Raw genomic sequence first — 84,064 nt, forward strand, 5'->3', positions numbered from 1 at the left:
CCACCGCCGCCCTCGCCCAGCTCCTCCCCAAACCGCCCCGCCCATGACCCACCCGCACCCCCACCCGCCCCGGCACCCACCCGCCGGGGCGCCCGCATGCCCGAGGGCGCCGGGTCACAGCGAGGCGGTCAGGATCGACGACTCTTGGGCCCGCAGGCCCTCCAACGAGTCGATGCGGGCGGCGGTCAGGGCTCCCAGGTTCCGATGCAGCCGGTACGGCGGCGCTGTTGGGCCGCTGTGGAGATGTCAAGTCCTCGGCCACGGATGGTGAGGCGGTCGGCGATGGCGGTGCGATGTTCAACGCTCTTGTGATCGTCATATTTGAACTTGGCCCGGACCTCGCCCACTTCCAGACGCAGCCCGCGGATCCCCGGCAGCATCCGCCCGTACGGCGGTTGCCCGGGGGCGACACTGCCGTGGTCACCATCGGGCTGGAAGTGGGCGAGCTGCTGGTGCAGCAGGTCGGCGTTTGGCCGAAGCGCGCTCGCGCACGTCGCAGAGCGCCAACGGCACGTCGTCGTCCAGATCGAGGGCGATCCGAACGTCTCGGGTGTCCTTGCGCTCGGTGCCTTCGAAGCAGTTCACCGCGACCATGAAGGGAGTGCCCCGGTCCTCGAAGTAGTCGACTGCCGCGAAGCAGTCCGCGAGACGCCGAGCGTCGGCGAGCACCACCGCCCCGACGGCGCCTCGGGCGAGTTCGTCCCACATGAACCAGAACCGCTCCTGGCCGGGCGTGCCGAACAGGTAGAGGACGAGATCCTCCTCGAGCGTGATCCGGCCGAAGTCCATGGCCACGGTGGTGCTGGTCTTGCCCTCGACGCCCGTGACGTCGTCGACGCCGAGGCTGCGGTCGGTGAGGAGCTCCTCCGTGCGCAGCGGACGGATCTCGCTGATCGAACCGACCATGGTGGTCTTGCCGACCCCGAACCCGCCGGCGATGAGGATCTTTGCGACGGTCGGCCGGCCGCCCGAGGCGCGATGCTCGCCGACAGCGGTGTCAGAGTGCGCGTAGTCCATTCAGCAGCCTTCTCAGTACGAGCTCGTCAGGGACATTGCCGGTAGGGGTCGGCTTCAGCGCTCTCAGCAGGTCCACGTCGCGAAGGTCGTCGACGAGCACCCGCACGACGCCCACAGGCAGATCGACCTCCGACGACAGGTCGGCCAAGGTGACCGGCCGCCGGCAGAGTTCCAGCAGCCTGCGGTGCTCCGGGTCGAGCCGTGCCCGCGGCGAAGCCGGGACGCCGGTCGCCAGCAGAAGGGAGATCAGGTTCAGGGTGTCGTCCCGGAGCCGGGTGCGGCCGCGCGTGACGGTATACGGACGAACCACGGGCCCGGCCTCGTCGTCGAGCCAGCGATCACTGCCCACCGGTGCTCACCTCGAGCCGAACCCTGACGGCCGTGGGGCCACCAGCGGGTGGTCCGCGAGCCGCTCGGCGAGGTCCGTCATCTCGTACACGACCCCGCCCGCGTCCACGTCGGGCGGGCCGAAGGCGGCGAGGCAGGCGTGCTCACCAGCCGGCACCATGAAGACCAGGGCCGAGTCCATCTCGATGACCCCCTGCAGGAGCCCCCCGCCGGCGAACCGTTGGGAGGCCCCATGTGCGAGGCCCCGCATCCCGGACGCCAGCGCGGCAAGGTGCTCGGCTCCCTCACGGTCGAGGCCGCTCGAGGCCGCCGCCATCAGGCCATCACCGGAGACCAGCACGGCGCCGACGACCGTACCCGCGCGGCCCACCATGCCGTCGAGAAGTCCTTGCACCTCGTTCATCGCGATCGCCGGTTCCGTCATCGCTCACCCGTGTCGTCATCCGGTTCGGCGGCCGGGCCCGGTTCGGAACGCCCCCGCTCCCAGCCGCGCTGCATCGCCTCCATGACGGACTTGGCCTGCTCCGGTGACCGCGTCCTGTGCCGCGCCGGTCGCGGCGCGTCAGGGGCGGGAGAGCCGCTCTCCTTCAGCTGCGGCGCCAGGCTCGCTCGGCGGACCCTCCGCGGCATCCCTGCGTGGGTGCCGGCAGCCGCGGCAGCCGCGGCCTGCCGCGGAGTCTCGGCGGGCGAGAACGCTGCGGCGGATACGCCGGGCCGTTGCTCCTCGGGACGCCGGCGGCCGAAGTGGGGGACGTTCTCCGCGTCTACCGTCCGGTCGGCATCCGCTCGACCGATCCGGTCTGGCGAAACGACGATCGAGTGAGGCAGGAGGACGATGGTCTTCACACCGCCGTAGGCGTTCGGCTCCAGGACGACCCTGATCCCGTGGCGGTGCGCGAGCTTGCCGACGACGAACAGGCCGAGCTGCTCCCCCTGGGACAGGTCGAATTCCGGCTCCTGTCCGAGCCGGACGTTGGCCGCCGCGAGTTCGTCTTCGGACATCCCCAGACCGCGGTCCTGGATCTCCACCACGACTCCCTGACCGACCCGTCCGGCGTCGATCTCGACCGGCGTGTTCGGGGGCGAGAAGGAGACGGCGTTCTCGATCAGTTCGGCGAGCAGGCGGATCACGCCGGCGACGGCCGAGCCGACGATGCCCTCCTCGGCCGTGCTCGCCACCTCGACGCGGGCGTAGTCCTCGATCTCGCCGATGGCGCCGCGCAGCACGTCCAGGAGACCGACCGGATGGCGCCAGCCCCGGCCGGGGCTGGCTCCGGAAAGGATGATCAGGCCTTCGGCGTGCCTTCTCATGCGGGTGATCAGATGGTCGATCGCGAACAGGTCGGCGAGGGCGTCCGGGGCGGAGGCCTTGCGCTCCAGTGTGTCCAGCATCGACAGCTGCCGGTGCAGCAGCGACTGGTTGCGCCGCGCCAGGTTCTGGAACACCGCGTTGACGGCTCGGCGCAGATCGGCCTGGCCGACGGCCGCGTCGATGGCGGTGTGCTGCACCGTCGAGAACGCGGCGGCGACGTTGGCCACCTCGACCGTCCGGCCGACCACGAGAGGCGGTGCCTCCGCGGCGACGTCGACCTCGTCGCCGCGGCTGAGCCGGGCGACCACACCCGGCAGCCGGTCGTCCGCCAGTTCCCGCGCGGCACTCTGCAGGCCGAGCAGATCGCGTCCGATGCGGCGGCCGAAGCGCAGCATGAGCACCGCCGTCAGGAGCACCGCGACCAGGCCGGCACCGCCCACGCCGGCGAGGCGCAGCAGAGTCCGGTCAGAGGACCTCTTGGCGTCCCCGGCAAGAACCACCCGTGCTTCGCGGAGTGCGACATCCATCTGCTGCAGGAAGGCCCCTGCGACGTTCTGCCAGCCGGAGGAAGGCAGCCGCAAGCGGGTTCCCGGCCCGGCGGCCAGAATCCGGTTCTCCACGTCGACGAACCGCTTCGCCTCGTCCGAGGCCAGAGCCCGCCTGAAAGGGGCACCATTGGCCGGGGTGAACTCGGAGAGGCTGGAGTTCTCCAGGTATCGGCGCTCGAACGCAAGCTGGCTGATCGCGGTGCGCTCCGCAGCGGTCATGCGACCTCCGTCAGCGAGAAGTCCGCCCACCAGCGCCGCCTCGCGCCCGAGCAGTTCCATCGCTCGCGACATGCCCGTCAGGTGGTAGGCCTGCTGGTAACCGTTGCCGGCCACCAGCAGGTAGACGAACTTGAAATGCGTGTCGAGGACGTCGTTGTAGGCCTCGAAAGCCGAGAGCTTGGTCATGGCGCCGGAGTCGACCTGCTTCCGGATGGCATCGATCCGGTTCAGCTTGTCCATAAGCACCGAAAGCCGACTCTTCATCGGCCCGGTCAGGGTCTCCTGAAACGTACCGGAGTGCGCGGCCCCGTTCATCCGGACGATCGTGCTGTCCATCCTTTTCCGGACGGCGTCCAGCGGGCCGCGCGGCAGCCCGCCGCTGAGCCAGACCACCGTCTCCTGCCGCTCCTGGGCCAGGGTGAGCAGCATCGGCTGCACGGCGTTGCCATAGATCTTGTTGGCCGTGTCGATGTTGCGCTGGTCGATGGCCTCGGCCGCCGTGCTCTGAGCGGCGAAGAGCCACAACGCGACCAGGGAGATCATCGGAATGACGAGCAGGCCGTAGAGCGAAGACCGGATCGAGCGCCGGCGGCGTGGACGGTTCACCGGGCACCACAGCCCAGGGCGGCACGGGCGATCGGACGGGGCATCATTTTCATCTCTCGAGCTTGGGACGATTGGCGGTCGTCGCACGGCCGGCCTGAGCACCGGCGCATACGGGTAACCCGGAGCCGGGAGCTCCGGAGCCGCTGGACTGCGGCGGTGCACCCACTGAGGCCGTCAAGTTCCAGGCGAGAAGCCGCGTGGATCCGGCAGGGCCCCGCGGCCTGGGAGATCCACCCGCGGCGACGATCCGGCAGTGAACGCGACGTCTCCCACACGGTCGACCGTCCGGCCCGCCATCCGGACCGCAACCTCGCTCCTGCAGGTTCTCGGTTAAGGTGACGGACGTCCTTCAGTGCCGCCGGGTCCCACAGCCGTGGGCAGCAGCGCCCCTGGGCCGGTGCCTGCCGGAGTCGATCACGGGCCGGTGGCGCGCTCGCCCTTGCTCGCTTGGCGCATAACGGTGTCGCAGAACGCGCGGACCCGTGCCGTCCGGCCGTTGCGCGGCCAGACCAGCCCGTACTCGATCGGCGGTGCGTCGCTGAACGGCACGAACACGATGCCGGGACGCGCGTGGTACTTCTCCGCGCGCAGCGCGACGCTCGACACCCCGCGGCCGGTGGCCACCAGGGAGAGCACTTCGGCCCAGTAGACGGCGGTGGCGGCACGCTCGATGGGCCGTCCTTGCGGTGTCCGGCCCGGGTAATGATGGTCGAGCCAGTACTGCGGAATGGCCCCCGACATGGCGACCATCGGCACCCGCGCGAGTTCTTCGACATCGACCGTGGCGCGGCGGGCGAACGGATGCCGGGCCGGAACCATGAGCCCGCGCGGCTCGGAGAAGACCACCGGCCCGGTCACCAGGTCCGGTTCGGCGACGGGGAACTCGGTGAGCTGCAGGTCGAGCTCACCGGCTCGCAGCGGCCCGAACGGGTCGGTGAGCTGGACCTCCTGCGTTCGCACCGCGCAGTCGGGGTACCGGCTGGTGAACTCCTCGGCGGCCTGAAGGAGCAGATCAGCCACCCACGGGGCCGAGAACCCGACCCGCAGCATTCCGGTGATGCCCTTTCCGGTCGCCTTCGCCCGCGCCTCCGCCTCCTGGATCTGCCGGTACGCGGGCGCCAGGTCGTCGCGGAGCCGTTCCCCCACCGAGGTCAGCGCGACATGGCGGCTCGTGCGTTCGAACAGCACAACGCCGAGCCGGCGCTCGAGCTTCTTGATGGTCTGGCTCACCCGTCCCTGGGCCAGGCCGAGCCGCTCGGCCGTCCGCCTGAAGTGCAGTTCCTCCGCGAGCATCAGGAAGGTCTCGATCTCGTGCCGCTCCATCGCCTGCCCGATCCGATCGGTGAGTCCGACGCACCGAGCGTAGATCAACTCGGCATTGTTCCGAATACGCCGGTCACCGCACAGTTGATGCATGCACCTCGAGAACGCGCTGTTCTACTACAGCCCGATCACCGACCGGCCGCCGCTGCGGTGGCCCGACGGCAAGCGGGTCGCCGTCTACGTCGGGCTCAACGTCGAGCACTTCCTGCTCGACCGCCCCTCCACGAGCATCTGGCCCGGCACCGCCGACCTCGTCCCCGACGCGCTCAACTATGGCTGGCGCGACTACGGACCCCGGGTCGGCGTCTGGCGGATCACCGAGATCCTCGACCGGCACGGTGTCCGCGCCAGCGTGCTGCTGAACTCCGACGTCGTCCATCACAATCCGCAGATCATCAAGGCCGGCCTCGAACGGGACTGGGCCTGGCTCGCCCATGGGCAGACCAATTCGATCCTGCAGGCCGCGATGGACGAGGACCAGGAGCGCGCCATGCTCACCCGGGTCGTCGACACCATCGCCGGCGCAACCGGACGGCGGCCGCGCGGCTGGATGGGGCCCGGGCTGACCGAGACGTTCAACACCCCCGCCCTTCTCGCCGAACTCGGCGTCACCTACGTACTGGACTGGACCAACGACGACCAGCCCTACCCGCTGAACGTGCCCGGAATGCTCAGCGTCCCTTACACGGTCGAACTGAACGACCTCGGCCTGTTCGCCAGGGGCACCAGCGGCCAGGAATTCGTCCAGATCGTCAAGGACCAGCACGAGCAGTTGAGCGCCGACTCCGAGCACGGCGGCCGGGTCATGGCCCTGGCGCTGCACCCGTTCGTGACCGGGCAGGCGTTCCGCGCCAAGTACCTCGACCAGGCCCTCGCCCACCTGGCCGCGCAACCCGACACCTGGCTGACCACCAGCGACGACATCGCGGATCATTACCGCCGGACGGTCCAGGAGCACCACTGACGGTCCACGGAGCAGACGGCAGGGCCGACCAGGCGCACATCGCTGCCGGGGCTCGGCGGTCTCGCACCTTCCTCAACGGATTGCTTGCGGGATCGCCCACCACGCGGACGGTTGAACAGGTCGACAGGCACGCGTAGCCAACGGAGACGGCTACGACCCACAGTCTGGTGACGAAGGAGAGCTCTCGCCCGGGCATGGCATCTTGATCTCGCCTCCAAGGACTCCTGAATAATGAGGAACGGTTACGGGCGGCAGCGAATCTTCGGGTGGTTGCGGCGACGGTGGTGGGTGATCGGCGGAGTCGCTGTGGCGCTGGCCACTGTCATCACCGTCCGCATTGCGGCGTCGCCGGACGATGGCATGCGGGGACCGTACGGGTCGATGCCCGATTCTACGGCCTTTCCCTTTCCATTGGAGCGTCCGCGGGTCGGAGCGATCGTCCCTATTTCCGGCGTAGTCTTCATTTCAGGCCTCGCCATCGGCAACGGCCCGGCCGGAGGTAGTGGAGGGGTGCACGCCGTCAGCATCGCGACCGGCAAGGAATACTGGCATTACGACAGGCCGACCGAACCGGTCGGGATCTCTCTAGGGTATGTGGTTGTTCGCGAAGCGGAAGACCCGCGAACACTCGTATTCATCGATCCGGAGACGGCGCGTATCCACACGAGGATCACCGTTCAGGGAATCGGCCCGGTAAAGCATGTTCTCTCCTTGGGCAGCTGGATGTTCTTCCAAGGACGGGACGGCATTGCGAGCATCGACGAAGAGGGGTTCCCCAGGAGCCAAAAATTTCCCGCAAGCTGCTCACCCGACTCCTTGCTCACGGCAGCGAGTGATCACGCCATCGCGTTCGTGTGCCGCGACCGCCGGCACATGATCGGCTTTAATGGCGTTGAACTTTGGGTCACCGATACGGGACGCCTGTTCCCCGGAGGCGGCGGCCCGCGCGGCGAGATTTATCCGGCCGGGTATTCTGAAGTTTATTTCACTGTGGCTTTCAGAGAGCGTCCGCACGGTCGCGTCACGCTCTTCAGGCTCAATCCGACAAGCGGCCGAGTCGAGGAGCTCATTGCCACGCCGTCGACCCGAAGCTTCGAGCTCAGCGATGACGGCGACGAGATCGGCGTCTGTCCGTTGCGCGCCGACCGCGAGGCCGTCTGCCTTAACAAATTCAAAGTGGGCGGGCATCGTCGGCGGGTAACCGAGAAAATCATATGGAAGACCCCACTTTTTGGCGACCGAAAAGTAATCGACATCGCCAGGTCCGGGGAGAGGCTCTTTGTCATGGTCCGCGGCAGCTCCGAGTATGCCGCTCAACTGCTCAGTATCGACGCCGTGACCGGAAAAATTATCACACAATGGCAGCCAGGGCGAGAGCAAGACAAGATCATCTTCACTGGCTTCGCCCCGTCGTTCAGGGACCACTTTTCCCTCCGCACTTTCACTCCCACAACGGGCTACGCGGACTATCTCTACACCGACGACAGCAGCCACATAGGCGCCGCCCCGAGAAGGCTATTTCTGAAGTGATTGGCGAGCACGTCGCACAGCGGCGGGTGCCGGACCACACGGCCTGCACCGAAGCCGGCACCATGCTTCTCCACGCCTGGCCACCGCGGCATCGCGGTTCAGCGCCTTCCCGCCGAACCCGCGAACGGGTCGTGGACGCCCACAGCATCAATTGTCAGGCACTGACGCGAGGGATGCAGTCAGTGACCATAGGCCACCCCGTAGGGGTAACCGGCTTGAGGCGCAGCCGCGCCAGTGTGCCGCCACGCCGCGGCCGCGACTCCAGCATGAGGAAAATCCATACTTGGAGCAGCATATGACGCCACCCGAGAAGCGCATTCCCGGACAGAACAACGCCGAGTACGAACGGCGTCAGGATCCCCATTCGGCCTTCACCGGAACACAGTCACTGCACGGCGGGGGAGACCCTTCCTTTATTTTCAAGGTCGCTCACGCTTTCTTCGCTTGGCTCGACCGCCGCCGGGGACGCAAGTCGGGTTAGGTATGGCGGCGCGCGGTTTCGGCCTCATGCCGGAATAGTTGGAGCCGGCCGTTGGACCTGCAGGAGGGCCCTGAGTACCGAGGCTCGTTCGCTCTCGTGGATGCCGGGCCCTCGTCGGTGATCGCGATCACGGCCCCGGCCGCCTTACCTTCTCGTGGTCGCGGAGACCACCCCTTCTGGGGCGTACCTGCCCGCGTTGATCAGGACGATCAGCAGGCCCTGCCGCAGGAACCCGCATCACCGCGCACGACGGTTCGCGAGGGTTCTCGACCACCGTCCGCGTCCTCAGTGAGGGCAGATCCCGGATCGTCCGGTGCGGCAGCGTCGGTACATCGAAAAGGTGCCGCATCGTCTCCACCGCGTCGTGGGTCGTCTCCAGTGGTTCGGCGGCGGGGCGGGTGGCCGATGCCTCCAGCAGCCGGGCATGCCCATTGATCGTGGCGAGCGGGCCGTTCATCTCGTGACATACGCGGGCCAGCGATCGGTCTCGTATGCTGGGGACGCGCAGTCCAACCAACGGGCTTCCACGGCGAGATGATCCGTCAGTACAGCGGTGATGACCAGCTCGTCTCGTACTGGTCGAGCGAGGCGCGGTACGTGCGGACGCCGGGCCTGGTCCGCCGCGAGCCCGACGAGGCCTACCGCCTCCTGATCCCGCTCCGCGGTGAGATCGGACTGATCACGAACGGTGGCGAGGTGGCGTTGCGGCCCGGCATGGGTGCCCTGTGGACGTTCACGGAGCCCTTCCGGCTGGCCCAGCCCGGGCACGACTCGCGCTGCCCTCCTGACGATCCCCGCCCGCGAGGTGCCGGGTCCGTACCCCGTCAGCCAAATGTTCGACCTGTCCAAGGGCCAACGGCCCGTCGGTGGCCCACGGCCTCGGTTGGTCCCTCCGCCAAGTCCAGCTCGCCCTGCAACAGGCCGGGACCACCCCACGCGAACTGATCCGCGAGGAGCGGCTCCGGCTCGTCCGCGACCGGCTGCGCGACCCGCGTCCCCGGCACGTGTCGATCAGCGCCCTCGGACACGCCGCGGGCATCCCCTCACCCAGCGCCTTCAGCGCCGCCTACCGCCGACGCTTCGGCGAAAGCCCTCGAGACACCCGTCAACGGGCACAGGAGAAGGACACACGCCGATAACCGACGGTGCGCCCAACTGATCACGTCACGGGCCGGCTTCAAGGCGAACCCGCTCGCCGAGCTGGCGCCTGACCCCGCGGTAAGGCGTTCATATGGCGGCAGCTCGCCCGGCGAAAACTCGGGAGCACCTCCACCACGGTTTTGTGTGGACGGCGGTTGTCGTGGCGGTGTTCGGCCGTACGGTACTGGCCGTGGGAAACCCCCAGGACGTCATTGGTCGGCACAAGCCCAAGGCGTCCAGGCATCGCCCACCGCATCGACCGCCGGCAGAGGAGGAGCTCGAGATATGAGCGGTGGCGGCGGGCGGCTCGGGGCCGCCCTGGGATGGCTGCGGCGGCCGTGGGCGATCGGTGCGTTCGTTCTGGTGTTGGTCGGCGCGGGCGCGGCTGGTCTGCTGATGCAGCGGCCGGACGACGGGATGCGGGGGCCGTTCGGACCGCCCCCCGACGACCTGACGTACTGGGAGCCCGTGACTTCGGCTCGGCCGGTCGCCACCTTTCCGGCCACAGGTGCCTTCATCGTTGAAGGCGTCGCGATCAGCACTGGTCCGAACGGCCCCGGTGGTGGTGTTCACGCCGTCCGCATCACGACCGGAAGGGAGTACTGGCACTACGACAGGCCCGCGGAGCCGATCGCCGTGGTCCTCGAGCGAACGGTTGTGGCCCGCTCGAGCGACGATCCGCGTTCCCTCGTCCTCATCAACGCCGAGTCGGGACGGCTGCTGCGGTCGTTCACCGTACCGGGGATCGGTGCGATCGAGCACGCATTTGACTTCGGCCCCGCACTGGTTGTGTACGGGCGCGAGGGAGTCGCGGGACTGAGCCTCAACGGCGAACTTCAGTGGAGCAAACGGCTACCCGCGGACCTGAGCTGTGATCCCAGTCCCCACTCCCCTGCCCTTCTGGACGACAAGGATGACGCCTTCGCATTCGTATGCGGAGACGGCGCCCATGTGATCGGCTTCAATATCCGGCATGGCTGGCGGTGGACCACCGACCTCGCGCATCTGTCCTCCTCCGGCGGCAGGTCCGGCGAGATCCGCTCTGCCGGATGCTGCATTTCCGGCAAGTTCGCCGTCCTCATCAGGGACCACTCGGACGCTCCTGCCCCGGTGCTCGTGCTCGACTCCGCCACGGGCCGGGTCGAGAAGCGGATCCACACGCCGGTGGTTTCGAGTTTTGGCTTCACCACCGATGGCCGCCAGGTCGGTCTTTGTCCCCTGCCTCGAGGCGGTCAATCCGTATGCCTCAATGATTTCAAAAGCGGCAGGAATCTATGGAGCACCCGCGTGCCCGACGGGCTCAGAGTGGCCGAGGACCTGCCTCTACCTGCACACACCACAGTTTTCTGGGCCGACACGTCGACACCGCGCGACGATCTTCCGCAATACGTCTATGTCTTAGCCAGAAGCGCCACCGGATCCAATGCCCGCATACTGGTCATTGATCTGACGAGCGGTTTTCCGACAGGACATTGGCAACTTGGCCAGGAGCGGGACGGGATCCGCTTCACGGGTATCGACATCGCGAACAGCAGTCACTCTACGCTCGCGATCCACGCTTCTACCTCCGCAGCCCGCCCTATGACCTACCTCTACGCCGACGACACCCATACGGGGAACGAGCCCAAGGCCTTCACGAAGCTCCTGGCAAATCCCCGGCAACTCTTCGTGCGGTGACTGAGGCAGATGACCGTCAAACCGAACCTGGTGGTGGCAGGACATTCGCATCTCGCCCAGAAACTTCGAAACACCGGGCGGTTCGCAGCCGTATTCGATGTCGCTTCCGCATCAAGCCTCAGAGCTCTTTCCAAGAGCGGCGAGCTCTGTTCCCCGGCCGCGTTCATGTTCGCGCCGGACTTCGACGAGGATCTCCCGGACGCAAAGGTTCCTCTTCTGGCCAGCGGGCTCGCGGCAAGCGGATTCACCGTGCTCGTCCACATGTTCTTCACGGAACGGGGCGATGTCTTCGGTCCGGGAGTCATCGCCGGCACGGGGCCGATGAGCATGGCGGACCTGCTGGCAACGCTCTGCCCGGTCCAGCCGAGCCCGGTGCCGGACCCCCCACCGGAATCCTGGGCGATGCCTGTGATGACGCCTGCTCAGCCACCCGCCGGAGCCCAGCCACGACCGCCCTTGGTGTCCCTTGACGCAGCGGACGTTCCCACACTGACCGCCGGCCAGGAACTCATACCTGGATGGGTGGACGAGGAGGCGGCGTCCGGGACTCATCGGCATGACGGCGTCCTCGAAGCACCGGATGTGCAGCAGGAGCCCCTTCCCCCATTCTCGGGTTCAGCCCTCCGCGCCGTGGGCTCGGGCCGGCGACGCAGGCTCGTACTGGCGTCCGTGGCGTCCATGGTGCTCGTCGGCGGAATCGGCGCGGCCATGCTGGTCGCCGGGACCGATACGGCCGAGCGCCCCTCACCGGTGGAGCGTTCGGCCGTGCCATCCTCCGGACCGGCGGAGGCGCCCACGTCGAGTCCGACGGCGGTCCAGCCCGGCAACGACTCCGTGCCCCGCCAGGTGCGGATCGACGATCACCTGGTGTCGATCGAAGTCACCTGGAAGGACGGCGGCGGGAGCAGGGCCTCCCATTACGTGGTCGGCGGGCTGGTCGGACACACTCCGACCACCCTGGCCAGCGCGCCCCCGGGAACCACGAGGGCCGTGGTCAATGCCCTGGACCCGGACGCGGACTACTGCCTGACCGTCGTCGCCGTAGTGGACGTCGACAGGGTCTCTCGTGCCGGCCCCGTCTGCACCCACCGGGTCAAACGGAAGGGTTGAGCCGCCCACAGCGGCGCACGCGGATCCCACCACCACGACATGCGGCGCCAGCGCGGCCGGGAACGCCGCAGCCTGGTGACAAGGGAACGGACCTGCGCGACCGTGGACGCCGCAGCGGCCGGTGCCACTTCACCCCCGAAGCCCGCGGCGTTCACGACCTCGCCCAGCCGGCGCAGTGCAGCGGTATCTGTCTCCTGCAACTCACGCGCGATACACGCCGAGACCTCACTGGTAGTGGCGGACGCGGGAACGGGCAGGCCCGCCAGACGCATGGCGATCAGGAGTTCCACCCATGCCGCCAGGACACGGTCGGGCACGGCACCCCCGCGGAGACGGCGAAGCGCTGCCAGCCGGAGCAACGGGACACCGGCCAGAAGGACCAAGAAGGTGACCGGGAGGATAAAGAGGAGGAACCTCCCGCTCCCATGTGACCTTGCCGACCTCGCACCGCGCACGCCGCCGGCAGCGGAACCGCGTGCGCCGTCGTCGCGGTGCGCCCCCTCGCCTCCGGGCTGCACTCCGGTCCCCGCCTGCGGGGACGTCGCCGAGCGAACGCGCGGGCTGGGGTCGTAGGGCACCCAGCCCAGCCCCTCGAAGTGGATCTCGCCCCAGGCCACGGCGTCACCGGTCCGGACCACGCGGTCATGGCCACCGGACGCGCCCGGCCCGAAGCCGACCACGACCCGGCTCGGCAGCCCGACGACCCTGGCCAGCACCGCGAATGCGCTGGCGAACTGCTCGGACGTCGCGCCGCCTCCCCGCCGGCCCGGCGGCACGAGCAGCTGCGTGAGCTCGGCGTATCCGTGACCGCTCGGTGTACCCGGCTGGAACGTGTAGGACTCGCGCAGGTACTCGGCGATGCGTGACGCGCGCTGTTGCGCGGTGCCCTCTCCGGCGGCCGTGCGGGCGATCTCGGTCAGCCGAGGGAGCAGGCCGGGCGGCAGCCGAAGGTAGCGCTCGTCCCCGGCCCCAGAGGCGGCCTTCGGTCGAGGCTGCCCTCCGGTCCAGTCGGGGACGAGCCCGGTCGCGGTGTACGCGCGCCCCGCAAGCGAGCCGTCCCAGGAGGCCAGCGTGCCAGTGGCTGCGGCACGGCCCACCGTGAGCGCATCGATCCGCGCGGGAATGCCGGGCACCGGCACCCACTCCCCGGGCAGGTGCCCGGCCTTGACGTGCACCGTGGTGCGCACCGTCTTGGGCGGTACGTCGTCGGGAAGTGGCAAGGCAGGTCCGGCGGGACTGAACGTGCCGTCGGGCAGCCACTCCGTTCCGGTGAACTCGGAGAGGGCCACCCACCGCAGCTCCGTCCGAGGACCCGACACGGTCATCAAGGGCACGTTGGGTTCCCTCGACCATGCCGACAGATAGGCCAGGGGGTTGCGCTGTTCGTGGCGCGGTCCGCCGATGTCGGCGGTCTTGCGCGCGTCGTGCGCCCGAATCGGCCAGCCGTCGAGCACGCCGGGCGCGGCGACCGCGGCGATGCTTCCAGGCAGAGTAACGGCGCACGTCACCGCCGAGGCCGCCGCGACGCTACGGAAGCGTGAGCGGCGGGCAGGTGCCGGCTCTGGCCCCTTCAGCCGAATCGTGACTCCGGCGCACGCGATGTCCTGGCGGGTCCGCGAAGCGGAGGACAAGAGCACGATGGCGGCGCCGGCCAGCACGGCGGCAGACCAGTAGCCCGGCCGGGCCGCCCGCGGGTCGAGGACGGCGGCTCCGCACAGGAGCAGCGCTCCGGGCAGCAGCGCCGGCACGACGTGTCCGTCGCGGTAGAGCGCCGTTGCGATCGCTGCCGCCAGCCAGACCGCCAGCACGGGGAACGCCAGCAGGTCGACCGTCGGCGGAGCCTGCGGCTCGGCGGTCAGGATGCGGGCTCCGGAGTTCACCGCGGCGTCGACCGCCGCTGACACCGGATCTTTGATCGGTCCAGGAGCCCGGATGGCCAGCGCGACAAGCCAAATGGCGGCCACGGGCAGCCCCGCTGGTACGGCGGCGGGGCCGAAGCCGCGGAGCAGCCGGCGCGCCGCGGCCGTCACCGCGACGGCGACGGTCGCGGTGACGGCCAGCAAGACGATCACCCGCGCGTGCCGGTCGTAGCCCGCCGCGAGCAGCGGAGCCGGAGCGGCGGCCGAGGCGACCACGGCGACCGGCCAGGCGGCACCAATACGGATCACCGGACCCACCAGCGGCTTTCGTTCCACCGCGTGGCGAAGCCGGCGGGATCGGCGGCGTGCAGGAGCCGCACTCCCGTGGCAGGGGCGGGCACGTCGCCGTCATCACCAGGACCGATCATGCCTACCAGTGAAAGCGCCCGCCCTCCGGCGAGGACCTTCATCACCGAAGCCGCGTCCACCGCCGCCTTCGTGGAAAGCAACACGACCGCACGTCCGGACGCGAGGGAGCGCAGCCCCGCGCACGCTGCCGGGAAGTCGGCGTCCGGGCGGGCGCCGGCCTGGGCGAGCATGTCCAGATGGGCGGTGGTGCCCGCGACCGCAGGCGAACGCGCTCCACTGGCCAGCCGCACTTCGACCGGGAGGTCCCGGCCCGACATCACGATCGAGGCCGCGGCCTCGACGAGCGCGTCGAGTTCCCGCGGCCCGTGACGATCGTCGATCAGCACGGTCAGGCCCGGGCGGGCCGCGTCCGCGTCCTCGCGCACCATCAGCCGTCCCCTCCGCGCCGAGGTCCGCCAATGGACCTTGCCGATGTCGTCGCCGAGCGTGTACTCGCGCAGCCCGGCGAAGGCCCCCTCCACGGCACGCGCCCTCGCCGAAGAGGTATCCCTGCCGCCGCCACCACCGGTCCCGGATACGGCGGCGAGTTCATGGTGCGTAGGGTGCACCAGCACGTGGATCGGCATGTCGTCGGCCACGCGGACGGCGCGCACCAGTCCCAGGGGGTCGGTCCGTACCAGGCTGAGCGGACCGGCCTCGATCACACCGCGCCCGCGGGCGACCACCTCGTACCGGATCGTGGAGCGGACGGCCCCCAGTTGGAGAAGGGCTGATCCGCCCGGGCCGGTGAAGTGTTCGGCGACAGTGCTCACATGATCGCGGCCCGGCATGATCTCCAGCACGACGGTGACGGCGGCACCGGCGGCGACACGGGAGGCCGTGGCGCGGCGGTGGACCCGGATGGGTGCAGGCCTGCGCGCGAGGATCAAGGCCAGCGTGAGGGTGAGGAGCGAGAGCACACCGAGCAGGCCCGGCGCGAGGTAGCCCAATGCGAGACCGCCGCCGCCCAGGACGGAACCGGCGGAGAGGAGCCCCCAGCCACGGGCGGTAGGGCGGGGCAGGCGGACCGCCACGGCGTCAACGCCGGTTTCCGAAAGGCGGCGGGACCGGGACGTCGGCCAGGACGTCGTCGAGCAGTTCCGCCGTCTCCCCCGCGGTGGCGGCGCCGGACAGCGGTACCAGCCGATGCCCCCACAGCGGCCCGGCCAGCGCCTTGACGTCGTCGGGGGTGACATGGGCCCGGGCATCGGCCAGCACATGCATCCGCGCCGCTCTGCACAGCGCGATGGTGGCGCGCATCGACACCCCTGCCCTCAGCCGGGGGTGCCGCCGCGTCCGCTGCGCGAGCCGCAGCACGTAGTCGTACACCGGTTCGGCGAACGTCACCCGCTCGGCGACCCCGACCAGCCGCGCCATCCCCGCACCGTCCAGAACGGCCGCGAGATCCTCGGGAGAAGCGGGGGCCAAGCCCCGCATCAGCGACAGCTCCGCGTCCTCCCCCGGGTATCCGAGGGAAAGGCGCATCAGGAACCTGTCGAGCTGGGCCTCCGGCAAAGGGAACGTGCCCTCCAGCTCGACCGGGTTCTGCGTCGCCACCACCAGGAACGGGTGAGGCACAGGATGGGCCTTTCCATCGACGGTGACCTGCTTCTCCTGCATCACCTCCAGCAAGGCGGACTGCGTCCTCGGCAGTGCCCTGTTGATCTCATCCACGATGACGACGTTGGCGAACACCGGGCCGGGATGGAACTCGAACTCCCGGCTCCGCTCGTTGAAGATCGTCACCCCGGTGATGTCGGAGGGCAGGAGGTCGGGCGTGCACTGGACCCGGCTCGCCGTCCCGCCGGTGACCGCCGCGAGCGCGCGGGCGAGCGTGGTCTTGCCCATGCCGGGCAAGTCCTCCAGCAGGACGTGACCGCCGGCGGCGAACGCGGTGAGGACCAGCCGCACGGTCGCCGGGGCGCATCGGGCCGCCGTCCCGATAGCCGCCGCCATACGCTCGAACACCTGGGCGGCCGACTCCACCTCTTCGCCCGTGACCAAGGGCGACTCGGCTGTCGTACTGCTCATTCGGTTCCTTCCTACCCGCAGTTGCCCCACCCGGCCGAGACGCTCACACCGGATGCGCCACCCGAGTAGCGGACGCAGACACCGGGCGCCGTCACGTACACCGGCCCCGCGTAGTACTTGAACGTGCCGCTGTCCTGCCCGACCTCGCCGCCGCTCTTCTCCTCAAGGCGGACCTTCACACTGGTGCCCGTGCCGATCTTGGTGGTCTTCATGGTGACCGCACAGTTCTTCTTCGTGCCGGCGCTGTAGAGCAGGTAGACCCGTCCACCAGAGAACGCCGTCGACCGCTGCACCTTGTAACCGCCGCCCGAGGCGGCGTTGCAGACTTGCTGAGGCGTGTACGGATTGTGCAGCTGGGTGGGCTTGGGCCTCGGCTTGGACTTACTCGGTGTCGACGCCCCCGGTTTCGGGACGCTGGGGCTCGTGCCGCTCGACCGGCGCGCGGGCGTCTTCGTCACGGGCCGACGGGGCGTGGGCCGCTCCGGCCTTTCCGGGGTGGGGAGCGGGATCCCATGGGACGGCCGGCGCCCCGGGGAGAGCGCGTCCGGCGGCTGCGGGAAGATCGGCGACGCGGGCGGTGCCGGCACCGGTGGCGGACCGTTCCCGTCGCCGGGCGCGGCCGGACGGCCCGCGCCCTGCCCCGTCCCGTATTTGCCCACGGTCCGAGGCCGGCCATCGGTCCCGACCACCAGGGCGTGCTCGGTGCCCGGCGCGTTGACGAACAGATTGCCCTCGCGGACCCGGAGTTCCAGGTCACCGCGTCCTTCGGGCAGGGACAGCACACCGGTCTCGCGTCCCGCCGGGTCGAGGACCCGGACCTGCCCGGTCTCCCGCGCCGGCACGTAGACCTTGCCCGCGAACGGCACGACGGGATCCTGGACGGGATCACGCAGCGGAAACGACCGGACGTGCCCGGGCGTGCGCGCGGCGTCGAGCGTGACCACCGAGCCGGCGGCGGGCACGGTGACCGCGGCGAGTGCTCCGAAGATGCGTTCGGGCACCAGCGCTCCGGCGAGCGGGACCGGCGCGGTGACCCGGCGGATGTGCTCGCCGGTGACGAGCACCACGTCGCGGCCGCTGCGGTCGACGACGAGGGCGCCCTGGTCCAGCACGCTCAGCGCAAGATCGCTGCCGGGGTCGGCGACCTCGACGGCACGGGCGATGGAAGCGCCCTTGGCCGTGACCTCCAACGACGCGACCGTGCCCTGATGGGGCAGTGCGACCCACAGCCGGCCTGAACCGTCGAACTCACCGCCGGCGAGCGGACCAGGCAGCCGCAGGACGGAGCCCACCGGACGCAGCGTGGCCGGATCGAGCACCCGCACCATGCCAGAGGCACGCTCGATCACGACCGCGGCGGTCGCCCCCATCGCCAGGTGCGGATCGCCGCGCGTGCCGATGTCCAGGCGCCCGGAGAATCCGGGGCCGGTCAGATCGAGCGAGGACACCCGGCCGGTGTCCAGATCGTGGATGATCAGATGCTGATCATTCTCAGTGACCTGCACCCGGTGGCCGCGGGCGTCGGGCACCGCGCGGCGCTGTTCGACCCGGCCGCTGTCTGGGTTGACCCGTCCCGCCTCGCCCGTCACCCGGCTCCACAGCCAGGCACTGCCATCGGAGGCGGCGATCGCATGACCGATCCGGCCGGTGCCGAGCAGCGTCGCCAGTAGCGCGAGGACGACAAGCACGGCCGCCGTCCACCCGGCCGGCCGTGTACGGGTCGTCCCCGCGCTTGTCCTTCGCCCCTTCACAGGCACCCCTTCGTCCACATGGACCTCACCGAGCGCGCGCAGCCGATCCCCATCCCGCCCTCATGCAAGCCCACCGGCCTGCCATGACGCCTCGCCACGCGGGTCAGGCAGGCCCGTGTCAGCAACAGTCCGGCCACCGGCTCCCCCGGCAACCCACCGCTTCGGATCTGAGGGTGCCTGCTTCACCCGATCACAGGCCGGGGAGGGCCACCAGCGCGTGGTCTGTGGGGGTTGGGCCGCCGGCGCCGAGGATGCCGCAGGTGAGGAAGAGCGCGCCTCGGTAAAGCGCCGGCACCGGTTCGGCGCCTGCCCACGCGTCCGCCGGATCGTACTGGCGGACGACGGACTGCTGTCCGCTCGCCGGATCGATGCGGACTAATTGCGGACGCTCGTTGACCCGGCCGACGGCATAGGCGAGCAGGCCACCGCCGGTCGAGGGAACCGGGTGCAGGCGCATCGTGTCGGTGCTTCCGCGGATCCCCCACAGCCGTTTCCCTGAAGTGATGGACCACGCCACGATCGTGTTCTGCTCGGTTGTGGCGGCGTCCTTCGGCTCCAACGCCACCGCCACGGTGTCTCCGCTGATCAGGACGTTGCCGGACGGATTCCCGTCCGCCCGCTGATGTCCTGAGTGCTCGAGGCCATCGGCGAGGGTGCTGCGCACGGTGCCCTGGTCGCTGAGGACCACCAGATGCGCCTTGTCGGAGCGGTCCTCATCGTCGACCATGATCGGATCGGTGCTCAGAACGCCCTTGAGCAGCCCTGGCCGACGGAGCCTGAAGGTCCATTGCGCCCGGCCCGTCCCCGGATCCACCTGCTCCACCACGTGACCGTGGAAACCGTTGGCGACGCATGAGGCGAGTCGCACGAGCCTGAGACCACCGGTGTACGAGTCGGTGTAGCAGGCCCCTCCCCCGTAGAGAGCCGCCTTTTCCGTCCACAGTTGCGCGCCGTCACTCACACGGAACGCGGTCGTCGGGTGGTGCTTCATCGCCGCCACGACGGTGTCGCCGCTGCGTGCCAGTTGGGGCTCAGCACCGTTGATCGCCGACTCGTCGATGGTCAAGGGGCGCGTCCACATGAGCCTGCCCGTGCGGAGGTCGACCCCTGCGACGGTGCCGCAGTCCTCTTCACTTCCGTACGCGATGACCCCGACACCACCATCAGCGATCGTCGATGCCTGGCACAGCGTGGCCGGCAGGCGCGATTCCCATAGCCGGCGCCCGGTGGCCACGTCCATGGCAACCAGCTCGTCGGCCAGCGCGCGGACCACCGTCGTGCCGGTGAAGAGCGTCCCGCGCAACGAGTCGGACGCGATCGTCCAATGCCCGCCCGCATACGGCAGCGACCACGGCGTCAACCTCAGCGGCTTCTCTTTCGCTGCGCCGGTGGACTCACCGCGTCCCACGGCGGAGACCCGATCGCCAGGTCCATCGGTCACGACGAGCAGCACCGCGGCGACGAGCGCACTCACCGCAGTGGCCACGATGACCGAGGCCAGCACCACGCGGTCCGCATGGGACGATCGTGAGAAGCGGTTCGTCATGGCTTTCCTGGGGGACGGTTGCGGAGGCGGTCACGGGCTGCGGGTGGGAATCGCGATGTGACACGGGGTCATCGAGAGACCACCGTCCGGACCACAGTCCACCGACCGAAAGCGCCTGGTCCCTGCTGAAGTGCTTCAGGGCCAACGTCCCGGCCACTCGCCATCACCAGATGACCCTGGTTGGGGCGGGCAGGAAGCGTTCCTTCCCGCCCCAACGTATTCGCGTCCCGCGGCGCAACCAGGCGAGGTTGCAGATCAGTGGTCGTTGACGAAGGTGGGATATGCGCTGGAGTAGTCGCCGTCGCCCGTCATATGGAGCCCAATTGTGTCTCCCTCGAACAGGTTGTACTGCCCACCATCGCTGGCTTGGGCCGAATCGCAGCTACCTTTGCCGTTATCGGCGACGAGTAGATACGTATAGCCGACTCTGTCCTCTACCCTGACTGTAGCCGAGTGCCCGTTCGCGGACGTGTCACACACGGAGACGATGTCACCGTGTTCCTCGACGTAAACCTTCACGCCGGGGACAGTCGAGTAGGAATACGTGTGGTCCCAGACGATACCGTCGGGCGGTTCGCTGGCGGAGGCGTTGCCGGCGGTGGCCATGATGGCAGCGGCAGCGAGCGCCATCGTACCCGCGGCGATACGTCCAATACGAAGTTTCAAGACATGCTCCTTTCAGAGGAGAACGGATCGATCCCCTACAGCCAGCCCGATCTCCAGGGCAGGATCGACCCTCGTTCTGGCCCCTCATTCGTGCGGTTTCCCGTACTAGTCTCCGTGCGTACGGGCCAGCAGATATGACCGTCCGGACACAGGGCGTCACGGCAACCCATCAAGTGATGATCCCGTGAGTGCCGGGCTGATGACGAACCTGATCGCGGCGGCTGAACGCGCACTGGCGATCAATGCCGCGCGGGTACTGCTACCGCCGTTTGGCCCGACCGATTCCCGGATACGAGTTTTGCGAACACGGCGCCGTACCGGTGGAGTCGATCGTCTTCTCCGCCCCTCTTTCCCGCCGTGGTTCCATAGCGCTCCCCCTGCGAGTCCCGAGCGCGCATGGCTGACCGTCCTGTCATCTTCCGGGGGCGCAACCCTGTCGATGGGTTCAGCCGTCTTCGACCTTGCCGTGTGCTTCCTGGCCGGTGAGCGAGCGGAACTGGTCGAGTTTCTGGAACTCCGTCGCCGGCCCGCCCGGGCCCGACCATGAGATGAGCGACCGCGGCGTGCTGGGATCGGAGCGGACGTAGACGTTCCCGTCGGTCGAGACTCCCATCGTGCCTCCGGGCTTTCTGCGGACCACGCCCCGGACGCACAGGAGGCAGGGGGTGGCCGGCCGGGGACGGGAAAGCCTGTTGCCGCGGATGGTGATCTTCTGGATTCGCCAGGTCATCGCAGGATCCGGAACGGCGTTCCGTGGATCCCGACCGGGAACGCGCGGGTCGCCCGGGGTTCGCGAGTCCTGCACGAGCTCAATGGTGCGCCCGTTCCCGGACATCGTGTTCTTCTCGATCCGCACGTCCGAGGTGTTGGTGATGCTGAGGCCGTCACCGGCGTTGCCCGTGAAGACATTGCGGGCGACGACGGCCTTCGCGCTCAGTTCCAGGGAGATGCCGTGGTCGGCGTTGCGCAGGATCTGATCACCGGTGATCGTGATGTCGTAGACCGACTCGTCCAGCCAGACGCCCTTGCCGAGATTGTCGGCGACGACGCTGTCGATCAGCGCGACCCGCCGGGACCGAGTGATCTTCATGCCGCCCGAGACCGGCGCATACTGGAAGTGCTCCAGGTTGTTGTGCTCGGTGCGCACCGACTCCATCCGCAGATCGTCGGCGTAGTTGCCGTGTACTCCGAGCATCCCGTTGCCGGAAGTGGTGACGCGGCGGATGCGAGCGTTCGGGCCGGTCACGCTGAGGCCCGTCGTCGCCGAGTCGGTCACGGTCACGTTCTCCAGCGTGTCGCCCTGGCCGGTGATCCTCACGCTGCCCAACTCGGGGAGCGAGGTGGCGTACCGGCGGACGCCGATGCCGCGGAGCGTCGAATTGTCCGCTCGCAGGGTGAGAGCCTTGCCGAGCGTGCTCGCGCGGACATCGTGTCCCCGTGGAACGCTGCCCATGTAGAGACGCTGGGTGGCTTCGTCCACGTAGAACTTGCCCTTCCTGACCTCGGCGCGTGAGCCGACCTGGGTCTGCGGCGCACCGTCGACCCAGAGCTGGTCCGGGTGCGCGGCCATCGGGTGGTCGGGTGACACGAATTGGAAGGCCGGGTCATCGCTCGGCTCAGCGCCCTTGGTGTAGGTCGGGCTCGCGTCGAGCCGGGTGGTCCAGCCGTCTCGGACCCAGGCGCCGTTCTCGGAACGCCATCCGGTGACAGGCGAACTGCCGTCAAGCCACACGACCTCGTGCGGCGCCGACTGGATGGTGACGTGCCTTCCCTCAGGTACCTTGACGCTCTCGTGGTAAGTGCCGCCGCGCAGGACGATCGTCCCTCCGACGGGCGCCTTCGCCACGGCCGCACCGAGTGTGCGCAGCGGCGCCTGCCTGGTGGCGGCAGCCTGGTCGTCGCCGCCCGGAGCCACGAAGACCGCCCCGGGCGGAACGGGGTACGCGGTCGAACCGACGGGTGCGGCTCCAGTCGAGTTGGAGGCTCGCGGCTGGTCGCCCTGCGGCTGGTCGTCGTGCGATCGGCAACCGGCGAGTCCGAACGCGACGGCCGGCACGCAGGCGAGCATGACAATCCCCCTCATGTGGTGTCGTCTGCGCGGCATGACGGGAACTCACCTCAAGAAGTTCGGAAACCGTGGATGGACCACTACCGTCCGGAGTCGCCCCGCGGCCGCCACCCGCGGGATGGGCGGCACCGAAGATGTGCGGGCGTCCGCGCCGCCAGTGACCGATCTTCAGCGCGTCCGCAAGACCGCGGCGACGGAGGCCAGCCGTTCGAGCACGTCGTCGAGCTGGTCACCCACGACCATCTGGTCGATCGTGTCGTGCTCCACGAAGCCGACGTCCGCGAAGCCGCGGAGAAGTGCGACGAGCGGGTCCCAGAAGCCACCGGTGTTGAGCAGGCCGACCGGCTTGCCGTGCAGTGCCAGCGTCTGCCAGGTCCATACCTCGAACAGCTCCTCGAGCGTGCCCAGCCCACCGGGCAGCGCGAGAAAGGCTTGTGCGCGCTCGGCCATCAGCGCCTTGCGCTCGTGCATCGTGTTCACAACGGTCGTCTCCACACCCAGCTCAAGGCCGATGCGCCCCCACTCCCGTTGCACCATGAAGCGCGGAATGACGCCGTAGACGCGGCCGCCGCCGTCGATCACGCCCTGGGACACCCGCCCCATCAAGCCCGAGCCTCCACCGCCGTAAACGAGCTCGATACCGCGGTCGGCAAGGCCTCGCCCGACCGCGTACGCCGTCTCCGCATGAGCGGGATCCGAGCCGTCCCGGGCGCCGAGGAAGACGGCCAACCGAGAGAGCCCGCCAGCGCCCCGGCGGGTCCCCGCTCGGCCGAGCGCGTCCACGATCGTCGGCCAGACACCGGCCCGCGGATCCACGAGGTCGAAAAGGCCGGTGGCAGGAGCAACGATCAGCTCCGCGGCCGAAGCCGCGGCGTACCGGCGGGACATGGCCACCGGTAGCACTTCGTCACGGTCCCCGTGCACGATGACCGTCGGGATCTCAACCTGCCCCAAGGTAGCGAGGTCGGCCGCGGCGTACCGGTCGAGGAACTCTCCGGCCCCGCGATCGTGCGGTTCCGCGACGGTACCGTCCCCCACCCCGTAGACCGTGGCCAAATGGCAGGTCGGGGCCAAAGCGACCACTCCCGTCACCACGGGACGCGTTGACGTCGCACCGGGCACACTGCTGCCGAGCCGGTGCCGACGGCTTGCCCAGAGGGCCAGGTCACCGCCGGCCAAGTGCCCCATGTAGACGATCCGATCGAGATCGACCCGTCCCGGAGCGGCCTGCTCGACGAGTCCGGGGAGGGCGTCGGTGGCCGCGGCGACGTCGTTCAACGTGGTCGGCCAACCGCCGCCTTCACCGATCCGGCGGTACCGAATGTCGGCCACGGCGTAGCCGCGGGCCACCAGATCCTCCGCCACCATGCCGAGGTACCGGCGGTCGTGCTCGACCTGCCAGTAAGAGCCATGGAGAAGGAGCACGAGGGGTGCCGGCCCGCAACCGGCCGGCAGTCTCAGCTCTGCCACCTGGCTGCGATCGGGGCCGTACGCGAGAATGGTCGGGGCTCTCACCGGGCTGTCTTCTTCCCGGCGGTCGGCACAACCGGATGCCGTGTCGCTCACAGGCCGCTCAGACCGCGTCCGCGATGGGCTCGCTGAGCTTGGCCAGCGCCTTCTGCTGGATCTGCCGGACCCCTTCGCGGGACAGCCCGAGCCGCTCGCCGATGACGCGCAGCGGCTGCTCCTCCTCGCCGTCGAGACCGAATCGGCGCGTCAGCACGTAGAGCTCCCGCGCATCGAGGTTCGGCAGCCCGTGATTGACGAGGGCGCGCAGGTGGGACCGGAGCTGCACCTGGTCCTCGATGCTCGACGACGGATCGGGCAGGCGGTCTTCCCACGGGATCATGTCCTCGCCCTGGCCTCCGATCGGTGCCTGAAGGCTTTCCAGACGTGGCGCCTCCAGAACGCGGCGGACCTGGGCCTGCGTAACGCCTGCCCGTTTGGCGATCTCGGCGTGATCGGGCACTGCGTCCGCCCCGAAGTCCTCCAGGAACCTGCGCTGGGCGGCGATGATGGTCGGGCGCTTCTCGAAGTCGCTGAGGTTCAGATTGGGATGGTCCGCGTCACGGACGGCCCGCAGTACCTCGCGCTGGATCGGTTTGAAGGCCCAGCTGGCGAACGAGCCCCGGGCGGGATCGTAGGACGAGATGGCCCAGAGCAAACCGACTTTTCCGGCGCTCTGGAAATCCTCACTGTGCTGACTGGACCTGGAGGTGAACATGGCGACGTAACGGCGGACGAGGCCGTAGTTGGCGGCGACGATCTCGAAGGTGAGATCGTCCAGCTGCCGCTCGTCCCGCCGCAGCGCGAGCTCCGATACGTCGTCGATCTCACCGGATTGGGCCTTGGCCCGTAGAACGGTGATCCGGTCCAAGAGCTCTCTCCGACGGGCGAACAGTTCGTCGTTCCGGTCGTGGAGCTGGGCGGTGGAACGCCCGTCACCGGTCGGCTGCGCGATCCTCATCTCTCTCTCCCTGGCTTTCCCCCCGCAGGTTTCGAGGCGACGATCTCCAATAACGGTCAGCGCTTAAAAGAGGGCGTTGACAGGCCGATGACGGAATCCAAGGGGGTCGAACGCCCCGCCGGGCCCGGACAGGCAGATCCTTCGCGCCCGAATTCCCTGGTAGGAGGCCGGTACCCGACCGTGTGGGCTCAGCAGGGCGAGGACGGCGAAGTCAGTTCGTTGACAGAACATTGATCAGAGGTAGGCGTCCCGTTGATTCCCCGGTGTCCTCCTGGTGTCTTAATAGTGTGCAGATCCGGCGAACAATGCGGGCCGAGCGAAAACCAGGTTGCCGATCCGCGGGCGCACGGACACTAAGAGGACATGGCGGAGGTGAAGTGTGGTGGCGAGACCAGGCGGCACCACGGCTCGTCCGCGAGGCGAGGGGAACCCGCGGCGACGCCGGCCCAGGGCGGCGCAAGAAGGACGACCGGCTCGTGACGGATCAGACCGCTCCGGCCGAGCGCTGAGGTACAACGGTCCGATGGGTTTCGCATTGGTCCGGGCACAGGCAGGACTTCCGCCCAGGGGTGTGGACGACCTGACCAGCGAAAACGGGACCGCCCTGGACCCGGACACGCTGGTCGTCGCGGGTCAGGCACTGACGTGGCAGGCGCCCTTCACGAGTGGTCCCCTGACCGCGCTCCCCCTCACCGAGACCTCCGCGGTGGTCTTCGGCAACGACGACGCGGTGGACCCGACGCGATGGCACGACCGGTTCGCCCGGGGACTGACCCATCGCATGGCCGGCGAGATCACCATCGCGACCGTCAGCCGCGGCCTCCTCGACGAGGTGGCCGGGGAGCACGAAGAGAACGAGATGCTCGGCTCCGCCATCGACGGGCTGGCCCAGTTGCTCACCGAGTTGGAAGAGGCGCAGGGAAGGGAGGCGCCTGCCGCCCGCATCGTGGCCGACGCATGCAACACCCACGCCGCGCTCATGGGCACGCTGACCGATCAGCGGACCTCCGTGCGGAGTGAAGGGGGTTTCACCGTCCACACCGTGCGGTCGACTTCCGCCGACCTTCGGCGTCCCGCCCTCGAACGGGTTCGGGCACGCGTCGGCCTGCCCTGGCCCACGCGCAGAGGGGACGGGGTCGGCGGAGAACTCGGGCTGGCCCGCTGGTGCACGGTGATGCAGATGAGCGGTCACCAGATGTGGTCGCGGCTAGAGCACGAGGCGGTCCTGGTCACCGACCTGTGGCTGCGGAATCATCCGGTCTCGACGGGATGAGATATCCGTAACCGGTCTGCGTCGTGATCAAGCCGTCGCCCAGTTTGCGGCGCAATCTTGAGATGTGCTCGGCAAGGGTCCGGGAGACGCCGCGACTGGTGCCCCAGACGTGCAGCATGAGCTCCTCCTTGGAGACCGCCCGGCCACGGTTCGTCGCGAGGAACTCCAGGACGGCGTACTCCATGGGAGCGAGCCGTACCGGCACTCCCCCCTTGGAGACCTGGCGCGCCGCGAGATCGATCACCACGGGCGGGATCTCCAGAACGTCTCCGCGCGTGGTCTCGGCCCGCCGCGTCACGCCTCCCGCTGAGCGCCGCAGCACGGCTTCGATCCGCGCCAGCAGCACCTCGGGATCGAACGGCTTGGCAATGTAGTCGTCCCCGCCGAGCCGCAGGCCGAGAGCCTGATCGTGCACTTCCGTGCGGACCGTCAGCAGGATCACGGGGATGTCGTTCCCCTCCTCGCGGAGCTGGAGGACGAGCGACAGACCGTTGACATCCGGGAGATTGACGTCCAGCAGGGCGATGTCGACGTCCCCGCGGCGCAGGACCTGGCGGGCCAGCTCTCCGTTGGGCACCGACTCCACGAGGTGGTTGTGCTTGCGCAAAAGGCTTCGGACCACCTTCACCAGCCGCGGATCGTCGTCCACCACCAGTACCCGTGCCACGACTACATGTTATCGGCGCGACGACGACCTTCGAAAGGCAATAGGTGGGCGAGCACCCGGCGGCCTCCGTGCACCCTCGATCCGCGGCCGGCGCGGAGAGGAAGAGCCGCTGGTACCCTCCCTCGGGAGGCTTCCAGCAACATCGCGATATCTCCGGACGGAGAGGGCGAAACATGCGGGTTCTCATCGTCGAGGATTCCCGGGTCGGTCAGCTGCTCCATACCGTCTTGAAGCGCGAGGGTCATGAGCCCGTGCTCACCGAGGACGGCGCGGACGGGTGGCGCGAGCTCACCAGCACCAACCCGCCGCAAATGCTGATCCTGGACAGGATGCTCCCCGACATGGACGGCGCCGAACTGCTTGCCCGGCTCCGCGGCGACCTGCGCACCGCATCACTGCCCGTCCTGCTGCTGACAGCGGCGGCCCGCGCCTCTCGCGACCTCGACGACGGTGCGTTGACCCGGGTCCTCGGCAAGCCCTTCGACCTCGGGGAACTGCGCCGGATCCTCTCCGAACTCGCCGGCAACTGACTAACGAACACGGCTTGTCCCGTCGTCATCCGGCCGGTTAGCCGCGCAAGCCCCCTCTCCGCCCGTGAACGGGAGCCGCAGATCCACCTGGAGGCCGCCGGACGGCGCGGTCGCCAGTTCGATCCGGCCGTCCATTGCGTCCATCATCACCTCGGCGATGTGGAGTCCCATGCCCGATCCAGGCAGGTCCTGCGTCGCCGCCGATCGATAGTACGGCCGGAAGACCAGATGGCGTTCGTCATCGGGGATTCCGGGCCCCGCGTCACAAACACTGATCACGCCGTGTTCGCCGTCCCGGTGCACCGTCACTATGATCTTGCCTTCCGGCGCGTACTTCTCGGCGTTGTTGAACACCAGGAGCAGGCACTGCCGGAGCCGGACGGGGTCGCCGAGCGCGCTCAGTCTCGGTGGCGCGACCATGGTCGTCCGTGCCGCCACCGACGGGATGGTCCGCAGAGTCCTTCGCAGCAGCGACGGCATGTCGACCGGCTCCCGCGCCGCGGTGGGGTGCGGGGCGGGATCCTCACCGAGGATGAGGACCAGGTCGGCGATGACGTGGTCCATCATCTCGACGGCATCGGTGATGGCCGTCAACGACGCCGCCTCGCGCTCGTCGGCGATCGCAGTGCCGAGCAGTTGGGCGTGGCCGCTGATACTGGCGAGCGGACCGTGCAGCTCATGGTGCACCGACGCCAGGAGCAGGTGCCGCGTGTACTCCAGCTGCCGGCTCGCGGACTTGTCGACGAACACCGCGGTGAGGAGACCGGAGGCGGCCACGTCGTCCGGAGCGGAGGAGGAGATCTCGACCCAGAGCGAACGGCCCTCCGCGGTGGTCAGCTGGGCACTGCCGTCCGTCCCTCCCGCGAGTCCCACCACCGAGCCGTCCTCGTCGGTCAGGGTGAACAAGTCCTCGGGACGCCGGGAGAGCGCGGCGGCCGCCTGTATACCGGTCAGGCTCGCCATCGCGGCGTTCCAGACCACGACGCGGCCGGACGGCTCGAGGGCCAGGATGGCGACGTCGGAGTGGTCGATCGCCGCACTGAGCCTGGAGCGCTCGCTCTCGAGATCGTGCGAAGCCCACACGTTGGCCCAGAAGGCTCCAAGCGCCCGGCCAGTGCTCGCCATCGCTCCGCCCAGCACGCCGGCGACCATCCACCGCGCCAGGTATGAACCGCCACGCCGCGTCCAGCCCAGCAGCAGGTATCCGGCGTCGCGTCCGTCCGGGGCGCGGAGCGCGACGTACACGCCGGCACGCCAGTCCTCAGGCAACATCTCGCGCTGAAGTATCTCGGGACTCTCCGAACATTCGGGCTGCTTGAACTCGCCGAAATCGTCGGGCCGTCCTTCACGGTGGAAGGCGGCGCCGGCGGACGCCTGTACGAACACCTCGCCGGAGGGAAGAGTGGTGACCATCCACAGCAGGTCCACGCCCAGGAGCCGCCTGAGGTCCCGCACAAGAGGGATCAGATCCGCAACAGTCGTCTGCCGCACTGCGATCAGGCCGGGCAGCGTGAGCAGTCGCTGTGCGGTGCTGAGTGCGCTCTCCCTGGTCAGGAGGATGCGCGTGTCGATGTAGTGTGCGGCCGCCGGTATCAGGGCCAGGAGCCCCCACACCAGCCTTCCCGTTCGCAACGCCTCCAGCACAAGGACGGTGAACGCGACGGCGAATCCGGCTCTGGCCAGCACCTCCCCGATCAGCGCCGACCGCGCCGACCGGCCCATGAAGGCGTCGATCGCCATGGCGGCGACGACCAGCACGCCGAGTTGGCCGCCGCTGATCTTCGGGGAGGGCAGCCCCGCGTACCGCACCAGGACGTCCGCGATCAGGAGCGCGAGCAGCGTGTCGATCGCCTCGAACACCATCTGCCGCGATGCCCTGCGTAGGACGAGCACCTTACCCAGCAGCACTGTTCCCGCTCCAGCCAGAGCCACGGTGGTCCCTTCGGCCAGGCAGAAGGCCAGCGGCGCGGCGAAGGCCACGACAGAGGTCGCCGTTGACGGGGAACGCATGAACCAGGTTCTGACCTGCATGGCAAGGTGGGAGGACCTCATTGAGCCCCCTATGGGGGTGCGGAGCGACGGACATGCTGTCGGGAATGGCAGGCGCCTTTCGGCTTCTCACCGCTTTCTGCACTCGCATGCCCGGTTCACCTGCCTCTTGCCGCCACTGGAGCCGGCTGAACCGGTCGTACGGGAGCGGACCCCCGCGGCCTCAGAGACGGTGCCTGTCGGCTGGGCTTCGTCCGCCATTGGACACAGAGCCATGGCCCCGACTGTCCGATCTAGGACGTATACCGCAAGTACGACGCCGGAGAGCCGTCGGCGCGGAACGCCGCCACCAACGCCGAACGAGCACGGTCTCGTGCAGGTCGCGCCTCACAGCCCAGGCCACGGATCCTCTTCGTCGAGCGTGGACGCGGCCGAAACCGTGCCCACGATCGGCTCCTGCCCGGCGGTCTGCCGCCGGATCATCTCCTCGACCGCCTGCTTCCCCCGGGCGATCTCGTCCCGGTCCTTCCGCTTCCACCACGGGGTGAGCCACATCTCGACGGGACGGGCCGTGCCCGCGACGAGAGCCGCACGGCCGAACGGCATGGTCCTGATCTCCTCGGGTTGCAGCGTCGGCTTCCCGTCATGCTTGCCTACGAGATCGGAGAGATCCGAGAGATCTTTGGCCGTACCGGTACCACCGGAGATGACCCGGAAGGTGGCGTTGTCCCATAGCCGCGTCGCCCCCTCGGAGCCCCACTTGGCACGTGCATCGGCGAGCGACGTCAGGTAGGCGTGCACGGTGATGCCGTACCCACCGGACTCCCCCATGTAGGTGGCGAGACCGGGTATCGGGCAGATGTCGGTTACCTGGTTCAACTCGAACGTCAGCGGCGGCTCGAGGCGACCGGTCGGGTTCTTCATCGCCGCGCCGCGCGCCGACCGGAAGAACTGCTCGACGATCGTGGTGACGATCGGCGCGATCCCTCCGTGGTCGGTCTGCTGCTTGCTGACGAAGTACAGGGTGTTGCGGCCCTTGAGGAACTCCTTGTAGTCGAACTCCTCCCCCGGGCCCGGAGAAAGATCGTCGAGGACTCCGGGGATCGAGAAGCAGCTCATGACCTGCATCACGCCGGCCCAGAGCCGCTCGTCTCGCCGGTTGTACTCCAGCTGGGCCGAATATCCCGGGGCGACGCTGCCCTCCTGCTCCCCTTGGCGCAAAATGTCCATCGCCTCGTCGGCGTTGGCCTCGTAGACCCAGCGCACCACGTCGCGGATGGTGAGCCCGCCGATCGCGCCTGCGTGCAACAGGCAGCGGATGATGGTGGTCACCCCACCGAGAACATGGGCGCCTTCGCGCCCCATCTCGAAACCGCTAGTGGAAACAAGCGTGCCGGACCTGACCGCGCACACGTTCGTGTCCTGGCAGTTATCCAAAAAATTCCAGCGCAGCCGATGAGGCCACGCAGTCCAGTTGAACGGATCGAACACATATACCCGACCATACTGCGCCCGCACCATGGCAGTGTTGACGAACGTCTCCCGTCGGCTGGACGTGACGATACAGGGCCCCGGAGCGTCGACGGTAAAAGGCGTGACGAAGTGCACGTCCTTTCCCTGCCGCGGAGCGGCGACCACGATCATCATGTCTTCCAGAGACGTGTACAGCTTCCGCCTCGACCTGATGTCCCGCCCGATATAGAAGCCGACATCCTCTGGCCTCACCTCGCGTGCCGGACGATCTACGAGTGAGGGCCGAACCCTGTGCGCCTTGCTCAGAACGGTCCGAGCACTCAGCAACTTGCGGACTTCCCAGCCAGAGGCGAACCCGAGCCGCAGCCGCCGGACAGGACGCCGGCGCCGCACGTTCAGAAGCAGGCGCGCCAGGAAGTAGACCCCGGTCGAAAAGAACGCCAGAAATATAAACAGCAAAACGAAGAACACCGAGGAAGGCCCCAGAGAACCCGCCGCAGCAGAGGGCCAGGCACCACGCGGATCACCAGGATCCTGGACGAATCGAAAAGCGATCTCCAAGAACTCCGACGGACTCGAATCCGGCCATCCTCCGCCCGCGAGCAGCCCGGAAAACTGCCCCGCCAGCCACATCAAGAAGCCACACGCTCCGCCCAACAAAAAGACAAGAAGCGCGACACCAAGAAAAGCCGTGTACACATCGTCGTCATCGCCGCCACTCACGAAAACTCCCCACTCCAGAAGTCACTCCTGGCCGGCACTCGACCCAGGACGATAAACCATCGTCCGGCAGTTTGATGCTGGAGAACGATCACACCTCACTCTTGGCAGGACACAGTCGATCCGTCGGGCGGCGCCGCGCACTCCCGCACAAGCGGCTGGAGATGCACGGCGAGATGAGCCCCGATCCAGCGCCGTTCCTGCGGGATGCACTGCACTGGCTCCGCCTCGCCGGAACCCCGAAACACAGCAAACCTGGCGACAATAGAATGAAGGAAGCAAAGAATTGAAGATTGTGCGCGTGGATCTTGAAATATCACACAGTGATTCCAAGCGAAAGGTAACGTTGATCTGCGCCAGGCAGGAAATCCCCTCATGAAATCACAGCGCATCACTTCCGATCAGGTTCACGTCTTGCCGCCGCCTGGCACCTGTCTCATCTAGCGAGATCGCCGACCGGGTCCATCGCTAAACCAGGCGATGGACGTGCACCTCCTGCACGTCCTGGACGAGGACTGTGCCGTCGACGCAGGGATGTGCAAGACCTCGCCGACGTTCCGCGTCGCAGCCGGCCTGTGACGGCGGCAGCGGTGCGGCTCGACCGGACCGCGGTGCTGTGGTGTTCCCGACAACGGCAACTCAGCGATGGCGGCAGTGACGGTTGGCCGCACTGTCTGTTCAAAGGGACCAGTCTGGGCTCCTGTCGACCAAACATACGGAGCACTGGGAAAGGTTGTGATGGCCACGGCGCCGAACCTTGTGGTGGCGGGGAACCAGGGCGTCGCGCGGAAGCTTCGGGAGACGGGCCGCTTTCCCGTCGTGTTCGACGTCGCGTCCGCGTCGGAGCTTCGGGATCTGTCCAAGAGCGGCAAGGTCAGCCCCCCTGCCGCCTTCATGTTCGCGCCGGGTTTCGATGAGGATCTCCCGGGCGCGGGGGTCGCCGCACTGGCCAACGGGCTGGTTCGCAACGGGTTCAAAGTGCTCGTTCATGCGTCCTTCACTGAGCGCGATGATGTCTTCGACCCGCAGGTGATCGCGGCGGGTAAGCGACTGAGGATGTCCGACCTGCTGGCGAGACTCTGCGGCGGGGAATCGAATCCGTCGAACGAGCCGCCCCCGCCCCCAGAGCCGTGGGCGGCTCCCGGGCCATCGGCCGGAGCCCCTACCGGGCAGGCTGCCGCCCGGCTGCGACCGCGGGAGTTCCTCAACGGGCGTCTGGATTCCGGGCCGCCCGCCGGACCTCGAGTACGGCCACAGGGCGTCATCGGCGGGCAACCGGCTGCCCGCTTCACCCCAGTCGATGCCGGCGCCTGGCAGAACAGGTCCGGTACGGCGCCCGCGAACGTCTGGACGGCCACTGCGGCCACGTCCGTCCCGACGGTCGCCCCCACCGCCAGGCGCGGCAGAGTAATCGCTGTGGCCTCGGCGAAGGGAGGGGTCGGCAAGACCAGCACGACGGTGAACCTCGCGGTCCATACGGCGAGGCTGCTGCGGGCCACGGGACGGGCGGGGTCCGCGGTGGTGGTCGACACCAATTTCCAGCAGGCCGATGTAGCGCGCTACCTCAGCCTGCAGTCACCAACAGTTTTCGATCTGCTGCAGGCACCGGACGCGCTCTCAGTTCAGTCGATTCGACAGCATCTAGCCTTCGTTCCCGAAATCGGACTCTATGCTCTGCTCGGCCCGCCCGACACGGTCAGCGCCGCCCCGGAGGCGATCAATTCGACGCTGTACCGGCGCATTCTCGCAGTACTGCGCCAGGCCTTCGATTTCGTCTTCATCGACACGCCGGTCGCTGAGCTTTACCACTCGACCTTCATCGACCTGATCCTGCCGGAAACCGACTCGATCCTGGTTCCCGTCGAGCCCAACCGGGTGACGCTGGAGGCCGCCCGTAAGTGGCTAGCCGCCATCACAGCGCCACAGAACCCGCAGGGCGGCGCGATCCCCGCAGAGAAGATCTCCCTGATTCTCAACCGGGCCCGCCCCGATGTGGAGTGTGGCCCCGAAGAGGTCATGAACCTCCTGAGTGGTTGGCGTTTCATCGGTCTGATTTCCGAGAACAAGCGGTGGACGCGTGCCGTCAACGCCCGGCGCCTGCTGGACCTGCATGTGGGTTCGGAGCTCGCGGGGACTCTCCAAGAGATCATGCGAGTCGTCAGCGACGACCCCGTCTTCGCCACTCCAATGACCACACATCCACTCAGTCGATGGAAGAAACTTCTCATTCCAAAGGGCCGCTAGCACAATCCCTGACCGGAAAGGACCCGATTCGATATGAATCAACAGCCTACTTCAGGGCTTGATTTCTGGGATTCGCTGGGCGTGGAGAACTCTACGAAACAGCCATTGCCGGATCCGCAGGACAAGCATGTGGCAGGGGCCGGGACGGGCGGAGACCAGATCAACGCGATGGCACCAGTCCTAGATTCCCAAGAGGACTCGCCAGCCACGAATACCGGGTCAATTGCGGCGAAGAACACCCCTCCTGGCAGTCCGATGCCTTTCTCCGTCACGTCTCCCCCCTCAGATGACCGGGAGGTCTTCCAGGGGACACAACCTGAATCGGATCCCTCGGATACGGGCTGGGAAGCAACCGAGGGTCATGGAGGATCCCCACCGTCTTCGCCGCCGGAGTCAGCCGGTGACTCGCTTACGGAGGGAACCTCAAGACGGCCGGACGATCTTCCGGCCGCTCCCGAACCCGACAAGAGTTGGGAGAGCGCCGCGCAGATCGCAGCGTCGATCAGGCCCCGGCTCGGGCAGATATGGCTTGACGCGCTCGTCCGGGAGACCGGTGGCGACGAACTCACGGCACGCAGGGTGCATCATGTGCTCTACGGCCAGCACTTGATCGGTGAACTGTGGCAGGACAAGGCCATCGCCGAAGTGCACATCCGCGGCACGCGGGTCACAGTGGTCGACAAGCATGGCATCCGTGACGTCATGGGCTTCCCCAGTGCCGCCATCGCCAGTCGGGCCATCGAGGCCGTCGAAGCCTCGAGGGAGCGGATGATGGCCGTGGTCACCCGCATCGGAGCTTCAGTCGTGGTGAGCCGCATCAACAGCGCGACTCCGACCGTATTCGATCTCATCACGTCCGGAGTTGTCACCGAGGGCCAAGCCGACCAGGTCGGGAGTGCGCTCGAACGCATGGACCCGGTCACGGTGGTCGGTCCGGCTGCGCGTGTCGTGGTCCGTGCGTTCGCTGCACTCGTCCCCACGGGAAGTCGTGTCTTCGAAGGGCCGTACGGGATTCTGCCCGCTGGATGCGTCGCCGCGACGAGCCCTCTGGACGCTGACTACGCCATCGGCATACGCCCTGGTGTGCCAGCGGAGCCAATGGCGGCGGCTGGCCAGATCGGTGCGCTCATCGGCAATCCGGAGACCGACCTCCGCGCGGCTGTCCGGCTCGTCGTCTCAGGCCCCTCCTCCCTCATTCGCCAGGTCACCTGCGTGGAAGAGGTCGCCAATCCCGCACATGGCGGATCCTGGACCGGTTGATGTGCGCCCGCCGGTTGCCGCCGGGGCAGAGCGCTCGCCTCCGTTCTCGTGGAGCAGCCGGGCCCTCATCCGCTCGAGAAAGCTCGACTGTGATCTCTCTGCTGCGGCCGAGCACCATCGGTCCTTACTCTTGCTGGCTCACCAGATCCTCTGACCTGCTCCGCGCCTACCGGAGAGGACGCGGACTTGACGATCGAGCTGTCGTACGGACGGTCGATCACGCGAGTCGGCCTACTCGCCTAGGGGCAGTTGAGCACTCGATTTTCCGGCAATCGGTTGCCCTCGATGACGCAGAGTTGGTTGTGGGTTACCAGAGGAGTGGCGCCTGCAAGATGGCCTAATCGAGCACCATCATTTCAGTAGGAAATTGAAAGTGCGGGTTCCTTAAGCTGGTGGAGGGGCATGGCTGTGCAAGGGCAACTGCCCGAGCCTGGACTGCACCGAAGCGTCAGTTCGAACGCTCTGCCGAATATGCCGGCTCGGCTCACCGGCTCTCCTCAGAGGCAAAGTACCTCTCGTCGGCGATTCAGCGCACAACAAGTCATACCAGCGCATCTGACACCGCCGCCGACAAGCCCACTGGGACTGGTCGGTTACAGCGGTCCTGGACCAGACCTTTGGCTTTGTTCGTGCCATGGCGGAGCCGGCACGTCCACATTGGCCGCCCTCGTTCCGCGAAGCGTGAACGCCGGACGATATTGGCCGGTGCCCACATCCGACGGACAGGCACAGGTGCTTCTCGTAGCACGCAGCCACGCTTCCGGTCTCTGTGCCGCCCAGGCCGCCACCCACCAATGGGCCGCCGGCGCACTTCCGAATGTGCGGTTGTTGGGCTTGGTTGTGATCGCCGACGCCCCCGGCAAACGCCCGAAGCCTTTGAACGAGCTCCTGCGGCTGATCTCGGGAGGTGTGCCTAAACTATGGGAGCTTCCGTGGATTGAGGCCCTGCGTCTCGGCATCCCACCGAACCAGGTCAGGCTGCCGCCAGCTTATTTACGCCTGATTAGGGACCTGGATCACGAATTGACCGAAGAACAGAATGCCTGACTGACGATTCAAAAAAGTTCACCACCACCTCAAATCGAGACACATTCTAATTCGAGGCACCACACAAACCTTTTCGCGCAACTAGCGCTCTCTAACGCCGCATTCTTTTGGGTACGCCGGTGGTCACGTCAAAATAATGCGAATATCTCATTGTCAGACAAGACGAGCTTTCCTCAAGAAGCGAGTATGATTGACGCTAGGTCTGCGTGGTCTTGAGAACGTAGGCCACCGCGCTGCCCTCCCGACACTCGCATGTGTGATCCAGTCCAGTACAGCAACGACCTACGTTGACTGGAGCGACGGCACCAGTGAGGAACAACAAATGGCGCGAGAGACGCAGACGTAACTGCCGCAGGCGGAGATGGCCATAGTAGACCAAGTGGTGTGCCTGTCGTCTGCCGAACATGATCGTCGACTGGTCGACGCTGCCTTCGTGGGATCCCAGTCTCAACCAGGGCGACGAGCCCCCGGGCGGCGGAAGGTTCCTCGTCAAGGTCGGAGGCCGTCCCGTCATCCCGTTCAAGGTGGTGCTCACGTCTGTCTAGATGGACGTCAACGACACCAGCAAACGCCGGTTCCACAGTGTTACTACAGGTCGGATTATTCGATCGCCGTGGTGTAGCGGAGAGCACCTGAGACGGGCATGTCGAACAGGCAGCAGATCCGGCGGATGTCGCCGTCGGCGTCGTGGATGTCGTGCAGGATCCGGTCTTGTCGCAGAGCCAACGGCGTGACGTTGAGGCGCACCCAGGGGTATTGCTTCCCGACGCCGGTGGTGCGGCGGGCGCTGCGCCGGTTGATGAGCAGGTGCGGATTCCTTGTCGCCGGCCAGGTGGCAGCCCGGTAATCGAGCCAGACGGCCAGACGTGCCAGGACCGGCGAGAGGGATGGAACGGCTGCCGACGGCGAGCCGTCCGTCCGTCGCTGATATCGCTGCGCATGAGGCGGCGGATCTGCGCGGCCGTAAGTGCATGAAACACCACGAGTGCGACGGCGAGTGCCAAGCGAAACGTCCTGGCGGCAGCACAGGCACGCTCCGAGGGGTAGTGCGTGTGCCAAGCGGCAGGAGAAGCACCGCCAATCGGCGACGCGGTAGACGCCGTAGGCGAGGCACTCACGACACGATCCGGGATAGTGGGGAGATCTCGGATGGCACCGTTCACACAGGTCTTGACCGAAGGAGGCGACCGAGCCGAGCTGGCGGCATGGAGGCGGGGTGAACGGGGCCGCCTGGCAAGCACGCACAGCGGAAGTCGACACGCGGCCGGGTTCGAGCGACGCGATTCTGCTGGCACACCGTGCACTTTGGTGGCGGTCGCGTCACAGCGGCGGCTCGGACCTGGGTCTGCCGAATCGTGGCTGGACGGTAGGACCGGCCGGTTCGCTGGTCGCCGCCTGTTCCTTGGACGGGCGGCGTGCCGCGACCTTGTCCGGCTCGCAGGTCAGCAGTGCCGCAGGGTCGCACTCGAGCACTGAGCAGATCACATCAAGATCGTCCAACCGGATGGTCGTGGGTGTGCCGGTCCACAGCGCTGACATCTTGCCCGCGCTGATGTCCAGCCCCGCCTCGGCGAGGAGCCGCCGCATCTCGGTGGACTTAGCGTGCCGTCGGGACGGTCGCGCGCCAGTGCGTGAACAAGGTCTCGACCTCGTCCTCCGACGGCGGCGCCCGAACCTGCCCGGTCATGGGGCCCGCGGGGCGGTTGTACCCACCGAGCGGCTGGTCGACGACGAATCCGGTCAGCGTGTTTATGTCGCCCTGGTAGCGGTCGATCACAAAGTCGTAGAACTGGGCCAGCATTCCCGCCTTGGTCGCCCGGGTGCTCACCGACAGGCCAGTCCTGCGTTGTTCAACGAAGAACCGGTCCGCGTCCTCGCACGGCGCCGTCCACAACAGGCCCGTCAGCGAGCGTACGAAGTCCACTAACGACGTTCGTGTGCTGGACACGTGCCGCAAGTCATCGGCGGATCGGCACTCTGAACGAACCCAGGTGTTGGGGGACATCGACCATGAAATCCTCTGCCGGCAGGCACTGAGCCCGTCCGGCGCCGCCCCTCGCCGTTGGCGGGTTGCGTGTCGTTGGCCCCCTCGGACGGTCCTATGTGGAGTTCGTCGAGGGAGCGGCGACCGATCTCGAATCTCGGGACGGGCGCGACCCCTCAGATACAAGGCGACTCACTGGAAAGCGGAGGCAGGCCATGCATTTCGACATCCGACGAGGCGCGGTGCTGCTCATGGCGCTGACCTCCCTGATGAGTGGATGCTCATCACCCGGCGACGACGACAAGGCGTCCGAAAAGTCCAGGCAGACGGTCGCCACACAGGAAGGCCAGGGGACGGGTGCCGGTGGGCCCAGCCCGGACGGCATCCCGGGTGGAGCTGGAGGCGGCGGTGCCGCTCCTACGGGCTCGCCAGTGGTCAGCGCCACATTCGACACCCCGAACTTCCCCGGCGGCAAGGTGGAGATCGCCATCATGGGACTTCAGGTGCGAGGCAAGCTGATGGTCCTCACGGTCCGGCTGACGCCGCACCTGCCGCAGGGGTCGACGGAGAAGACCAACCCGTACGAACTCAATGACGAGATACCGCTCGCTCCGGAGCTGATCGATACCGTCAATCTCAGGCGGTACGTGGTCGTCAAGGACAACCAGGAAAAGGAAGTGGAGTCCGATGACGTCACGCTCCCCATCCACAATGAGCAGGCAGGGGTGGCGACCTACAGCTTCGCCGCCCCGCCCGCGAACGTGAAGTCACTGGACGTGCACTACGGTACGTGGCCGACTTTCACCAATGTGCCGGTCCAACGATGAGAGCACGAGCCCTACAGCGAGCTTCCGTTGTCGTCGGCTTCCTCGCGGTCTTTTCCAGCGTCTCGGGAACAGCCAGCTCCGATCCGAGCGTCAATGACGTCAACATCCAGCAGTCCGTGCGGGCGATCGGGACCGATCGGTACGTCTACTCGATCGATGCGGGCACCTCCGTGCTGCCTCTGGAGACGGTGAAGAACGACGGCAAGCGCGTCACCATGCGCATCTCCGCGGACCTGCTCTTCGACTTCGACAAGGCCGACCTCACCGCCGCCGCCCGCAGGCGCATCTCCCAGCTGGCACCACAGTTGAAGAGCGCCGTCGGAGCGATCGAAGTTTCGGGGCACTCCGACTCCATCGGTGACCCGAGCTACAACCAGACGCTCTCCCAGAAGCGCGCGGAGTCGGTCAAGAGCGAGATCGAACGGGTGCTGGGCGGCGGCAAGGAGATCAAGGCAACGGGATACGGTGAGAGCAAGCCGATCGCTCCCAACCAGGTCGGAGGTAGGGACAACCCCGACGGCCGAGCACAGAACAGGCGTGTCGAGATCGAGTTCACGAAGCCTTGACACGCATCTTCCGCGCGGCGCCCACCAGGGGGCCGAGTTCTTCAGCTGGTGGGCAGGAACTCTGGCCACTTGGCCAGCAACCAAGGGGATGCTGGCCCGGAGCGCTGCCAGGTCACGGTCGCGACGGCTATCACCGTCGTCCCGTCATGCAGTTCCCACTGCTGGGTTGCCGACGTACCGGAAGGATCCCCGACGGCGGACTTCGGATCGATGGTGAGGCCGGCGCCGGCCCAGCCTGAATAGATGGCCGCATGCAGGCGCTGGTTGTTGTAGTTGTACTGGCTGCGTTCCGCCACGCGGGCGATGCGGTTCATGTCGCCAGAGCTGATCTCGGTTAGCACCGAGAGGCATCTTCCCGAAGGCGGTACCGAGTACGGCTTTGCCGACTGAGGGACGACCGGTGCCTGCGGGGCTTGCGACGGCGTCTGGGAGCGGGTGGCCCCGCTCTGCGCTTGTGTCCCCGTTCTGTGGCCGGGGCCTTGCGTGGCCACAGCGATGAGCAGGAGCAGAATCAGCCCTGCCGCGCCCGCGCCAATGGCGAGGAGCATCGACCGCCGGTTCTTCGCCGACCTGCGTGTCCTATCCCATTCCTCTTCAAGGGCAATCCCCGGCAGGAGGCTGCCCCCGCCTTCGGAGGCCTGCGTCCCGTGCTGGAGGGTTGGAGGCAGGAGGAGCGTGTCCACGCCGGCTCCCTGTCGGCTTCGTCCCGCGGCCTCCGGCTCTGCCCCTTGGGTGAACTCGGACGGGGCGGCGGGCCGCCAGGCCGCGCCGTCCTCCGGACCACGGCGGATGAAGGACTGGGTCATCGGGTCGACTCGCCAGGTACGGCCGGCCGTGTCGACGACCTCGTGAAGCCGCAGCTCGCGCAGGGCGTCGTCGAGGTCGAGCGCTTCGGTCTCCACCTTGCGCGTCAGTTCGAGGAAGGTCGCCCACAGGTCGGCCAGCGGACCGTCGGGGATGGTCATGTTCACGTCGTGGCCCGCCTCTCACGTCGCCCGCATCCGCAGGTTGACCGTCCTGCGGGCGCGCCGAATCGCAACGCGGACGCCTGCCCCGTGGGCTGCTTGCCGCTCACTGCCGTCGGTGGACGGTACGTGCGGAGCGCAGATTGCGTCTCGTTCGGATCCGGCGCAAGGACGAGGGTGTGATGTTCGGTCATCTGATCGCGGCGTACAGGGTGGGGGCCACGGTCCGGCGACTCCTCTGGCTCGCCTTCTGGGGCGGGCGTGCCGTCGGCTATGCCGAGGCCCGCGAGACGGGCGTCTCGGAGCGCGAGGCGATCGAGGCCGTCACCAGCGGAATCGTCCTGCCGGACTACAACAAGGCCCGGAAGGTCGCCACGCACCGCGAGATCCTTCAGGCGTACGCGACGACCGGTGACATCTTTGGTTATGCGTGCTATCGCACCCTGGGGGACGGCCACCAGGCGGCGATCAACGCGGTCGGTGAAGGGCTCCTCGGCTGAGACGCCGCCCTCAGGGAGGGCCGGCGCTCGGCGGGGGCGGAACAGAGGCATGAAGATCTGATCGACCATTTCGGCGAGGGCCTCGTCGGAGATCTGGCCGGGGCCCGCCTGCGGGTACTAGTTCCAGAACAGAGTCACGGGCAGGGGCGCGAGACTCCTGGGCCGCTTCCCCGCGGGCGACGGCGCGGGCCAGCACGGTCAGCATCGTGCCGGGCTCGCCCTGACCGAGTTCTTCCCGTAGCGACGGATGTCCATGGTTGACAGCTCAGCCTTTATGGCGACTGTCAGAGGTGGCGACCGGGAGACCTTGGGGAGCACGGTCTCGGTCGTTCCCTCCGCCCCGCCTCTGCGTTTGCCCCCGTTGCGCAGGGGCGGGGCCACGCGACCACGAATGAGGTCCGCCGCCGCACCGTCACGACGGCGCCCGGACGGAGAACCGACACCTAGGATCAGAAGGGGCGCATGACCGGCTGGTTCCTCGTCGACGCGTTCTCCGAGCGGCCCTTCACGGGTAATCCCGCCGCTGTCGTCTTGCTCGAGGTTCCCTCGGACGGGGTATGGCTGCAGGCGACCGCCGCGGAGTTGCACCAGCCCCACCACCGCGTTCGTATGGCGTGAGGCGGACGCATAGGGCATTCGCTGGTTCACGCCGACGCGGGAGCGCCGCTGTGTGGCCATGCCACCCTGGCCGCCGCCCATGTGCTGGGGCAGGACGAGATCGTCTTTCGCCGCGCTTCCGGGATCTTGACCGTGTCCCGCGGCGACGGAAACATCTGGCTGGCCTTGGGGCCTGGTCCCCACGGCATGGGACCACGCCCCAAGGGACGTGCTCGAAGCGCTCGGGCTCACCTCCGTCGCCGGATTCGTGAGCAACGACGACGATCACGTCATCCTGCTCGGCACTGCTGCGCTGGTGGAGGCGGTCCGGCCGGACATCCCGCGGATCCTCCGCCCGCCCGCCGGCCGCGTCACCGTCACCGCGCCTGGCGGCGCGCGCTGACTTAACCTCACGCGTCTTCGTGCCCGCCGTCGGGTGGGCCGAGGACCACGTGACCGGTTCCGCCCACGCCGTTCTCGGTGCGCTATGAGCGGCCCGGCTCGGCCGCGTCCGGCTGGACGCCGTGCAGGCGTCGGCACGGCGGGAGAGGCTTGCGCTCCGGGTGAGTGACGACCACGTCCACGTCGGCGGCCATGCCATCACTACCAGCCACGGCGTCTTTGCCTTCAATGGGCCGGCGCCGGCCACTGACCGCACCGCCACCGACCGCTGCCAGGCCTCGACCGGCGGGCTCAACTCCCTCACGGTCCACTGGGCGCCCGGCCGTGCGGAGCTCAAGAGGGAGCTTCGTCCTGTATCTGTGATGTCAAGTGCTTCGCCAGGTGACAGTGGCCTCGCCGGTGAAACGGCGGCTCATAAGGTTGATCATTGCGACGTGGACCATGGCTTCGGATCGGGTCGGCAAGGTCTCGTAGTCGCGTGCCACGCGGCGGTGCAACATCAGCCAGCCGAACGTGCGCTCCACCACTCAGCGTCGCGGTATCGGCACGAATCCTTTGGTGGCGGGGTCGCGGCGGACGGCTTCAGGTCGATGCCCAGGGTGGCGGCATGGTCGATGGCCTTGGTGCGGTAGGCAGTGTCGGCCCATGTCCTGCTGATCGTCGGGTGTGTCGCGGCCACGCCGGCCAGCAGCTGCATGCCGGCGGTGCGGTCCGACACGCTGGCCGTCGAGCAGTAGTCCCAGGATGTCGACCAGGATGCTGCGCTTGCGGCCGACGATCTTCTTGGCGGCGTCGATGCTCTGGTCTTGCGCGCGGCGACGGTGAGGGCGGCCTTGTCGAAGCGCAGGAGGTCAGCGGAGATACGCGCGGTGAGGTGCTTGCCGTCCTTCTCCGCCGTCTGCAGCGGCAGCACGAAGGGACCGATCGCGATCGTGCGGCGAAGCTGTGGGACGCCACACCCGCCCGTTCGTCGTAGATGGGCGACATGACGTCGTCGGTCCGAAACTCCTTTTACTGCTTGTTCTTGACGACGGCGCACCGCTTCAGGTTGACGGTGTCGATCAACTCAGGCGAGCGATATCTCGTCATTGAGTCGTAAGGATTGGTCTTCTCAGGCGGCCCCTGGGGCAGGTGCAGCGTCAGCCGAACCGTCAGGATCGCCAGCTTCCGCCATCGGACGACGAACAGCAGCTTAGGAGGGTGGCCAGCGCCGCGATGAGCACCATCCCTCATCGGACGTCGATTCGCATGGCCTGCCTCCGTTTCCAGCGGTCGGGTCAGATCTGAGCGTTCGCGCCCGTCTCACCTTGTGAGATCGGTCGCCGACCCCCCGACGAACACCCGCCCAAGACCGTCCGAGACGCCCGCCAACAGACCGGACTGATCGGCTCTGGGCGATGGAGCACAAGAGGCCAGCCGCCCCCCAGGATGGTTCCGGGGCCGGGAGCAACCTGCTCGGCTTCACGCTGCTCAGCGGCCACACGGCGACCTCCCCGCACGTGCTCCCCCACCGCAGCAAATATTCCTTCTCGTCGGTTGCCAGTTGCGGAGACTTACGGACTGTCCAGCAAAAGCGCAGAACCGTGCTCGGGAGGTGGCTCGTCTCGTCGATTCGGCTGTAACCGACGAGCGCCCCCTTCTGAAAGGGGGTCATCCATGATGCAAGTGGCGGGCGTGGCCCGAGCTCCGGAACTATTCGATGTCGGGCACCTGCTGAACCCGCCGGCTACGGGGGCGGGGCGCCTGCAACAGCGACGGATCCGGTCGGCAGGCTCCTGTACGCGATCATGCTGGTCCCCCCTGTGCAAGCAGCCACAAGTCGGTGGCGATGTGCCGGTCGCAGCCGCCCCAGCCCTGCCTTCTGGTTCTCATCACGCAATAGAGGAGTCGACGCCTTCACCCTCGTTGGCCGACCGGGGCACCGAAGGATGCTGGTCGGCGCCCGGCCCGGTTGAACAGGACCGGTTGGACCCGTTGCGCGCATCCGTGCCTCCGAGCCGGCCGTCCGCCGGCGGGCCGCAGGCGTTTCCCAGAACATACGGCTGCGAGGCCTGCCGCAATGGACGATGCCACCGGAAAGCTCGTCAAGCCGCTGACGAGCTCGCAGAGCTCAGTTCACACGGCTGACCAGAAACTCGACGCATCACTCGGAGGCGTGAATGCTTGACACCGTGATCACTCGGACGGCCGGTCTGCTCCGTACGGCATACCTTGCCGCCCCGACCATCCCGAACCCCGGCGACGGCTCAGAGCCGCCATTCGGCCACCAGATCGAAACACTGCTCAAGTGGGCGATGTGGGGTGCCCTCTTCTGCTGTGTGGCGGGCTTCATCATCATCGGTGCGAGAATGGGAATCCAGCACAAGAAGGGGGAGGGCGGAAGTCACATGGGAAGCTTGGCCATCGTCGGTTTCGGCTGCGTTCTCATTGTGACCGCGTACGCCATCGTCAGCAATCTAGCCGGAGCCGCGGGAGGCTGAGCGTCCGCACAGTACCGCAGGGGTTCGCCACGCTCCTGATGCCGGAATTCGCACAGGTCGCATGCCTCGCTCGATGGCACGTTCCAACTGAGCGCCGCAATTGGACGATCGAGAGCGAGGCCCGATCAGATGATCCAACACCCTACCCAATGCCAGGAGGTAAACGATGAGCGCAGACGACCTATGGGATTGGCTCTGCCGCAAACTCGTCATCTGGGCGCTTTCCAACCTCCAGACGCTCCTCACGTGGTGGTTGACCAGTGACGCATACAAGGTGCCGCTGACCGGAAAAAAGGGAGGCGTACTCTACGACCTTCGCACGCACATCAATTGGCTAACCGCAGTGATGGTCTTCGCCGGCTTTCTGGTCGCGGCCTTCCAAATTGCGATTCAACGCAACGGCAAACCCTTTCGAGATGTCCTCTCCCAATTTTTCTCATTGACAGTGATATCTCTCAGCGTGGTTACCATCGCGAACCTTGCACTCATCCTCATGGACAGGTATTGCAACTGGATCATCACGGGCATGGAGCCGAAGAACAAGGACTGGATCAAGTACTGGGACGGCCATTTGTTCGATTCCCTCAAGGACCCCGATGGATCGTCGTCCTTTATTGTCGCATTTTTCGCGCTGGCTGCGGCACTGGCCTCGGTGATCCAATTCGCGCTGATGTTCTTTCGTTCCGCCGTCCTCATAATCATCGTGGGCCTTCTTCCTCCAGTGGCCGCATCGAGGTTCACCTCATATGGGAACGCCGCGTATCGCAAGATGGTCCATTGGGGGATCTCATTCTATCTGTTTCAGGGCGTTGCCGCAACGATCTACGGAGTGGCGCTAAAATTGCTGGCATCACCATATGAAGCCGATCACCTTATGGGCCTAGCCCTGGTCGGCGGCGCCGTGTTCGCCCTTCCTGCGACCCTGCGCGCAGTGGCCCCTGGAGTTCCGGAAGACATGTCCTCCTTCGGCATACGTCAGGTCGGGCATTTCACCTCCGGCGGCACCGCCATAAATATCAGCAAGGGGCAAGGAATCTGGACTAGGTGGACGGGAATCGGCAGCGGGCCGAGGCGACAAAAATGACGTGCCGTCGCTCTTCCGAGAAAGACGAACCGATGTGAACCATTGCCGTAACGCGCATTCGTGTTCGCTGCCGCATTCTTAGAGCGGAAGTTCGCGGCAAGACCTCCCGTCGAAGCGGGAAGGAGTCGGAACATCCAGTCTGATCACGTTTTGTGACATCTACATTGTTGGGAGATTGCTCAAGATGAGCCCGGACGATGTATGGGAATGGTTCTGCAATAAACTGCTGACGTGGGCGCTGTCCAGCCTCCTGACACTCCTCACCTGGTGGCTCACCAGTAACGCGTACGGAGTGCCGCTGACAGGTGAGAAGGGCGGTGTGCTCTACGATCTTCGTGCGCATATCAACTGGCTCACCGCGGTGATGGTCTTCGCCGGGTTCCTCTTCGCGGCTTGCAAGACGGCGATGCAACGCGATGGTCAGCCTCTCCGGGAAATATTCTCGCAGCTCCTCTCTTTGGTCGTGATCTCGTGCAGTGTGGTCGCCATCGCAAATCTGGCATTCATCCTCATGGACAGATATTCAAACTGGGTCATCACGGACCTGGCGCCGGAACAGAAAGACTGGAGCAAGTACTGGAATGCCAGATCATATGATTCCCTCAAGGGCGATGAGGCCGGACCGAGCTTTCTCGTCGCCGTCTTCGCCTTTGCTGCGCTCGTGTCCTCAGTGATTCAATTTATCCTGATGCTGTTTCGGGCCGGCGTCCTGCTGGCCATCGTCGGAGTTCTTCCGCCGGTCGCGGCAGCAAGGTTCACCTTGCATGGGAACGCCGCATATAAAAGTTTCCTCCGTTTGGGGGTATCGCTCTGGTTGTTCGAGGGCATCTCCGCGACGATCTACGCTGCAGCATTGGATCTGATGGCATCCCCATACGAAGCCGATCGCCTTACAGGTCTGGCTCTCGTGGGCGGTGCGGTGTTCGCTCTGCCTGCGTCCATGCGCGCGGTGGTCCCCGCAGTCAAGGAAGACAATGCATCCTTCGGCCTACGTCAGGTCGGCCACTTCGCCGCCGGCGGTACAGCTGTGACTCTCAGTCAGGGAGCCGGAATTTGGACCAGATGGACGGGCATCGGTACCGGGCCGAACGGTGGTGGTGGCAGCGCCTTTGCGAGGTCGTCGTGGTGGCGCCTCCGTTCGAGCGCTGATAGTTTCAGCGTCTTTGAGTGGCTGTCGTGGCGGATCCGCGATCCGAACAACTTCCGCCGTGGCAACGGCGCCGGCCCCCAGGGCGCGACTGGCCCCGGTCCTACCGGCCCCGGCCCCGGCCCCGGCCCCGGCAGCCAGCCCACCACCGGCCCAGGCCTCACCGGGCCCGGTACCGGCATCCAGCCCACCGCCAGACCGGGCCCCAGTGGCTCAGGCATCCAGCCCACCGCCAGGCGAAGCGCCGCCGGGGACACGAATAACCCCTTGGATTTCGAGGAAGAGTTCGTTCCCATTGTTGAGCCCTATCGGGTTCCCGATCCGGACTTTCGCATTCTTGAAGAGGGGGCGCGCATAGAGTGGGACAGCATCGAGTGGGATAACGGGCCGAGCGGCAGTGGCGGGAACGGCAGCGCCAGTGGAAGCGACGGGCCGAGCGGCAGTGGCGGGAGCAGTGGCCCAAGTGGCAGCAACGGCAGCGGTGGCCCGACAGGCAGCCGGTAAGCTCAAGAAATGAGGTGGACAGGAATGGTTTTCAATCACCCTGAAGCGTTTTCGGTGCCTGACCGGAATCAGGACGTCCCGAGACGCAGGCCTGTCCGGCTCGCCGCTTTCTTTGCACTGAGTGCCTTGCTGGCAGGGATCGGTCTCGTTGTTTTTGTTCAATTCACCTCGGTCAGCTCACATCTCACAAGCCGAGGAGGAATGTTTGCCACTCCGACCATTCAGATGGCAGAACTATCGGCGGCGGCCAGTCTGAGAAAGAAGGAGTGCGACCGAACGGGCAACTGGAAGAATATAGAAGACGCCATGTGGACCGTTAACAATGGCGAAGATGGGGGATGTTTTCAGTTCGACGCAAAACGCGGTCGAATAAGAGTGTGTGACGAGCATCCGGACAGCCATGTCGTGCGCGGCACGGTCGGCCTTGTCGATTTGAATCACCCCCAGGGCAGAGTCGTGGCCGAAGTACACAGGGGCGGGAAGGGTCATTGCCGCGAGTCTAGTATTCCAAAATACAACAAGAGTAACGTATACAGGTTCAAGGTTTGTCTGGCCCGAAGCTACGATGATCCAGTCGGATATTGCAACATGAGTGACAGTAAGATGTGGCCAAGAGTGGAAAGGCATGGAGACTATTGTCAGGTTGTATGGGAAAGGGATGGCGCCGACGCCGCCGTCGATTGCGTGGGGGGACTGGAGGAATTCTGTGGCTCCTTTGTCGATAACCCGCTCAACAAGGATAGGGAAAGATTGTGTGGAGATCGACCGGAAGCCATAACGCCACCCAAGCCGAGAAATGAAAAGCCGAATATTAATGCCCGACCTGATCTCAGTTTGCCGCGGGGTCATGCGAAGGGTGTCGGGAAGGTTACCGAACCCTTGCGGCCGGTGCTTCGCTGGTTGGTCTGGACAGCGGCGGGCGGATGCGTGTTCGGCATCATCATCTTCGGCGGTAAATTGGGGTTGCGACACCACCGAGGTGAAGTCGACTCATATGCCGGCGAATTCGGCTGGCTAATGCTCGCATGCGTCATGGCTGGTTCAGGATTCGCCATTGCCTTCGTTGCTATTATTGTCGACCCGTTTTGACGTTGGAGGCAACTCTTGAAGCCCCTCATGGTGCTTCTCTCCACGAACGGCCGCCTGCATGGCAGTGTCGCCGAATGGCGGAGAATGGCAGCCTAGGTGGCTGCCAGTAGATCTAAGAATGAGGTGAACCGGAATGGCCTCTGATCGTGAGCCCACATATGGGAACTGGCGTAAGCCCGTCTCTCCGGGGATCGGGCGACTGGGACTGGCCGGCACCCTGATGCTCATGGCCGGGCTGGTCGTCATCACCATGATCGCCATGGTGTCGCCGAAGGCCAGCGCGCTCGGCATCGTGGTGCTGGCGGTGGTCATGCTTCCGCTGGTCATTCAGGACGCGCAAGGGCGGACGGCCCTCCAGTCGCTCACGGCCCGGTTCAACTGGTGGTGGGGGCGCTCTCACGGCTGGCATCTTTACCGGTCGGGGCCGCTGAGCGTCACCTCTCGCGGCTCATGCCGCCTTCCCGGGCTGTTGGCTCGGTCTCGGCTAGTCGAAGGCCGTGACTCCTACGGGCGCCCCTTTGCCCTGGTCGTGATTCCCTCGACCAGGCATTACACGGCGGTTTTCGAGTGCAACGCCGAAGGGGCGGCACTCGTGGATCAGGACCAGGTGGACGCATGGGTGGCCCACTGGGGGCAGTGGCTGGCCTCGCTGAGCTACGAGCCGGGTCTGGTCGCCGCGAGCGTGACCATCGAGACGGCTCCCGACACCGGCAGCCGCCTCAAGGAGGAGGTCTACGCCAACCTTGATCCGAATGCTCCGGAGTTGGCCCGGGCCGCCCTCGAGGAGATCGTCTGGAACTACCCCGTGGGTAGCGCACGGGTCTCCACGCGTATTGCGGTCACCTACGCGGCCCTGCCCCAGCCGGGAGGCAAACGCCGCGACCAGGAAAGCATGGTGCGGGAGATCGGGATGCGGATCCCGGGGTTGATCTCGGGTCTGGAGATGACCGGTGCCGGCGCCGCTCGCCCGATGACCGCGGACCAACTCGCCCGCGCCGTGCGGATCGCCTATGACCCGACCGCGCAGCCGAACATGGAAACCAGTGAGGACCAGGAAGTGCGTTGGGAGGACGCAGGGCCGGTCGCAGCGCAGGAATCATGGGATCACTACGTTCACGACAGTGGCCATTCCATCACCTGGGGGATGTCCGAGGCTCCTCGCGGTGAGGTGTTGTCCAATGTGATGACCGGATTGGTGGCCCCCCATCACGATATCGACCGCAAGCGTGTGACCTTCCTCTTCCGGCCGCACGACCCGGCCTCCGCAGCTCGGATCGTGGAGCGGGATCGCAGGGACTCGCGCTTCCGCCTCGACGGCAATGCCAGCGCCGCCCGGAACGAGATCGACGTCATGAAGAGCGACCAGTCGGCCATCGAGGAGGCCAGGGGCGCGGGCGTCACCCGGTTCACCATTCTCGTCACCGCAACCGTGCATTCGGCCGATCAGCTTCCGGTCGCGGCAGCCGCTGTCGACACGCTCGCGGCCCCCGCTCGGCTGCGTTTGCGTCGGATGTACGGCGCGCAGGCGTCATCGTTCGCGGCGGCCCTGCCGCTGGGCATCGTCCTCCCCGACCATATTCAAATTCCTGCGCTAGTAAGGGAGTCTTTGTGAGCAGTTCGCTGGAATCACTTTTTAGTGACACCGCCGAAGAGCGGCACGCCGAACATGCCGATGATGCGAAGAGGAAGAGCAAGAAGGAAAAGGCCGGCAAGCCCGAACCCAAACCCGGGGTCAGAGGGTTCAGTCGCCGTGGCGGGGGCCGGGTATCGCACGTGGAGACGCCTTCGGAGTGGCGTGGGACCACCGTCCAGGTGTGCGGGCTGTGGCCGTTCGGAGCCGGTTCCGGGACACCTATGGTGGGCGTCCCACTGGGACGTGAACTGACCACCGGTGCCACGCTCTGCTGCGATCCGATCTCGTGGTTCCAGCGCGCGAACTTGATTCATAATCCGTCGGCCCTGCTGCTGGGCAAGCCGGGACTGGGCAAGTCGACCCTCATTCGCCGGATGGTGGTGGGGTTGGTGGGGCAGGGAGTTTTCCCGATGGTGCTCGGTGACCTCAAGCCCGACTACGTCGATCTGATCCGGGCGATGGGCGGGCAGATCATCAAGCTCGGCCGCGGGCTCGGATCGCTGAACGTGCTCGACCCTGGCGCGACGACCGCCGCGGCGGCCAGGCTGCCGGAGGAGGCGCGGACCAAGTTGATCGCCGACGCGCACGGCCGCCGGCTCAATATCATGGCCGCGCTGCTCACGATCCTGCGTGGGGGCCCGATCGCCGACACCGAGCGCACCGTTCTCAATGCGGCCCTGCGAGTGCTGGACGAACGTCATCGTGGTGTGCCGGTCCTGCCCGATCTCATCAGAGTGATCGATGAGGGGCCGGAGCGGCTCCGCGCGGTGACCCTGGCCCGCGGGGACGAAGCACGGTACCGTGCGGCCGTCGATCCGCTGCACGCCTCGTTGCTCGGGGCTTTGGACGGTCCGATGGGTGAGACGTTCGCGCGCCAGACCACCACCGCGATCGACTTGGACAACCCGGGCGGTGTCTGCATCGATATCAGTGGCATCGACGACGCCGACGCCGAACTTCAGGCCGCCGTCCTGCTGGCGTGCTGGTCGGACGGTTTCGGCGCGATCGAGGCCGCGCACGCGCTGGCCGACGAGGGTTTGGCGCCGCAGCGGCACTTCTTCGTCGTCCTCGACGAGTTGTGGCGGGTCCTGCGGTCCGGGCGCGGCCTGGTCGACCGAGTCGACGCCCTCACCCGCCTCAACCGGCAGCGCGGGACCGGCCAAGTGATGATCACGCACACCATGGCCGACCTGATGTCGTTGAGCGACCACGCCGACCAGCTCAAGGCCAAGGGCTTCGCCGAACGCGCCGGCATGGTGATATGCGGCGGCCTGCCTCAGGCGGAGATGTCCATGGTGAACCAGGTGGTGCGCCTGTCATCCTCCGAACAGAGCATGATCGTCGACTGGTCGACACCGCCTTCCTGGAACCCCGATCTCAAGGAGGACAGCGAACCTCCGGGACGCGGCAGGTTTCTCGTCAAGGTGGGCGGCCGCCCTGGCATCCCGTTCAGAGTAGAGCTCACCTCCGTCGAACGAGACGTCAACGACACCAACAAGCGTTGGATCAACTCGCCCACGAGATCTGTTCGGAGGGCTTAGTTGCCGTTGACGACGATGACATCGGAGATACGCCAGGGGGCATGTCGGGACGACTTGCCAAGCCTCATATAGACCACGTAGCTCGCAGTCGGTCCACGCCAATTATCTCGGCCAGTAGGGGTCGTAGCCAACTTCCACTGCCGAAAAGCGCCGGTAGGTCCATCGGTCGGGGCCCCGGCCTCCCGCCGAAGTGGCTCCAGCCGCACAGCGATGTAGGCTCGGTGGTGGCGCCACTCATCAGGGATAAATTGTGTGGGCTCTGCCTCGATCTTGGCTCGAAATTCGGGCGTAAGGTAGCGTGCAGCCCGCAGTTTTGCGTCTCGTAACCCCGTATCGGCAATGCTGTCAGCGGTGTACATGATGGTCAACACTTCCCTCGAAAGTGCTGTCGCTTCTTGTTCGTGAATGCGGTCAGGGGTTGGCAAATCATCCGGTAGACCCGAACGCTGCGATGGCGAACCCTGGATCACAGGAATACTGTGCGCCGCCCCAGGAATGGGGGGCGGCTGTTCATTCTGTGCTTGTTCACCGATGCCACAGCCGGCCACTAGTGCAGTGACCGGAACGACAAAGCAGATAATACCGAGTCTGCCGACCGCTCCACTTACCACGTCGCACCTCCGCCGGATTCCTCGCTTACAGGAGCCATTGCACGGATCACCTTCGAAGGCTCGTTTTTCGTACCCGGGGGCGGCGTGACTCGAAGAGCTCCCAGATAACCTGTCCTGCCGTCAAACTTGCTGAACCTGATGAAGTCACCGCTTCTCGTAGCCTCGACCATCCACCGCACGCCGCTAACCTTGCCGTAATAGATGCCCATATGTGTGGGCGCAGGGCCATGAAAGAAGACCAGATCGCCTGGGGCCTCTTCACCACGAGGAACTCGGATCCCCATGTTGCTTCTCCACATCGCCTGCGATGTACGAGGCATCGAGATCTTCCCCTCGGACGCCTGGTAAACGGCGTATTGGGCAAGGCTCGAACAGTCGAATCCTACAACTCTTCTCGCGTCATACCCCGACGGTGAGCAGCAGATGCCGTGGTAGGGACCAGTTACTCTTCCGCCACCCCACGAATAGGGCGTGCTCTCGTCGTTCTGCTGCGGCGGCTTCGGTGTGCCTGTTTCCTTTTTCGCCCAGAATGCAGCCGCATCGGCAATGCGTTGACCAAAGGTTCCAGATCCAAGTCCAGTTCCCGGCGAGCAGGCGCTTGCACCTACAGAGTTGGCCGCTGAAAGTGTATGATTTTTGTCATAAATATTTGCTTGCGCCACCACAAGTTGGACATATGCGTCCTGCTTCGACGGATCGTAGGGAGCGCTGGCGCCGTGATTGTAAGCGAAGATCGTCCTTCTCAACTCGTCGTCCGTGAAATCCCTATCTAGAGCGCCGTAGGAGGGAATCTGGGTTCTCAACATCTTGGCCGCGCTATAAATGGCGTCGGCTGCGTCGTACCGGTCGGCGCCGTGACCGTCGGCGTCGTCCTTGTACTGGTTGAAGGTTCCCAATTTGAATTGCATCGGCCCCGCGGCCCCCGCCTCGTTCGGCCCATCTTCACGGGACGCGCCGATGGTTCCGTGCTTCGTCTCCACCCATCCGACCCCAGCGAGGATATTCCACGGAATCCTCCATTTTTCCCCCGCTTCGCGATACAATCTGTAATAATTCGAGGGAATGCCATTGGGTGCCGCCTTTGCGTTTGCCTGCGCTACCCCGGTCCCCGCTTGATGGTTAATCGGGGCACAAGCCTGCTGCATTCCAGAATTTCCGATTGGCAAGACCAGCAAGACGACTATGAACATAAACAAAAGACCTAGCAGGCCGATGGTGTTACATCCCACCACAAAGACGATCAATCTCATGCTGACAATGGCCATCCTCTTGCCCGTGAGCACTGGTCGTCTATTCGACATGTCAATCCACTCTTTGGAAACTGGGCTTCATTCGACCGACCCGCAAGGATCTTCGTCTTTCATCTGAAAGTCAAGGAATCGCAGCATCCAAGTTTTCTCGACGAAATTTATTTCCCGCAAATCGCGTGACAATGAACTGCATTGTTCATTTGTGCCGCTAAGCACTGTTTCAATTATGCCGTTCACTGGAGACTATGCGTTCAAGATCCTTGACTAATTGTGAATAGGCGGACGGTAGCCTCACCTGCTCCGGGGGGACGCCTAGCCGCAATGCCTCCACCCACGGAAGCTGCCATAGCCTCGGCACGCCTCCGGAGATCAACTGCACGAGATCGCTCAGTGGTTTCGGACGCTTTCCAGGTGCGTCCGCGATCACTACCAGTCCCAGCAGCCGGACGTTCGGCAGAACGCCCGCGGCCCATTGGCGGGCGGCGGCCTGGATCGCACAGAGCCCGGACGCATGGCTGCGAGCGACGAGGAGCACGCTGGCCTGACCAGGAAACGGTGGGGTCGGCCAGTACCGTCCGGCACTCATGCTTCGCGGGATGAGGGCGGCCAACGTGGACGTGCCGGCTCCCCCGTGGCATGAAGACAGCCAGACGCCGGGGCCTTGGCCGCTGTAGCCGGCCAGTCCCAGAGAGCTCGTCGGTGGCGGCGCCAGGTGCGCCGGCACAACCGCCTGGGCGCCGAACTCCCCACCCGGGGCGACCTGTGCTCGAGCGGAGTTCGCATCAGGAGCTGGCATGGCCGGCACAGCCTTCAGAGTGGATGGCCGCTGCAGCCCGCTGCCTGGCAACGACATTTGCACCCCTGACACCCCCCTCTACCGAACTACCAAGTACTCGGTCTCCATACTGACGACGCCGCAGTGCTCGTTCAGAACGGTCCACGGACCGCCTGTAGCGGCCGGCCCTGCGACCCGGCTCTGCGGTATCGACTGGAATCCAAGAGCCGGTAGTACGGATGGTTATCGATCGGCCTCCCGAGCAGCAGCTCCGTGTTATAGGACTGACCGTCCCTAGGTCGTCGTGATCGTCAAGCGCTGCGCCGCAAAATGGCTGCGGGTCGCATGGCCGCAACGCTTGCCGCCTCGCCGGTACGTGGTAACGATCCGCCTCGGGTATCCCGGCGGGCACCGGATAGGGGCGCGGTGGCAACAAGGGGCGTTCTGTTCCGAAGCCGAGAGGCCGAGCATGAGTGAGTCGAGTGGGGCGCACGGCGATGACACGTCCGTCATCGAGCGGTCGCCGCGGGAACCCGAGGCCTTCGCCGAAGTCTGCCGCCGGTACGCCACCGGACATCAAGCGATACGTGATGCGCCGGCTGGGTGCCGTTGCCGACGAGGACGTCGTGGCCGGGACGTTCCTGGCGACATTCCGTCAGCGGGACGGTACGACCTGCCACGCGCCAACACGTGGCCGTGGTTGTACGGAATCGCCACCAACCTGATGGGACGGCATGTGCGCACGGAGGTGCAGCAACTGCGCGTCCTGGAGCGGATGGGCACCGACCCGGTCGTGGTCCCGTTCACCGAGCGAAGTAGCGAGCGGCTCAGCGCGGCGGCGTCACGTCGGGCGCCGGCTGGTGCGCTGATCGGACTTCCCGCTGGGGCACCACGACCCGCTGCTGCTCTTGGCCAGGGGTGACCTCAACTACAACAAAACCGCACAGGCCTTCAACGTGCGCGTGGGCACAGTGCGGTCCCGCATCAAACGCCCCCGCACCACGCTCCGAAAGCAACTCGGTGCGCCCCCTTCTGAGAACTTCGCCTGCGAGGGGCCCGTCCATGAATGAAATGACCGAGCTCGAGCAGTTCCGCTCGGATGTGCCGGGACTCGGCATGGCCGACGTGCACGCCGAGGAGCGCCGGCTGCTGAGCGTGTTGCAGGACTCGGCCCCGCGTCCCGAAGATCCCACAGCACGCGGTCCGAGGCGCGCCCCGGAGGCACCAGCTCCGAATCGGCCTGAGCGAGGCCGGTCTGGCGGCCGCCGCATTGGCGGCCGCGGCCGGTCGTGGTCACACAAGCGGGGACCCAGAGCCCTCCCCGATCGTCCATACGATGCCGGTGGCGTTGGTGCAGGTTCTCGAGCGAGCCGCAGACAACGCGGCCATGACCCCGGAACTACGCCCCAAGCCCAGGCAGTTCCTGGTGATCGAGTCGCGGAGCATGAACCCGTCGAACGCAGCACGGGCGGTCACAAGGAGCGGTATCCGGAGCGGACGAAGAGCAAAGATCTGGCTGCCCGTCGAAGGCGACGCCACGCCCGGCGTCGCCCAAGTAGAGGTCCTGGCGCCGAAGCCGTACCCGGGTTGGCCGATCCCGCCCGAGGCTCGCCAGAATGTCGGGCGGAGCGCGCCGGAGAGGATCGGAGGCGGCGACAATCGCGCGAGTACCCCCGAAGCGATTACTCCCATTTGAGCCGCCTGCCGACTGACCCGGCGAAAATGTACCAGCACTGTACACAGGTCCGGGGATGGACCCACACGCCGACGTGGTGGCCTGGCAGAACGCAGGAAACATGCTCAGCGGTGCCTACATGCCCGCCGCGCAGCGGGCGGCGTTGTCCCGGGCCGCGGGTGCGACCCATGGCGTGACCACCGTCGGCCGCGCTGTGGACGCGGCGGGCCGGACCGGTGTCGCCATGGTGCTGACCACTCCCGACAGCAGAATCCGCGACGAGTATATTTTCGATCAGGACACCTACCAGTACCTGGGCCAGCGTGTCGTCGTCACGAACGCCGATCAGGGGAGCACCGGTCGGCACCGTGCCGACCAACTCCGCGCAGCCAAAGGTCTCCGTCGCCGACCGCGCCCCGGCGGTGGGCTGACCCGTGATGGGCTGATCAGCGCCGAGCCGGGGTCGGGGACTTCCTCCGGCCACGGCTCAGCCGTCCGCAGAAACAGAAACGGTGGGATCGTTTACATGGGTGACCTTCCGAATGGACGCGAAGCGTCCCGAGACGACGAGCCGAGCCGGGCGACCGCGCGAACTCGGTCTCAGAATTGGCGATGAGCGCGCCGCCCCGTCCGGCCGCCGCCATCGGCTCCGCCGGCACCCCGGGGCGCAAACCGATCACGTAGTCGGCGTCCAATGTGCTGGCCGCGGCCACGCATCCAGCGGGCAGAGCCCGTACGGCCCTTCGAAAACACGACTTCCCTGGGGATGAGCGAAGCGAAGGCGTGGACCACCATCTGGTCCTTCGTCACCTCCACGGCATCAATGGCCCTGCGGGCCACGGCGGTGCTGGTGAAATCGGGAACCTCTTGGATGCCGGCGCTTGTCGTAGACCGTCACTCGGGTACCTGCCGAGCGCCCGACCATTCGCACCCGCTGCTTCACCCCGCTGCCGCACCGCTGGGTCGTCGAACGCACCATGGCCTGGCTCATGCCGCACCGCCGCCTGGCCCGCGACTACGAAACCCTCCCGGCCAGCTCCACCGTGATCCACATCACCATAATAACCAGGGACCAAACAGAAACCGCAGAATCAAACGTCCGCTAAGAGGTCATATCAAAATGTGTATGTGGCGCGATATGGAATGATGGTCGGGTGTGGTGTGGGTGGGTGCGTAAGGGCGAGCAGCCCCCGTGGATCGTGCCTGACAGCCTGTGGGAGCGGATCGAGCCGCTGCTGCCGAAGGTGGAGCGCGTAAGCGCCACGCTGGGCGTAAGGGACTGGACGACCGCAAGGTGCTGTGCGGGATCCTGTTCGTGCTGCACACCGGGATCCGGTGGGAGTTCGTGCCCCAGGAGCTGGGGTTCGGGCATGACGTGCTTGCAGCGGCTGGCCGAGTGGCACCGGGCCCGGTGTATGGGAGCCGCTGCACCGGCTGCCCCGGGAAGAACTGCAGGCCGCTGGGCAGCTGGACTGGTTCCGGGCGATGATCGACAGCTCCCACGTCCGGGCTTTGAAGGGCGGCCCAACACCGGGCCGAGCCCGGTAGACCGCGGCTGGGCTCCAAGCACCACCTGCTGACCGACGGCCGTGGCACCCCGCTCACTGTGTCGCTGACCGGCGGGAACCGCAACAACGTCACCCAGTTGATGCCGCTGCTGGAGGCAGTGCACCCGTCCGGGGCCGGATCGGCCGCCCCCGGCGAAGACCCGGACGGCTGCTGGCCGACCGCGGCTACGACCACGACAAATACCGGCGCCTGGTCTGGGCCAGGGCATCAAACCGGTCATCGCCCGCCGCGGCACCCCACGAGGGTCCGGCCTGGGCGTCCACCGCTGCGCCGTCGAACGCACCCTCGGCCTGCTGCACTGGTTCCGCCGCTCACGCATCCCGCTGGGAGATCCGCGACGACATCCACGAGAGCCTTCATGACCACCGCCGCAGCCATCATCTGCTGGCGACGCCTCGTCCGCTGATTCTGTTACGACCTCTAAGGCCGGCCGAGCTGCCCTCTCGATGAGACCGGGCCTTCGACAACGCCGGTTTCCGGAGCATGCGGACGAACGGGTGCCGGGCCGGGAATTTGCAGCAGGGCGGTCAAGCGCGCGTGGTCAAGACGCTGCGTTCCAGGACGGTTCCCTGTGGGCCCCGATAAGGATTTCGGGTCATACCGGCTAAGGAGAGCCTCGTGTACACCGCCAGCGCCACCGCCGTCACGGTCGTCAGAAACGAGACGAAGACCTACAAGCGCTCGTGCAGGCACGCGCATCTCACGGAGGCGAGGGCGGAACGCTGCGCACGGCATCTGGAGGACGAGCTCCGGGAGTTGGCCGGCGACCACGCCGACCGACTGACGATCACCCGCACGGTCAGCCGGACGGGCGCCCAGTGATCACGGGTGACGGAGCCGGCCCCCGGTCGAAAACGCTTGCAGAATGCGGGGCCCCATCCGTGCCGGAGCGGCGGGCGAACTGGTCGGATCAGTGAGGGCTCGGGAGGCGTCCACTGGGCGGCGTCATCGGATCTGGGTGCCATTGGCCTTGCCCTCCCCGCCGTCACGGCGACCGGAACGGTGGCGGGGCTCGGGCGCCGCAGCATGGCCGGTGTCGCTTCCGGTACTGAGCCATCCGCTCCATCCGGCGGTGCGCGCCGCACGCGGGCTGCGCTGAGACCTCCTACCGTGTCGCCGAGCATGTCGTGACCGGTCACGACATGCGGCACGGAGTACCAACGGCGTGCCGGCAGGGACGAGGTGGGCAGATATCGGGTGGTTGCCCCTCCGACGGAAAAGGGGCAACCACCCGGGATACGCCGAACGGCGTTTCCACATATGAGGGGAGGCCTCCCCTCGCACAGATGGACCGTCCGGTCGACGGGTGGCGCCGCAACCCGTTGTGAGCGGCGACACGTTCAAGCAGCGACGCCGCCCTTTACCGTCTTTCGGGCTGCCAGGTCATCGTGGGGATGCCGGGCCTGGAAGGCCGGGGCCGGCTTTGCACAGGGCCGCCGAAGGAGTACTCGACCCTGTGCATGTGCCATTCGCCGTCCCCGGTCTCCACGGTCTCCGAATAGACGGGAAGCCGGGTCTGCGGATCGATGTAACGGACGATGTCCAAGGCGGACACACCCGCGGCCAGCAAGCCGTACGGGTGGGTAGTCGCATCGAGTTCGGTGTACTTGAAGGCGTCCAGGTACATTCCCGCGCCGATGGGGTCCCCGCCGCCGTACACGTGCGGCGTCACCGCGATCTCAAGGCGAACGTACTGCTTGCCGGCCCGTTCGACGATGCTCTTCCCGCGGGCGCTGATCAATCCCTGGTAGCCGGAGAGCTGCTGGACGAAAATGTCGGCCTGCTGCTGCGTCAGGCCGCCGACGCCCAGCCCGTCATTGAGCCAGGCCTGGTCCGCGAGAGACGGGCACTGGTCGCCTTTCAGACTCCAGCGGCCCACGCCCGAGAAGAACCAGTACTGGGACCTGCTCGGGCACCATGACGCCCACGCGACGGTCGGCCGCCCATCGGCCACGATCACCTCGGACTTCTCCATGCGCACGTTCTTGGTCCGGTAGTCGATGCCGGAGGCCACGGCCTCGCGCCTTCCACCGGGATAGGCCTCCTTGGTCGAGTAGTACTCCTGGACCAGATTGACGGAAGGCTGCAGTGCTTGCCGCCGCAGTGAATCCAGATAGAGCTCGCGCGCGTCCCCGCCCGCCGCGGCGGCCGCTCCGTTATTGGCGGCAGCCGCGGTATCGGACGCCTGTGGCCTTTCTCCGCGATCGCCTGCCCTCCCGTTGATCACTCCGCAGCCGCAGGCTCCCGCCAGCAGCGTCAGTACCAGACCGTGTCGAAGAAGACGCACCGCACACTCCTTTCCCCTCATCCCCGCGGAGACGTCCACACCACGCGAATATCTTCAGCAAGAGCCATAGCGGAGGGCGCTCACGTTTCCGTAGCCGCCCGGCTCGTGGCCGGACGTCTCCCCCGGGCCGCCCTGCGCTCAATCTTCTCCATCAACTCGGCCGCCTGGGCCTTGATGAACGCGACCTCTTCCTCCCCCCAATCGCGGGGCTTGGTGTCGATGACGGCGACGGTCCCCAGGACCACCGTCCCATCCATTAGCGGAGCCCCCAGATAGGAGCGGGCCCCGATCGCGTCCACCACCGGGTTGCCGGCGAAGATGTGGTAATCCATCACCTCATCGAGTGCCAGCACGCGCTTGCGCGCCTGCACGTAGATGCAGAAGCCGCTGTCACAGGACATGACCCGCGAGGAATCGTCCTCCGGGTCGTCCGGCGCAGGATGGAACCCGGCGAAGTACTGCCGCTCCGGCCCGATGATGTTGACTCCCGCGATCGGTGCGTCAAGATTCCGTGCCAGAGCCGTGGCGAACGCGTCGAATTCCGGGGACGGCTGCTCGCGCAGGAGACCGAGTTCCCGTAACCGGGCGGTACGACGATCCACGTCCGTGTCGACGGGGGTGACGAATCGGAGAGCGGAGGAAGGGTTCATCGGTGACTCCTTAAATTTGCTGTAGACCATCGAGCAGCTTTTCCAATAGATCCCGCCCGTAGATGCCGGCCGGAGAAGGCGGAGCCTGCGCGGTGACGGCTCCGCAGTCCACGAGATCCGCCACGAGGACCTTCACCACAGCAACCGGAAGACGCATGCGCGCAGCTACCTCGGCCACCGAGATCGGCATGCGGCAAAGCCGGAGCGCCTGGACGTGCTCCGGTTCCAGACCCGACACGGCACGGCCGGTGGCGAGCATCAGCGAAAGCAGGTCCAGCTCGACCTTCGGACGGGTCCGGCCCCCGTTCATCGTGTACAGGCGGACCAGCGGGCCGGCGGCATCGTCGAGCCAGACCTCGTCTTCGCCGACGCCCACCGTCACCGCATCCGCTCGCCGGCGGTGGCGGCCGCCGAACGTGTGGCCGTGTCCAGGAAGGGGCGGACGGAGCCGATCAGGCGGGACATCTCGAATCCGACGACGGCCGGATCGGCGCTCCCGTCCGCCAGGACCGCCAGCACCGAATTGTACCCGGCCCACGAAATGAAGAGCTGACTGGAGTGGAGCTCCGCCGCGATCTGGCGGACTTCGGAACCGCCATCGAATTCAGCACTGGCGGACCGCGTCATGGAGAAAAGCCCGGAGGCGAGCGCCGCCAGGTATTCCGCGTTCGTGCGCTCAAGGCCGTGCATGGCCTTCGTCAATCCGTCCGAGGACAGCAGGACGCACCCGCGGATCGCGGGGACTTCGTCCGCCAGCCCCTTGAGGAGCCAGGCCAAATCCGAAGAGTGATTCTGCGCGAAACCGGACATTGAATACTCCTTACGACTCGCCCTGCATTACGCGCCGGCACTTTTCGGGTCGTTCCCCGGAGTGGCCCCGTCGCCATCGCGCAAGCCCTTGCGGAAAGCGGCCATCAGCGCATGGTTCGGCTGGATATCGGCGACGCCGATCGGTGCCGCGGCCGCGGCGGGCGGCTCGGGCACCGGCCTGCCCTGCGCTCGCCGCCTCGGCAGCCCCGGACGCCCGTCGACGTTCATCGGGGGCGTGGCCGAAGGGTGGCCGTCCGGCGGGAAGGCGGTGGTCGCTTGCTGCTCCCTCCGCTGCCCAGACGGCCCGCTCGGGTACGCGCCGACCGGAGGCGCCGGGTGTGCGCCGATCCCCGGCGTTTCCGCACCGATCAACTCGTTCGGGATCACGACCACGGCCTGCGTGCCACCGTAGATGTTCGTCCGCAACTCGACTCTGATCTTGTGCCGACAGGAGAGGGCGGACACCACGAGCAGCCCGATCCGGCTCTCCTTCACGAGCCGGCCGGTGTCAATTCTCTGCCCGCCCGTGAGGAGGTCGTTCAGCCGACGCCGGGTGTCGGCGGGTATGCCGAGCCCGCGGTCCTCGATCTCGACGGCGATGCCGGCGGTCACCGTCTCGGCGCGAACGAGCACCTCCGTCCCCGGCGGGGCGAATTTCGTGGCGTTCTCGACGAGCTCCGCGAGCAGGTGGACGACGTCGGCAACCGCGCTCCCGTCGAGCGATCCATCGACGGGGAGGACCACCTTGACCCGGTCGTAGTGCTCTACCTCGGCGATGGCCGACCGAACCACCTCGTACACCGACACCGGCCTGCTCCATTGACGGCGCGGGGCGGCGCCGCCGATGACAGCGAGGCTCTCTGCCTGACGGCGCACGCGTGCGGTGAGATGATCGACCTTGAAGAGCCCCTTCAGCAGCTCCGGATCCTCGACCCGCCCCTCCATCTCGTCCAGACGCTGAAGCGCCCGGTGCAGCAGGGTCTGCATCCGCAAAGAGAGTTTGACGAACATGTCGACTCCGCTCTCCGGAGCCTCCCGCGCCGACGAAGCCGCCGACTCGACGAGCGCGTTCCACGCTTCCTTCTGGGACTCCCTCAACTCCCACGCAAGATGCGTGACGGGATCCGCTGCCGGGGCAGGCGGGGAGGCGCCAGGACGATGAGGCGGAATCTCCCCGATCGCGATCTGCCTCTTCAATTCCCGCACTTCCTCCCGGCCGCTGAATACCAGGGACGTCAACTCGTTCAGGCGCAGGTGGGCCGACTCGGTTTCCGGCAGCGGGGCAGAGGCCGTCAAGCGCCCGCGCCAGGCGGGCGTCGCCGCAGAGACGACCGTGCCGTACAGGATGAGAACTGCCGCTGCCCCAACGAGGCCGAGTGCGAAGCGGGCCCTGTGCGAGGACGCCCCGGCCTCGATGAGGATCATTACTGCGGCCAGGCCCAGAGCCGCCATTAGGACTGACGGAAGGACGGTAAGGCCGAGCTGGACGACGCGAGCGTCGCCCAGGCGCCGCCGCCGAAGGGGGATGCCGGGAGACCGCACGCCTTGACGTTCGGCGGCGGTGTCGTGCGGTGAAAACTCAGGCATCGGTGTCCTTCGCTCCGGCGGACGAGAGATAGAGATGACCGTCCTGAGTCGGATCGAAGGCGCACGAACACGTTCCGCGTGGACCAGCTGGATACGCCCACGCCGGCTGCTGTGAACCCTTGAGAATGACCTCGGGCGACTGCCTCCTAAACGATCACTGTTTGCTCAGTGTCGGCTCCGCCAGGGCTTCCCGACGCGGGACAACCGGTTCAGGCTCGCGTGGAGGCTTCGAGAATGCCGCCCAGAGCCGTGCGCGCCTGGGTGAGGTCGGCTATGCGAGAGTCCATTTCGGTCAGCTGGGTTCTGAGGTGGTCGACAACGCACGCCTGGACCTCGGTGCCGTCGCCGACGAAGCAGGGCGTGAGTTCGCGGATGACCCGGGTGGGGAGCCCGGCGGCGAGCAAGGTGCGGATGCGGGTGACCGTGGCGGGCGCCTCGGGCCCGTAATGGCGGTGGCCGCCCTGGCTGCGTTGAGAAGTGAGCAGCCCCTGGGCTTCGTAGTAGCGCAGGAGCCGGACGGTCACGCCCGTCTCGCGGCAAAGCTCCCCGATCTTCATGTGACTCACCCCATAGGCACGCGGCTTGAATCTCACATTGATGTCACATCTAACGTTGATCACATGACGACGATTCCGACCGCCCCCGTACCCGCACCCGTTTCGCTCTACGGATTCCTGACCCCCAAGCCGGGGCACTCCGATGACCTCAGGAAGCTCCTGATGGACCTCGTCGAGCCGTCCCGGGAACACACGGGCAGCCTTCAGTACCACCTCCACGAGCAGGCGGATGGACGGTTCTTTCTCTACGAGGTATGGCGTTCGCAGGAAGACCTCGACCGGCATAACGCGACCACCCTCCTACGCGACTTCATGGCCAAAGTGCCCGAGCACATGGAAGGGGCACCCGAGGCCTACTTCGGCGTGATGAGAAGCCCCTACCCGGACAACGCCACCTGACCAGCCCGAACCCGCGCCCCACATGCCCCAAGAGTTCGGCCGCCCGGCGCCACCACACGATGGCGCCGGGCGAGGGGTCCGAATACGCTCGGCTACAGCGCAGCGGTGATCCGATGCCAATTACCGGCGGTCAGGTATGCGTCATATTAACGTTGCGCCACCACGAAGGTCGCAGCCGGCGGAACGTCTCAAAAGGACTCCTAATGCTGTCAAGCAGTCGGCCATCGCAGCCTCGGCAACTACCTTGCGACAACAACTTCCGGCTTGCGGGAACCTTGCAGTGGAACAGAAAACCTAGCGATGCCACTCGAAGGGGAACCCCTTCAGCGTCCGCGATAACGCGAATGGCCCGCCGTGGCAACGGAGCGGAAGGCCCGTGCAGGCGGTGGACGGGATGTCCCCATACCGGGTTTTATAGTGTCCCACTAGGAAGATCTGTTATCGCCAGAGATCACTTCGTGGGAACGGTGATACTCAGGACCCAGTACCAGTTTCGCCTCGTCGGTGAGCATTCCCCCGGGTCGCCCAGAAGGCACAGAGGTGAGCAGCCCCTTCTTCCTGGCGAGGCGGACCCAGTTTGCCGCTATCCGCCACTTGCAACCGCAACTCTGCGCCAGCTTGCGGACAGGGTCGGGGTAGCCGCGATCGACATACCACGAGTAGACGGCCGCGACCCGCGCGAAGAACTCGAGCGACCGACCCGCGCGCCCCGGCCGGGGGTTGGATTCGGCGGCGTTCGAGATTCGACCGATCATCCTCTCGATCTTTTCGAAAGAAGGGCCTTCCTCCGAGGTCCTTTCCATCGACCGGAACATCGCCATGACTTCTCTGGTGATCCGTGGGAGGGGGATCGCTCTCAGCACACCTGCCGCAATGCCGTGCTCAAGCGATTCCGGTGAGGCCTCCGGATCCGGTCTGATCGTCAACTCCCGAGGGCCCCCGGCAATAGGGGCGGGCCAGTGCATCGTCACCCGCCATGCTCCGATGACGAGCCGTTGCTCGATGCCGCCTGCTAGCAGCTCCCCCTGGTCACACTTGGCTTCGGGGGCCTGCATGCCTCTCGCCGCCCGCGTCTCCATCTCCGGCGTCCTGCCCAGCGCGCACACTTCAACGTCCCGGACGTTGTTCGACGGGCGAGCGCGGAAGCGTCCGGTCCGCCGGAGGCCAACCCGTTCCAACCCCCGGCGGCCGGTTCGCCGATCCGGCGAGGCCGCCGGCGCGACGGCGCGGACGCCGGGCCAGCGACTGGAACAGGTAGGCGAAGTATGTCAACGCCAAGGCGAACAAGAACACGCCCGGAACGAGGTAGTGCGTCCACGTCGGCATGACAACTCCTTGCGCTCGACTACAATCCCGAAGGGGAGAACATGTCGATCTTCTATTCCCGAAACTTATGGCCGCTCAGTCGCTCAAACCCGCGCGAGAAGGTTGTCTCCTCGAGCCTTGTCAACGCGATTCATCTCGTCGAGCAACTCTTCTGGGCTTTTTCCCTCGACCAGGATCGCCGATCCGTTGCGAGTCATCGCCCAGTAATGGCCGGACGCGTTCCCATACCAGCACAACCAGTGTTCCCGTCGCTGCTGGAGGTGCCGGATGATGTTCTGCGGGACCTGCCTGGGCGGCAAGGGGCCGTTGCTTTGTGTTCTGGGGTACAATGCGGTCACTCCACCATCCAAGACATCTTTGTTCTCTTTGAACGGTCCCGCCGAACGCCGTGAGCGCAAGTTCCTCACGGCCGTCTTTTGCCATGCCCCCTCGACGCCAATAGCCGCCCTCGCCGTGCTTGGGCCGTAGACGCGGCGAGAGAGGTTGCCGATGACCGTGACGTCCTGCAGAAGCTTGACGAAGGCCGACCGCGTCCCCGGCCGCGGCGAGCCGCCTGCCGGCTTGGAGTCCCCAGCCAGGTGTCCCTGTTCCCTCGACCGGCGAGGCGTCGAATCGAGGGAACAGGGACCGGAACTGGGACCGGTTGGGTGGCGATCCCACTTCCTACTGTCCCGGACACGGCCTACCGGGCAACCCGGCGTTCTGCCGTCCCTCACGGGATCAGGTCGCGCGTGCGCTCCCACGATGCCGCAGGCGGTGATGTACGGCTCGGTTGTGCGGGTAGAGGAGCGAGCCGGCCGGGCGTCGAGCGGCGGCTACCGCCTTCCTCGGGTCATGACCGGTCCGCCGCGGACTCCTGGCAGGTCCTGGCCAGGCGGCGGAGCAGTTCGCGGAGCAGTTGCTCGTCCGAGCCGAACGTGAGGCGGACGTGTGTATCCGGCGCGTGCATGTCGGCGCCGCGGACCGTGGCGATGCCGTTGCGCAGGAGGGCGCGGTCGATGTCGGCCGGCGTGGCCCCGAGGCGGGAGCAGTCGACCAGCAGGAAGGCGCCGGCCTCAGGTCTCACGGGCGCGGGAAGGCCGGCGGCGGCGATTCCGTCGCATACGAGGTCGCGCTTCGCCTGGTAGGTGGAGAGCGCCTTGTCCAGCCAGTCGCGCGGGCCCGTCAGGGCGGCGGCCGCGGCGCTCTGCGGGACCATCCCGCAGCAGACCGCTTCCCACTGCAGGCGGTGTTCGAGGGCGTCGATGACCGGTGGCGGCGCCAGGACGTAACCCATCCGCCAGCTCGCGAGCGCGTAGTACTTGCTGAGGCTCATGACCGTGACGATGTGTGGCCAGCGATCGGCGAAGGCCTCCACCGGCTGGTAGTGGCGGCCATCGAAGGCGAAGTGCCGCCACGAGTCGTCGGAGATCACGACGAGGCCGTGCCGTGCGGCAATGTCGACCACCGCCGAGATCGTCGCTGCGTCCGGCAGCTGGCCCGTCGGGTTGTTCGGGTTGCACAGGAGCACGGCACGGCTGCGAGGGGTGACGGCGGCCTCCAACCCGGCGAGGTCGATTTTCCATCCATCGGACTCGCGGGAAGGGACGTACGCCGGCGTCGCGCCGGCCTCGCGGATGGCGCCGTCGAAGAAGAAGGTCGGAGTCGGCACGATCACCTCGTCGCCCGCTGCGAGCACCGTGCGAAGGACGAGCGAGAGGCCGTGCATCGCTCCGTGAGTGATCAGCAGACGGCGGTCGGGATCGACGCGCAAGCCGTGCTCACGCCCGAGCTCATCGGCGATCGCCGCTCGTAGTTCCGGGAGCCCGCGGCTGTCCCGCGGGTCGGGCTGCTCCATCGCGTGTGCGACCGCCCGCCGCACGTGCTCGGGCAAGGGAAGGATCGGCGCGCCTATGAGTGGGAGGACTTGTACGCCGTCGCGGGCGCTTTGCGCCGCGCGTTCGCGCGTGGCCATCGCACCCATGAGCGGAAGGTCCTTCGCGGCGGGCAGCACCCGGACATCTGAAGTCGATCGCATATGCACGGCCCTCGCATATTGATATATTAATTAATAAAAAAGATATCTTTGTTCCTGCTGAACTGTTGTCAGAACCTTGCGCTGGCAGACGCTCCTATCTGGCGTGTGAGCCCGCGCGAGGAACTGAAGGCCGCCGCGTTCCCGGCGGCCAAGACGGCGTGCCCCTGCCGCCGGCCCGATTCGCGGGGCCGAGCCGGCGGTACAGAGCATCCGGTCAGTCAGCCACCGGGAAGTGGAGGTGGCCGCGCTCGTGCGAGCCGCCCTCCCCCTCCTCATACCAGCGGGTAGTGACGGCCTTAGCGCGTGTGTAGAACGCGACGCCCTCGGGGCCGTGGATGTGATGGGCGCCGAAGAGCGAGTGCTTCCAGCCGCCGAACGAGTGGAACGCCATGGGCACGGGGATCGGGACGTTGACGCCGACCATCCCCACGTGCACGCGGCGCTGGAAGACGCGCGCCGCCTGCCCACTGGAGGTGAAGATCGCCGTGCCGTTGGCATAGGTGTTGTCGTTGATGAGGTCGATCGCCTCCTCGAGCGAGCCGACGCGTACGACGAGGAGAACGGGACCGAAGATCTCGTCCCGGTAGACGTCCATGTCAGGTGTGACCTGGTCGAACAGCGTCGGGCCCACGAAGAAGCCGCCGCTCCGGACGTCGAGTTCGCGCCCATCGACCACGAGCCGGGCCCCCGCGTCGACGCCGGAGCCGATGTAGCCCCTGATCCGCTGGAGCGCCTCGGGCGTCACGACCGGGCCCATCTCGGATCCGGCCTCCCAGCCCGGCCCGACCTTGATCGCCGTCGCCCTCTCTCGCATGCGCTCGACGAGCGGCTCGGCCACGTCGCCGACCGCGACCGCCACGGAGATCGCCATGCAGCGCTGGCCCGCTGAGCCGTACGCGGCCGCGACCAGATGGTCGGCGGCGCGGTCGAGGTCGGCGTCGGAGAGGACAACGGCGTGGTTCTTGGCGCCGCCGAGCGCCTGCACGCGCTTGCCGCTCGCGGTCGCACGCTCGTGCACGTACTGCGCGATCGGCGTCGAGCCGACGAACGACACCGCCGCGATGTCCGGGTGGTCGAGGATCGCGTCGACCGCGACCTTGTCGCCGTGCACGACGTTGAAGACGCCGTCAGGCAGGCCGGCCTCCGCGTAGAGCTCGGCGACCAGGTTGCACACCGACGGGTCGCGCTCGGAGGGCTTGAGGACGAACGTGTTGCCGGTCGCGATCGCGATCGGGTGCATCCACAACGGGACCATCGCGGGGAAGTTGAACGGTGTGATCCCAGCGCAGACGCCGAGCGGCTGGCGGAACGAGAAGAGGTCGACGCCGGTGGAGACCTGGTCGGAGTACTCGCCCTTGAGCAGGTGCGGGATCCCGCAGGCGAAGTCGATCACCTCGATGCCGCGGGCGACCTCCGCTTTGGCGTCCTCGAGAACCTTGCCGTGCTCGGCGGTCACGATCCAGGCGAGTTCGTCGAGATGCTTCTCGACGAGGTCGCGAAAGGCGAACATCAGCCGCGACCGGCGCATGACGGAAGTGTCGGCCCAGTACGGCAGGGCGGCACGCGCCGCCCGCACCGCGGCGTCGACCTCGGCCGCCCCGGCCAGGAGCACGTCGGCCTGACGCTCACCGGTCGCAGGATTCCACACCGGAGCGGTGCGGCTCGACTCGCCGACGACCTCGCCGCCGCCAATTCGGTGACCGATCGTAGGGACTGTCACTGTGCTCACTGCCTACTCACCTTCTCCTAGGGGCGCGGACAGGCCTTCACGCTGCTCCGCACCCTCGGGGTCTCTCATCTCTCCTGCTCACCGCGGCGTCAGACGATCAAGTCGCCGCCGTTGATGTCGACGGCCGCGCCCGTGATGTAGGCGGCCCGGTCGGACGCGAGGAACGCCACGAGCTCCGCGACCTCCCAGGGCCGCCCGACGCGGGGCACCGGGAACGACCGGGTGACCTGGTCGAGCGAGCCCTCGGGCAGCAGCCCCCGGGCCATCGGCGTGTCGATGAGGCCGGGGCAGACGGCGTTCACCGTGATCCCGTCGGGGCCGAAAGCCTTCGCCAGATGCCGGGTGAGCCCGAGGACGCCGTGCTTCGCCGTCGTGTAGTGGGCACCACCTGCCGTGCTGATGGTCTTGCCCGCCGTGGAGGAGAAGTTGACGATCCGCCCCCATCCGCCGCTTCGCATCGCGGGAATCGCCCGGCGACAGCAGAGGAACGTTCCGTCGATGTTGACCGCCAGCACGCGGCGCCACTCGTCATCGGTGATGTCCTCGACCGCGGTCGGCGGCGCGATGCCCGCGGCGTTGACAAGGATGTCCAGCCGCGACCGCTCCTTCAGCAGTGCGGCGAACGCCTGGCCGACCTCTTCGCCGTTGGTGACGTCCACCGCGGCCGAGCGGACGCGCTCGGCCGGCACCTCCAGCCTCGCCGCCAGGTCGGCGCCGCCGGGAGCCGCGGGGTCGAAGACCGCGACGATCGCCCCGCGGCGGGCCAGTGCGTGCACGGTCGCCAGGCCCATGCCGCTCGCGCCGCCGGTCACGACCGCGACCCGGCCCTCGAGCTCGCCGCCATCGGCTGAGGTGGGGGCCCGGAGCCCCTGACCGCTGCTCATGAGCCGGCCAGAACGGCGCGTGCGCGGCCGAAGGCGGCTGCGGCGAGTTCGAGCTGGTCGATGGTGTGCGCCGCCGAGACCTGCACCCGGATCCGCTCCTCCCCCACCGGGACGACCGGGTGCGAAAGGGCGAAGGCGAGGACACCGTCGCGGCGCACAGCGGAGGCCACGTCACGGGCCGCCGTGCCGCCGGGCAGCATCACGGGGATGATCGGATGATCGCCCGGCAGCACCTTGTAGCCGAGATCGCGCAACGCCGCGCGCAACCAGGCGGTGTTGGCGGCCAGGCGCTCCCGCAGCTCCGGCCGTTCCCGCACGAGGCGGATCGCGGTCAGAGCCGCGGCGGCCAGCGGCGGAGCCATGGCGTTGGTGAAGACGTACGGCCGGGAGACCTGGCGCAGTGTCTCCACGACCGCGCGGTCTCCGGCGACGAAGCCCCCAGCCGCGCCCAGCGCCTTGCCGAGCGTCCCGGTCAGCACGTCGACGCCGCCATGCAGTCCGAAGCGCTCGGCCGTGCCCGCACCGGTCGGGCCCAGCACGCCCGTGGCGTGCGAGTCGTCGACCATCAGCGCCGCGTCGTAGCGCCGCGCCAGCTCGCGGAGCCGGGGCAGCGCGGCGATCTCGCCGTCCATGCTGAACACGCCGTCGGTGACGATGACGCGGTTGCGGGCGTCCGCGCTGCCGGCGAGGAGGCGCTCGAGATCGTCGAGGTCGGCGTGCGCGAAGACGTGCCGCCGCGCCGAGGCCAGGCGCATGCCGTCGATCAGGCTCGCGTGGTTGAGCGCGTCGCTGAAAACCACGTCCTCCTGGCCGAGCAGGGCGTCGAAGACGCCGAGGTTGGCGTCGAAGCACGAGGTGTAGAGCACGGCGTCCTCGGCCCCGACCAGCTCCGCGATGCCCGCCTCGAGCTCGCCGTGGATCTCCCGGGACCCGCAGAGCACGCGTCCCGCGCTGACCCCCAGCCCCATGCCGCGCAACGCCCGCCGGGCGGATTCGAGAACCTCTGGGGCAGCGGCGAGCCCGAGATAGTCATTGGCGGCGAGGTTCACCAGGGTCTCGCCGTCCATGCCGACCGTCGGCCCCTGGGGACCCGACACCACCAGGTCGCGGCGCAGCCCGGCGGCCGCCCTGCGCGCGTCGAGCTCCGACCTGAGCCGGTCCTGCAGGGCGGCGTTCACGCTTTCCGCCCTCCGTCCCAATCAGCGCAGGTCACGACCTCGAACCCGCGGCTGGGGAAGACGGCGTCCATGAAGAAGTCGTGCATCGCCTGGTCACCGTCGGCACAGCCGTCGCGCAGGACCGCCACCCGGTAGCCGCGATCCGCCGCGTCGTAGCACGTCGCGGCGACCATCGCGCTGGTCGCGACTCCGGCGACCGCGAGCGTGTCGACCCCGCGCGCGCGAAGGACGAGGTCGAGGTCCGTGCCGGCGAACGCACTGGCGCGGCGCTTCAGCACGACGACGTCCTCTTCGGCGACCGGCAGATCGATCTCCGTTCCGGCCGCCCCCTCGTGGAAGGCGTCCCCGGCTTCGTAGAACGATCTGAGCATCGCGTTGCCCGGCGGCACGTCGGTTCCGTTGGGGCGGAAGGCGAAGTGCACGAAGGCGACGAGCGCACCGGCGGCGCGAGCGCGCGGAAGCAGTTCGGTGAGCGGCGGCACGACCCGCCGAGCGAACGGGTAGCCGCCCGTGATGCCCTGCTGGACGTCTCCGATGATCAGTGCGGTGGTCATGACGGGCTCCCGTCCCTTCGCTGTGAGGTTGCGGAACGCACCTTGCCGCGCAGCGCGGTGGTGGCGCTCGCGTCGATCGCACCGGCCTCCGTGATCACGACGCCGTAGTCCCGTTCGGCGCCCAGGCGGGTCACCTTGCCGTCGAGGACGTCTTCGCGGACGCGTTCCGGGGTGCGCTCGAAGGGGCTGCCGTGCCCGCCCCCGCCCGCAGTCACGTGCCGATGGCGGGTCCCCGCGGTCATGACGAAGTGCGGTTTGGACTCGAGCACGCGTTCATCCGGCCCGCCGCGGTCGAGCACGTTGAGCGAGGGCGTCCCCTGCGCACCGCCGGCCAGCCCGTACGGCAGGAACTTGCGCCGGTCGGACCGGATCTGCACGCTGGCCTCCGGGGCCAGCATGGTCATGTCCCGGAAGGTCGCCAGCCCACCGCGCCAGCGGCCCGCTCCACCGGAATCCGGCAGATAGCCGTAACCGTCGATGCGCAGGTGACCGGAGCGTTCCAGCTCCTCGACCGGGGTGTTGGTCAGGTTGGCGCCCAGCGAGCTGATCCCGTCCACGCCGTCGCGGTCGGGACGGGCGCCCCACGCTCCGGACAGGGCGTCCCACAGCACGACCGATTCACCGTCCGGGCCGACGAGCCCGATCGCGATCCCGTCGGGCCCGCCGTCTCCCGCGGCGGGGACCCGGTCGGGGAACACCGGCGCGAGAGCCCCGAGCACCGCATCGATGATCCGGAAGCCGACGAGGCCGCGGGCCCCGCGCGCGGAGGGCCGCTGCCCGTTGAGGATCGAGGCCTCGGGGATGACGAAGGAGAACGGCCGGTAGAAGCCGCTGTTGGCCGGGATGTCCGAGGCGAGCACTCCCTGCAGGGCGGCGTAGGCGGCGGAGCGGGTGAACGAGTCCGTCGCGTTCAAGGCCGAGCCGACCTGCGGTGCCGACCCGGTGAAGTCCAGCTCGATCCCGGCCTCCGAGAGGGTGACCTTCACCCGGATCGGGATCGGCCCGGAGCCGAGACCGTCGTCGTCGATGTGGTCGGTGAACTCGTAGGTGCCCGGGACCGCTTCGGCGAGCGCGGCGCGGAACAGGGTCTCGGAGTAGTCGAGCAACTCGTCGACGAGGTCGGCGAGCCCTTCCACGCCGTGCCGCGCCGCGAGGGCGCGCAGACCTTCGGACCCGGTGTGACAGGCCGCCAGCTGGGATTCGAGGTCGCCGCGCAGCAGTTCGGGTTCGCGGACGTTACGCAGGATCAACTGCAGGAACGTCTGGTTCACGACGCCGGCCTCGATCAGCCGTGATGGGGGGATCTGCACCCCTTCAGCGAAGATGCTCGTCGACTGCACGGCCATGGAACCGGCCGCCCAGCCTCCGACATCGGTGTGGTTGACGACTGTGACCGAGAAGCCCAGAAGGGCCTCCCCGGCGAACACCGGGGCGACCGCGAAGATGTCCGGGAGATGCATGCCGCCGAGGGACGGGTCGTTGAGCAGGTAGACGTCACCCGGGATGATGTCGCCGCCGAACTCGTCGAAGATCGCCTCCATCGCGGCCGGGATGGAGCCCAGGTGCACCGGGAGGGTGTTGGCCTGGGCGATCACCCGGCCCTGGGCGTCGCACAGGGCGGCGGAGAAGTCCATGCTGGACGCGACGAGCTGCGAGTGCGCCGTGCGCAGGATCGTGATCGCCATCTCATCGGCGAGTCCCGTGACGGCATTACGGAAGACCTCGAAGGTCACGGCGTCGCGGATCATGCGGCACTCCAGGTGATGACGATGTTGCCGAACCGGTCGCGGTGTGCCCGCGCGCCGGGTGGGACGAGGGTGGTGGCGTCCATGTCCTCGATGACCATCGGTCCGTCGACGGGTTCGGGTCCGAGGGCGGACCGTCCCATCACGGGAGTGGACACGGTCTCGGCGAATCGGCAGTCGCGGGTCGCGCGCTCCTGGTCCGTGGCGCCGGGGAGGTCCAGCACGTCCGCGATGGATACCGGGGTGGGCAGCCGGCCGCGTACCCGGAGGTTGACCAGCTCCACCAACTCGTCCGTACCGGCCCGGCCATAGGTGCGCTTGTGCTCGGCGTGGAACAGCGCCCGCGTCTCGGTGAGCAGGTCGTCGGTAAGGTCGCCGTCCGGCACCCGGATGCGTAGTTCGAATCGCTGACCGCGGTAGCGCATGTCCAGCAGCCGATCCACGACGGCGTTCTCCCCCAGTTCCGCGCTCACCTTCGTGGCCAGCCGCTCGAACTCGCCGGCGAGTGCGCCCACGTCGGCGAACTCCTGCCGGAAGGGGGTGAGCTCGTGGCGTTCGGTGTCGGCGACGAGAAGGCCCAGGCTGCTGAACAGCCCCGGGTACACCGGCACGATCACGGTCGAGATGCCCAGCTCACGGGCCAGCGCGGCAGCGTACAGGGGTCCGGCGCCGCCGAATGCGACCATGGTGGCCTCACGCGGATCGCGGCCGCGTTCGCTTGTCACGGCCTTGACCGCGGTCGTCATGCTCGACACGGCCACCTGGTACGCGCCGCGCGCGGTACCCGGCACGTCACCACCGAGCCGCTCGGCGACCGACGACAGCGCCTTCGCCGCCAGGTCGGGGTGGATCGCCACGCGGCCACCGGCAAGGGCCTGCGGGCTGAGGTATCCCAGTGTCACGTTGGCATCGGTCAGGGTCGGCAGTTCACCGCCCTGGCCATAGCAGGCGGGCCCGGGGCGCGATCCCGCACTGGCAGGACCCACATGGAGCGCGCCCGCCGCATCGACAGAGATGATGCTGCCGCCTCCTGAGCCGACCTCGGCGATGTCGATCGACGGCGCCCGCACCGGATACCCGGCGCCGGAACCGAGGCCACGGGCGATGTTCATGCCACCACCGACCTCGTACTCGGCCGCGACGAACGGCTCGCCGCCCTCGATCAGCGACGCCTTCGCCGTGGTGCCGCCCATGTCGAACGCGACCACGGTGGGCAGCCCCATCAGCTGCGCGAGCTTCTGCACGGCGGTGACACCGGCCGCCGGACCGGACTCGATGATCTGCACGGGCCGTTGCGCGACCGAAGCCGCGTCGAGCAGTCCCCCGCTGGACTGCATGACCAGCAACGGAGCGCTCACCTTCGCCGCCCGCAGCCCCGCCTCGAGACGGGTGAGGTAGCCGTAGACCGCCGGACCGATGTAGGCGTTGACCGTCGCAGTGCTCGTGCGCTCGAACTCGTGCGCCTGCGGAGAGACATCGACCGAGGCCGTGACGTAGACCCCGGGCAGTTCGGCACGCAGCAACTCGGCGACCCGCCGCTCTTCATCGGGCCGGACGTAGGAGTTGATGAGACACACGGCCACCGCTTGGATCCCGTCCCTGCGGAGCCGCACCGCCACCGCGCGGACCTCGTCTTCACTGGCCGGCGGCTCGAGACGTCCGTCGGCCGTGATCCGCTGGCCGACTTCGTAGCGGTTCCGGCGACGGGCGAGGGGCTCGGGCTTGGACCAGGAGAGGTCGTACAGCACCGGCCGCCGCAGGCGCCCGAGCTCCAGCACGTCGCGGAAACCGCTGGTCGTGACCACAGCGGTGCGGACGCCGCTCATCGACAGGATCGTGTTGGTCGCCACGGTCGTGCCGTGCAGCATCGCGGTCACGGCCGCGGGCTCGGCGGCGGCAGAGGAGAGCACGGATTTCGTCGCCGCGACCACGCCCGCGCCGTAGTCCAGCGGGGTGGACAGGACCTTCATCGGAACGACCTCGCCGGCCGGACCCAGCGCGATGACGTCGGTGAAGGTGCCGCCGATGTCGGCGCCGACCCGCCAGCCGGCCGGTCGAGGATCGTGGTTGGGAGGCACGGAGATCTCCTTCACTGAACAAGGAACTGGGATCAGAATAAGAGCTTCTGAGATATCAGTAAGCTCCGTTGATGTTCTTTTGGGTTTCAAGAGCGACCCCGGCACTGGGGTGTCAGGTCGCTGCGGTACTCCGAAGACCTAGACCGGATCGCGCCGGGGCGGAGCAGCCTGTCCGGCATCGTCCAGGCCGTTCCCACCCTCCACCACCAGGCCGGACGGATCCGGACTCGGCTCGCTGGGGCCCCTTCGGCTGCTGCGGCCCCAGCCGGGGACCGCGAAGCCGAGTTCGCGACCGGCGGTGATACCGCCGGGCCGGAGGAGCAGGGTCAGCAGTAGCGTCAGGGCGAGGATCAATTGCTGAACACCCGGATGCGGCTGGAGCCCGACCGGGCCGAACTCGCCCCCCGCCTCCACCCTGCGCAGCAACTCGGCCAGCACGGAGATGAAGAGCGTCCCGATGACGGCCCCGCTCAAACTTCGGATTCCACCGACGATCAGCATGAGCAGCGTCAGCAGCGTCAGCTGCAGGTAGACGTCACCCGGCGTCAGCGCTCCGAGGAAACGGGCGTACAGGCCACCGCCGAAACCGCACACGAACGCGCTGATGAGGAGCGCGATCGAGCGATCCCGCCGGATGCGCACCCCCAGTGCGGCGGCGGCGATGGGATCCTCACTGGAGGCGCGCAGCCGGAAGCCGGACCGGCTCAACTGGTAGGCCAGGGCGACGGCGATCGCACCGATCATCCAGGGGACCGTGGTGCCGATGGTGAGGTCGGCCGGGATCCCCACAATTCCCTGCGAGCCTCGCGTCACCGCGTCCCAGTTGCTGATCACCACGTTGACGCTGATGAGCAGCGCCAGGCTCGCGATGCCGGCCGCCATCCCGTCCAGGCGCAGGACCAGCAGCGCGAAGACCGCTCCGACCAGAAGGGAGAGCAGGCCGGAGACGAGCAGCGCCTCGGGCAGACCGAGTTCGATCTCCGCGAGCCAGTCCGGAAGCGCGGGCAGCAGTGCCTGCTTCAGGCTGTGAGGCATGGTCAACAGCGCGGTGGTGTAGGCGCCGACGGCGACGAACACGACGTGACCGAAGGACAGCATGCCCGAGTTGCCGACGAAGATGTATGTGCCGACGGTGATGATGCCCATGATGAGCATCTGCGTGGCCGTCCGCTGCGTCGTCTGCGAGCCTGCCTCGGCCAGACCGCTGACCGCGAGGACCAGCAGTGTGCAGATGATGGCAGGGGCGCAGCGCGCGAGCCGAGAGGTGCGCGGGCTCTTCATACGCGCACCGCCCCGGGGCGGCCCGCGATGCCGTGCGGCCGGAACATGAGGATCACGACGATCCCGAAGTACACCAAGGCGTCCCGGTACGGGGCCACGCCATCGGGCAGATAGGCCTGAAGCATCACGGAGAGCAGGGCGAGCACGTACGCACCGAGAGCAGCGGCCCACAGGCGACCGAGCCCACCGAGCACGATCGCGACGAAGCCGACGAGCACCGGTTTCAAGCCCATGGCCGGCGTGAGGGCACCTGTGCTCGCGACCAGGAAGATCGCCGCGATCGCCGCGAACGCGCCGCTCATTCCGAACGCGGCGGCGACGACGAGGTTGGCGCGCACTCCCAGCGCGCGAGCCATCCCGAAGTCCTCGGCGGCGGCGCGCATCTGGACGCCGAGCGACGTCGCGCGCAGAAACCATGCGAGCCCCAGCAAGAGCACCGCCGTGACACCGATGATCGCGATATCGAGCTTGCCGACGGACACTCCGGCCACCTCCACGCTCGCACCAAGGCTCCCGAGCACATCGACGCTCTTCGGGTCGGCACCCTCGAACAGCAGCGCGCCGCCTTGGACGAGGAGGCTGAGGGCGAAGGAGGTCATCAGCAAGGTCTCCCCGGTCGCCCCTCGCACGGAGCGGAAGGCGGCCCGTTCCATCGCGAGCGCGCACCCGATGACGACGCCCACGACGAGCACGGCCGTCACGGCGAACGGCAGCCCGGCGAACCAGAGCAGCGCGTATCCCCCGATCATGATGAGCTCGCCGTGCGCGAAGTTGATCAGTCCCATGATGCTGAACAGCAGGGCGACCCCGAGTGCGATCAAGGCGTAGAGGCTGCCGAGGCTGAGCGCGTTGATGAGATTCTGGGCCACCGCGCTCACCCCAGGCCCAGGTGCTTGGCCCGGAACGAGGGGTTCCGCAGCAGCTCGCCGGGGTCGCTCACACGCTCGATCACGCCTCCGCGCAGCGAGAACAGATGGTCGGCCAGCTTTACCGCGCGCGCGACGTTCTGCTCGACGAGGAGGATCGTCCAGCCCTCGTCGCGCAGCCTGGCGAGGCCGGCGAACAGCTCGTCGAGCACCACCGGGGCGAGCCCGAGCGAAGGCTCGTCGAGGATCAGCAACTCGGGCGCGGCCACCAGCGCCCGGCCGATGGCGAGCTGCTGGCGCTCGCCGCCCGACAGCACTGCGGCCCGCTCGGAGAGGCGATCGGTCAGCGCGGGAAAGTACCGCAGGGCCAGCCGTACGCGCTCGGAGACGTCGACGTCCGCGGCGAGCGCACAACCGGCGAGACGGAGGTTCTCCCCGATCGACAGCGTGCGGAACACGCCGCGCGATTCCGGGACGAACGCGATGCCCGCCCTCGCCCGGCGCTCGGGCGCCCAGCCCGTGATGTCCGTGCCGCGCCAGCGGACCGATCCGGCCCGTACCCGCACCAGTCCTTGAATCGCCTGCAGGATGCTGGACTTGCCGGCTCCGTTCGGACCGACGATCGCGACCACGTCGCCTCGTTCGACGCTGATCGACGCGCCCCTCACAGCGTCGATCGGCCCGTAGGAGACGTACAGGCCGGAAACCTCGAGCAGTGTCATTCCATCGCCTCCGCACCCAGATATGCGGAAACGACCTCCGGATCGGCCCGGATCTCGTCGGGGGTGCCGACCCGCAGCGTGACGCCGTGATCGAGGACGTGCACGCGATCGCAGAGGCCGAGGATCACGGGCACGTCGTGCTCGATCACGATGATCCCGCAGCCGATCTCCTCGTGGATCCGCCGCACGGTCCGTGCCATCGCGGCGCTCTCGTCGTCGTTCAGTCCCGCCGCCGGCTCGTCGAGCAGGAGCACTTTCGGACGGGCGGTCAGGCCCCGCGCCATGCCGACCCTCCTCTGTATCCCGTACGGCAGGTCGCGGGCGAGAACGTTGGCGTACTGAACCAGGTCGAGCCACTCGAGCGCCTGACTCGCACGCGTGTACGCGGCCGCCCACTTCCCGCCGCAGCCGATCACCGCCGCCTCGCAGTTCTCGAGCACGGTCATGTGCGGGAACAGCCCGACGTCCTGGAACGTCCGGCTGATGCCCGCCCTCGCCCGGCGAGGGACGTCCCAGCCGGTGATGCGGCGGTCGTCGAACTCGACCTCGCCCGTGGTGGGGCGCTGGAAGCCCGACAGGACGTTGAGGAGCGTCGTCTTCCCCGCCCCATTCGGCCCGATGAGCCCGAGGATCTCGCTCTGGCCGAGTTCGAGGCCGACGTCGTCCAGCGCGCACAGTCCCGCGAAGCGCACGGTGACGTGGCTCGTGCTGAGCAGCGGAGGCATCCGGCTCACCCTTCCGCGGTCTTGCGGCCGCCGGCGTACGTGGCGACCGGCTTGCCCCGGCCTCCCTCGACGCCCATGATCACCGCGGGACGGCCGGTCACGATGTGCTGCTTCGCGCCGAAGCCCGTGGGGCCGGCGATCGTCTCGTACGACCCCAGGCCATCGATCGCCTTCGCCAGCGCGGCACCGTCGGTGGTCTGCGCCGTCTCGATCGCCTTGGCGATCACCTGGATCGTCGCGTAGCCGGTGAGCGCGAAGGAGGTGACCGCGGGCTCGCCGAACTTCGCCTTGTAGCGCGAGAAGAAATCGTTCACGGACGCCCGCGGATCATCGCCGTACAGCGACCCGAAGGCGTCGTAGTAGAAGTTCTTGAGGTTCGGGACGCCTTTCAGCCAGTAGTCGCCGTCCATGCCCACGTGCGACGTCACAGGGATGTCGACCCCCGCCGCTCGAAGCTGGCGCAGCGCCGTGGCCGCCCCCGGGTTGTAGCTGCACAACTCGAGTACATCGGCGCCGGACTTGCGCAGGCGCGCGATCTGACCGGCGAACGACGTGTCCTTCTGCTGGATCGTGTCGCTACCGACCACCTTGGCCTGCGGTTGGGAGCCGAACCTCGACTCGAATGCGGAGCAGGTCTCCTTCGTGTGCGTGACACTCGGGTCGCGCCAGAGATACGCCTTCCTGTAACCCCGGTCGTAGGCGAACTGGGCGACGTTCGTCGCGCCGGCCGCGCTCATGGTGCCCAAGGAGTACGCAAGCGGTCCCAGCGTGGGAACGCCGAACTGTGAGGAGCCTGCACAGGGCGACACCGCCACGACGTTCTTGCTGGTCGCCGCAATGGCCGCAGGACTTCCCAGGTCGAAGTCGCACGTGACGAGCATGACCTCCGCTCCGTGCGACAGCAGGTCGATTCCCACGGTGGTGCCCAGCGCCCGGTCGGATTTCGTGTCGCCGTACTTGAGTTCAAGGCGGTGGCCCAGGACGCCGCCGCGGGCGTTGATGTCCGCCACGGCGAGCTCGGCGCCGCGAGAGGGCCCGAGGTCGTAGGAGGCGGCGAAGCCGGAGCGCGCGACCGCCATCCCGATGACGATCGGCCCGTCCAGCGGTTTGGCCTTCGCGGACGAGGCCCCCATGTCATGTCCGCCGCAGCCGGCGGCCATGGTCAACCCGAGGATCCCTATGGCCGGCAGGACGATGGCTCGGCGCATCTCGCTACCTCCTTGATCTGGACGGCGAGCTTGTCGTGGCAATCTAAGTCACTGAGATCTCATTGTCCAGACTCAAATATCTCAACTATCCGCCAGCCGGGGTCCTACCGGGGCTTGGGGGCTTCGTACTCCAGCAGGGCCCCGCGAGGCTGACCGCGCGAAGTTGTGCTGCTTCGAGGGAGCCTGCCTCACCGGACCATCAAGCCGGGGCACGCCTCTCCGGACGCGGTTCCAGGAGCCGGGCGACCATCGATTTGGAGGAACAGCCGCAGGGCGGCAGGGCGGCAGAGCGCCCGACTCCGGTCATGATTGCTCGTGCTATGGCCTAGCCCTCAGGCAGGCGGCTAACGAAGTCCGCCGACGCGTCAGGCCGGCGGGTGCGCAGATGTCGGCATCTCGATGTGCGCCCTGCTGACGGAGGCGCTCTTCGCCAGGACTTGGAGGACGTCGTGACGCACGCGCTCGCACCGCCGGCGCATGGCCTCGTTGGCGCCGTCCGCGTCCCGCGCGCGCAGTCGTTCGAAGATGCTCTCCATTTCCCCGGGTGGGCTCGCGATCTCAGGCTCGATCAAGGCGGCCATCCGCAGCACCCGCTCCAGCTCGTCGAGTACATCGACGATCACCTTGGCGAAACGGTTGTTGCCACTGGAGTTGACAATGATGGCCTCGAACTCGATCCCGGCGCGGAGTGACTCCTCGAGTCCCACGTCGCCGGCCGCCAGCGCGGAGGGCACCTTGGACAGCGCCTCGAGCCGCTCGAGCGCCGGCGCCTGGATGCCTTTGCGCGCAGCGGCGGCAGCGGCTTCGCCGGAGAGCACGGTCCTCATGGCACAAAGATCGTCGGTGTCCTGGAGGGTGACCGGACTGACGACGTACCCTGCCCGCGGCAGTGCCTGCACGAGCCCGTCACGCCTCAACCGCGCGAGCGCCTCACGCACCGGCGTCTTGCTGATCTGCCATTTCTGCGCGAGCGACGCCTCAGTGAAGCCGCTACCGGGCGGCAGCGTCAGATCGATGATCTGACGCCTGATCGCCCTGTATGCCTGGCCTGTGCGGTCGAGGCCTGCCTCCTCCTGACCGACGAGGAGCAGGGCGGGGATGTGCGGCATCCCGGGGAACGGGTCATGGATATCGTGCACCTATTCACTGTACCAGTTACCGTGACTGATGTATCAACTAAGATGGTTAGTACATCAGCGCTTCAGGCGAGTGGGCCCCGCAGGGTCCGTATGTCGATCACCGCACGGTGGCCCCGCAGTTCACGGGCCCGGACGCCTCCTCAGCGTGGGCGGAGTGTGGCCGCCGAGGCGCGGGGCATGCTCCCGACAAGAGAGATCACTCGCAATGAAGGAGGTAGCGAAGTGGCTGAGCAGCCACCGAAGGTGGCCGGTGGCCAGATCCCGGAGGATGTACTGGTCGTCGCCGCCCGACTGTTCTCCGAATTGGGATACGACCAGGTCACGACGGAGTTCATCGCGAACGCCTGTGGCGTCGACACCACCATGGTCCGCGACGCCTACGGGGGCAAGCGCGGCATATACCTGGCCGTCATAGAATGGCTGACCCGTGAGCGGATGGAGTTCCTCGCCCCGGTGGTGGCCACCTTCACCCCGGACGCAGACGGTCTGATACGCCTGATCGACCGCATCCTCGACTGGGCCCTGGAACATCGCGACCTGCAATCCATCTGGATCCATCGGTGGATGTCCGACGCCATCGACTTCCCCGACCTGGAGATGCAGTACGGCAGGCCTCCGGTCGCCATGCTGACTGAGAAGGTGGCTGAGGCCATTGACGATGCAAAGGATCCAGAGTTGTTCACCTGGCAGACGACTTGGACGATCAGCGGCTTCGTCAGAGGCGGTTACGTCGGCGCCGACGGCACCCGCCGGCATGTCGACGACCCGAAGGTCCTGGATCGCTTCAGGCGTTACCTGCACCAGACGGCCCGGTGCGCCGCAGCCCGCTGACGGGCTTTAAGGGACGGTCTCGCAACGAGGCGTCAAGCCTCGAGCAGAAAGGCATCGGTTCGTGCGGCCGGCCCTGACTCTCCGGTCGGCGCACCGGTGGGGTGGTTCAAGACGAACTCACGAGTGAGGCGTGCGGCCTGTTCGCCAGCCTCCAATGTGATGCCATGACGGATGTGCGGGAGTACGACCAGACCCGCACCTGGGATCTCCGATGCGGTGTACTCCGCGACCCGTTGATCGATGATGAGGTCATCGGCACCATGCAGGACGAGAGTGGGAGCGGTGATCTCCCCGAGGCGGGAACGGCAGTCGTGGTCGTGCAACGCCTTCAATCGCCGCGCGGCGCCGTCTTCGGAACGACGGGCCAAGGTGCGCCTCGCCTCGCTGACGAGTTCCGGGGCGCGGGCTTGGGCCTCGGGACTGAGCACGAGGTCGAGCATGTGCTGCGCGCGCACCTCCGGCCCCAGCGCCAAGATGCGCTCACTAAGGTTTTCGATCATCGTCCGGCTCGGCGTTGTCCCCGACAGAATGAGGGAAGCGACACGGCGCGGATGATGGATCGCCAACTGCATGGCGATCATTCCGCCATAGGAGACGCCCAGCACGTGAGCGCGTTCGATCCCCAGTGCCGCTATGAACCCTGCGCAGTCCTGGGCGAGCCGGACCATGTCGTATGAGTCGGATCCATTGCGAGTGCCACCGGTGTCACGCTGGTCGAAAGCGATGGCCCTGATTCCGCTTCCCAGCACCAGACGGAAGCCATCGAATTGTTCGCGACTATTTTCTCCGCCGTGCAGTAGTACCAGCGGTTCGCCCGCACCGGATTCCGCATAGGCGATATCTATGTCATCGACTCTGACCTGATGAAATGGCTCGGAAATCACGGAACCGCCTCCGCTCTAGGACGATGCGAGAAGTTGGTTGATCGCCGCGGCTCCAGTGGCCACATCGCCGGCGGGGCGTCCTACGCCCACGCCTCCGTCCACGACGAGATCGTGGCCGTTGACGAAGGACGAAGCGTCATTGGCCAGCCAAAGGATGGCCGAAGCGACGTCCCGGGGTGCCCCCGAACGCTGGAACGGCCGCGAGGTTGCAGGCCCACGGGGAGAGAGGGCACGCCGAAGGACATTCGAATCGTCATCGGCCCGGTCCGCATCTACGCCAGGGGATTCGGCGGCTGCGCCCGCGGAGACCGGGCCAGGAGAAACGGTGTTGACCCGGACACCGTAGTCACCGAGCTCCGCCGCGGCACAGCGGGTGAAATGAAGCAGCGCCGCCTTGACCGTGGAATGCTCCATCGTCGACCAACCCGCGAGCCGCCCGCTGATGCCGCCGATATTGATGATGCTGCCCGCTCCCTGCTCTATCATGATCGGCGCGGCACATTTTATGCCCGCGGCCGCCCCGAGCACGTGCACGTCGAACATGCGCCGAAGGCCTTCCAGGTCAAGAGTCTGGACACTTGCCGGCGAACCACCGTCACCGGCGTTGTTGACAAGGCAGTCCAAGCGTCCGAAGCGTTCGACGGTGTGCGCGATCAACTCTCTCACCTGCGACTCGGCAGAGACGTCGGTGGCCACGAAGTCGGCGGCCGCTCCGAGCCGAGCCGCCATCGCCTCTCCCCGGTGCCGTCGCCGGCCCGCCAACACGACGCGTGCGCCCGCTCTGATCAGGGATTCGGCCGTGGCCGCTCCGATACCACTGGTGCCGCCGGTCACGACCGCCACCTTGCCGTCCAGCACACCCATCATTTCCTCCAGAATCCAGAAGAATGCCGTCCGCCGATCACACGGAACTTTCACACCCGGGTCAGCGGCGGCCGCGGAACGTGCGGCGGAGGTCGGCGACCCACTCCTCCGGGATCTCCCACGGGATGAAATGGCCGCCGCGATCGTGCGCGGTCAGGTTGACGTGGTTGTACCAGTCGCCGCGGTCGCTCCGGACGAAGTGCTCGACCCGCTGCTCGGTGGTGACGCCCGGCGGGTTCTCGTAGCCGACGAACGTGATGCCGGTGGGCG

Annotated in this window: 76 protein-coding genes and 2 pseudogenes; 30 read left to right on the forward strand and 48 right to left on the reverse strand. The window is 67.2% G+C overall.

The window, feature by feature from the left end; genetic code table 11:
* Positions 1–185: 185 nt before the first annotated feature.
* The 6 genes from F9B16_RS08895 to F9B16_RS08920 form a co-directional block, all read right to left on the reverse strand.
* Complete coding sequence (locus F9B16_RS08895) at positions 186–380, reverse strand: hypothetical protein (RefSeq protein ID WP_225991481.1); 195 nt, start codon at positions 378–380, stop codon at positions 186–188.
* 40 nt (positions 381–420) lie between these two features.
* On the reverse strand, positions 421–1,017 hold the full coding sequence (locus tag F9B16_RS08900; RefSeq protein WP_151539521.1) for a GTP-binding protein: 597 nt from the start codon (positions 1,015–1,017) through the stop codon (positions 421–423).
* Positions 998–1,366, reverse strand: a complete 369-nt coding sequence (locus F9B16_RS08905) for a DUF742 domain-containing protein (protein ID WP_151539522.1) — start codon at positions 1,364–1,366, stop codon at positions 998–1,000. Before F9B16_RS08905 ends, F9B16_RS08900 begins: the two co-directional genes overlap by 20 nt.
* A 6-nt stretch (positions 1,367–1,372) precedes the next feature.
* On the reverse strand, positions 1,373–1,789 hold the full coding sequence (locus F9B16_RS08910) for a roadblock/LC7 domain-containing protein (protein WP_151539523.1): 417 nt from the start codon (positions 1,787–1,789) through the stop codon (positions 1,373–1,375).
* The gene (locus F9B16_RS08915; RefSeq protein ID WP_151539524.1) at positions 1,786–4,050 is read right to left on the reverse strand and encodes a sensor histidine kinase; all 2,265 of its coding nucleotides are present in this window, start codon (positions 4,048–4,050) and stop codon (positions 1,786–1,788) included. The genes F9B16_RS08910 and F9B16_RS08915 overlap by 4 nt, the downstream gene beginning before the upstream one ends.
* A 414-nt stretch (positions 4,051–4,464) precedes the next feature.
* The gene (locus F9B16_RS08920; RefSeq protein ID WP_225991482.1) at positions 4,465–5,421 is read right to left on the reverse strand and encodes a LysR family transcriptional regulator; all 957 of its coding nucleotides are present in this window, start codon (positions 5,419–5,421) and stop codon (positions 4,465–4,467) included.
* 43 nt (positions 5,422–5,464) lie between these two features.
* Here F9B16_RS08920 and F9B16_RS08925 point away from each other — a divergent pair, with 43 nt between their 5' ends.
* From F9B16_RS08925 to F9B16_RS08955, 6 genes are all read left to right on the forward strand, one after another.
* The gene (locus F9B16_RS08925; RefSeq protein ID WP_151539525.1) at positions 5,465–6,337 is read left to right on the forward strand and encodes a polysaccharide deacetylase family protein; all 873 of its coding nucleotides are present in this window, start codon (positions 5,465–5,467) and stop codon (positions 6,335–6,337) included.
* A gap of 306 nt (positions 6,338–6,643) precedes the next feature.
* Positions 6,644–7,867, forward strand: a complete 1,224-nt coding sequence (locus F9B16_RS08930) for a hypothetical protein (RefSeq protein ID WP_151539526.1) — start codon at positions 6,644–6,646, stop codon at positions 7,865–7,867.
* Positions 7,868–8,882: 1,015 nt separating this feature from the next.
* Positions 8,883–9,293 carry an AraC-like ligand-binding domain-containing protein gene (locus tag F9B16_RS54080; RefSeq protein ID WP_151539528.1) on the forward strand — a complete coding sequence of 137 codons (411 nt, stop codon included), beginning with the start codon at positions 8,883–8,885 and terminating at the stop codon, positions 9,291–9,293.
* Complete coding sequence (locus F9B16_RS08945) at positions 9,215–9,487, forward strand: helix-turn-helix domain-containing protein (protein ID WP_151539529.1); 273 nt, start codon at positions 9,215–9,217, stop codon at positions 9,485–9,487. Before F9B16_RS54080 ends, F9B16_RS08945 begins: the two co-directional genes overlap by 79 nt.
* A 286-nt stretch (positions 9,488–9,773) precedes the next feature.
* Positions 9,774–11,165, forward strand: coding sequence for an outer membrane protein assembly factor BamB family protein (locus F9B16_RS08950; RefSeq protein ID WP_151539530.1), 1,392 nt, complete (start codon positions 9,774–9,776; stop codon positions 11,163–11,165).
* 9 nt (positions 11,166–11,174) lie between these two features.
* Positions 11,175–12,275 (forward strand): hypothetical protein, encoded by a 1,101-nt coding sequence (locus F9B16_RS08955; RefSeq protein WP_151539531.1) that lies wholly within the window; start codon positions 11,175–11,177, stop codon positions 12,273–12,275.
* Here the strand turns inward: F9B16_RS08955 and F9B16_RS08960 are convergent.
* The 9 genes from F9B16_RS08960 to F9B16_RS09000 all read right to left on the reverse strand — a co-directional run bounded on the left by F9B16_RS08960 (position 12,185) and on the right by F9B16_RS09000 (position 25,071).
* Positions 12,185–14,452: a DUF3488 and transglutaminase-like domain-containing protein gene (locus F9B16_RS08960; RefSeq protein WP_151539532.1), complete on the reverse strand. Its 2,268-nt coding sequence runs from the start codon at positions 14,450–14,452 to the stop codon at positions 12,185–12,187. The genes F9B16_RS08955 and F9B16_RS08960 overlap by 91 nt on opposite strands.
* Complete coding sequence (locus F9B16_RS08965) at positions 14,440–15,576, reverse strand: DUF58 domain-containing protein (RefSeq protein WP_151539533.1); 1,137 nt, start codon at positions 15,574–15,576, stop codon at positions 14,440–14,442. Before F9B16_RS08965 ends, F9B16_RS08960 begins: the two co-directional genes overlap by 13 nt.
* 4 nt (positions 15,577–15,580) lie before the next feature.
* On the reverse strand, positions 15,581–16,573 hold the full coding sequence (locus tag F9B16_RS08970) for an AAA family ATPase (protein WP_151539534.1): 993 nt from the start codon (positions 16,571–16,573) through the stop codon (positions 15,581–15,583).
* Between the two features lie 11 nt (positions 16,574–16,584).
* Positions 16,585–18,261 carry an NHL repeat-containing protein gene (locus F9B16_RS08975; RefSeq protein ID WP_151539535.1) on the reverse strand — a complete coding sequence of 559 codons (1,677 nt, stop codon included), beginning with the start codon at positions 18,259–18,261 and terminating at the stop codon, positions 16,585–16,587.
* A gap of 253 nt (positions 18,262–18,514) precedes the next feature.
* Positions 18,515–19,870: an outer membrane protein assembly factor BamB family protein gene (locus tag F9B16_RS08980; protein ID WP_151539536.1), complete on the reverse strand. Its 1,356-nt coding sequence runs from the start codon at positions 19,868–19,870 to the stop codon at positions 18,515–18,517.
* 255 nt (positions 19,871–20,125) lie between these two features.
* Positions 20,126–20,536, reverse strand: a complete 411-nt coding sequence (locus F9B16_RS08985; protein WP_151539537.1) for a hypothetical protein — start codon at positions 20,534–20,536, stop codon at positions 20,126–20,128.
* Positions 20,537–20,981: 445 nt separating this feature from the next.
* Positions 20,982–22,604 carry a right-handed parallel beta-helix repeat-containing protein gene (locus tag F9B16_RS08990; RefSeq protein ID WP_192808676.1) on the reverse strand — a complete coding sequence of 541 codons (1,623 nt, stop codon included), beginning with the start codon at positions 22,602–22,604 and terminating at the stop codon, positions 20,982–20,984.
* A 168-nt stretch (positions 22,605–22,772) separates the two neighbouring features.
* Complete coding sequence (locus F9B16_RS52550) at positions 22,773–24,170, reverse strand: TIGR00730 family Rossman fold protein (protein WP_225991484.1); 1,398 nt, start codon at positions 24,168–24,170, stop codon at positions 22,773–22,775.
* Positions 24,171–24,177: 7 nt separating this feature from the next.
* Positions 24,178–25,071: a sigma-70 family RNA polymerase sigma factor gene (locus F9B16_RS09000; protein ID WP_151539539.1), complete on the reverse strand. Its 894-nt coding sequence runs from the start codon at positions 25,069–25,071 to the stop codon at positions 24,178–24,180.
* A gap of 571 nt (positions 25,072–25,642) precedes the next feature.
* On the opposite strand from F9B16_RS09000, the gene F9B16_RS09005 reads away from it, so the two are divergent.
* Positions 25,643–26,344 carry a hypothetical protein gene (locus F9B16_RS09005; RefSeq protein WP_151539540.1) on the forward strand — a complete coding sequence of 234 codons (702 nt, stop codon included), beginning with the start codon at positions 25,643–25,645 and terminating at the stop codon, positions 26,342–26,344.
* On the opposite strand, the gene F9B16_RS09010 is transcribed toward F9B16_RS09005, so the two are convergent.
* Entirely contained in the window at positions 26,301–27,011 is a 711-nt protein-coding gene (locus F9B16_RS09010) for a response regulator transcription factor (protein WP_151539541.1), read from the reverse strand. The two genes, F9B16_RS09005 and F9B16_RS09010, sit on opposite strands and share 44 nt — an antisense overlap.
* A gap of 173 nt (positions 27,012–27,184) precedes the next feature.
* Here F9B16_RS09010 and F9B16_RS09015 point away from each other — a divergent pair, with 173 nt between their 5' ends.
* Positions 27,185–27,541 carry a response regulator gene (locus F9B16_RS09015; RefSeq protein ID WP_151539542.1) on the forward strand — a complete coding sequence of 119 codons (357 nt, stop codon included), beginning with the start codon at positions 27,185–27,187 and terminating at the stop codon, positions 27,539–27,541.
* Here F9B16_RS09015 and F9B16_RS09020 read toward each other — a convergent pair whose 3' ends face one another.
* Positions 27,542–29,572 (reverse strand): sensor histidine kinase, encoded by a 2,031-nt coding sequence (locus F9B16_RS09020; RefSeq protein ID WP_192808677.1) that lies wholly within the window; start codon positions 29,570–29,572, stop codon positions 27,542–27,544.
* A 345-nt stretch (positions 29,573–29,917) separates the two neighbouring features.
* Positions 29,918–31,726 (reverse strand): type IV secretory system conjugative DNA transfer family protein, encoded by a 1,809-nt coding sequence (locus tag F9B16_RS09025; RefSeq protein WP_151539544.1) that lies wholly within the window; start codon positions 31,724–31,726, stop codon positions 29,918–29,920.
* Positions 31,727–32,461: 735 nt separating this feature from the next.
* On the opposite strand from F9B16_RS09025, the gene F9B16_RS09030 reads away from it, so the two are divergent.
* The 4 genes from F9B16_RS09030 (at position 32,462) to F9B16_RS50740 (ending at position 36,819) form a co-directional block, all read left to right on the forward strand.
* Positions 32,462–33,967: an AAA family ATPase gene (locus tag F9B16_RS09030; protein ID WP_192808678.1), complete on the forward strand. Its 1,506-nt coding sequence runs from the start codon at positions 32,462–32,464 to the stop codon at positions 33,965–33,967.
* A 588-nt stretch (positions 33,968–34,555) separates the two neighbouring features.
* Positions 34,556–35,227 carry a hypothetical protein gene (locus F9B16_RS09035; protein WP_151539546.1) on the forward strand — a complete coding sequence of 224 codons (672 nt, stop codon included), beginning with the start codon at positions 34,556–34,558 and terminating at the stop codon, positions 35,225–35,227.
* Between the two features lie 471 nt (positions 35,228–35,698).
* A complete protein-coding gene (locus F9B16_RS53860) occupies positions 35,699–36,274 on the forward strand; it encodes a DUF6668 family protein (protein ID WP_318839224.1) in 576 nt (191 codons plus the stop codon).
* 404 nt (positions 36,275–36,678) lie between these two features.
* Entirely contained in the window at positions 36,679–36,819 is a 141-nt protein-coding gene (locus F9B16_RS50740; RefSeq protein ID WP_192808679.1) for a hypothetical protein, read from the forward strand.
* 55 nt (positions 36,820–36,874) lie between these two features.
* Here the strand turns inward: F9B16_RS50740 and F9B16_RS53545 are convergent, their stop codons facing one another.
* The 3 genes from F9B16_RS53545 to F9B16_RS09050 all read right to left on the reverse strand — a co-directional run bounded on the left by F9B16_RS53545 (position 36,875) and on the right by F9B16_RS09050 (position 38,222).
* Positions 36,875–37,000, reverse strand: coding sequence for a hypothetical protein (locus tag F9B16_RS53545; RefSeq protein ID WP_264159691.1), 126 nt, complete (start codon positions 36,998–37,000; stop codon positions 36,875–36,877).
* 594 nt (positions 37,001–37,594) lie between these two features.
* The gene (locus F9B16_RS09045; RefSeq protein ID WP_151539548.1) at positions 37,595–37,861 is read right to left on the reverse strand and encodes a helix-turn-helix domain-containing protein; all 267 of its coding nucleotides are present in this window, start codon (positions 37,859–37,861) and stop codon (positions 37,595–37,597) included.
* Positions 37,862–37,871: 10 nt separating this feature from the next.
* Positions 37,872–38,222: a hypothetical protein gene (locus F9B16_RS09050; RefSeq protein ID WP_151539549.1), complete on the reverse strand. Its 351-nt coding sequence runs from the start codon at positions 38,220–38,222 to the stop codon at positions 37,872–37,874.
* 251 nt (positions 38,223–38,473) lie between these two features.
* Between F9B16_RS09050 and F9B16_RS09055 the strand changes: the two genes are divergently transcribed.
* Positions 38,474–39,085 (forward strand): hypothetical protein, encoded by a 612-nt coding sequence (locus F9B16_RS09055; RefSeq protein WP_151539550.1) that lies wholly within the window; start codon positions 38,474–38,476, stop codon positions 39,083–39,085.
* A complete protein-coding gene (locus F9B16_RS09060) occupies positions 39,082–39,651 on the forward strand; it encodes an OmpA family protein (protein WP_151539551.1) in 570 nt (189 codons plus the stop codon). Before F9B16_RS09055 ends, F9B16_RS09060 begins: the two co-directional genes overlap by 4 nt.
* A 41-nt stretch (positions 39,652–39,692) precedes the next feature.
* On the opposite strand, the gene F9B16_RS09065 is transcribed toward F9B16_RS09060, so the two are convergent.
* Entirely contained in the window at positions 39,693–40,616 is a 924-nt protein-coding gene (locus F9B16_RS09065) for a hypothetical protein (protein WP_151539552.1), read from the reverse strand.
* 182 nt (positions 40,617–40,798) lie between these two features.
* Here F9B16_RS09065 and F9B16_RS09070 point away from each other — a divergent pair, with 182 nt between their 5' ends.
* The 4 genes from F9B16_RS09070 to F9B16_RS54085 all read left to right on the forward strand — a co-directional run bounded on the left by F9B16_RS09070 (position 40,799) and on the right by F9B16_RS54085 (position 42,204).
* Positions 40,799–41,116, forward strand: a complete 318-nt coding sequence (locus F9B16_RS09070) for a hypothetical protein (RefSeq protein ID WP_151539553.1) — start codon at positions 40,799–40,801, stop codon at positions 41,114–41,116.
* Positions 41,117–41,578: 462 nt separating this feature from the next.
* Positions 41,579–41,734 carry a PhzF family phenazine biosynthesis protein gene (locus tag F9B16_RS09075; protein WP_151539554.1) on the forward strand — a complete coding sequence of 52 codons (156 nt, stop codon included), beginning with the start codon at positions 41,579–41,581 and terminating at the stop codon, positions 41,732–41,734.
* 208 nt (positions 41,735–41,942) lie between these two features.
* On the forward strand, positions 41,943–42,116 hold the full coding sequence (locus F9B16_RS52555) for a hypothetical protein (RefSeq protein WP_225991485.1): 174 nt from the start codon (positions 41,943–41,945) through the stop codon (positions 42,114–42,116).
* 19 nt (positions 42,117–42,135) lie between these two features.
* Entirely contained in the window at positions 42,136–42,204 is a 69-nt protein-coding gene (locus F9B16_RS54085; protein ID WP_225991493.1) for a PhzF family phenazine biosynthesis protein, read from the forward strand.
* Positions 42,205–42,614: 410 nt separating this feature from the next.
* On the opposite strand, the gene F9B16_RS09090 is transcribed toward F9B16_RS54085, so the two are convergent.
* On the reverse strand, positions 42,615–43,028 hold the full coding sequence (locus F9B16_RS09090; protein ID WP_151539556.1) for a hypothetical protein: 414 nt from the start codon (positions 43,026–43,028) through the stop codon (positions 42,615–42,617).
* A gap of 1,246 nt (positions 43,029–44,274) precedes the next feature.
* Between F9B16_RS09090 and F9B16_RS09095 the strand changes: the two genes are divergently transcribed.
* The 6 genes from F9B16_RS09095 to F9B16_RS09120 all read left to right on the forward strand — a co-directional run bounded on the left by F9B16_RS09095 (position 44,275) and on the right by F9B16_RS09120 (position 51,593).
* Positions 44,275–44,595 carry a hypothetical protein gene (locus F9B16_RS09095; RefSeq protein WP_151539557.1) on the forward strand — a complete coding sequence of 107 codons (321 nt, stop codon included), beginning with the start codon at positions 44,275–44,277 and terminating at the stop codon, positions 44,593–44,595.
* A 166-nt stretch (positions 44,596–44,761) separates the two neighbouring features.
* Positions 44,762–45,679 carry a hypothetical protein gene (locus tag F9B16_RS09100; RefSeq protein WP_151539558.1) on the forward strand — a complete coding sequence of 306 codons (918 nt, stop codon included), beginning with the start codon at positions 44,762–44,764 and terminating at the stop codon, positions 45,677–45,679.
* 184 nt (positions 45,680–45,863) lie between these two features.
* Positions 45,864–47,330, forward strand: a complete 1,467-nt coding sequence (locus F9B16_RS50745) for a hypothetical protein (protein ID WP_192808680.1) — start codon at positions 45,864–45,866, stop codon at positions 47,328–47,330.
* A gap of 24 nt (positions 47,331–47,354) precedes the next feature.
* The gene (locus F9B16_RS09110; protein WP_151539560.1) at positions 47,355–48,419 is read left to right on the forward strand and encodes a hypothetical protein; all 1,065 of its coding nucleotides are present in this window, start codon (positions 47,355–47,357) and stop codon (positions 48,417–48,419) included.
* Positions 48,420–48,552: 133 nt separating this feature from the next.
* Positions 48,553–50,031 carry an SCO6880 family protein gene (locus F9B16_RS09115; RefSeq protein WP_151539561.1) on the forward strand — a complete coding sequence of 493 codons (1,479 nt, stop codon included), beginning with the start codon at positions 48,553–48,555 and terminating at the stop codon, positions 50,029–50,031.
* Positions 50,028–51,593 (forward strand): P-loop NTPase family protein, encoded by a 1,566-nt coding sequence (locus tag F9B16_RS09120; RefSeq protein WP_192808681.1) that lies wholly within the window; start codon positions 50,028–50,030, stop codon positions 51,591–51,593. Before F9B16_RS09115 ends, F9B16_RS09120 begins: the two co-directional genes overlap by 4 nt.
* A 604-nt stretch (positions 51,594–52,197) precedes the next feature.
* Here the strand turns inward: F9B16_RS09120 and F9B16_RS09125 are convergent.
* Entirely contained in the window at positions 52,198–53,454 is a 1,257-nt protein-coding gene (locus F9B16_RS09125; RefSeq protein WP_192808682.1) for a C40 family peptidase, read from the reverse strand.
* Positions 53,455–53,674: 220 nt separating this feature from the next.
* On the reverse strand, positions 53,675–54,307 hold the full coding sequence (locus F9B16_RS54090) for a DUF6668 family protein (RefSeq protein ID WP_404800486.1): 633 nt from the start codon (positions 54,305–54,307) through the stop codon (positions 53,675–53,677).
* Positions 54,308–55,980: 1,673 nt separating this feature from the next.
* Here F9B16_RS54090 and F9B16_RS09135 point away from each other — a divergent pair.
* The 3 genes and pseudogenes from F9B16_RS09135 (at position 55,981) to F9B16_RS09150 (ending at position 58,295) form a co-directional block, all read left to right on the forward strand.
* On the forward strand, positions 55,981–56,520 hold the full coding sequence (locus F9B16_RS09135; protein WP_151539563.1) for a hypothetical protein: 540 nt from the start codon (positions 55,981–55,983) through the stop codon (positions 56,518–56,520).
* A 580-nt stretch (positions 56,521–57,100) separates the two neighbouring features.
* A pseudogene (locus F9B16_RS09145) lies at positions 57,101–57,879 on the forward strand (IS5 family transposase).
* A 212-nt stretch (positions 57,880–58,091) separates the two neighbouring features.
* Positions 58,092–58,295, forward strand: a complete 204-nt coding sequence (locus F9B16_RS09150; RefSeq protein ID WP_151539564.1) for a hypothetical protein — start codon at positions 58,092–58,094, stop codon at positions 58,293–58,295.
* 538 nt (positions 58,296–58,833) lie between these two features.
* Here the strand turns inward: F9B16_RS09150 and F9B16_RS09155 are convergent.
* From F9B16_RS09155 to F9B16_RS09180, 6 genes are all read right to left on the reverse strand, one after another.
* Positions 58,834–59,760 (reverse strand): hypothetical protein, encoded by a 927-nt coding sequence (locus F9B16_RS09155; RefSeq protein WP_151539565.1) that lies wholly within the window; start codon positions 59,758–59,760, stop codon positions 58,834–58,836.
* Positions 59,761–59,840: 80 nt separating this feature from the next.
* The gene (locus F9B16_RS09160; protein WP_151539566.1) at positions 59,841–60,410 is read right to left on the reverse strand and encodes a GAF domain-containing protein; all 570 of its coding nucleotides are present in this window, start codon (positions 60,408–60,410) and stop codon (positions 59,841–59,843) included.
* 10 nt (positions 60,411–60,420) lie between these two features.
* Positions 60,421–60,792: a DUF742 domain-containing protein gene (locus F9B16_RS09165; protein ID WP_225991487.1), complete on the reverse strand. Its 372-nt coding sequence runs from the start codon at positions 60,790–60,792 to the stop codon at positions 60,421–60,423.
* On the reverse strand, positions 60,789–61,220 hold the full coding sequence (locus F9B16_RS09170; protein ID WP_151539567.1) for a roadblock/LC7 domain-containing protein: 432 nt from the start codon (positions 61,218–61,220) through the stop codon (positions 60,789–60,791). The genes F9B16_RS09165 and F9B16_RS09170 overlap by 4 nt, the downstream gene beginning before the upstream one ends.
* Before the next feature lie 27 nt (positions 61,221–61,247).
* Entirely contained in the window at positions 61,248–62,807 is a 1,560-nt protein-coding gene (locus F9B16_RS09175; RefSeq protein ID WP_151539568.1) for a sensor histidine kinase, read from the reverse strand.
* Between the two features lie 209 nt (positions 62,808–63,016).
* Positions 63,017–63,364 (reverse strand): MerR family transcriptional regulator, encoded by a 348-nt coding sequence (locus F9B16_RS09180; protein ID WP_151539569.1) that lies wholly within the window; start codon positions 63,362–63,364, stop codon positions 63,017–63,019.
* Positions 63,365–63,427: 63 nt separating this feature from the next.
* Between F9B16_RS09180 and F9B16_RS09185 the strand changes: the two genes are divergently transcribed.
* Positions 63,428–63,763, forward strand: a complete 336-nt coding sequence (locus F9B16_RS09185; protein WP_151539570.1) for a putative quinol monooxygenase — start codon at positions 63,428–63,430, stop codon at positions 63,761–63,763.
* Positions 63,764–64,188: 425 nt separating this feature from the next.
* Here F9B16_RS09185 and F9B16_RS09190 read toward each other — a convergent pair whose 3' ends face one another.
* Positions 64,189–64,842, reverse strand: coding sequence for a hypothetical protein (locus tag F9B16_RS09190; protein WP_151539571.1), 654 nt, complete (start codon positions 64,840–64,842; stop codon positions 64,189–64,191).
* Positions 64,843–65,130: 288 nt separating this feature from the next.
* On the opposite strand from F9B16_RS09190, the gene F9B16_RS50750 reads away from it, so the two are divergent.
* Entirely contained in the window at positions 65,131–65,481 is a 351-nt protein-coding gene (locus tag F9B16_RS50750; RefSeq protein WP_192808683.1) for a hypothetical protein, read from the forward strand.
* A gap of 440 nt (positions 65,482–65,921) precedes the next feature.
* Here F9B16_RS50750 and F9B16_RS09195 read toward each other — a convergent pair whose 3' ends face one another.
* The 13 genes from F9B16_RS09195 to F9B16_RS09255 form a co-directional block, all read right to left on the reverse strand.
* Positions 65,922–67,082, reverse strand: a complete 1,161-nt coding sequence (locus F9B16_RS09195) for a pyridoxal phosphate-dependent aminotransferase (protein ID WP_225991488.1) — start codon at positions 67,080–67,082, stop codon at positions 65,922–65,924.
* A gap of 238 nt (positions 67,083–67,320) precedes the next feature.
* The gene (locus F9B16_RS09200; RefSeq protein ID WP_151539589.1) at positions 67,321–68,826 is read right to left on the reverse strand and encodes a CoA-acylating methylmalonate-semialdehyde dehydrogenase; all 1,506 of its coding nucleotides are present in this window, start codon (positions 68,824–68,826) and stop codon (positions 67,321–67,323) included.
* Positions 68,827–68,924: 98 nt separating this feature from the next.
* Positions 68,925–69,719, reverse strand: a complete 795-nt coding sequence (locus F9B16_RS09205) for an SDR family NAD(P)-dependent oxidoreductase (RefSeq protein WP_151539572.1) — start codon at positions 69,717–69,719, stop codon at positions 68,925–68,927.
* Positions 69,716–70,897 carry a glycine C-acetyltransferase gene (locus tag F9B16_RS09210; RefSeq protein WP_151539573.1) on the reverse strand — a complete coding sequence of 394 codons (1,182 nt, stop codon included), beginning with the start codon at positions 70,895–70,897 and terminating at the stop codon, positions 69,716–69,718. The genes F9B16_RS09205 and F9B16_RS09210 overlap by 4 nt, the downstream gene beginning before the upstream one ends.
* Entirely contained in the window at positions 70,894–71,451 is a 558-nt protein-coding gene (locus F9B16_RS09215; protein WP_151539574.1) for a cysteine hydrolase family protein, read from the reverse strand. Before F9B16_RS09215 ends, F9B16_RS09210 begins: the two co-directional genes overlap by 4 nt.
* Complete coding sequence (locus F9B16_RS09220; protein WP_151539575.1) at positions 71,448–73,199, reverse strand: hydantoinase B/oxoprolinase family protein; 1,752 nt, start codon at positions 73,197–73,199, stop codon at positions 71,448–71,450. Before F9B16_RS09220 ends, F9B16_RS09215 begins: the two co-directional genes overlap by 4 nt.
* Positions 73,196–75,274 (reverse strand): hydantoinase/oxoprolinase family protein, encoded by a 2,079-nt coding sequence (locus tag F9B16_RS09225; protein WP_151539576.1) that lies wholly within the window; start codon positions 75,272–75,274, stop codon positions 73,196–73,198. Before F9B16_RS09225 ends, F9B16_RS09220 begins: the two co-directional genes overlap by 4 nt.
* A 138-nt stretch (positions 75,275–75,412) precedes the next feature.
* The gene (locus F9B16_RS09230; RefSeq protein ID WP_151539577.1) at positions 75,413–76,555 is read right to left on the reverse strand and encodes a branched-chain amino acid ABC transporter permease; all 1,143 of its coding nucleotides are present in this window, start codon (positions 76,553–76,555) and stop codon (positions 75,413–75,415) included.
* Positions 76,552–77,424, reverse strand: coding sequence for a branched-chain amino acid ABC transporter permease (locus tag F9B16_RS09235; protein ID WP_225991489.1), 873 nt, complete (start codon positions 77,422–77,424; stop codon positions 76,552–76,554). Before F9B16_RS09235 ends, F9B16_RS09230 begins: the two co-directional genes overlap by 4 nt.
* A 5-nt stretch (positions 77,425–77,429) precedes the next feature.
* The gene (locus tag F9B16_RS09240) at positions 77,430–78,143 is read right to left on the reverse strand and encodes an ABC transporter ATP-binding protein (RefSeq protein WP_151539579.1); all 714 of its coding nucleotides are present in this window, start codon (positions 78,141–78,143) and stop codon (positions 77,430–77,432) included.
* Complete coding sequence (locus tag F9B16_RS09245; RefSeq protein ID WP_151539580.1) at positions 78,140–78,868, reverse strand: ABC transporter ATP-binding protein; 729 nt, start codon at positions 78,866–78,868, stop codon at positions 78,140–78,142. Before F9B16_RS09245 ends, F9B16_RS09240 begins: the two co-directional genes overlap by 4 nt.
* A gap of 5 nt (positions 78,869–78,873) precedes the next feature.
* On the reverse strand, positions 78,874–80,076 hold the full coding sequence (locus F9B16_RS09250; protein WP_151539581.1) for an ABC transporter substrate-binding protein: 1,203 nt from the start codon (positions 80,074–80,076) through the stop codon (positions 78,874–78,876).
* 365 nt (positions 80,077–80,441) lie between these two features.
* A complete protein-coding gene (locus F9B16_RS09255; protein WP_225991490.1) occupies positions 80,442–81,215 on the reverse strand; it encodes a GntR family transcriptional regulator in 774 nt (257 codons plus the stop codon).
* A 222-nt stretch (positions 81,216–81,437) separates the two neighbouring features.
* On the opposite strand from F9B16_RS09255, the gene F9B16_RS09260 reads away from it, so the two are divergent.
* A complete protein-coding gene (locus F9B16_RS09260; protein WP_192808684.1) occupies positions 81,438–82,046 on the forward strand; it encodes a TetR/AcrR family transcriptional regulator in 609 nt (202 codons plus the stop codon).
* 32 nt (positions 82,047–82,078) lie between these two features.
* Here F9B16_RS09260 and F9B16_RS09265 read toward each other — a convergent pair whose 3' ends face one another.
* The 3 genes and pseudogenes from F9B16_RS09265 to F9B16_RS09275 all read right to left on the reverse strand — a co-directional run.
* A complete protein-coding gene (locus F9B16_RS09265) occupies positions 82,079–82,930 on the reverse strand; it encodes an alpha/beta fold hydrolase (protein WP_151539583.1) in 852 nt (283 codons plus the stop codon).
* 15 nt (positions 82,931–82,945) lie between these two features.
* Positions 82,946–83,797, reverse strand: a complete 852-nt coding sequence (locus tag F9B16_RS09270) for an SDR family NAD(P)-dependent oxidoreductase (RefSeq protein WP_225991491.1) — start codon at positions 83,795–83,797, stop codon at positions 82,946–82,948.
* Positions 83,798–83,855: 58 nt separating this feature from the next.
* Positions 83,856–84,064, reverse strand: a pseudogene (locus F9B16_RS09275) (epoxide hydrolase); the annotation flags it as partial.

Origin of the sequence: Actinomadura montaniterrae, assembly GCF_008923365.1 — a bacterium.
Taxonomy (GTDB): domain Bacteria; phylum Actinomycetota; class Actinomycetes; order Streptosporangiales; family Streptosporangiaceae; genus Spirillospora; species Spirillospora montaniterrae.

Coding starts and splice junctions, on each gene's coding strand:
- F9B16_RS08895 (WP_225991481.1), bottom strand. CDS start 380: ATGCTGCCGGGGATCCGCGGGCTGCGTCTGGAAGTGGGCGAGGTCCGG.
- F9B16_RS08900 (WP_151539521.1), bottom strand. CDS start 1,017: ATGGACTACGCGCACTCTGACACCGCTGTCGGCGAGCATCGCGCCTCG.
- F9B16_RS08910 (WP_151539523.1), bottom strand. CDS start 1,789: ATGACGGAACCGGCGATCGCGATGAACGAGGTGCAAGGACTTCTCGAC.
- F9B16_RS08925 (WP_151539525.1), top strand. CDS start 5,465: ATGCACCTCGAGAACGCGCTGTTCTACTACAGCCCGATCACCGACCGG.
- F9B16_RS54080 (WP_151539528.1), top strand. CDS start 8,883: ATGATCCGTCAGTACAGCGGTGATGACCAGCTCGTCTCGTACTGGTCG.
- F9B16_RS08950 (WP_151539530.1), top strand. CDS start 9,774: ATGAGCGGTGGCGGCGGGCGGCTCGGGGCCGCCCTGGGATGGCTGCGG.
- F9B16_RS08955 (WP_151539531.1), top strand. CDS start 11,175: ATGACCGTCAAACCGAACCTGGTGGTGGCAGGACATTCGCATCTCGCC.
- F9B16_RS08970 (WP_151539534.1), bottom strand. CDS start 16,573: ATGAGCAGTACGACAGCCGAGTCGCCCTTGGTCACGGGCGAAGAGGTG.
- F9B16_RS08980 (WP_151539536.1), bottom strand. CDS start 19,870: ATGACGAACCGCTTCTCACGATCGTCCCATGCGGACCGCGTGGTGCTG.
- F9B16_RS08990 (WP_192808676.1), bottom strand. CDS start 22,604: ATGCTCGCCTGCGTGCCGGCCGTCGCGTTCGGACTCGCCGGTTGCCGA.
- F9B16_RS09000 (WP_151539539.1), bottom strand. CDS start 25,071: ATGAGGATCGCGCAGCCGACCGGTGACGGGCGTTCCACCGCCCAGCTC.
- F9B16_RS09015 (WP_151539542.1), top strand. CDS start 27,185: ATGCGGGTTCTCATCGTCGAGGATTCCCGGGTCGGTCAGCTGCTCCAT.
- F9B16_RS09020 (WP_192808677.1), bottom strand. CDS start 29,572: ATGCAGGTCAGAACCTGGTTCATGCGTTCCCCGTCAACGGCGACCTCT.
- F9B16_RS09030 (WP_192808678.1), top strand. CDS start 32,462: ATGGCCACGGCGCCGAACCTTGTGGTGGCGGGGAACCAGGGCGTCGCG.
- F9B16_RS53860 (WP_318839224.1), top strand. CDS start 35,699: ATGCCGGCTCGGCTCACCGGCTCTCCTCAGAGGCAAAGTACCTCTCGT.
- F9B16_RS50740 (WP_192808679.1), top strand. CDS start 36,679: ATGATCGTCGACTGGTCGACGCTGCCTTCGTGGGATCCCAGTCTCAAC.
- F9B16_RS09045 (WP_151539548.1), bottom strand. CDS start 37,861: ATGCGGCGGCTCCTCGCCGAGGCGGGGCTGGACATCAGCGCGGGCAAG.
- F9B16_RS09055 (WP_151539550.1), top strand. CDS start 38,474: ATGCATTTCGACATCCGACGAGGCGCGGTGCTGCTCATGGCGCTGACC.
- F9B16_RS09060 (WP_151539551.1), top strand. CDS start 39,082: ATGAGAGCACGAGCCCTACAGCGAGCTTCCGTTGTCGTCGGCTTCCTC.
- F9B16_RS09065 (WP_151539552.1), bottom strand. CDS start 40,616: ATGACCATCCCCGACGGTCCGCTGGCCGACCTGTGGGCGACCTTCCTC.
- F9B16_RS09070 (WP_151539553.1), top strand. CDS start 40,799: ATGTTCGGTCATCTGATCGCGGCGTACAGGGTGGGGGCCACGGTCCGG.
- F9B16_RS09075 (WP_151539554.1), top strand. CDS start 41,579: ATGACCGGCTGGTTCCTCGTCGACGCGTTCTCCGAGCGGCCCTTCACG.
- F9B16_RS09095 (WP_151539557.1), top strand. CDS start 44,275: ATGCTTGACACCGTGATCACTCGGACGGCCGGTCTGCTCCGTACGGCA.
- F9B16_RS09100 (WP_151539558.1), top strand. CDS start 44,762: ATGAGCGCAGACGACCTATGGGATTGGCTCTGCCGCAAACTCGTCATC.
- F9B16_RS50745 (WP_192808680.1), top strand. CDS start 45,864: ATGAGCCCGGACGATGTATGGGAATGGTTCTGCAATAAACTGCTGACG.
- F9B16_RS09110 (WP_151539560.1), top strand. CDS start 47,355: ATGGTTTTCAATCACCCTGAAGCGTTTTCGGTGCCTGACCGGAATCAG.
- F9B16_RS09115 (WP_151539561.1), top strand. CDS start 48,553: ATGGCCTCTGATCGTGAGCCCACATATGGGAACTGGCGTAAGCCCGTC.
- F9B16_RS09125 (WP_192808682.1), bottom strand. CDS start 53,454: ATGAGATTGATCGTCTTTGTGGTGGGATGTAACACCATCGGCCTGCTA.
- F9B16_RS54090 (WP_404800486.1), bottom strand. CDS start 54,307: ATGTCGTTGCCAGGCAGCGGGCTGCAGCGGCCATCCACTCTGAAGGCT.
- F9B16_RS09135 (WP_151539563.1), top strand. CDS start 55,981: ATGGACCCACACGCCGACGTGGTGGCCTGGCAGAACGCAGGAAACATG.
- F9B16_RS09160 (WP_151539566.1), bottom strand. CDS start 60,410: ATGAACCCTTCCTCCGCTCTCCGATTCGTCACCCCCGTCGACACGGAC.
- F9B16_RS09170 (WP_151539567.1), bottom strand. CDS start 61,220: ATGTCCGGTTTCGCGCAGAATCACTCTTCGGATTTGGCCTGGCTCCTC.
- F9B16_RS09175 (WP_151539568.1), bottom strand. CDS start 62,807: ATGCCTGAGTTTTCACCGCACGACACCGCCGCCGAACGTCAAGGCGTG.
- F9B16_RS09180 (WP_151539569.1), bottom strand. CDS start 63,364: ATGAAGATCGGGGAGCTTTGCCGCGAGACGGGCGTGACCGTCCGGCTC.
- F9B16_RS09185 (WP_151539570.1), top strand. CDS start 63,428: ATGACGACGATTCCGACCGCCCCCGTACCCGCACCCGTTTCGCTCTAC.
- F9B16_RS09190 (WP_151539571.1), bottom strand. CDS start 64,842: ATGGAGACGCGGGCGGCGAGAGGCATGCAGGCCCCCGAAGCCAAGTGT.
- F9B16_RS50750 (WP_192808683.1), top strand. CDS start 65,131: ATGTCGATCTTCTATTCCCGAAACTTATGGCCGCTCAGTCGCTCAAAC.
- F9B16_RS09205 (WP_151539572.1), bottom strand. CDS start 69,719: ATGAGCAGCGGTCAGGGGCTCCGGGCCCCCACCTCAGCCGATGGCGGC.
- F9B16_RS09215 (WP_151539574.1), bottom strand. CDS start 71,451: ATGACCACCGCACTGATCATCGGAGACGTCCAGCAGGGCATCACGGGC.
- F9B16_RS09220 (WP_151539575.1), bottom strand. CDS start 73,199: ATGATCCGCGACGCCGTGACCTTCGAGGTCTTCCGTAATGCCGTCACG.
- F9B16_RS09230 (WP_151539577.1), bottom strand. CDS start 76,555: ATGAAGAGCCCGCGCACCTCTCGGCTCGCGCGCTGCGCCCCTGCCATC.
- F9B16_RS09240 (WP_151539579.1), bottom strand. CDS start 78,143: ATGACACTGCTCGAGGTTTCCGGCCTGTACGTCTCCTACGGGCCGATC.
- F9B16_RS09245 (WP_151539580.1), bottom strand. CDS start 78,868: ATGCCTCCGCTGCTCAGCACGAGCCACGTCACCGTGCGCTTCGCGGGA.
- F9B16_RS09250 (WP_151539581.1), bottom strand. CDS start 80,076: ATGCGCCGAGCCATCGTCCTGCCGGCCATAGGGATCCTCGGGTTGACC.
- F9B16_RS09270 (WP_225991491.1), bottom strand. CDS start 83,797: ATGATGGGTGTGCTGGACGGCAAGGTGGCGGTCGTGACCGGCGGCACC.